The following is an 81,195-nucleotide window of genomic DNA, read 5'->3' as shown; positions in this document are numbered from 1 at the left end:
CAGGTGGGCGCGGTGCTGGGGCAGGGCTGGGCGCAGGTGGCGCGGTGCTGGGGCAGGGCTGGGCGCAGGTGGCGCGGTGCGGGGGCCAGGTGGGCGCAGGGCAGGGCGCAGGTGGCGCGGTGCGGGGGCCAGGTGGGCGCGGGGCTGCGCGTCGTTTGTCGGATTTTCGCGCGTGCCACCGCTGCCGGGTTTTCGCACATGCCCACCGCCGGGCCGAAAGCCTGCGGCATAAAAAAATCGCCAGCAGGTGTGCCTGCCAGCGGCTGAGTCCTTGAGCGGCATGCTGCTCCACGCGGTCAAATTGCCCGGCCGCGAAGAACAGCATGCTGTCACAACAGGCTAAGGCTTTAAGCTACGTCAACTTTTTGCCGTCCATCGCTCTTCTGACAAGCGCAAAAAAGAACTCTTGCATTATGCAGCTTGATGATGGTCTGGACATGCTGTTCGGTAGAATCTCTGCGCTGGCCTCACCGGGATGCAGATATTGGGCTCCCATGCCGCTGCGTACCCAGTCAGGATTGATTCCCTGTTTTTTCAGCAGCTTCAGCAGCCATTCCGCAGGTATGGCCATGCGCTTTTTGGCGTCAGAAATGCATGACTGCGATACACCAAGAAACTTAGCCAAATCTTGTTGCGTCTTGCACCCTGTGACGGATTTTATGCGCTCCATCGCAAGAGAATAGTCAAAAAAATTGTTGTCCATCATTGTTGCTCCTGATCTTATGCCACTATTTCATGGCATGGGTGCTTTCTTGTGCAAAAGTGTTCTGACCAGAAGCGCCAAGGCGTCTCCCCCATAGAGTCAACCACTTTTGAATGCTATATGGATACTTCTCCAGGAATGGTGTTTGGCAGGGCAAAGTAACTCCGGCGCGTGGCCCTGCCATGGCGGCAGCCCGGAGCCTCCCAAGGGGGAGCAGAATGCAGGCGAGATAAAATTTCTTTCCGAAACAACGGTCGTAGCCAGAGCGTATATAAACTGCTCTTTCGCACGTAATGGTAAATATACAAATGTATAACAGCTTTTTTATGTGCGCGTTTTTAATCATAGGTTATGAAATTTCTGCTTAAAATGGGTCCACTGCTTATTAAAAATAGGTGATGCTATGACAAAAAAGGCTCAAAAAACTTATTTATAAAAATGATAAAGGTATCATCCATTTTAAGTCAAATAATTTTGTCTTTCGATAAATTTGTAGAATGATCTATATCTATGCTTGTGCAAAGGTGGTAAACGGGCGTCAGGCCAGCACTGCTCTGCTGTAGCAGGGGGATAATCGAGATTTTCAGAGTGCGTTGTTTGTGCCGGCTCGCTGTACAGCGTTAAAATTTTTAATATGGGAGTACTATTGCTTTTATTTTGGTAACTATAAGAAAATTTAGCTTTTTATTGCGTGAGCAACTAAAAATAGGAATGCAAATTTGATAATAATTTTTAGTCGCATTTTACGCGGCTATGCGATCTCTTATTTTTACATAGATAAAGGGTCATGAGGGCAAACACCGCGATTCTCGAGGTGTTTCAGCCGACTACGCGACGCCTTCAAATCCGAAAATCCTAAATGCTGCATCAGACGATCAGGAAAGAACTGGTTTTGTATTTTGAGGTCTGATTGAATTTGGACATAAGGCTTGTGTTTATCGTTGACGTAACTTGATGGTGGCATTAAAAATTACTTAAGCACAAGCAAATGCGGACTACTTTAGAGCAGCATCAGTTTTTGTTGCGTGCCTTTTATGAAAAGATTTTTCTTACCTGTATGCAGAGTGTTTTTGAGTATTATAGAACCCACCATAAAGTTGCGTAGCAGAGTATTTTTTACTATTAAATGGTTGCCATAAAGAAGAAATTGGCGTTGGGCGTTACGCATGGGTAGGGGCTTTGTCAGAACGGCTGCTGCAGGCGCAGCATATCCGCTTCGCATGAGCATGGCCCTGTCAGCCTGATGCTTGCGCACTGCGAAATGGTGTTCTCAACGTTGCAGGATGTTCAATCAAAGAAGGAAATGCTGTGACCAGCTCCTGGCGGTACGCATGCGTCATGGCATGGGCCACGATGCGTATATTTCGAAACAACTACCGCGTGTAATGACGTGTAGAATGGTATTCTGGTGGCTATGCAAAGCATAAACAAAAGGCTCGGGCAGCCATGCGCTTAGCGATCGATGATATCTGCTGCATCTGGAACTCGGACAATCATGAAGCCTTTGCAACAGCCCAGAGACACAGGGCTTTTGTCAAGGTGGTCTGCTGTATCCCCTGGAAAGGCAAGCATAGTGACGTGCTCCTTTGCGGCCGCCTGCGCAATGTTTCCGGCAGAGAGGCAACGCTTGCGGTACTGCAGGCGGAGGTACTGCCCCGGCGTTGCAAGATTTACCAGTATGGGTGTGATTTCTTTTTCTATCTGGACAGAAGGGACCCGGAAAATGGCCTGGAAAGGCTGGGATACAAGGGCGAGGGCCGGGTACTTGGCGTAACCAGAAACGTGGGCGGCGAGGTCAGTCAGGTGCGTTTGCTTTTGGCCAGCAAGTGCGTTGTCAGGCGCATGCGCCGCGACATAAGAATAGAATGGAACGAACACTACTGCCGGATGTCAGGTGTGCTGCATGTGACCCGCGCGCCGGAGTTTGGCTGCGACCTGAAAAACTTGCTGCAAGAGCACCGCGGTACGGCGGTTGACGGAACGCCCATTGTCAATATTTCAGCCGGCGGCGCACGCCTGTGGGTTCCCGATGAGCCGGAAATCAAGTGCATATCGGGCGAGCCGGACATCCTGCTGTACATGATCGCCAAGTCGGATTCGTCCGACAATTTGCCCTATGTATTGTTAGGCAAAAAGCTGGGCTATCTGCGGGAGACGCAGGCAAACTCCCTGGCTGTGCGCGTCAACTTTGTGTATGAACTGGATTGTGAAAAGTCTTCGAACCGTCTCACCTGGAACAAGATAGCAGGTAACGGATCGTCGCGTCTGCGCACGTACCTCAGGCAGTACGAGGGCGAAGCGCGCGAAGAGGACTGGCTTGATATCTGACCCTGGAACGGTTTGCCCGTGAACAGTCCCATGGGCTGCATGGCGCTCCACAATAGAAGTCTCAAGTTGCGCCAAGAGCGCGCGAACAGACGCAGGCAGGCTGCCCCGCCTGTATTTTTACGCGTCAGCGCGGCCGCGTAGAATGCGCGGATTCGGCGTCTGAGGCCCAGCGCTACCGCCGGGCGTCGGCAGGGTCGCCTGACGGCCGTGCGCGCATATCCGGCAGACTGATATGGGGCCGTACCCGCACCTCCTCCACTGCAAACACATATTCTTCAAGACCATCATCAATGGCGAGCAGGCCGTCCGGGCCAAAGCCGAGGCGCAGGGGCACAATGATTGTGTCCAGGCCCGTGAGCTGATCTGTTTCCATCCTGGGCTGTACAACCAGTGTGCGGCCGTCATGATTGCAGTGCAGCGCCACGTTGACCGTACTGAGAGCCAGCACCGGGCTGACCTCGCCCCTTGTCTGTCCCGGCACGAACGCTTCGCGCGCATTGGCCGTGACAGACGGCCCGTGGGCGTCGGTTTGGGCTTCACGTGTTGCGGGGTGGGCGAATTCCAGCGAGTTGACGTCGCCGCAAACGCCCAGGGCCTCCGGGTCAAAAGCGCGGATGTCCCCCAGAGCCGTGGGAACGCTGACCGGCCATGCCGGTTCGCAGCTCCTCACGGAACCGTCCTCGTAAAAAGCGCAGCCATACCGCACGGGCAGCGGCCCCACAGGGGTGGGGACATTCCAAACCTCGCCCGGCCAGAGCGTGACGCTGGCGCAGTGCCCGCCTGGGTAAAAGCGCAGTCCCTGCACCTTGCCCGTAAAACGGCCGGGAGGCAGGAGCAGGTCAAGGCTGGGGGCCAGCGCTGCTTCATCCTGTTCCGTCCAGTAGCCGCTCAGCCTGCCCTTGCGGGTCAGAATACGCTTGAGCGAGCCGCCGGGATGCCAGGACAGCCATTCGGCGGGCAAGAGGCCCAGGGGCGTAGGCACGGGCGTCTGGTTCTGCAGTTCCAGGGTGCGCCACATGCCGTTGGGGTAGAGGGTAAAGCTGCTTTCGCAGCCACGGCGGATGTCCGAGACATCGTACAGGGGCGTGAGCCAGCCCTGGGGTGTGGGGGCCATGTCCGCCGCCAGGCAGCGACAGGCGCGCGGAGCGCCGTTATCCCAGCGGGAAAGAACGTGTACATTGTGCATGCAGCCATAGGGCGTCATCACGGTTTCAAGCGTTGCGGGCATGCTCATGTTCTGTCTCCCATGGGGGTGTTGCGGGCGTCGTCGCACAGGGCGTGCGAAATGCGCAGGCGCAGGCGGCCATCCTGCGTCCGCGAACGGGAGCAGGTCAGATTGTGATCCTTTATATGCCCTTCCAGCCAGGGCGGCATGTGGGAACAGATGATCTCGAGCTCCACAAAGGGCGTTGACGCCAGGAAGGGGCGCAGGGCTTTTTTGGAGGAAACTTCAGGGTGTGCCGCCTGAACCTCCACAAGGTTGATTGTGTATGCCCCGGGACTGTCGCCAGCCACGGGCTCTGCCGGAACCTGGGCGGAAGACTCGGCGGAGGCCGCCACTTCTGCCGCCAGGGCGTCAAGAATTTCCGGGCTGAAGCGTTCAAGTTCACACAGGCAGAAGCCCATCTGGTTCAGTTCGCTGTAGGCCAGGCCAGCAATGGAGGTTCCGGCGATGACGGCTCCCTGGGGCAGGAGCTGTTCTATGGTCCTCAAACGATTGCGCATGTCCACCAGTTCATAACAACCTGAAAGGGTGAAGGGGATGATTTTCAGCCGCCGCCACGCGCCTGCGGGAGGCAGGCCGATTTCGCCGCCATGCCCTGGGGGGGGCGGGCCGGTTTCGCCGCCGTGTCCGGCGGGGGGCCGTTGCCATACAGCAAGGCGTGTACACTTCTTGGTCGTGGTCAGGCATTCCTGTTCGTCTTCCAGAAGGGCAATGCAGGTACATTCCATATGAGCCTCACTGGCAGGGTTCCGTTGGGTGGAACCGGTTTCAGGTAGTGCGTGTGCTTCATGAAGCGGTAAACGCGCACCGCGCCGTGCGGGCGGCGGGCACGTTCCACGCTTCCAGAAGAGCGCGCGGAATAAAGGGAGCGGCCTTTTTTTCAAGGCGGGCCGCGCCCTGACCACTGACTGCACAGTTGTGATGTTCAAGGCGATCCAGAGCCGCCGTAAAAGCTCCCATGCCGCAGTTTCCCGCCCTTTCGCCAATGCCCCACAGGGTGGTGTCCACATAGCGCGCTCCCGCGTATGCGGCCATGAGCGAGTTGGGCACGGCCATGCCAAAGTCATTGTGGGCGTGTATCTCGGCCTCCAGGCCCTGCCGGAGCACAAGGCGTACGGCCTTGGCCACGGCATCGGGCGTGTACCTGCCCACCGTATCGCTGAGGCGTATGCGCCTGGCCCCGGCTTGCGCCGCTGCGGTCGCCGCCTGCGCCAGCTGTTGGCCCGTGACGTGCGATACGTCCTCAAAACCCACGCTGACCTCGGCTCCGCCAGAGGCGGCCAGTTCAATGCAGCGCTGCAGGGCGGTCATGACCTTGTCCCTGTCGCTTCTGAGCTTGCAGAATATCTGCCGGTCAGAAAGAGGGCAGCATACGTGGATGACATGCGGCGCGCAGGACAGGGAATTTTTGATGTCAGCCTCGCAAAGCCGGTTCCAGGTTGAAACGCGGGCCTGAAAACAGACGTCCATAATCTTGCACAGGGTTTTTCTCTCGCCAGGCCCCATGGCCGGGATGCCCGCCTCGATCTGGCCCACGCCCGCAGCGTCCAGCAGGGCCGCCAGACGCACCTTGAGACCGCGCGAAAACGCGAATCCAGGGGCCTGTTCTCCGTCGCGCAGCGTGGTATCCACAAGAATGACGTCAGCCATGCCTTTTCTCCGATTGGGCGGTTGCGCCCTTTACGCCTTTTGCGGCGGTCGCGGCTGTTGCGGTTGTTGTAGCGGTCGCGGCTGTTGAAGTGGCTGCGACCGTAGCGCCTGTCACGGAGGTTGTGATGGGCGCGGTGGCCACGGTGGTTGTGATGGGCGCGTCCTTTGCGCCTGTCGCAGCGGCCCGCTGTTTTCTGCCGGAGGGCAGGGTGATGGATTCGCAGAGCATGGCGAACTGTCTGTCGCTGAGGCTGTGCTGTTGGCGCACGGCCATTTTTTGCACAACAGCCAGCAGACGGCCTTCGTGCGCTTCTGGCAGATCAATGCCCAATTGGGCGGCCTTGAGGCGCAGGGCGGCCCTGCCGGAGTGTTTGCCCACCACAATGCTGCGCTCAAGGCCGACGCTCTCGGGCGCATAGGCTTCATAAAGAGCGGGATTTTTGGCAATGCCGTCCACGTGAATGCCCGATTCCACGGCGAATATCTGGTTGCCCAGCACAGGCTTGTGGGAGGGGACAGTGAAGCCCGCCTTGTGCAGCAGGGCCGCTGCCTCGGGCAGGAGGTGCAGGTTGCGCAAATTTGTTTGCACCTCATGATTTTCAAGACACAGGGCCACTTCTTCCAGTGCCGGGCCGGAGGATGGCCCGTGCAGGGCTGAACCGCCTATGCTGCCCACCACCCGCCTGCCGCCCCGCAAAAGCCACAAAACCGCCAGAGCGGTGGCGCAGCCCGCCTGATCGCCGGGACAGAATTCCAGCACGTCGCGCAGGGGCATGAGCCTGTCGAAAAAGCCGCATTCCGTGTAGGGGAGGGCGTGGTCGCAGCCACGCAGGCGCAGCCATGATGCCTGGCCGTCTGAAGTCAGGCCCGCGTCCATGCCCGGAGTGTCTGTTATGTATTCGCTGCCAGCTTCCGCATCTGGCAGCGGTTCGTACTGATTGCTATAGAATGTGCCCTTTCTCACGGTGGGCGCGGTGGTCGCGGTGGTCGCGGCGGTCGCGGTGGCCGAGGTGGCCGCAGTGGACGCGGCGGCATGGAGCGATTCCGGCAGGTCGGGCGGAATTTCCACAAAAAAGCCCATATCCTGCAGGAGGGCCAGCCATTTCACGGCCCAGTGGGTAAGGTCCTCGCGTGAAAGCCTTGGCCTGCGGCGGTATGAACCAGGGCGCATGGCAGTGCTGAAGAGGCTGAGCGTGGTGTCCAGCAGTTGAAACGTATGCATGTGGCATGCCTGCCTTTGGCTGGTAGTGCCCCTGAGGGCGACGCGGCCCGCCAAGCCTCGGGCCGCGTCGCGAGAAGGATGAGCTCAACCGCAAAGGGCCCTGGCTGCCTCATTAACGGCTGTGTCTACCTTCTCGTAACGTGTGAATACGCTGATGCCCCTGTTTTGCAGCTTTTCCAGAGGGCTCGCGCCGATGCGTAGGGCAACCACACCTTCGCAGTCCTGCACGGCGGCAAGGATGCCGTCCATGCGCTCCGTCTTTTCACCGCAATCATCCATGCCCTTGCAGTAGCGGGACACGCTGCGCGTTTCCACAAAGCTGGCTTGCCGCCCGTCGCTTTCATAAATGAAGAACTGGTCTGCCTGGCCAAAGTGCTGATCCACGGTGCCGCCCGTCTTGGAAGCCACGGCTATGCGTATGCGCCGGGCAATGGGCGCGGGGCTGGCTGCGGGATCCGTCGCCGGAGCCGCTGCCGCATGGGCTGCCGCATGGGCTGCCGCATGAGCTGTCGCATGGGCCGCCGCCGGGGCCGTGACCTGGGCCAGGATCGGGGCAGGAACCGCGTCAGGCCGCGCGTCAATTTTGACGGGCCGGTAGTCAATGGAGCGGTCGTCGCCCAGCAGGCCAATGGCGTCGGCCCGGCACTGCTTGCAGTGGTACATCTGCTTGAGGGTCGGCTCGCAGCGCTTGCGCATGTCCGTAAGTTCCCTGTTGCTCACAAGGGGCATGTGCTCAAAGGCGCTGCCCTTGACGGGAATAAGCTGCATGATGTTGGTCATATGTGCGCCAAGGTCGCGGACGGTCTCCACAACCGTGGGGATGTGGTGGTCGTTGATGCCCTTGAGCAGCACTGTGTTGACCTTGCAGACAATGCCCGCCGCCGTGAGCGCCCGCAGGCCCGCCAGCTGGTTTGCCAGAAGCAGGCCAGCGGCGGTTTCACCTGTGTACCGCGTGCCGTTGAACTCGGCGTAACGGTAGATGCGCGCCCCGATGGCGGGGTCTACGGCATTGATGGTCACGGTGGCGTGGCTCACGCCCACGCGCTTCATGTCCTCCACAAATTCGGGCAGGGCCAGACCGTTGGTGGACATGCAGAAGGTGATGGCCGGGTCTTCGGCGCGAATCATTTCCAGCGTGCGAAAGGTGGCCTCGGCATTGGCAAGGGAGTCCCCAGGCCCGGCTATGCCCACCACCGTAAGGTTGGGCATGTCGCGCCGCACCTCAATGAAACGCTCGAATGCCTGCTGTGGCGAAAGCACGGCGGTGGTCACGCCCGGGCGGCTTTCGTTGGGGCAGTCGTACTTGCGCAGGCAGTAGTTGCAGCTCAGGTTGCACAGGGGCGCGATGGGCAGATGCAGCCGGGCGGACGTGGAGCAGGCGCCGCAGCTGAAACAGGGGTGGGACGCCGTGCGCTCGCTGATGCCGGGCACAGCGGGCGATGGCGCAGGCCGTGCCGTGTGCGGCACGGCCTGCGGCTCCGCCGGACTACAGGAGAGGTCGCTGATTGGGGTGTTGGCGGTATTTTCCTCTTTATCCCTGTAGTACTTGTGGAACAGTTCTTCGCGAAAGCTGACCTCTGTACGCGCCAGCATGGCGTTGGCGGTGGACTCCATCAATGAGGTCGCTCCGTCGTACAGAAGAAGGCGCGTGCGCTGGCCGCCCATCCTGTCGTGAATGGGAAAGCCGTAGCGCAGCAGGGGGATGTGGCGGCGTTCCTCAATGCGGCGGCCGTCGCCATTGCCTATCATGAGGTTTACGTCGTGGTGCAGCAGCGCGTTTTCAATGGCCGTGAAGTCGGCGAAATCAAGGATGTCGAAGCCATCCACAAACTGGGTTTCAGCGGCCCTGGTCATGGTCGGGCGCAGGGCCGCGTCCAGGCCGGGACAACGCGCGCCCGTGGCCACGACCACTGGCGTCACGCCGTTTTCACAGCAGGCGTGCGCAAGGGCGTGCACCATGTCCGGCTCGCCGAAGATGGCGGCGCGGCATTGGGCATTGTACTTGTGGGCGTCTATCATGGCGTCCAGGTGACGGGCGCGGTCCTGTCGCACGCTTTGGGGCACCTGCCCGCCCAGAGCTTCAAGGGTGGACACGAAAGCGTCGGTGAGGCTCAGACCCACGGGCAGGCCCATGCGCAACAGGGGCACGCCGTGGGCTTCGCGCAAATATGCGCCGGGGGAGTATTCCTCAGGGCAGAAGGGGGCCAGTTCCAGCGTTATGCGCGCCCCGGCCATGAGGGCGATGTCTTCAAGGGTCGTGCCGTGCTGGGGCAGGCGGTTGTAGATTTCCTCGTGGCCGCCGTCCAGATTCTGCGAAAGGTCGGGCAGCAGCACGTGGTCGAGGCCGCTCGCGTCCAGCAGGGCCTTGAGCGCCCGCGTGTCGGCGGCGGAAAGATGCCCCGTGATGATGTTGACGCGGCCGTTGGGTGTGGGATTCATAGGCACCTGGCGCACCACGGCGTGCAGTGCGCGGAAAAATCCTTCGTACTGCGAGCCGCCGTAGCCGGGGGAGGCCACGGATATGATGGCGGCCTTCACGTCCGGGTGGCTTTCGTAAAAATCCCTGATGATGGCGGGCACGTCTTCGCCAATGGTTTCGGCCAGGCAGGTGGTGGCCACGCCGATGACCTCCGGCTCATACAGCCTGATGAGGTTTTCCAGCCCCTTGATGAGGTTTTTGGCGCCGCCGAACACCGTGCCCTCTTCGGTCAGGGAGGAGGAGGCGATATCCACGGGTTCATTGTAATGGGTGGCCATGTGCCGCCGTATGTAGGTGCTGCACCCTTGCGAACCGTGCAGAATGGTCATGCACTTTCTGATGCCGTAAAAAGCCGTGGCCGCGCCCAGGGGCATGCACATCTTGCAGGGGTTGGTGTTCAGGTTTACCAGGTTGGCGCTCATGATCGTCTCCTTGTTCGCGCGGGCGGAAGCGGCGCGGTCTTGCTATATGGCGGGGCTGCATGTCTGGGCTGCATGTCTGGGCCGCATGTATGGGCTGTACGGCTTGGCAATGCGGCTTGGCATTGCCTCCAGACATGGCCTTTTGGCTATGCGGGGTTGTCTGACAGGGCCCGGCGCACCAGGTCGGCCTGTACAGAAGCCGTGGCCGCGTAGGAATCGGCCCCTCGCGTGTGTTTCCAGACCGGGCTGCTGAGGGAAAGATTCACCTCGCGGGTGAAGTTTTCCACGCCTTCAAAACCGCCCAGCGCGTGCTTGCGCTCGTGGTTGTGATCGCAGAAGGCAATGCCCAGTTTGTACGCCAGCGGGCGTTCCTTGACGCCGCCCACCAGAATGTCCGCGCCCTTTTCCTTCATGAAGGCTTCCAGTTCCGCCGGGTTGGCGTCGTCCAGAATGACGGTGCCGGGATTCACCAGACCCGCGATGATTTCATAATCTTCGGGCTTGCCGGTCTGGGTGCCCACAAGCACGGTTTCAATGCCCATTTCGTTGAACTGACGGATGAGCGAGATGGCCTTGAAGCCGCCGCCCACAAAGATGGCGGCCTTTTTGCCCACAAAGTGCGGCCTGTAGCGGTCAAGAAAATCCGTGGCCTCCACGGAGCGCTTGCCGATAATGGTCTCTGCGCGGTGCAGGGCCTGCACATCGCCCAGGCGTTCGGCCACCTGCCGCAGGGCCGTTGAGGTGTCTTCAACACCAAAGAAGCTGGCGCGCATCCAGGGCACGCCCAGTTCGTCTTCCATGCGGCGGGCGAGGTACATCATGGAGCCTGCGCACTGCACGATATTGAGCTGGGCGGCCGGAGCCTTGATAAGCGCCTCATAGGCCGCGTCGCCGGTGATGGCGGCAACAACGGGAATGCCCATGGCGCGCAGGTAATTTTTGATGATCCACATTTCCCCGGCCAGGTTGTAATCGCCAAGGATGTTGACGCCCTGCACCTTGGGCTGGCCCGCGTGCGGCAGCATGAGCTGCATGAGGGCGTTGCAGGCCATGCGGTAGCCTGTGGACTTGGTGCCCGAAAAGCCCGGAGCCTTGACCGCGATGACGCGGATGCCGTGCTTTGCTTCGGCCTGGCCGCATACGGCCTCAATATCGTCGCCGATGACGCCCACGATGCAGGTGGCGTACACAAAGATGAGCTTGGGCGCGTAGTTGGCCACGGCTTCGTCAATGGCGGCGGCGAGTTTTTCCGCTCCGCCGAAGACGATGTCCTTTTCCTGAAGGTCGGTGGAAAAACTGTTGCGGTACAGTTCCGACCCGCTGGTCAGGCTGCCGCGAATGTCCCAGGTATAGCTGGCGCAGCCGATGGGGCCGTGCACGATATGAAAGGCGTCGGTAATGGGGTTGAGCACCACGCGCGCACCACAGTACACGCAGGCCCTCTGGCTCACGGCCCCGGCCACGCTGGCCGTGTCGCAACGCATGCCGTTGCCGCCGCAGCCGCCACTGTTCCCCTTTGTGGTATTCGCGCCATGCTCTTCCTTGGTGTGGATGGATTGGCGACGTTCTTCAAGTATTTCAGCAGACATGGGGAACCCCCTCGCGGGGCGGAGCCGTGACGGCCCCGCCCGATTGCGGCCTTGCGGCCCTACATAACAAGTTCCAGATCTTCATCCGCGCAGTGGCGGTCGTATTCGTCCATAAGGGCGTCCGCGATTTTTGTGGCCAGATTGAAGGCCCCGCGGTAGCCCACCATGCTCTGCGAGCCGTGTCCGTAGCGGTCAAGCACGGGAAAGCCCGCCCGCACCAGGGGAATGTTCTCGGCCTTGGCAATCTGCTTGCCGTGCGAGTTGCCCAGCAGAAGATCCACAGGTTCGTTCTTGATGAACTGGTGCAGGTCAAAGAGATCCTTGGCGGCAAAGGCCTGGCACTGCGATTCCTTGCCGTATTCCTTGAACAGGGCCGTGGCCAGCCGCACAAAGGCATCGCCGGGCGTGCCCGTGAGCACATAGGTTGGAGTCATGCCCAGTTCGAGGCAGAAGCGGGTCAGACCGAGCACCGTGTCGGGGTCGCCGTACACAGCCACCTTTTTGCCGTAGAAGTAGGGGTTGGCGTCCAGCATGAGGTCCAGCAGGCGGCCGCGTTCTTCTTCAAGGTAGGGGTCCACATCGCCGCCGTTGAGCGAGGCCAGCGCCATGATGAAGGTGTCGGTGTCCGCCAGGCCGAGGGGCAGGGGCAGCAGGTCGTAGTCCACGCCGCACTTGCGCTTGAGCTGGCTGGCAGGCTCCTCGCTGGTGAGTCGGCCCAGGGCCACCACCTTGCGGCAGGAACCCAGCGCGCGAATCTCATCAGTGGTGGTGCCGCCGTCAGGATACATCTTGTATTTGCCTGTCATGGGGGCGTCCATGACGTTGGAGCAGTCCGGGAACATGATGTTTCTGATCTTCATGCGCTTGAGCATGTGCTTGTATTCGCGGATGTCGCCGGGGTTCACAAAACCGGGAAACACCCCCACCGTTTCCGTGGCCGTGCCCTTGGTGGCCAGATACTTGATGAAGCCCGCCATCATGTTGGCAAAACCCGTGACGTGCGAACCCACGTAGCTGGGCGTGTTGCAGTGCACCACAAGCTTGCCGTCGGGGATGTCCATCTCCTCAATATAGGTATTGAGGTCGTCGCCGATGGTTTCGGAAAGGCAGGTGGTGTGCACGGCAATGATGTCGGGATCGTACACGTCAAAGACGTTCTTGGCGCCCTGACGGATGTTGGGGCCGCCGCCGAACACGCACGCGCCTTCGGTGAAGGAGCTGGAGCAGGCGATGGCAGGTTCCTTGAAATGGCGGCTCAGATAGGTGCGGTGATAGGATACGCACCCTTGCGACCCGTGGCTGTAAGGCATGCAGTTGTGCACGCCAAGGGCGGCGAACAGCGCGCCCACGGGCTGACAGGTCTTGCAGGGGTTGATGAGCGCGCCCGTGCGATTGATGTGGGTCTTGGGTGTGAGGTCGAGCATTACTATTCTCCCACTGTGCCTTGCAGGGTGGCGCGGGTCTTCCAGGGCGGCGTGACCATGTGCCACGCCGGGGTGAAGAAGCCAAGGCAGACGTCTTTGGCGAACTGCACTGCGCCCTTGAAGCCTGCGTAGGGGCCGCTGTAGTCATAGCTGTGCAGCTGACGGGAGAGCGTGCCGGCCTTTTGCAGGGCGTACTTGTCCTTGATGCCGGAGAAAAACATGTCCGGCTTGAGAACTTCCATAAACTTGTCGGCCTCGTACATGTTGAGGTCGTCCACCACAAAGGTTCCCGCGTCCATGTCGCGGATCATGCCGTCGTATTTTTCCAGAGGAATCAGCGCGGCAAGCTTGTCGTATTCTTGCTGGGTGAGATAGGCGTGGTACTTCTTGTCGTCCTTTTCAACCGTGATGTGTTCGATGTTCTTGCTGTCGGCGTCGTCCTTGATGCTGGGGATGACTTCACGGCCTTCATAGTCGTCGCGGTGGCCGAACTCGTAGCCAGCCAGCACGGTGCGCACGCCCAGTTCCTTGAGCAGGCCCTGGTAGTGGTGCGAGCGGCTGCCGCCCACAAAGAGCGCGGCGGTAAGGCCGTCGAGGCGGGCCCTGGCGGCGGCCATTTCGTCCTGAACCTCGGCCAGTTCCTCGGCAATGACCTCTTCCGTGCGCTGGATGAGGGCCGGGTCGCCAAAGTAGGCGGCCATGTGGCGCAGGCTTTCGATGGTGCCTTCAAGACCGATGAAGTTGACCTTGAGCCAGTCAACGCCGTACTTGGTCTTCATCATTTCGGCGATGTAATTGATGGAGCGGTGGCACTGCACAAGGTTGAGGTTGGCCTTGTGGGAACTGGCGATGCGTTCTATTTCACCGTCGCCCGTGAAGACGGAGACCACTTCATAGCCTATCTTTCGCAGTATGCGTTCCTGCTCCCAACCGTCGCCGCCGATGTTGTATTCGCCAAGGATGTTGACGGAATACTTGGTGGCGGGTTCATAGTCGCCCGTGCCGATGACGCGCTTCATGAGGCCGTTGTTGGCGATGTGGTGCCCGGCGGACTGGCTGACGCCCTTGTAGCCTTCGCAGTTGTAGGCCACGCAGCGGATGCCGTACTGCTCTTCAGCCTCGGCGGCCACGGCCTGGATGTCGTCGCCGATAAGACCCACGGGGCAGGTGGCCGCTATCATGATGGTCTTGGGGCTCATGAGCTGCATGATCTCGTCAATGGCGGCCTTGAGCTTTTTTGTGCCGCCAAAAACGATGTCCGGCTCCTGCAAATCGGTGGTGAAGCAGTACTGGATAAAGTTGGGCGCGCCTTCTTCAGCCCTGGCCTTGTTGCGGCGTGTGCCCCAGCTGTAGAAGCCGCAGCCCACGGGGCCATGGGTAATGAGCACCATATCCTTGATGGGGCCGAGCACCACGCCCTTGCAGCCTGCGTAACAGCAGCCGCGGTTGGTCATTATGCCGGGGATGGCGCGGGTGTTGGCCGTGATCTGCTGCGCCTCTTCCGGATTGATGCGGAGCATGTGCTCCTTGCGGTTCTTGAATACCTTGGCGTTATAGCGCTCAAGCACTCTGGCGCTGGCGTCCATAGTCATAACTACCTTCCTTATGCGTCAACGCGCTCGCCCGTACGAACCACGTAGGATTCTTCCACCGACATGACGAATATCTTGCCGTCGCCGGGGTGGGCGGTGCTGTTGGCTTCTATGATGGCCCTGATAACGGCGTCGGCCTTGTCATCGGGCACACAGATGTTGAACAGGCGCTTGGGAATGAGACGGCCAACCTCGGTCAGCGATTCTCCCGTGGGGGTGCGCGGCAGTTCGCCGTTTTCCATAACCATGCGCAGGGTGGCGTTATCCATGCCTTTCTTCCCCCGGCCAAGGCACTTGGCACAGCTGAATGAGGGGCAACCCGCCTTGGTCAGGGCCAGTTTTGTGGGGCCGACCATATTGGCCCGCACAATGGCGACAATCTCCTGCATGGCGGCCTCCTACAAACCGGCCTTGCCGGTGCTGATGGTCCATGCCTCGCTGACGGACGACACAAAGATGCGCCCGTCGCCGTAGTGGCCGTTTTCGCCAGTGCGGGCCACGTGCAGGATAACGCGGATGGCGTCGTCCTTGTCTTCATCGTTGACCACAAGCATGAGCATCTGCTTGGGTATTTCGTCGTATTGCACATCGCCGACCATGATGCCTTTCTGCTTGCCCCGGCCCACCACATCCAGCTTGGTGACCGCAGGAAACCCGGCGGACATGAGCTCGGAAAGCACTTCAGTGGTTTTTTCGGGGCGAATGATGGTGCGGATCATCTGCATTGTGTGTTCTCCCTTGTCTTGCATCGCCTGAAGCAGCTATGCTGCCCCGGCAGTTGGGACCGCCCGGTTTACGGTTCAGGCGCGCGCTGTTTGCGCTGCGCTGTTTCAAGCGGACGGTTGCCTGTGGAATGCGTGGTTCCGTCGCAAAAATTTCTATGCGTCCAGGATGCCGTGTTCCATGAGCAGTTCTTCAAGCCTTTCCTGGCTCAGGGGCTTGGGAACGACGAACATGTCGTTGCCGTCAATCTTTTTGGCCAGGGTACGGTATTCGTCGGCCTGCTCGCAGGAGGGATCGAACTCGATGACCGTCTGCTTGTTGATTTCAGCCCTTTGCACCATGTTGTCGCGGGGGACGAAGTGGATCATCTGGCTGCCGATTTCCTTGGCCACTGCGGCCACAAGCTCGGCTTCGCCATCGACCTTGCGGCTGTTGCAGATGATGCCGCCGAGGCGCACGCCGCCGGTATTGGCATATTTTTTTACACCCTTGCAGATGTTGTTGGCGGCATAGAGCGCCATCATTTCACCTGAGGCCACGATGTAGATTTCCCGGGCCTTGCCTTCACGGATGGGCATGGCAAAGCCGCCGCAGACAACGTCGCCGAGGACGTCGTAGAACACGTAATCAAGGTCTTCGGTGTACGCGCCGAGGCGTTCCAGAAGCCCGATGGAGGTGATGATGCCGCGCCCGGCGCAGCCCACGCCCGGTTCGGGGCCGCCGGATTCCACGCAGCGGATGCCCTTGAAGCCTTCCTTGAGCACCAGATCAAGGTCGATGTCCTCGCCTTCCTCACGCAGGGTGTCGAGCACGCTCTGCTGGGCAAGGCCGCCGAGGATGAGGCGGGTGGAGTCCGCCTTGGGGTCACAGCCCACGATCATGATGTGCTTGCCCATTTCGCCGAGACCGGCATTGAGGTTCTGTGTGGTGGTGGACTTGCCGATGCCGCCCTTTCCGTAAATTGCTACCTGGCGCATGAGAATCCCTCTTGCTTTGATGGTTGCGCGCCTATGCGCTTGTCACGCTTTGTGCAGAAAGTGTGCCCTTTTCATAACACGCTTATATGTTTTATATTATTCGTAAGGACAGGCTTGCCGTGATACTATTTTGTGCTGTAAGAGCTGTGCGCGCCCCTGTGGGGATAATTTTGTCAACATCGAGCTTTCACTGGTAAAATGCGAAAATAATAGTTGCGTTTCAGTTCCCATGATACATTTTTGCAAGATGCGCTGAAGCGGCGTGCAAAACCCTCCTCGACAACGTGAGCAAGGCTGCGCGCGCATTTGCCGCCGCCGCAGCAAAAGCGCCTGCGCGGCATGCGGGCCGGAGTATCGGGTGTGCGGCATGAATATCGGGCCTGCGAAGGAGCACGCCCCAGATTGGGCATGCGGATTTTTTTTGACGTCAGGTCAGCCTGTGGATATATTTCAGGCGAACAAGGAGATCAGCCTTTGGGCAGGCTCCGGCTGGACGCAAGTGCCATGCTGAAATTCTGAGATGTCGCTGTACCTATGGCGCCTTTTGGCTCCACCTCCCCCCAGGGTTCAGTCCGGCAACGGCAGGCGGGCATGCCTGTTGCCGAGCGCCGCATGTTTTCCGACAGGCGGCCGTGGTGTTTCCGCCTTTGGCGCGGATGTCGCCCGTACCGGGAATCCCGGTTCAATCCTGGAAGCGAGGCCACCGTGCAGTGCAACGCGACACCATCCCTGTTGTTTATGAATGCGGGGCAATGTCTCGACACCCTTGATCGGGTGCTGATTGCCCTTTCCCCTGGCCATTCCTTTCAAGAATCCCTGCAGGAGCTACTGGCGGCCCTTGCCGAGGACATGCACTTCGACAGGCCGCACATCGTGGTGCAGGACCCGGACAGCGGCGAGTTGCGGCTGTCTCTGTCCTACGATCAGGCCGACTCCCCGGAGGCGGCCTATGCGCCGGGGTCGGGCATCACGGGGCAGGTCTTTGCCGAGGGGCATCCCATCATTGTGTCCTGTATGCGCGGACGGGCGGATTTCAAGAACCGCATGTTCGGCCGCAGTGAAGAAGAAATGGCCCGCCTGGCCTTTATCTGCGTGCCTGTGCATGTGGAAAACGGCGACAAGTCCGAGGTGGTGGGCATCCTCAGTGCCGATACGCCCACAGCGCCCCAGGACGAACTGGATTTGCGCTGCCGTTTTTTGCAGACAGTGGCCATCCTGGTGGGCAGGCAGGTAGCCTGGCTGCAGGAAGAGCTGAGCAGAAGGCACGCCTGCATACTTGCTGACGAACCCCTGGCCAACGGACTGCCATCATCCATCATCGCCCGGTCAAAAAGCATGCATCACGTGTTGCGACGCCTGACGCAGGCCGGGGCGGGCAAGGCCACGGTGCTGCTGCGGGGCGAATCCGGCGTGGGCAAGGAACTCATGGCGCAGGCACTGCACGCGGCCAGCCCCCGGCGCAATAAACCGCTGGTTATGCTCAACTGCGCGGCCCTGCCGTCGGAGCTTATCGAAGGCGAACTGTTCGGTTGGCGCAAGGGGGCCTTTACCGGAGCCGTGCAGAACAGGGCGGGCCTGTTCCGTCAGGCCGACGGGGGCACGCTTTTTCTGGATGAGGTGGGTGATCTGTCGGCCATAGCCCAGGCCAAGGTGCTGCGGGCCTTGCAGGAAGGCGAGATTCAGCCCCTGGGCGACGAGCGGCGCATCAAGGTGGATGTGCGCCTGGTCTGCGCCACCAACCGCCCGCTGGAAGAACTGGTGGAGCAGGGACTGTTTCGTGAAGACCTGTACTACCGCATCAATGTCTTTCCTGTGTTCATTCCGCCCCTGCGGGAAAGGCCGGAAGACATTTTGCCCATGGTCGAGCACTTTATCGAGATGTTCAGCAAGGAATACGGGCGGCCTGTGCGGCGCGTCTCAACCCCGGCCATTGATATGCTGCTTGCCTACCACTGGCCCGGCAACGTGCGCGAGCTGCGAAACGTGCTGGAAAGGGCGGTGCTTATCTGCGACGACGCCGTGCTGCGCTCGCACCATTTGCCGGGCATGCTCCAGGGGGCAAAGGGCGGCACGCCCATATGGACGACGGGCACTATGGGCCTGACGGAAACCGTGGCCAATGTGGAGCGCGAGCTCATTGTCGCCGCCCTGGCCAAAGCCGGGGGCAACATTCACCAGGCCGCGCGGGATTTGAATATAACATACCGTATTATTTATTATAAAATGAAAAAATACGATATTGACTTCAAAAAGTATCTGCCCCCCAGCATAACAGGTTCAAGGCCGGTGGCGCTGACGCCTGGATCAGAGGCGCGCGGCGTCTCGTAGCGCCGGAGCGGAGCAGTACCTGAGCGGAGCAGTACCTGAGCGGAGCAGCGCCAGAGCGGAGTCTTGCCGGGGTGGTATTGTATAGGCATGAAGTCGGCGACGCCCTCAGCGCGTACTATTCCCGTGGCGTGGCGCATTTCCGGATTTACTCACACAGGGGCATGCTGGCATAGACAGGCCGGCATGCCTCTTTGTGTTGACACTCTTCGTGCAGCGTCTATTCTCTTGGTATCTGCTGCCCAGGTGTTTGCTGACCAAATATTCGCTGTCCTGGCGTCCGCATGGTGTGTCCGCCCTCTTCGGGTTGCGAGCAGGGGCGGCAACAATTCCGGTTGAGGCAAGGCATGAAAACCGTGGCAGCGCCTACTCATGGCAAACAGGGCGAAGAACAAAAGGGGGCTGCATGAAATTCAGCAATATCAATCTGCTTGACGAATTGGCCCGGCCGGAACTGGCCCCCCTGCTGTCTGCCTTTCATGAAAGACGCTATGCCCGGCAGGCCATTATTTTCGCACCCCAATATGACGACGACCTTGCGGAGCAGGAGCCGGACAAAAAGCAGAAGGGCAATTTTGTCTTCATAGTCAAATCCGGGCTGGTGCGCATCTATCTTTCCTATGGCGACAGGGAGTTTACCATTGCCTTTCTCAAGCCCGGCGACCTCTACGTGAGCCACTCCAACGCCTTTGTGCAGGTGCTGGAAGACGCCGTTCTTCTGCTGCTTGATACGCCCACGTTCAACCGGTGCATGATGACCATACCCGAATTTACCGTGCCCATTGTGCGGGTGCTGGGCGGTATGCTGAAAAGCTGTTTCAGCATTATCGACGGCCTCGCCCTGCGCGACGTGACCGTGCGGCTGGCGCGGCTGCTCATGGATCTTGCCCACGAAAATGAAGGTAGCTCAAGTGAAGGCAGCTCAAAGGAGCGGCTTATCCGGCTGCCCCTCTCCGGCGAAATGCTGGCGCAGACGCTCGGCACGTCACGCCAGACCATCTCCACCTTGCTCACCGACTTTACCCGTCTGGGCATCCTGCAAAAAGAGCAGCGCGGCCTGTACCGCATCCTGGACGAAAACCGCTTGCGCGAACTGCTGCATTAAGGAAACGCGCAGTTATTCCGCTTGGCGGGGCTGCTTCACTTTTTTCGAAACAGTCGAGGACGGAAGAGTCCACACCTGTTTGAAAAAAGATCGCGCCTTGCCAAACGAAATACCAGCGCGTTTCCAGGAGGCTCTTTACTCAGTGCTTCCTTACGTCTTTCCGCCCCTGAACGTATCAGTCTGAGCGGCGGCGCGCAGAACCGAAAAACAGATATGCCGCAGGGCGCGCCTGCCTTGCGTTTTTTTGTTTCGCAGCCAGACATCCGTCTCGTTATTTTTCCCGCTGATGCGATGTGGCGGCCCATTTGAAAAGGATTGCTCCCTTTGTCGGGTAGCTGACAGACGAATTCCTTGCGCAATGCTATGTTGGTATCAAAGGCATGCCTCTGCGTGCCCTGCCTGACGGCAGCAACACTCAGCGTGAGCGAGGACAGTATGAAAGACAAGCTGTTAGACATTAACGAAATGTCCATTTGGGATGACGCCAAACACATGCTGGAAAAGGCGCGCAAAGACGGCGTCGAAACCGCATGGGACAGGCTGGCGCAGCAGACGCCGCACTGTCGGTTTTGCGAGCTCGGCACAACCTGCCGTAACTGCGTCATGGGGCCGTGCCGCATCAGCGCCAAGGCCGAACCCGGCGGCAAGCTCTCACGCGGGGTGTGCGGGGCAGATGCGGACGTCATCGTGGCACGCAACTTCGGGCGTTTTATTGCCGGAGGTTCTGCCGGGCATTCCGATCATGGCCGGGACGTCATAGAAACCCTTGAGGCCGTGGTGGAAGGCAAGGCAGCGGATTACCAGATCCGCGATGCGGCCAAACTGCTGCGCATCGCGGCGGAACTGGGCATAGCCGTTGAAGGCCGCGCCATGAACGACGTGGCCGCCGATGTGGTGGACGCCTGTTACAGTGATTTCGGCAGCAGACGCAAAGCAGTGAACTTTGTGTCGCGAGTTCCTGCCAAGCGCAAGGAAATCTGGAATAAGCTGAACATTATGCCGCGCGGCGTTGACCGCGAAATTGCCGAAATGATGCACCGCACCCATATGGGCTGCGACAATGACGCGCCCAACACCATGCTGCACGCAGCCCGTTGCGCCTTGTCCGACGGATGGGCCGGGTCAATGATCGCCACCGAGCTGTGCGACATCCTTTTTGGTACTCCCACTCCGCGCAAGTCCACGGTGAACCTGGGCGTCATCAAAAAGGACACCGTCAACATCCTGGTACACGGGCACAACCCTGTTGTTTCCGAAATGATACTTATGGCCGCCCGTGAGCCGGAAATGGTCGAACGCGCCAAAAAGGCCGGGGCACAAGGCATCACCGTGGCCGGTCTGTGCTGTACGGGCAACGAACTGCTCATGCGTCAGGGCATCCCCATGGCGGGCAACCATCTGATGACCGAGCTGGCCATTGTGACCGGCGCGGTGGAAGCCGTGGTGGTGGACTACCAGTGCATCATGCCGAGCCTTGTGCAGATTTCGGCCTGTTACCACACCCGCTTTATTGATACTGCCGCCAAGGCCCGCTTTACCGGGGCCATTCACATGAATTTTACGCCAGAGAACGCGCGCGAAGAGGCGCACAAAATCCTGAACATGGCCATTGACGCTTTTGCCGAGCGCGATCCCGGCCGGGTGGACATTCCCGTGGAGCCGGTGGACATCATGACCGGATTTTCCAACGAGGCCATTCTTGAAGCCCTGGGCGGTTCGCTCGAACCCCTGCTGGACGCCGTCAAGGCGGGAACCGTGCGCGGCTTTGCGGCGGTGGTGGGCTGCAACAACCCCAAGGTCAAGCAGGACTCGGCCAATGTGGGCATCATCAAGGAACTCATCAAGAACGACATCCTGGTGCTAGTGACAGGCTGCGTGACCACGGCGGCGGGCAAGGCCGGGCTGCTGATGCCCGAGGGGGCCCAAATGGCCGGGCCGGGGCTGCGCAGCCTGTGCGGTGCGCTGGGCATACCGCCCGTGCTGCATATGGGCAGCTGTGTGGACAATGCCCGCATCATGCAGCTGTGCGCGCTGATTGCCAACAGCCTTGGCGTGGATATTTCGGATCTGCCCGTGGTGGCCTCCGCGCCGGAATGGTACTCTGAAAAGGCAGCGGCCATTGGCCTGTATGCCGTGGCCAGCGGCGTCTACACGCATCTGGGCCTGCCGCCCAATATTCTGGGTTCGGAGTTGGTGACGGATATAGCCCTGAACGGTCTGGAAGGTCTGGTGGGCGCATCCTTTGTGGTGGAATCTGACCCGGTGAAGGCGGCGGATCTGCTGAACCAGCGCATCACAAGCAAGCGTCTGGCGCTTGGCCTGAAAGCGTAAGACACTACAATCCGACATTGCGCCGTGGCGGCCAAGGCGCGAACTTTTGCCGCCACGGTCAGCAAGCCTGTTGACGATGCGCCGGGTTCTTTCACGCCAAACTGTTTCAGGAGTTGTTATGAAGATTGCTGTTTCCGGCAAGGGGGGCGTGGGCAAGACCACCATGACGGCCTGGCTTGGCGATTACCTCGCGCGCCAGGGGCATAACGTGTGGCTGGTGGATGCGGACACGGCTTTGTCCCTTGGGCAGGCCTGCGGGCTGGACATGGCCGCACTGCCCATTGCTCTGAGCCAGCGGCCCGAGCTTGTGCAGGAGCGCATACGGCCAGCGGGGCAGGGCGGCATGATGATGCTGAACCCGCATGTCAGCGATTTGCCTGAAATACTTTCCGCCCCCTTGAAGGTCTGCGGGCCGCCCCTGGGCGACAGGCCCGTGGGCGAAAAGCGCCTGCTGGTTATGGGGGCGCTCACGTCGGCCAATGGCGGCTGCGCCTGTGAAGCCAGCGCCCTGCTCAAGGCCTTGCTGGCGCATCTGGTGCTGGAGCGCAATGACTGGGTTCTCGTGGATATGGAAGCCGGGGTGGAGCACCTTGGTCGCGGCACGGTGGCGCATGTGGACCACCTGCTTGTGGTTTCGGAGCCGAGCATGCGTTCACTGCAGACAGCGGGGCAAGTGTCGCGCATGGCTGCGGATCTTGGCCTGAACAGGCAGACGCTGATTCTTAACCGGGCCAGCGCCGGGCAGGCCGTAAATCTTCCCGCTCTGGAACATTTGCCGGAACGCCGTGTAGCCCTGCCCGTGATTGATCAATTGAGCGAAAAGCAGTTGCATTCCGCCAGTGTGCTGGGTCTGGATCAGGACGCGCAGCACAAGCTGGATGCCTTTATGGAAAACCTGCTGCGCCAGATTGAGCAGTAATTATGAGAGGGGGCAGCGGCACAACAGCCAACGGCGCTGCCCTCAACGCGGACGATATTTTGTGTTGTGATTTAAGTGTCTTATACATGTTGAAGTTTGTGCGGGAGGAGACCCCTTTGCAAAAGGGTCTTCTCCCGCACAAGGCATTTCAAAGGGACAGCGCCCTAATACGCAGCGGCAAGCCCGTCGCCACGGGGGTCGGTCGCGCCCTGAAGCACGCCGCTGGCCTGATCCACAAGAATGGCCCCGGCATGCCCCATGGTGTCGGTGTAGTCCTCGACCGAGCGCACAGGATGGCCGCGACGTTGCAGCTCATCCACGACATTTTTGGGGATCCGCCCCTCAAGCTTGAGGTCATTGGAAGCAGCGCCCCAGGTGCGGCCATAGAGCCAGCGTGGCGCGGATATGGCCTCTTGCGGCGTCATGCCGAAATCGACCACGCGGGTGACAATGGCGGCCTGGGTCTGGGGTTGGCCTTCGCCGCCCATGGTGCCGTAAACCAGAAAGGGTTTGCCGTTTTTGAGCAGCATGGCGGGGTTGAGCGTATGGAACGTACGCTTGCGTGGCTCAAGATGGTTCACGTGGTTTGGATCAAGCGAAAAGAAGCTGCCCCGGTTCTGCAGCAGCACGCCCGTGCCGCCCGCGACAATGCCCGATCCGAAGTCGTGATAGATGCTCTGGATCAGTGAAACGGCATTGCCTTCAGAGTCCACAACGCCAAGCCAGATGGTGTCGCCCTTGGGGTCAAGGGGCGTCACCTTTTCAGCGGCCTTGTCCATACGGATGCGCGCGGCCTGCTCTTTGCCATGCTGGGCAGACAGCAGATAATCCAGAGGAATCTTAACAAAGTCAGGGTCAGAAAGGTATTTGTCGCGGTCGGCAAAGGCTTCTTTTGTGGCTTCAATCACGGCATGATAATAGTCTGCCGTGCCTTCGCCCATGGCCTTGATGTCAAAATTGTTCAGCACGTTCAGGATTTCCAGCGAAGCCATGCCCTGGGTGTTGGGGGGGAAGTTCGCCGCCTTGTAGCCCCGGTAATCGGCGTAGATGGGCTTTACCCAATCCGCCTTGTGCGCCGCAAAGTCGCTGAGCGTCAGCAAGCCGCCGTTGGTCTGCAAATCTGCCACAATACGCTTGGCAATGTCGCCCGTGTAAAATTCTTTGGAGCCTTTGTCGGCAAGTTGGCGCAGCGTGCCAGCCAGTTCGGGCAGACGCATGACCTGGCCCACCGTGTACGGGCTGCCGTCAGGGTGCAGATAGGTTTTGCGGAAGGCGTCAAACCGCTGCAGGTTACGAAATTCAGAGTCGGCAGGATTGGTGTTGATCTTGCTCCAGAACGCCAGCGAGGTGCTGACAGGAAAGCCCTTGTCGGCATAGTCAATGGCCGAGGCCAGCAGGTCTTTCCAGCGCAGGGAACTCTTCATGTTGCCCTTGCTGTATTCGTACGCCGCGCCCCAGCCCGAGACAACGCCGGGAACAGTGTTGGCTGCCAGATAGCCGCGTGAAGGAATTTTGGAGACACCCTTGGACTTGTAAAAATCAATGGTGGCTTTTTCGCCGGAGCGGCCGCTGGCGTTCAGGGCCTTCAGTTCACCGGTTTTGGCATTGTAGATCAACCAGAAGTTGTCGCCGCCCAGTGTGCACATCTGCGGATAGACCACCGCCAGTGTGGAGGCCGTGGCAATGGCTGCGTCTACAGCGGTTCCGCCTTTGCGCAGGATCTCCAGTCCGGCCTGGGAGGCAAGGTAGTTGGGCGAGGTGACAATGCCCCGCGTGCTTAGCGGGTTTGTGGCGGCTGAGATGGTGGCCGTATACTGGGGCACGTCTTGCGCAGGGCTTGTGGTGGCCGGCGACAGCAGGCCACAGGCCAGCATGATCGGCAATGTCTTGCGTTTTGCCAGAGACAGAAAACTCATGAACATCTGGTACTCCTTCTCGAACTGGATGATTGCGTAACGCTGTCTCGAACAAGTGCATTATTTATTCCATTTGAAATAGTGTTTATTTGTAGTGTGTTGAAAGATTCTAGCGTCGCAATGCAAGACAATTTTGTATTGTATTCGCGTCGCTGAAACGTTTTTGTTGCAGGGTTTCCTGCCCATGGTGGAGCGAGATGCGCGCGGAAAATTGCTGTTTGGGGTTTTGTAAGCAATCCACGTGAGCAATAATGGACGTGCCTTCTCATGGCCCGCCCCCAGCCCAGAATATCTTTTTCAGGGTATCGCCGACCGTTTTCTGCGTGAGTGCAATGCTGTAAAAGCCTTTTCTGCCAACCACAAAATGCCCCCATCGGGCACAACGTTCAGCCGGGTTGGCCATGCGTTGTCTGCTCCGATGGGGGCATATGCAGGTTTGAGCCAATGGCGGCATTCCACTTTTATAAGAATGCCGCAATCAGGCAGCCGATCAGGATTTTTTCAGGCTTTCCACCAGATCCATAAGGCTCTGCGTCTGCTGGCGCAGGGCATCAATCTCATGCATGGCCACCTTCATGGATTCTGACGTATTGCCGGTCAGATAGTTCACATCGCTAATGGACTTGTTGATCTCGTCGCTCACGGCGGACTGCTGTTCGCTGGCTGTGGCGATGGCGCGCACTTCGTCAGCTGTCTTGTCCACCATGCCCACGATCTCATGCAGAGACTGGCCGGATTTATTGGAATATTCCGTGGCTACAGCGATATTGTTCACTGCTTCGTCAACCTGCTGAATGCTTTGCGCCGCACTGGACTGGATAGCCCGAATGGCCTCGGCCACATCTGTGGTGGATGTCATGGTTTTTTCCGCCAGCTTGCGCACCTCGTCAGCCACGACGGCAAATCCCCGGCCGGCATCGCCTGCGCGGGCAGCTTCAATGGCCGCATTGAGGGCCAGCAGGTTTGTCTGGTCGGCTATGTCGGAAATGACGCCCATGATGCGGCTGATGGCCCTGGCATGCTCGTCAAGCTGGGTCATGCCGCCCTTGAGGCCCAGCGATTGCTGCTGCACCTGCTGGATGCTGGATACGGCCTGCGAAACCACGCTGGAGCCTGCTTCTGCCAGTTTGCGCGCCGCATCTGAAATGTCCGCAGCGCCGCCAGCATTGTGGGCAACAGCAAGCACCGTGGAATTCATCTCATCCATGGCAGACGCTATTTCGGCAAGCTTTGACACTGCCCGGCTCAGGGCGATATCGGTATTTTCCACCTGCTCGGCAATGTCTGAAACAGAATGGCTGAGTTTGGAGGTAACTTCTTCAATATGCGCCGCCGCGCTTGACATGCCGTCACGTTTGGCTTGCTCCGCCCTTACCTTGGCCTGTTCGGCTTCCTGCATGGCTTTGCGGCAGGTTTCGCCGATTTTTTCGGCTTCTTTGGCTTTTTCCGTTGTTTCAATCACCAGCGTGCGCAGATTTTTTTCCATGCCGCGCAAGGCATCGGCCAGCAGGCCCATGTCGTCAGAACCGCGCACCGTCAGCACGCTGTCCTGTTTACCGTCGGCCACGTCAAGGGCATATTTTGTAATTTTGCGCATCGGCGCGCTGACACGCAAGCCGACGAAGACTGAAATGGCCAGTTGCACCAGCAGCAAAGCGGCGGCCACGGTGATGGCCGTAAACACAGCTTCATTTTCAAGCTTTTTCAGTTCGCTTATGGGCGCTCCGGTAAACCACATGCCCACAATTTTTCCATCGGCAGCCGTCACCGGCCAATATGCGGACTGATACGGAACACCAAGGATGTTGTCGTGCACAAAAACCGTTTCGCCACGCTCAAGCACGGCGTCAGTGACGTTCGGGGCCTCAAGTTTTGTACCCACGGCACGCTTGTTGTCCAAAAGAATGGTTGTCATGACGCGCGTATCCCCCTTGAAGATGGTGACGGCGGCTCCAGCAAGCTGGCTGAGCCAGTCCAGATAATCAGGGGTGGTGAGCGATACGCCGATGGATATGGTTCCCACCAGGCGTCCTTCGTAAAAAACAGGCTGCGATGCGCGCAAGGTGAAGGGATTGAGCGGGCCTGTCACCACAGCCTGCGCAGGCTCGCCCCTCATGGCTTTGGCGACGGTTTCCTGATTGGCGATGCTGTCGCCGTATTTGCCCTTGGCATGCCCCCGCGAAAGAACGATGCCCTGGGCATCCGTCACAGACATAAAGTCTGAATTGGCCATCTTCATGGCCTTTTCAGCAAGAGTGAACACTTCGTCATGATCCTTGACAGCCATGGCGCGACCCAGGTGCTCGTTGTCGGCAATAAGGGCGGCATTTTGGGCAAAGCGCTGTATGGTCATCTCATTGGAGGAATGAACAATATTCTGCATGCGGTGTATGCTGTTGCGCAATTCTTCATGTATCGGCTTTTTCATGTAGTAGATGGATACAAACAAAACAACAGCGCAACAGGTAATGAGGGCTGAAAACAGAGAACCGACATATTTGTGGGTAAGGCTCAAACGCATCTACCACTCCTTATGCTTTAGGCATATCGAAATTATGTCATTGCTTCAATAAAATACACTGTAGGTGTGCATAGCAGAATATAAATTGTTACAAAGGCGACTCCTTATAAAAGTCTGGGCAAAAGAAAAAATAGTTGTGTTGTAATGCAGATAAGATTTGTCAAGCATAATAAATTATCCTGAGCGAGGCGTCTTAAAATACCGCATAGCTGGGGGGGATAATTGTTTGGAGCGTACTATAGAATGCATTATTGCCAGAGTCAAAAGAATAGATAAAAAAACGAACAAAAATATCGCGCGCTACCCAATGCGCGAAAGCAAGAGTTGGCGGCGAGACTTCGCAAATGGCCTCGCAGGTGGCGTGATGGCGAAACAGGGCGCGGTGAGGGCGAGGTGTTTGACGGTAAACCGCATCTGCGGGGAAAACAGGCAATGGCGCAATCACGGTAAGCCACTTCTGCCGGGGCTGTGGGGTCTTTGGGGGCTGCGGCCTACGGCGGCGTCTGCTGTAGTCCTAAAGAAATAGCCCCTCTCCTGAGTGGTGGGTGCCAGGGGGGCGCTACATCAGTTGCAGTTTATACTTTTAGGGGATATTTTTATAAGTAAAGTTATTATTTTTAAGCTGGAGAGGAAAATGAAAAGGCACTCGTGGGAAAGCACCGCTGAACAAACAATAGAGAGATTACAGAATGAACTATTGACGGCACGGTACGTTATTTTGCATTTGATGCCGGAGAATCTTCATAAACTGCTAACATCATATTATAATTGTAAATCAAGGGAAGATACGTACCATTGGGAAAATCTGATTGCGGAAAAACTCTTGGAATATGTTGAAATTATTCCGTATCATCCCGTATATGGAAGGGAAAGAGCGTACTGCCCTCTTTGTGGAGAAGGAAGTGATGCGCCTTACGAAGAAGGGTATGCGCTTCCAGAGGGCTTGCGGCGTCACATCGCTGGAGAAGGTAATACAAAGAAATGCCCTGTTGTTGAGCAAATCCGGCATTTGGCTGTGGATCACTGGGATCGTATGTTTGCCGAAAAGGAAAGACTCGAAAGAGAAGAATCTGCCAAAGTTTTGGAAGCTCGTCGGGCTAATGAGACGCTATATATTGTTTCTCCCCATGAGAACTCTAAATTAATTGATGAAATTGGTTGGGGGTGGGCTCCGCATCGGGATAGCGAACAACTTCAGTGGGCAGAATCGAGGCTTCATGAATTAGGGGTAAAGAAAGTTGTTGCGGATAGGGTGGTAAGCTACATTTATGAGGAAGGGGAACTTTGTATCTACGCCAACCCCATTAAACAGAAAAATATTGAATTTTGCGCCTACAAAATGTCTTCAAAGCGTCGTGCAGGCCGTAGCCATCTTTGCTATGTTTTGCCTGATAGATATGTGAACGGATTGAGAGATAAATTTGAAAAATACATTCTTGATGCTAAAGAAAAGCTAAAAATTCTAAAGTAGAATTGTATCATTATGAGCCGTTAGTAGTGTCGTTTTGATAAAAGAGCATCGCCTTTGTTGCTCCTCCTGTGAATTCTGTTGGACAGTGATAATACTTCTGAAATCGCTATAATTTGCGCAATAATGGTTTGAAAGGCAATAATTTATCAATCGAACCGCAAATCGAACCACAAGCCTCAAGCCATAAAAAACAGGCTGTCATGCAGTTGAGCATAACAGCCTGTAGTTATTTATTAATGGCGGAGAGGGTGGGATTCGAAAAATAGAGCAACTGCCTTAAATATCAATATAAATATTTTGTGAAAAAAGATCATATACGGTTTCATATCCAGATATTTGTATCCCTTTTAATTGAACAGGGACCGAGTGAATATCCTGGGTACGCATAACCCAGAACACTGCGTCGATAAATTGTCTGTTGTCCTGCGCAATCCCACCCGAACTTCCTTGTCTCCCTGGCAAATGGGGCTCAGGCTTTTTCCATGCCTCATCTGAAGTGTCATGGCGCCGGTGTGCTGGAGTCGTCATTATCACCTCAGCAGCACAACGCTTGCTTGATAAGTGTAATGGCATCATCGCCAAGTTTGAGGCCCGCTGGTACTCACATTGGCGATGGAGGCAACACTGTTGAACCCTCTGGCAACATGGAAGGGCCAGAAAATTTTTGCTTTATGAAAAATGGTAGGTTGGTTACGATTCCTAACATCAATCAGCATATTCATCGATGTAGTTTGTTTGTTACAGTCGCTATGCCTTCAACCCTGATGCGGAGAGCAAATCATGCGGCGGATACTTTTAATTATTGCCATAGTAATTGTTTCATATTTTTCATATTTTGTTGTTATAACGGCTAGAAATGATTTCGAAGTTATGGAGCTAAGAGCAAAAAAACTATATGATGCAGGAAGGCATGCAGATGCCATAGAGATGATTAAAAAAAATAGGGCGAAATTCGAGAAAAAATTGGGCAAGCAACATCCTTGGGTAGCCTTGTCGTCCGACGTATTGGCACGGCTATACATCGCTGCTGGCGACTATAAACAAGCAGTAGAGTGTTGTGAACAAGCCCTAGCCCTTCAGGAAATGAACGACCAATCCAAACCAAAAGAGGTTGTGTCCACACTAATATTGCTTTCTGAGGCGTATCTTGCCGAAGGAGAATTTTTTAAGGCCGAGCCCCTGATGCAACGGGCACTAGAAATAAATGAAAAAAATTTTGGCCCGGACAATATGATAGCTGCCACTATTTTGAACAATCTTGGACTATTATATACGGGAATTGCCCGCTATGACAAAGCCGAAATATTCCTCCAACACTCATTGTCGATCACTGAAAAGCTGAATCCTGAAGATCCTGAAATTGCTACTACATTAGGAAATCTGGGCAATGTATATTGCAAAGTAAGCGCATATGAAAAAGCTGAGGCGATAGTTAAACGTGCAATACTGATACGTGAAAAGAAGCTCGGCCCAGATCATCTTACCCTCGCACCATCTCTTAGTGCTTTGGCAGTGATCTACGTGAGGAAGTATGCATATTCCGATGCCTTACAACTGATGGAGCGCGCCTTGGCAATCGCTGAAAGCAAACTTGATCCGTGGCATCCTGAATTGGCGAACTACTTGGGTTTGCTAGGAGTTTTACACTGCGATCTAGGCGAATACGCAGAAGCCGAAGTCTTTTATCTGCGGGCTTTAGAAATTCAGAAAAAAGCTCTTGGGCCAAATCATCCAGATTTTGCAATGATCCAAGGCAACCTTGGAGTGCTTTATAGGCGGATGGGTGAAGCAAGCAAGGCAGAATATTTTTATAGAACCGCCCTGGAGATCAGTGAAAAAAAACTGGGATCAGAACATCCACAGGTCGCAAGCAATCTACTTAACCTGGCAACCGCGCTGGTAGCTCAGGACAAGCAGGATCAAGCCCTCCCTCTCATGCAACGTGGACTAGACATCGAAAAAGAACTCATTGATCAGGTCATGGGCATGATATCAGAAGCCCAAAAAATTGCTTTTTTGTCTAATATGCGTGTTTGGTTTGACGTGTACATGACAGTTGTCGCCACTCAGGTCCCCACAAACAGAGCGGCGAGGGATCATGCTTTTGCAGTTTGGCTCAAACGTAAAGGCGCGGCCCTCGAAGCCCAGCGGCAGTTTCGTGAAGCCCTGATTCAAGCAGGTGATCCACAGGGCAAAATTTTGTTTGAAAGACTCGCGCAACTTTGTACCGAGGTCACGGAACTTACCTTTATGGGGCCAAGAGAGGGGTCGGCTGAGGCTCATCAGGCTCGTTTGGCAGAACTCAAAAAAGAGCAGGCGGATATAGAAGCAGAATTGGCAAAGTGCAGCCAAAACTATGCCCGTGACCGCAAACGGCGCCAAGTAGATGCGGCAACAGTTGCAAAGGCTCTTCCTGCCGGTTCGACCCTGGTGGATTTTGCCAAGATCGATATCTATGATTTCAAGGCCGCGGACATCTGTGAAAGCTGGAAGCCTTCACACTATATCGCCTTTGTGCTGCCAGCAGGCAACCCTGATAGTCTGACTCTCATTGATCTGGGTGAGGCTACGCCCATTGAGCAGGCCGTAGCAGCACTGCGCCTTGCCCTGCAAGACGGGCAGAATCCAGAAGCTATCGCCCTGTTTGGCCACAGGCTGAACAGGCTAGTGTTTGCACCACTGGCAACAGGCATCGGGAATGCCAAAAACATATTCATATCCCCAGACGGGGTTTTGAACCTCATCCCCTTTGAAATTCTGCGAGACAGCAATAACCGCTTGCTGATCGAAAAGTATACGTTCAACTATGTCTGCTCTGGTCGTGACCTTGTGGCTATGGACGACGTCCCCGCAGCCAAGGGACGCTCCCTCGTTCTGGGTGACCCGGACTTTGACATGGATGCCCACGCTACCAGCGCGTCCAACGCCGCATCCGGCCACATGGCAGAAGCTACCCAACCAGGCCGCACCTTTCAGCGCTCAGCCGATCTGCGGGCATTGACATTGAACCCTTTGCCCGCCACCCGGGTAGAAGCAGAGGCCGTGGCCAAAATGATTGGCGAAAATGCCCGCCTTCGTGTCGGGGCAGACGCGGTGGAGAGCGAACTTCAAAAGGGTCCGGCCCCGCGTTATCTACATCTGGCCACTCACGGTTTTTTTCTTTCGGATCAGGAAATGCAAGACACTCTGAATTCTCGTGGGCCAGAGGTTTTGAGCCAGTTTTCTTCGTTTTCAGGTTTGACTTCCGACCCTGCCCGGCACTACGAAAATCCCCTGGCGCGTTCAGGCATTGCATTGGCGGGGGCCAACACCGCCCTCAAGGGTATGGGAATTGATGGCATTGTCACCGCAGAAAAATTCTTGACTATGCCCATCAACGGCACGGAAATTGTCGTGCTATCTGCCTGCCAAACGGGGCTTGGCGACGTAAAAACAGGCGAAGGGGTTTTTGGGCTGCGCCGGGCCATTACCCAGGCTGGTGCCAAGGGAATGGTCATGAGCATGTGGTCTGTGCCCGATAAGGAAACGCAGGAACTGATGGAATTTTTTTATGACAATCTGGCAAAGGGCATGCCCAAGGCCCAGGCCCTGCGACATGCGGCATTGAAAGAGCGCGATATAACAAGAAAACGGTTCAATTCTGATAATCCATTGTACTGGGGAGCTTTTATTTATATTGGCGATAAATAGTTGCATCCATGCCCTAATTTTTGTGAATGCTGCATTCCAGCCATCGATGGAAAAAAGTTTGCAGTCGCTTTTAACCTGGATAGAGATGTTCACTTTAGGTGTTTGGCTTATTTGCACGGAGAAAATCAGCCATGTCGAACAGGTTAAAACAGCTATGGAACAAGGTGTACCCTTTAGGAAAGGTCATCGAGGACACCTTTCCTTTAACAGTACTGATCGGGCTGATTTCAAAAGTCGTGAACAGGTTCGCGCCAGAATGTATAAAGACGCGCTGGTCAGAACTTGGCAAGAATAAACGCTACTTGCTGGCCGCCACCCTGCTTGGAGCAAGCAGCCTGTTGATCTTGAGCAGTACTCCCCTGAATTTATGGATGCAGGCAAAGGTGGAAAGAATTCAAGACTGGGTTATTGCCATGGATTTTGGCACCCATAGCGACAGTGGAGAAGGTTCGGGCAAGCTCGAACACTTATATGCTTTTGTTGATATGGACGAAAACACTTACCGTTCCTGGGGCGAGCCGTTTTTAACCCCAAGAGACAAGCTGGCCTGCCTCATAAAAACCATAGCCGCAGCGCAACCCAGCCTGGTCATTGTGGATGTTGACCTTGCCCGCTCCAATCAGGAGGCCCCAGAGCGTGACGGCGAGCTCCAAAAAACCTTGGCACAGCTGCCCGCAGGGCCACCAATCATTCTTGTCAAATCGCTGCGCAAAAGTGCTGATCCAAACAAGCCCCCAACTGTGCGGCAGAGTTTTCTGGATAAGACTGTGGCTGAGTCCGACAGGTTGTATTGGGCCTTTCCCATATTTTTGCGAGACGACAGCCACAGTATTCGGCGCTGGAAGATCGCGGTGTGCGCTGCCCAAGATAACAAAACGGCGCTTTTACCTTCTGTGCAGCTGTTGGCCTACGCGCTGCAATCGCGTGGCCCAAATGGGAATTTATTGGAGGAAATGACAGCCCAGTTACAAGACGCCGAGGGCTTTTGCTCCAGCCCGGACGGGGGCAGGCGCAATTCTCTGGTCGTAGGTGAGCAGGTCTTTTCCCTTGATGAAGATGGACAGGAAAATCGGATTTTTTATTCCATGAAGCCGGGCACAGCGCCCCCTCAAATTATTGACGGAGCACAGGCAAGGCCCCTCCTTATCACACTGCCCGCTCATTCACTTTGTTCGGGCAACGTGCAACCTTTTTTGAACGACATGCTGCACGGCAGAATTGTAATAATCGGTGCAAGTTTTGACGACAGCTTTGATATTCATGAAACAACACTAGGTCCCTTGCCCGGGGCTGTCATCATCCTCAACTCACTCCGCTCACTTTTCACCTATGGCGTGCAGCATTCTCTACCGTGGCCAGTCAGGGTACTGTTTTGCATAGGGTTAATCGTCTTGTCCGCATGCTGTTTTCTGTATCTCAATCATCTATGGGGAGAAATACTGTCTTGGTTGTTTGCAATAATGGGTTTACCTTTGGTTTTTTGGGCCTATCGACAAGGATACTTTTTCGATTTTGTAATTTTTCTTGTCACAATACCAATTCTCAAGATAATGAGAAAAATTTCAGAAAAGGAAAATGCTCACCATAACCAAAACAAAGGTCAATAGCTATGTTACGCCTCTATATGGTGGCCGCACTTGTACTGCTGTTTCCCCTGAACCTTCGTGCAGAAAGTTATCCTGTGGGGCTAGTATCCGGTATCAATGGCTCTGCCCACTCTGTGCGAATACTGCGAGGGCAAGAATCATTGTCGCCCGAAGTGGGAATGCTTATTTTTCAGGGCGATAGAATTACGGTCACTGCGCCCGAAACGACTGTAACGGTTGACCTTAGTGGGCGGGCTGAGCAATTGACCATCAATAAAGCCAATGCCCCACAATACGGCCTTATATCCATTAAGGCGGAGCAGCCCTCCGTAATAAGCAACATAATGCATTGGCTTGCTGGCATGGGGGCTCGCAAGCAATCACAACAAGTCATACTGGTGACTCGTGGCCAGGCTCCGGCCCTTGTTGTTCCGGTATTCAGGCCTCACGAGCAGGTCGTTAGTATTGGTCATCAAGACTGGCCCGTCATCTGGCACGGCGGAGCCGCACCCTACAGCATACGACTAATTCATTCTCAGGATGCGGCTGTCTTGATTCAAAAAAACAATCTGGCGCAGCCGTCGACTGTACTTGAAGGGGCAAACCCTACGCCGGGAAACTATGTGCTTGAGGTGCATGGGGGTGGCCATAAGGCAACGCAATCCCTTGTTGTGGTTGCCAAATCTGCCCTGCCCGGCATGCCAAAGGAAATTCAAGACCTGAAGGCTACTGACAAGCTCAAGGCGCTTCTTTATATTACTTGGCTCTCCAGGCAGGACAATGGCAAATGGGGTTTTGAGGCTATGTTGCAGGCCAGTCAGTTGCGCCAAGTCTATCCGCCCGCGGACGCCTTGTTGCGTTCGCTTCAGGAGCGTGCAGACTCAGAGTAGGAAAGCATCTTGGGTGATAACAGACTTTCTGTTGCGTGGGGGGGGGGATCGAGCGTCGCCTTGTCTACTGTGTCTCCTCAAACCCATCTGTATGAGTATTGCAAACAGCCCCAAAGCACTGTGTTGGCGTGCGGCTTTGGGGCTGTTGTTTTTATATTCTACAGTTAGAGCATTTTAACTTTGAAAAGGTGTAAATGATCTAACGCTGCACGAAAGTGCAGCGCGCCACAACGTGGCGTGGATTCAGTTGAGAATCACACTTTCGGCTGAGTGCAAACTTTGAAATGCGAAGCATTTCAAAGTTAATCTGATCTAGTAGCGCTTTTTATTGTGGCTTAAGGGCTAATAATACCGAGGTTATCATGGGATTGGTTAGCACTTTTTTATTCACAACTACTACCGGTGGATATACAGATTTTCCAGGTACAAACTTAAACATTTCCGCATTTTCTTTAGGCTGAGAAATATCTTTGTATTCAAAATTAATTTTTAATACAGTTAAATCCTTGAGCAATGCCGCCGTCCGTCCAGAATTTGGGCCATATACCACAATTTTATATTGCTGAGGAAGAAAATCTGGACTCAAGTATGGCTGAATTACATGAGAAAGAGTGGGCCTTGATGCTACTTCTCCTTGGTACTGTAGTACAGGCAGATCCACTGACTGTCTGGAATACCCAGCGTTAGTGAGTTTCAACCACATTTCATCTTGGTTTTTCGAATCTGTAATTATTTTATACTCATAAGGCACATGCAATTCATCCAGTGCCTGTGTATATCGTTTTGTAATTGGGCAAGAATCTGTTCCATAGACAATAATTTTATTTTCTTCTGCCATGGCAAGATTGCTGCCAATGATTATAACAGCAAGATTAGCCATGACAAAAAAAAATTTCGCGATATGGGGACTCAACCGCATTGAAATCTCCTTTTCAGCAACAGCTGTATTTATGTAATTCTAACACAGGTGCAATTTGCATGGCAATTTTCAATTACAAAGAAAGCACAACCGTATTGCAATTGAGAAAAGTAAAAAAGCCTTTTTTAAGATGAGATGGCGATATTACCATATTTATTTTGCGAAATTTGACCAGCCTCCTTTTTTTGTACCAGGCTAAGTGCTAGTGGTAGATTCTTTGTGGTTCTGTTTCTGCCGCCTGTAAGGCCGATAATGCTGTCGGAGGTGAGAGTGGGCCCATTTCTCCTATTGAGGGAGGGATAAAAACTGTCAATGACACGGGAGGCATACCGTTAAGGGAGCGATGCGGCTTACGGTAGTTGCAGTGCTGGCACCAGTTTTCGATAGCCACATAGACTTCCTATAACGTCATAAACGTCTCGTCGTCCAGCATAGACAGCAGGAACTCGTAACGCTCTAAAAACAACCCATCTTGCTCAAAATCACCCCCTCGCCCCGACACTCCCCCTTCGCAGTCCGTCAGAGACACCGCAATGTCGGCATTGCACAATGCGGGCGGCCCTATCCCACCCATCATGCAGATCAAAGAAACCCCGCACAAAGTCGCATTTTAAGTAGTCGGCCCTTAACAAATGGCTTTACGCCGCTGTAGGCATGTGGTCGTCATCCCTGCGAATGAATTTGCATAGTACTACGAGTACAAAAATAGACTTTGGACCACAGCCTTCATCCATTTTGCGCAGTTGAAGGCGGTAGCGGACATAAGCAGGTTTATCGCATCGCCAATTGTGCCTTTGAGATAGTTGCGTGCCAGGCGAACGTCGCTTTTCAAGTGTCCGATGACCGGTTCAATGGCACTGCGGTGCCCAAAGTCTTTGCACGCTTTGCGTATAGCGGAGCGAACTCCCGTTCAAACAGTTCTTAAGACAGTTTTCCCGCCAAAAGAAGCAGCGGATCTTTGGGATTCAGCTGCTCAAGCAGGTCTTGGTAAAGCAAATGGGTCTGCTTGTGGCTGGGCGGACTCTTTGGTTTCATGCGAAATTTACGCTCCGTTTCAAACGGATTTTTACATCTTTTATTACATTCCCCGTTGAAAACGCTACAGTATTTAGTAATATTTCAACGCATTTCAAATGGTTGTTTGTTTTTAAGGGGCGACTGATTAACAATGCCTGTTGCAACAGCAGCACATTTCCACAGAGGTTTGAGCAAAAGTGTGTACAACGGTATGTACATGGCCATGTGCTCGCTAAAAATATGTCCTTTTTGAACGCGAAAACGGCGTGGTGCTATCTAAAGCAACACGCCGTTTTTATTATGTATTAATGGCGGAGAGGGTGGGATTCGAATTAAAAGTATAATTATTTGAAATAATTATTAAAAATATTTTTTATTTTCAAAACGCTCTTTTTTATACCCAAAAGTATACACAAAACTTTTGAGTGTGTGGATTCGAATCCCGCCACACAAGGATTTGCGGGTTTTCAGTCGTCCAAGAAAATTTGTTACTGCCCTATGAAGACCATTATGCCGTGAGGCCTAAAAAGAGTATAAACTTCTGTTTGGTTAAGATAAATACCCTTTTCATTATCGTGCTGTAGATTATCGGTATTGACAGGTAGTTCAAAGTAGTTAAGAGTTCTACTCAGAGGTACAAGCCATGCAACAAAATATAGCAACAACGCCTGCTTCTGTAAAACTCCCCAATCCCCTGCGCGAGCGAATTAAAAGCCTTGCTGACGCCCGGAACCAATCCGCCCACGCCATTATGCTGCAAGCCATAGAGAACTATGTCGAGCGGGAGGAAAAACGGGAAGCTTTGCGCCATGAAGCCAAGGCCGCACATGAGCATTATATGCAAACCGGCCTGCATCTGACAAACGCCGAAGTTGTCGAATGGATGGATAAGATCATTCAGGGCGAAAAGGTGCCCATGCCCAAATGTCATATCTAGTTCATTGGACGGACAATGCCACTGCCGGGTTGGAGAAGGCTTACCTGTTCCTGGCGGACAAAAGCGAAGAGGCTGCCATTGGCGCAATCAAGGCCATTCGGGAAAAAGTGCTACTTCTTGAGCAGTTTCCCAATGCTGGCCGTCCTGCCGATGACATGGAACCGGAATACCGGGAACTGCTCATCCCCTTCGGTGGTGCCGGATACGTACTGGTCTACGAAGTGCTGGGCAACTCGGTTTACATTCTGGCGCTGAAACATCAGAAAGAAGCCGGATATTACGAAGCTGGCAGCTAAAGAGATCGCCATGAGCCGTAGCACACGCAAAACCCCGATCATGGGATGGACAACCTGCCGTAGCGAGCGGGACGATAAACAGATCTGGCATCGCCGTTGGCGTGCTCATCAACGCACAGCGCTGGCCTCCACTCCGCTGGATGATGAAGACGGCAACCTGCCTGAGTCTGTAAAGCAGCTCAGTGATGTCTGGGCCATGGGCAAGGATGGTCGCCAATACTGGCCGCTCTCCAGCCAAGAAAGAACCGCCAAGCGTTTCGCCCGCCAAAAAGGCCGCATCCGAGCTTCCAGTGCAAGGCACTGGAAGCTCGGATGCGGCACAAGTTTATGGGGAAGTAGCCTATGGGTAGAGCGTTAAAAAATTCTCCCAACATCGAATATTACATTGAGCTAAAACCAGCCGTAGTCGAGGCATATTTTGCTTTTCGCACCCCAAGGAAGGAGGGCAAGCGTGAAATCTCTGCGGATGATTTCAACAGTGTTGCTTTTGAAGGGACCATCATCTTGAGTGGAACACGTAAAATTGCTCTGGAAACCATCGTGATACTCACGCTACATGACGCAGGCAGTGATAAACGTACTGGTGGTCTTTTGCAAAAACGCAAAAATGGGACGTTTGAACTATTTCTTTATATCAAGCAGGAACTCTTTTTCCGCATCTTTGATTACATCAGAGATGGAACCATCAAATATGTCAGGGCGTTTGGGAATGAATTGTACAGGGGGTCCGCCGCAATATATGACACCGATTTTTCTTTTTCCTTGGACCAAGGGTAGGCGGCAACAAGTATACGCACCAAGGCGGGCCCCGTCAGACTTTTTAAATTATTTTAGGTGTATTTGCTCTATAACCTGTCCTATTTTTTCGAACTCTGCATATGTTAACGACTTAGGATGTGTCTCTGGTGAGTAGAACAAAAATGGTTGTATTTGTGGATTCGCGGATGGATCCATAGATAGAATGCGAGCTAATTTTGACTTTTGCTCTTGAGTAAGGTTTTGATTGAACAACGTTGCGCACTGCTTGTTGGAAAATACCCAGCGAATATCGCCAAACATGAGAGCTTGTTTGGGATAGCTGTAAATGAAAATAGCAGATATTTTTTCAAAAACATCATTTGATATTTTAAATTTTTTTCCAATATCCTTGTAGCGTAATAGTCCGTTTATAGGGTTATCAAGAAGCGAAAGCGGTTCTATGTAATTTAAGTGAGGAATTTCTCTATGCGTCCAGTTAATATGTAAAATATTGAAATGATTTTTATGCAATGCCGACGTAAATTTACTTGCAGCACTATTCAAAAAATCTTTTAGTTGAATAATATTCGGCAATTCAACCTGCAACTCAAGTTCACTACATAAAATTATTAGATCTTCCCTCTTGCTGTATTCGATTGCCATGCTTGGTATTATAAATGATTTTTTCGGATCAATCATTTCATCAAGTTGCCCAACAATACTTTTCACTTCAACATCAAAAATATAATCCTCTTCAGCGTATAACATCTCACCAGGGACTTTGCCGGGAATCATAAATCTATTCTTAATACAGTATTCTGGATTCTTTTTTCTAGAATCCCCTCCCTGTTTTGGTTCATAATCAACGCTTGGTTTTCCGCATAGTGTTAAATAAGTAAAAACGTGAATTTCATGTAAGGCCGCAAAGAACTGGTCTTCACTATAATTATTTTTCCCAGCTGAGATAGGCTGGAAAAAACGGACGCCATAGTTCATATCCATTGAGGAGGTTCTATGACGAAAGCACCACGGGGACGTTATTCACAGGAATTGAGGCAGCAAGCCGTCACCATGGCGGTTGATGATGGTTTTGGCGTAACGGAAACAGCGCGAAGGTTATCTATTCCAATGAAAACCTTGGCGAATTGGGTTACGCATTACCGACAGGACAAGCACGAGTTCGCCTTGAAGCCGGGCGTGAATGAGCAGGATGCGGAGTTGGCGCGACTGAAGAAAGAAAACGCCCTGCTGCGTATGGAGCGCGACATTCTAAAAAAAGCGGCGGCGTACTTTGCCAAGGAGTCGCTGTGAGGTACGCCGCAGTCAGCGCTTTGCGACACCTATATCCCGTCCGGTTTGTTTGCCTGGTTTTGCACGCATCTGTCAGTGGATACTATGCCTGGCTCAAACGCTACGCGGCCCCATCACGTAAGACAACTCGCCTGGAGGCCGATGTTCTGGCTGCCCACCAGAGAACACGCGGCACATACGGCGCGGAACGGTTGCACCGGGAACTCGTAGCAAGCGGCTGTGCCGTCAGCCTCTGGAAGGTCAAGCGGCTACGCCGCAAACTGGGCCTCGTCTGTAAGCGCAAACGGCGGGTTATCCGCACCATGGAATCAAATCACGCGCTGCCGGTCGCTCCCAATCTTTTAAACCGTAACTTCGCGCCGGGCGAACACAACCGCGTGTGGGTGAGTGACATAACCTATATCCCCACACGGCAGGGCTGGGTATATCTTGCCGGAATCAAGGATTTACACAGTCGGGAAATTGTCGGCTTCAGCATGGCCGAACGTATGGACACCGGACTTGTCTTGGCTGCATTAACGAAGGCGGCGCGCTTGCATCGCCCGCCTGTGGGACTGATTCTGCATTCGGATCGCGGCAGCCAGTATTGCACGCAGCCTACCAAGAAAAACTCCGCTCATACGGTCTGGTCTGCTCCATGAGCAAAAAAGGGGATTGTTACGACAACGCACCCATGGAAAGCTTCTGGGGCTTGTTGAAAAATGAGTTGGTCCATCGCAAAAGCTATAGCTCACAGGCTGAAGCCATTACGGATATAAGTGAGTATATTGAGGTTTTTTATAATCGACAAAGACGTCAGGCAGCACTTGGCTATCTCTCACCAGCGGCGTTTGTCAGAAGCAGGATGATGAAACCAAAACTGCCGGTTGCCGCTTAACATGGCGTACGAAATTGACGACCTATCTCAGTCGGCAGCAACGCTGAAGACGCAGAGGAGTCGAGGTGGCGGTTTGCCTTATATCAAACATGGCAAACAAGTCTTGTATTCCCGCACGTCGTTGCTCGACTATTTTGTATCCTGCAATGCTTCTGGGCTGGGCCATGAAACATAGTTTGCTGCAGGACTGACGATCCATTCATAAAGCCAGTCCAAATCCATCTTTCTTTTTAGCCAACACTCCCAGATTATTGCTACCCGCCATCCAGATGCCAATAATATAGTTTCAACACGCAAATCTCTGCCTTCATTTTCAGCAAATTTTGTCTTCCACTTTTGGATATTTGTTTTTGGGATTGTTGTGTACTTGCATTGTTTGTGCCTGTGCCAAAAGCATCCGTGGACAAAGATTACCACTTTATATTTACGTAACACTACATCTGGAGTATAGCCCAATATTTTGGTCTTCAATCTATAACGAAAACCCCGTGCGTGCAGATTCCTTCTCAGAGCAAGCTCCGGCTTGGTGTCTGATGAACGGATTCCGGCCATCATGCGAGAACGAGTTGCGGGGGAAACGACATCCATGTATTCTCTTTGGGTAAAACTATGATAGGAATTAGTTGATGCAGACTACAAAAATAGTTGATTTATTTGCAGGGCCCGGAGGTTTGGGAGAAGGTTTTTCTTCTCTCCGGGTGAATGGTGCATACCCTTTTAAAATAGTCGTATCCGTCGAAAAAGACAAATTTGCCCAACGCACTCTGAAGCTTCGCGCGTATTCACGATTGCTAAGACGACATGGAAGGCCGTTGGATACTCTATATGCGTACTACAAGGGGTCAACCAATTCTCCAGTGGCATCTAAGGATGAAGACCTCTGGGATGAGGCCGGTTCGGAGGCTCTTTTACTTGAATTGGGTGAACCCAAAGACAATATTTTTCTCTATGAGCGGATTGCCAAATTGATTCCTAACGACGAACATTGGGTTTTAATTGGAGGCCCTCCTTGCCAGGCATACTCCGTCGTTGGACGTGTTCGCTCAGGTGCCAACAACGTAAAGGACCCTCGCCATTATTTGTATCAAGAATATCTAAATGTGATCAGACAATTTCGACCATCAGTATTTGTTATGGAGAATGTCAGGGGACTTCTCTCTTGCCAATTAGATCATAAACATATCATCCATCGTATTCTTGAAGATTTGGCACGCCCGGGAAAGAGTGAGCGTAGTGTCGAAAACTACAATTACACCATACATTCTCTGGTTGCAGACACGTGTTACGAACCTGGCATGAATGCATCTGATCTCGATCTGAAAAAATTTATTGTCCAGTGTGAGAAATATGGAGTGCCTCAAGCGCGGCACCGGGTAATATTGGTGGGAGTTCGAGAAGATATTACATTTTCTTTGCCCAAGTTGCAGCCTTCACTGTCAAATACAGTTTGGGATGCCATAGGGGATATGCCTTCACTGAGAAGTGGCATCTCCCGCCAAATGGACTCCATAGATGTCTGGAAAAATATTGTTATCGAAGCCTGCACATCTATGTCCCAACATGCGAGTGAAGCCAAGAGCCATCGTCTTGCACAACTGCTTCACCTCACCGCGAAAGATGTTGAGCAGAGAACTCTTTCCCGGGGGGGGCAATGGATCCCTGGAGACTATGCTCATCTTCCTACTCGTGGAACCGCTTTACATGAATGGTTGCGAGATACAGAACTTGGCGGTTGGCTAAATCATGAAACACGCTCTCATATGGCCAGCGATTTGCGGAGGTATGCATATGTGGCGGCCTTTGCGCGTGCCAAAGGTAAAAATCCTCTTGCCGCCAAAGACTTCGATTTCCCTGGCTTGCCTCCGGAGCATGCCAATTGGGACAGCGGGCATTTTGATGACAGGTTCAAAGCCCAATTGGAAGCTCGCCCCTCGACAACTATTACAAGCCATCTGGCCAAAGACGGACATTCGTTTATCCATCCGGACCCGACGCAATGCCGCAGCCTGACGGTACGTGAAGCAGCACGGCTTCAAACGTTTCCCGACAATTATTTTTTTGAAGGCCCACGGACAGCACAATACGTACAGGTCGGGAACGCTGTCCCCCCGTTGCTGGCGCGTCAAATAGCTGAAAAGGTATGGGCAGTATTGAAATTTACTCATGGAGCGGGGAATTATTAGCATAATCTCCACCCCCTCTCCGGAGGCAATCTCTAATTAGTACGGAGCGTTGTCCAATGGCCAGAATGCATCCACTTCCTCCCAGTGCGCACTCCATGTCGACGTCATTGCGCGATCTCGGGTATTCGCTTGAAACTGCTGTAGCAGATATTGTGGACAACAGTATTTCTGCCGAAGCCACCGAAGTGGGTATTATCTGTGACGTGTCCTCGGATATCCCCATTCTTGCTATCTGGGACAATGGTTGTGGTATGAACGAAGAGGATCTGCTTGTTGCGATGAGACATGGCGCTCTTGGGCCGGAACAAAAAAGAAATAAGATGGACCTTGGCAGGTTTGGCCTTGGCCTCAAAACGGCCTCTTTTTCTCAATGTCTCAAACTTACTGTTGTCAGTGTCCAGGATGGCCAATGGTGTGGAGCCGAATGGGATCTCGACCTTGTCAAAGAAACTGACGATTGGCTGATATCCGTACTCGAAGAAACAGACATTGCAGATGTCCCTTTCATCAACCAGTTGGGCAGCAATGGAACCTTAGTGTTATGGAGAAAGCTGGATCGACTTTTTGATGAAAGCCAAAAAGATAATCACGATGAAGTGGTTAATGAAAAGCTCGATATCCTGGAAAAGCACCTGGCTCTCGTATTTCACCGTTTCCTTGATGGTGAAATAAGAGGAAGAAAGCGCCTCTCACTAAGCATCAACGGGCATCCCGTCGAAGGCTTTGACCCTTTTTGCAGAAAAAGCGGTTCACAACTTCTTCCCCCGGAAACCGTTCACCTTGGAGCCGAAGAAGTATATCTTCAAGCTTATATCCTCCCTCATCATTCTCGCCTGTCAGCACGTGAAGAAGCTTACTACCAAAGCCGTAGTGAATTTCTCTCCAATCAGGGAGCTTACGTTTACAGAAACGGACGGCTGATGGCATGGGGTGATTGGTTTCGCCTTATTCCCAAAGGCGAAACAAGCAAATTGGCCAGAGTTCAGATCGATTTTTCCAACACTCTGGATGACGCCTGGACCATAGATATCAAAAAATCAACCGTAAGGCCGCCATACCTTGTGCGTGAGCGCTTGAGGCAAATACTTCCCCAAATTTCCGAAAGCAGCACAAGAATACATCGTGGGCGAGGACAAAAGCTGTTCAGCGAAACCAAAGCTCCCATCTGGGAGAGATTCGCAGAACAAAACGGCTCCATCCGCTATGCCCTGAATAGAGATCATGCCCTTATCGCAACCTTGAAGTCAAAATTTTCGGATGCCGAAAACAGAATATTGGAAGTTTTGTTGGAAGCAGTGGGGTCTTCTGTCCCTGTAGAAATGATCTATTCCGATTTCTCCATGCATCCAAGAAAACTGGATATGAGTTCTTTGTCTGATGAAGAGAGCTTGGCCAAGCTGAAGGAAGTACATTTTGCTCTTTTTGGAACGGATCCACTGGAGCGAGAAAAGTTCCTGGAGGTTGTCCAGTCTTTGCGTCTGGTGGATGGCAGAACGGATCTTGTTGAAAAATACATCCGGGAGGGGTGTTATGAGTAATTCGGCATTGGAAAAAGAAAAACAACTCGCCAGTTCTCTTATCTCTCTTCTTGGAGACAAAACGCCTCCCCCCACAAGGGAGGAGGTAGAAGAAAAAGCCAAAATACTTGCTCAACTTTCCGGTTTTGTTGGAGACATTGCAAACGTTGTGGAACAGGCGCTAGTGGCAATCGACTCGCGTATGGGACAGGGCGTCTCCATTGTAGATACAGAGACTCCTCATGACGAAGAATGGATGCTGAAAAGAAGCATCTCCTGGATATATTCCGAAGCCTATGAAAAATATTTACGCCAGGAGGGCTGGGCACCACAGGTCGTACAAGCCCTGAGTGATACTGGCGGACGCATCCTTGGTCATCTGCAAGATCCCTTGAGTGAAGGGGCATGGGACCGCCGGGGCCTAGTTATAGGACACGTCCAGTCGGGAAAAACCGCAAACTACATGGGGCTGGTGGCCAGAGCTGCCGATGCAGGTTACAAATTTATTATTGTTATTGCCGGTATCCATAACAATTTGCGCAAGCAAACCCAGGAACGGATGGACGAAGGGTTTATCGGGCGGTCCAGCGACCCTGGCAACCGAGTCATTGTTGGCGTAGGCAGATTTTCTTCCGACTTCCCCCACCCGGCCACGCTTACCAACATCAACGAAGACTTCAACAAGAATACTGCCGAGAAAAGTGGCTGGAAACTGAATGACTTCAGCAAGCCCATTGTTCTGGTGATCAAAAAGAACGTAACTACACTCCAGGCACTGCACAAATGGCTGAAAGAGCTGAATTCGAAAAATGGGCAGATAACCGATGTCCCGATGTTGATGATCGACGACGAGGCGGACAATGCTTCGATCAACACAAACAAGCCGGAGCTTGATCCAACAAAAACAAACGCGTGGTTACGTCAAATTTTGAATCTTTTCGCCAAATCCTGTTATGTAGGATACACCGCAACTCCTTTTGCCAATATTTTTATCAACCCGGAGGCGTACGACCAGGATGTTCGGGAAGAACTGTTCCCGAAAGATTTTATCTATTCTCTGGATGCTCCCAACACCTATTTTGGTCCCGACAAGGTTTTCCTTGAAGACGAAAGCAGTAGTAAAATATTGCGCGAGATTCGAGATTGTGAAGACTACCTGCCGCTGACACATAAAAAAGATATCCCGCTTACAGAGCTTCCGCCAAGCCTGTACAAGGCATTCAACCAATTCATTGTTGGCAAAACTATCAGAAACTGCCGAGGACAAAACAACAAACATTGCTCCATGCTAGTCAATGTGTCCAGGTTTGTTGCCGTCCAGCGGACGGTTAAAAATATTCTTGCGCTTCACGAAAAAAAGCTAAGAGAAGCAGTAAAAGCAAACTATGCAATGCCGGAAGATATCTCATCAAGAAATAAATACATGCAGGCATTACGTGAAGCTTATGATTCTGAGTTTATAGAATGCGGCGTAGACTGGGATGATGTAAAAGCAAACCTGCTTTCGGCATTCGATACTTTGAAGTTCTTTGTTATAAACAGTAAGTCCGATGAAGTACTCGATTACAAGAAATACGAAAAAGATGGGCACGGACTGACAGCCGTGGCCATTGGAGGCTTGAGCCTGTCACGAGGGTTGACTCTGGAAGGACTTTGGATGAGCTATATGTATCGAAACACGCGCATGTACGATACATTGATGCAGATGGGGAGATGGTTTGGTTATCGGCCTGGCTATGAAGATCTGTGCCGAGTGTATTTGTCACCAGATTCCATAGATTGGTATGGGCATATTGCCGAAAAAACAGAAGAACTACGGCAACAGATAAGGAAGATGCGTAGGGATGGTCTTACTCCTCGTCAGTTTGGCCTTTACGTGGAAACTCACCCGGAAAAGCTTTTGATCACTGCAGCAAACAAAATGCTAAGTGCCGCCAAGATAAAAATTCGACAAAATCTGAGTGGCAGACTTGTTGAAAGTTATATCTTGCCTACGGACAACAGAACAAACATCAAAAACGAAAATTTGATTGAAGAGTTTTGGACAAATGGTCTTGCCGCTCAGATTGTTCCGACAGAGAAAGGATGGTGGGCCAAGGATGTTAATGTTGCAGTAATCGAAGATTTTCTGGAGAAATTTGAAGCCCATCCAGACATGGCCGATGCCAAATATGCCGCAACGTTATACCTGCATGAAATCTCCGACCTGCACCCCAAAGGCGATGTAGTTTTTGTTTCTCTCAAAGATAATGGAGAAGAGGGAAGCCAATACAAGCTGGGAGCTCAAAAGCGTACAGCAAAACCTTGGGAAGGAACGGCATGGCGAACAGCCAAAAATCGAGTTGCCAGCCGTGGGGATGAAAAACTGGGACTTACGCCAGAGCAGATAGAGAAAGCGCGTTTGCTGGCCCAAGAATACAATGAGCAAGATCAAAAAATGAGTGGCAAACCGTCTGACGTGCACTATCGTGAAGTGAGGAACAAGCCGCTACTGATGGTGCACATACTGGAATTTCCGGATGTTGCGTATCGGCGCGTACCGGCATTTGGTATCAGCTTCCCCTTTGGAGACTACTCGCACACCGTTGAGATAGCTGCAAACAGGGTCTGGGTTCAGAATATGCAGGGTGTATTGGACAATCCGGAAGACGAGGAGGATTTCGATGAGTAATTCCTTACCGTGGGACGAGATTGCAACACCGGAGAGAGACTATAATGTCAGACTCATTCCTGATGGAAGTGTAATTCCTGCCTATTGGGGAAAGGATGTTCAGGGAAAACTTCTCTTTTTGATTTCACTGACAGGCGATCACCGCAATCTTTTCGTGCAAGAAAAGATTACCGTGAAAGGCGTGGACACAGACCTCCGCCAAGATCCTGCAACGGACTGTCAATTGTTGGTCTTAACTCTCGACAGGCAAGTTGACTGCGATCTTTTTCATGCTTTGTGCAAAAGCCTGTTCCATAGCCTCATAGAAGTGCACCGTCCGGATGTAGCAATTTCTGTGGCCATGCAGCACTTGAAGCGATGGCGAACCTTTTTGTCCGGACAAAATTCTCGACTCTTAACCATTCAGGAATACCGTGGCCTTTTTGCCGAACTTGTCTTTTTGAACAAGCTGCTTGAGGTCGGTTTGAATCCTGCCTCAGCAGTGATGGCGTGGACAGGTCCGGAATGGGTACATCAAGACTTTATCTATTCAGGAAGGGCCGTTGAAGTGAAAGCGCTCTCCAGCTCCGATCGTAGCACAGTACGGATTTCCTCCGAAGATCAACTGGAGTCTATTGAAGAAAAACTCTACCTTCTCACTCTGACTCTTCAAGAGTCTCGGGACAACCATGTAGCTTTGTCGCTCAATGCGCTTGTGACACATATTCGTGACCTGTTACAGAGAGAAAGCCTGGAAAGCTTTGACAGCAAGCTTGCAGCAAACGGGTATGCCCCCCATCACGAGTATGAAACCCCCAAATTGGTAACAACTAACAAGAAGGCCTACCTTGTCGAAAAAGACTTCCCCAAGGTGGTTCGCTCCATGTTACCTGCCGGAGTCAGATCAGTATCATACCAGCTTGAGTTGGAAAAAATAGAACCGTTTTCCTGTGCCTTTGAAACTCTCTTGGAGGCGCTCTAGATGGAAATGTCTCTACAGGACTTTTTTCATGAGTTCAGACAGGAAATTTTCGCTGGTGGAGCCGCCAACAACAACTTCCATTTGCAAGAGTTTGTCGATTTTTTCGTCAAGGATCTGGCTGAAACAGGCTTTGTGGAAGACGTTGAATTTTGTCACTATCGGGCCCCGCGAGGGATGCGCGTCGATGGCTACTGGTTTGACGAGGAAGGAACTCTGTCTCTTTTTATTGCCGACTATGAATCGAGGATGGAGCTACTTTCCCTGACCCAGACAGATATAACGGCCATTTTCCGCCGGCTTGTCAATTTTTTCGAATCAAGTGGCAAAAAGCGACTTTGGCAAGAGCTAGAAGTTACTTCGCCAGAGTATTCTTTAGCCAGACAGATTGAAGACCGATTGGGCAGTCTCAGAAAAATCAATCTGTTTTTGTTATCCGAACGAGCCCTCAGTGAACGAGTAAAAGAGCTTGAGTCTGAAGTCGTCTGCGACAAACCAATTTTTTACCATGTATGGGACATGGCACGCCTTTACCGACAATACAGTGCTCGCGGTCGTAAGGAGCCTCTGGACCTCGATTTTCTGCAAATGTTCGGACATGGCCTCCCGTGTCTTCGTGTAGACCTGCAAGCGGACAACTACCGTTCCTACCTTGCGGCCCTGCCGGGAAACGTTCTTGCAAAACTGTATGGAGACTATGACAGCCGTTTATTGGAGCAAAACGTCAGAACATTCCTTCAGGCACGGGGTAACGTAAACAAGGGCATTCGCGAAACCATTCTCAACTCGCCTACCATGTTTTTTGCTTACAACAACGGGATAACTGCAACCGCTCAAGAGGTTGATGTCGATCAGGGAAAAGAAAGCCTTGTCATAACCAGGATACGAGACCTCCAGATCGTGAACGGTGGTCAGACAACAGCATCTCTTTTTCATACGCAAAGAAAAGACAAGGCATCTCTGGATCAGGTCTTTGTCCAGATGAAACTGTCAGTTATTGATCCGGAAAAAAGCGAAGAAATCGTCCCCAAAATTTCCGAATATGCCAACACGCAAAACCCTGTCAAAGCAGCAGACTTCTTCTCCAATTCCCCATTCCACCTCAGAATGGAGGAATTTTCACGCCGGGTATTGGCTCCGGCTCATTCCGGAGCCCAGAGAGAAACCAGGTGGTTTTATGAAAGAGCACGTGGGCAATACGCAGAAGCGCAAAGCAAGCTTACTCTTGCAGAACAGCGAAAGTTTAAAGCAATTTTCCCGAAGAATCAGCTATTTACCAAGGAAGATTTGGCAAAATATGAAAATGTCTGGGATGAGCACCCCAAGTATGTGAGCAAGGGACGCCAAAAAAACTTTGCTCAATATGCTACCAGAATCGGAAAAACATGGGATGTATCGCCAGAGGATTTTAATGAGCAGTATTTCAAACGCATTGTAGCCAGAGCCATAATATTTCGTGAAACAGAACGCATTGTTTCGGCCCAACCCTGGTACAGGCCAGGCGGAAGTCTACGCTCCTATATTGTTTATTACAGTCTTGCCTGCTTGGGAGAACTTGCCCATCGCCACAAAAAGGCCATCCCGTTTGCCCTAGTTTGGATTCAACAGGATATCCCAGATGCCTTACGAGAAGCAATCGCCGCGTGTGCTTCCTTTATCAATGACCACATAACCCAGCCCTCGGATAACCTTCCCCGAGACTCGGAGTGGTTCAAGAAAGATATCTGTTGGAGTACTCTGAAAGATGACATTTCGACCCTTGAAGCAAGACAGTCGGAAAATTTCCGGAGCCTGCTTGTCTCCAGAGAAGAGGAAAAAGAACAGAATCGGAATGCCGTGAAGGTACAATTGGTAGATGATGGAATAGCAGCACAGAAGCTGGTGGTCAGCATTCCAGCACCACACTGGCAGCGTATCATGAACGAGCTGTCTGCAAAAAAGCTTCTTTCTGAGAAAGAATACGGAATTCTTGCTGTAGCGACACAGCTTCCTTCAAAGATTCCGTCCGAAAAGCAATGCCGTATTTTGGTAGAAATACTTGAGAAGGCAAAGTGCGAGGGGATTACTATTGGGTAGAGAATTTTAGTGCAACTACAAGACAAGACAGTGAACAATGCTTAGTAGATGACATTGAATTTGTAATAAACTCAAAAGGTATTATTATAATTTTGTATTTTTGAAGGCAACACAATGCAACAACAAAGCACAGGGACACAGTGCTGGCTGTCATCCCTGTGCTTTGTTGTTTATGCTTACACTTTATCGCTTGTTTTTTCTTGCTTTCCTAGCATGTTCACCAACTCCGCTATGTCCTCCGCCTTCCAGGCAGTTGTGCGCGGGCCGAGTTTGACGGGTTTGGGGAAGCGGCCAGTTTTGCAGCCTTCCCACCATGCGCTTTTGCTGATGGGGACAAGTTGTAAGATTTGGGGAAGACGGAGAAATCCGACGGTCGGGACTGTGGTCATGGTAGTCATAGTTACACCTCCTGAATGGTCTTTGACTCTTACAGGAAACGTATCATGACTTTTTTAGCGGACTATATCGGCTTCAAAAAAGCGTTGTTTGAAAAGGTACTACATTGCACAGGGCTGTACTGTGTGGACAAAAAAGTGTTGACAGATTTTTAATATTAACTTCAAAAATATTCAGCTCGCTATGAAGACGGCAAGTCGCCATCATCTCCCTTCTCATGCTGGTTAGACATGCTAAACCAGTACCGATCACAAATAAATTTATGATTTTCAAGTTCAAATGATACAGGCTCAGCTTTTATCTTGCTGATGTCGGCACGCTTTTCTGAGATTGCTTTATGCATGAGCAAAAAAGTATTTGCATGAGGTCCAATTTCTGTTCTTAGTCGCGAAAAATATGGATAATTTGCAATGGCGATAGATGGGTGCTTGGGATAGTAGCCATACCCTTCTATATAAGATACTTCTCTTGATACAACAAAAAATAACACTATTACATAATCAGATTTGCTTTTTATCTTGAACGTACGCGTTGCCTGCTCAGAGCTCACAGTCTTGAACCACTTTTCAACATTATATGCCCATTTGTCTGTTTCTTCTGATAGATTTTTTGCCTTGCTTCGCAGTTCCTGAACACTAGTCGTTCTATAGTCCTGCCATTTGAGCTGAAATACAGCCAAAGTATTTGTTATAACGTCAAATATGGAAGCATCCACATCTGTCAGTATTTTTCCAGATGGAGCTTTAAGCTTTATATTACTATCAAGACATTGAAACCTGTTTCCACCAAAAAATCTGTAAATATCGTCCCGGAGCATTTTTTCCTGATGCTTAATCAGTAGATTGTATGCCTTCGCTTCATTCTTTGCCAAAACTCGTTTGATAAATCCAAACGGATTTTTACCTAATGATGATATTGGTCTTATGTATAGCCCATTTCCCATATCAACTAGAAGCGGCATATCAAAGTTTTTGCCATTTGCAACGATATCGTATGTTCGATCATTTAGCGTAATAATATTCAATATTTTTTGAATTTTTTTTGGTTCAATACCATATAGAAATCTTGTCCCGTTGATAATGTCGTCTGATATTGACCAAATTGTTATGCTGAAATCTATGTCTATACTGAAATCTTTTTTCTCCATTGCATAAAATATAAATCTAGAATGAATCATATGTGTTGCAACTAATTGCGCAACGACAATTGATAAATCCAGCGCGCTTATATCGTCAAACAATATACAATTACTATCTACACCTGCATCATGCATCCATTTCCTGACTTGATCATATGCCTGTTCAAACATTGTTAAACAAATATTGTCAGACGCATTGTAGCCTAGTATGTTTCCCCATCTTACGGGATAAGGAAATATCGCCTCTCTGAATTCACCTGCAAGAGCCTTGGCATCTTTATAAATTCTATCTCGCCTCAGCAGAGCTCCGTATTCAAAGTCTTTAATCAGGTCATCAATGCTGCCCTCTACATGTGGAGCCCATTTTTTAAAGTAAGATTTTTTATATTCATATGGTTTATAATAAAAATCATTCATATAACTTAAATCATATTGGTCCATAAATTGAATTTCTGTTCCTGGGCGTGCATTGACATGCCACTCACTTTGTTCATTTTTTACGATATCAAGTAGCCCAGCTTTATATTCCTCTTGAAACCTGTCCAATATCGCTGAATAGCCAGCACCATGCAGGTAATTCATTTCATATTGCTTAAGGATTGGAGTCCACTGAGCAGCTGGAAATCCTTTAAGTTTTTTTAGAGATCCATACAGTGATTTGACAACACGGGGCCAGGAACACTGCATTACATGCAAAGCCCATGCGGATAGTCGTTTATCCTCAGGAAATAAATCATTTAGAAGAAACCAGTAGTCATATGTTCTGATGAGTTCGATAAAAAATAGGCTCTTGTCTTGTTCTTCTTCAGGAATGGCGCGTTGCATGTTTTCAAGAATGGAATTTTCAAGGCGCTCAAGCTCTTCAAGAAGATCTTTTGGTGTTGGCATAATCACCTCTATAGCATAGTTCTTAAACAAACATTACATACTCTTTAAGCCTTCGCCCTCAACTCATCCAGGTAATCTGCATATTGTTGGAGCAGTGCCCGGCGCTCTGCCAAGGCGGTACGCATGCTTGTCTTGTGGTAAGCCGCTTTGACCTTGTTTTGCTCGACGTGGGCGAGTTGCAGTTCCACAGCCAGGGATGACGCGCCGAGGATGTTGTAGGCCGTGGTGGAGAACAGGCCACGGAAGGCGTGGGTCACAAATCTGTTTCCATTTTCCGCAGTATAGCCCATTTTCCTAAAAGCCTGAATCAGGGCCATGCTGCTGACGGCTTTGCCCTTGCCTTTGGTAGAGGTGGACGGAAACACCAGCTCTTGTTGGCCGGAAAACGCGTACATTTTTTTGAAAAGTGCAACAGCCTGGCGCGGCAGCGGCACAAGATGAGGCAGGCCCTTTTTCATGCGTTCAGCCGGGATAACCCATTCTGCCGCATCAAGGTTGAACTCGCTCCATTTCGCTTCCAGGAGTTCGGAGGGGCGTACTGCGCAATAGGGGGCCAGTTGCATGGCCGTGGCAACGGGAATGGTCCAACGGGTTCTGTGTTCCTCTAAGCTTCGCAGCAGTTGGCCAACATCTTCCGGGCCAAGCTCTTCAGAATACAGGCTCTTTTTCTTCCGTTTGGGCATTTGCTCTTTGTACCAGCTCAGCCTGACGATGATATCCGGATTCTGGATTAAGCCTTTAGCCAGAGCGTATTTGAAAACGCTGACGATCAAAGTATGCACACGCCGGGCAACTTCAAGCGAGCCTCGTGAAATAACGTGTTTCAGTGCGTGCTCGATGTCATTGACCGTAATTTTGTCAATCGATAGATCGCCAATGACGGGATAGACGTTGGCGGCAAGGCGTCCCCGGTTTTGCTTGCCCGAACGTCCTTCCCATTCCGCCATTTTCAAATTGAGCCAGGACTCGGCCACATTTTGAAAGGTGTGGACGACGCTGGCCTGGGCTTTTCTGATGAGCTCTTCTTTGCGCACTTGTACCAGGTTCGCGTTTTCTTCTTTCGACAGGTCTCTTCTTGATTCAGCTTCGGCTCGAGCTTCTTTGATCCCCATTTTGGGAAACTGGCCCAGGCTGACAATATTCTGTTTGCGCTTTCCGTCAGGAGTGAGGGTGTCGTATCTGAGGTACCAGGTCTTTTTGCCTTTGGCGGAGATCTGGAGGTAAAGCGACTCGCCAACCGGCACTCTTTGCACCTCGCCAGTCGCCTTCAGGTTGGTTAAAAATGTGTGCGAAACAATCGGGGTAGATCTTCGGGTAGATGGCGTTATCGTCTTCATATTCCATCCTTTTTTCAGGGTTTCTTTCCTTGGGTATATAAAATTTTTGCAAGTTTTTATCTACCCCGGTTATATACCCGCACAAGATGGATTGTGTATATATTCGCTGGACGTCGCTGGAAAGAAAAAGTCCGGAAAGCTGCTTTATTGCTTGCTTTCCGGACTTTATTGGACTGTAAGAAACATAAAAATGGCGGAGAGGGTGGGATTCGAACCCACGTGCCCCGATTAAGGGACAACTCGATTTCGAGTCGAGCGCGTTACGGCCAGCTTCGCTACCTCTCCGCAGGTCAGGGCGTTGCGCCCGCGACCGGAAGGCTGTCTATAGCGCATCTTTTTTTGAATGGCAATGGCCAGGCGTTATAGTGGACTACCTGCGTTCCAGCGCGGTCATCACTTCCAGAGCGTCCGCCTGTTCCGGGTCATCGTGCAGTGCGCGCAGGGCCATTTCTTCTGCCTTCTGGCGCTTGTGCCAGACGAGATACAGCTTCGCCATCTTGCCATAGGTGGAAGGGTGCCCGCCAAAGGTTCGCAGTACCGCCCTGTAGACGGCCTCGGCCTTTTCATATTCGAGCAGTTCCATCCAGGAGGCTACCGCACCAGTATAGGCGGCAGGGTCGCGCTGTTGTTTGGCAATGGCTTCTTCATATGTTTCGGCGGCTTCCTGATGCAGACCTGCGGCGGCAAAAATCTGGGCCACCTGAACGCGGATGCCGTCTTCCTGACGGAATTCTTCAATCACACGCTTGAGAAAGGCGCGCCCCTTGGCGGTCTGCCCTTCGCGTATAAATTGCAGGCCGGTATCAATGAGATGTTTTTTTCTTGCCCTACGGGCTGTGGCTTCTGCCTGAACGCAATTTTCGGATTCTTTTTGCAGAATCTTGGCAAGGCCGTCCATCACTGTGGCCAGTGCCGCTTCCTTGCCCTGTTGAAAGGGAATGTTTTTGGGATTGCCCGTCCGGGCCGGGTCCAGCAGTGGCTGCATGCACGGATGGTGCACCAGCGTGGACAGAAAATCATTGACCTGGCTGTCCAGTTCCGTCCGGGCCGAGCGCAGCATCTTGACCTCGGCCATGCGCCGCAGAGCCTCGCACATGACCAGGAGCGAACGCTCCACCTCATCCTTGCGCAGATACCCTAGGGCTCTTGCCACATTTTCGCGTATGTCCTTGGGCGCGGTTGTCAGCATGTCGGCTCCGTCTGTCGCCAGTGTGCCTGTACGGTTTTCTCGCTCTGCTTCAGAATTTCAAAAGCCGCCCGAGGCAGCAGAAAATCCACCCTCCGGCCTGCCAGCCACAAGCTGCGCAGGCGCGACGCGCTCACGTCCAGCCAGGGCAAGGGCAGAAAATGCGCCAGCCCGCCGCCGGGCAGGCCCATACAGGGGCCGTCGCCCACAAGGGGGGCGCGCTCGCGGGCTTCGGGCCACAGCCGCTGCGCCGTGGCGATCACGTCCCGCGCGGCCTGCCCGTCGCGCGGCACCACAACAAAGTTGCACAGGCCCGGCAGTTCCAGCCCCCTGTGCCAGGTGGGCAGCAGGGCAAAGTCCGGGCTGCCCAGGATGAAATACAGTTCTGTTTGCGGCTCGACCTCACGATAGGCCAACAACGTGTCCCATGTATAGGATGGCCCCTGCCGTTGCCCTTCAAGCCTGTTGCAACGCAGAAAGGGCAGGTCGGTGATGCTGGCTTCAACCATGCGGGCGCGCAGATCAAAGGGCAGCATGCCTGTCATGGTTTTGTGCGGCGGCACGGCGCAGGGCACGAGATCCACGCCGGTCACCAGGGGGGTCAGGGCTTCGGCGGCCTCAATGGCCAGACGCAGATGCCCCACATGCGGGGGATTGAAGCTGCCGCCCAAAATGGCCCGGCCGCGCGGGCCTGCCCCCACGCGGGAAACCGCCCCGCCGGAAACTGTGGCATGGGGAGCCGCCGCGCCGGAACCCGAACCATCGGAACCCGAACCGGCCGCCGTCTCGTGTGAGCCGAGGTTCGCCGTCACTACTGCCGCACCTGCCCCTGGCCAAGCACCACAAACTTGGTGGTGGTCAGTTCTTCCACCCCCATGGCCCCGTATGCGTGCAGCTTGGAGGTGGAGATGCCGATTTCCGCCCCAAGGCCCAGCTGGCCGCCATCGTTGAAGCGGCTGGACGCATTGACGGCCACCATGGAGGCGTCGGCCTCGCGCAGAAAGCGCATGGCCTTGGCGTGGTCGTTGGTGCAGATGATTTCCGTGTGATTGGAGCCGTAGCGGGCAATGTGATCCAGGGCTTCGTCCATATCCTTAACCACGCGCACGGCAAGGATGAGGTTGTGGAACTCCTGCCCGAGATCCTCGGGTTTCTGGGGCACGACGCTGCCTGCGGGAGCCTTGCCCATAAGCGGCAGGGCAGTGGCGTCGGCGCGAAATTCCACACCGGCGGCGCCGAGCTTTTCCGCCACCATGGGCAGAAAGCGCGCGGCCACGTCCTTGTGAACCAGCAGGCATTCCAGCGCGTTGCACACGCCGGGGCGCTGCACCTTGCCGTTGAACACGATGTCCAGAGCCTTCTCAAGGTCGGCGTCCGGCTCGATATAGGCGTGGCACACGCCCTTGAAATGCTTGAGCACGGGCATGGTGGCGGCCTCGGTCACGGCGCGCACAAGCCCTTCGCCCCCACGGGGGATGATGACGTCAATGTACTGGTCAAGCTTGCACAGGGCGTTGACGGCCTCATGCCCCGGCACGGTCACAAGCTGTGCGGCTTCGGCGGGCAGACCAGCCTGCACCATGGCGTCCTGAAGCGCCTGTGCCAGAGCCGTGTTGGAGTGCAGGGCTTCACTGCCGCCGCGCAGGATGACGGCATTGCCAGCCTTGATGCACAAAATGGCCGCGTCAATGGTGACATTGGGGCGGGCCTCGTAAATCATGGCGATGACGCCGAGGGGAATGCGCATCTTGCCCACCAGCAGGCCGTTGGGGCGCTGCCACTGGCTTTCGGTAGCGCCCACCGGATCGGGCAGGTTGGCGACGTGGGCGCAGGCCGCGCGCATCTCTTCCATAATGATGGGGGTGAGCGTGAGGCGGTCAAGGCGGGCGGAGTCCTGCCCGGCGCTCCTTGCGGCTTCGACGTCACGGGCGTTGGCGGCCAGAATGTCCGCCTCGCGCTCGCGCAAAATTTCGGCCAGCCCCAGCAGAGCCCTGTTTTTGGAATCGGGCGTAGCCCTGGTCATGGCGCGCGCCGCGTTTTTAGCCTGCGCGCCAAGGCGCGCCATTTTTTCCGATGGCGTCATGCGAACTCCTTGTAACAGCGGCTGTGGGCGCGCATTTGCGGTCCTGGCCGGGGATATTTGTTTTGACAGAAGGACCGTTTGTGGCCTATGAAGAAGACTTCCGTCCTGAGTCCGTCCTCAACGTGCGCGCTCTGCTTGCACGCCGGAAATGGCGGCGATCTCGCCCCTAAGGAGTTTTTGATACATGAATCCGCAAAAGAATCAAGGCGCGGACGACGCGCCCCTGCTGCGTGACCTGCAACTGGAAGTAAGCCAGGAGAGTGCGCCTCTTCTGCAATTCATGCTGCGTCATGCCGGTCTTATCGCTGGCGTGCTGGTGCTGTTTCTTCTGGTGCTCATTGGTACCGGCATCTATAACTGGCACGGCGACTCCCGGGCGGAAGAAGCCCGCGACGCCCTGGCGCGCACCCTCATACAGAATCAGGGCGCGGATCAGGTCAAGGCTCTTTCGCAACTGGCGGAGGGCGCCCCCTCTTCCACCCGTTTTGCCGCCTATATGGCCCTGGCGCACAGCGCCCTTGAAAACGGCGATTATGCCACCGCCGCCCAGGCTTACGCCAAGGCCGCCAAAAGCACTGACGGCGCTTTCAGCCTGTCCGCCTCTCTTGGCGAGGCCGGAGCCCTGCTCAAGGCTGGCAAAAACGCCGAAGCCCTGACCCTGCTGCAAGGGCTGCAAAACACCCAGCCCGGCGCGGCCAACGCTCCGCAGCTACGGCAGATGATGGCTGAAGCCGCCATTGCCGCCGGTCAAAATGAACTGGCGGCCCGTACCTATCTGGCCCTGGCCCGTGAGACTGACGGCGTCAACAGCAGCTATTTGCGCGCCCGCGCTGCCGAACTTGACCCCAAGCTGGCCGCTGCGGAAGCCGCGCCCAGCGCTCCGGTCGCCAAGGCCGCTTCGGATGCGGACAAGGGCGGTCAAAAAACCGCGCAGCCAGAACAGGCAAAGCCGTAACGATTTCATACAACAACCCGCAGCATGCACAGCACTGCGGGTTGTTGTGCAATAAAAGCGCGCCACCGGGCGCACCTTGCATTTAGCAGAAGCGGCCCGCGCGCCACGCGTCGGAGCCGGGAGGAAGCATGAGCAACAACCCCCTGTTGCACGGCGCTCACGGTGAGCGTCATTTGTTGTTGGGCAATGAGGCCATAGTGCGCGGCGCCCTTGAGGCGGGCGTGCACATCGTCACCTGTTATCCGGGCACACCTTCATCCGAAGTGCCGGACACATTTCACCGCATCGGCGGCGAAGGGCGCTACCGGCTGGAGTATTCCGTCAACGAGAAGGTCGCCATGGAAGTGGCGGCGGGTGCTGCCCTGGGCGGCGCTCTGAGTCTTGTGACCATGAAGCACGTGGGCCTCAACGTGGCCGCCGACCCGTTGTTCACGGCCGTGTACACTGGCCTGCCCGGCGGGCTGGTGGTGCTCACCGCTGACGACCCCGGCTGCCACTCCAGCCAGAACGAGCAGGACAACCGCTATTACGCGCGCTTTGCCATGCTGCCCTGTTTCGAGCCTGCCTCGGCCCAGGAAGCCAAGGACATGACCCGCGCGGCCTTCAGCCTTGCCCGCCAGCTTGAGCAACCCGTGCTGCTGCGCACCACTACGCGCATCAGTCACATGCGCGGCCCGGTGGATTTTGACGATCTGCCCGCGCCGCAGCCCAAGGTGGACTTCCGCCGCGATCCTGCGCGTTTCGTGCCCGTGCCCGCCGTGGCGCGCAGGCGGCATGTGGCGCTGGACGAAATTGTGGCCCGCGCCCGCCAGATTGCGGAGCAAAGCCCCTTCAATACGGTTACCGAACCCTCAGCGCCCACGGATCTGGGCATCATTGTCAGCGGCGTTTCGCGCAACTATCTGGCCGACGCGCTTGCCTCCAATGACTGGACAGACCGCGTGCGTGTGCTGGAACTGGGCATGACCTGGCCCCTGCCGGAAGAAAAAATCTGCACCTTCCTGAACCAGTGCAAGCGCGTGCTGGTGCTGGAGGAAGGGGAAGACCTGCTGGAGCAGGACATCCGCGCCCTGGCGCAGAAGCGCGGGCTGACTGTGGTCATTGACGGCAAGAACGACATTCTCACGCATCAGGGCGAGTACTCCACCACCCTTGTCACGCGCGATCTCGCGCAGTGGCTGGGGGTTTCCTGTAACGTGCAGGAACCGCGCAGCGCCGAGTCGGATCTGCCGGGCCGTCCGCCCAACCTTTGCCCCGGCTGTTCGCACAGGGCCGTGTACTACACGGTGCGCCAGGTTTTCGGCGACGACGCCTACTACTCCAGCGACATCGGCTGCTACACCCTGGGGCTTCTGCCGCCCCTGCGCACAGCAGATTTTCTTGTCTGCATGGGTTCGTCCATCTCGGCGGGCAGCGGTTTTGCCCGCGCCTCCGAAAAGCCGGTCATCGCCTTTATCGGCGACTCCACCTTTTTCCATTCCGGCATGACCGGGCTGGCCAACGCTGTGTTCAACCAGCACAACGTGCTCATGGTCATTCTGGACAACGGCACCACGGCCATGACGGGGCACCAGCCCAACCCCGGCATGCTGCAGGATGTGCTCGGCGGCATGAGCAGCCACATGGACATAGAGACCATTGTGCGCGGCATGGGCGTGACCGAGGTTGCCAAGGTGCGGGCCTTCAACATCAAGGCTCTGACCAAGACTCTGGAAGAAATGAAGAGCAAGCCCGGCGTACGTGTGCTCATCACCGAAGAGCCCTGCGTGCTGTATGCCCGCCGCCAGCTCAAAAAGACCTCGCCCCAGGTGGCGGAGGTGGCGCAGCAGGGGCCTGAGGCCATGCGCTGCCTTGAGCAGCTTGCCTGCCCCGCCTTTTACCGCAGTGGGGACAATCTGGCCGTGGACGCGACCCTTTGCACGGGCTGCATGGTATGTTTGCAGGTGGCCCCCGGGGCCTTCAAGGCGCGCAAGCGTCAGGGATAGGTGAGAACAATGACTATGCAGAACAACCAGAAGCGCATGCGCGTGTATTTTACTGGTGTGGGCGGGCAGGGTACCCTGACCGCCACGACCCTGCTGGCCCGTACGGCTCTTGAAGCCGGGCTGGACGTTGTGGCTGGCGAGGTGCACGGCATGGCCCAGCGGGGTGGCGTGGTTGAATCGGTCATGCTGCTCGGCGGCTGGCGTTCGCCCAAGCTGGACCTGGGCGAGGCCGACGTCATGCTTGGCTTTGAACCTTTGGAAACCCTGCGCGGCCTGCCCTATCTCAAAAAGGGCGGCGCGGTATTTTCCAGCAGCGATCCCATGCCGCCGTTAAGCGTGTCGCTGGGCAAGGCCGACTATCCCGCCATGAGCCGCATTGAAGCCAGCGTGCGCGAAGTGGCGGGGCTGTGCCATTTCATTCCCTGTCGTGAACTGGGAATACAGGCAGGCTCCGTGCAGAGCGGCAATACCGTGCTTTTGAGCGCCGTTTGCGCATCGGGCGTTTTGCCCTTTGGCGTTGACGCGCTTGAAGCGGCCATTAAAAAGTTCCTGCCGGCCAAGCTTCAGGAAGTGAACCTGCACGCTCTGGAACTTGGCAAGAAGGCCCTCAAGGGCTGATAGCGTCGGTTTTTAGGGAAACGCTGATTTATTCCGTTTGGCGGCGTTGCTTCCCTTTTTTTGAAACAGTCGAGGACGGAAGAGTCCACTCCTGCTTCAAAAAAAGATTGCGCCTTGCCAAACAAAATAACTGCGCGTTTCCAGGAGGCTCTTTAATGCTTCCTTAGAGCAATTTAGCTTTTAAATTGCTCTGACGGCTGCGTGAGCAGACGTTCGCTACGGAGGCGTAAGCGCAGTTTATCTGCGCGGTTAAACGCCGAAGTGAGCGTGTCTTAAACTTTGAGAATGTATATTCTCAAAGTTAATCTGCTCTAGATTATAAATGATAAGGCGGCCCGGCTTTGAAAGTCGGGCCGCCTTTTTTGTATCTTGGGCGTGCTATCTGGAAGACACTGTTTCTGTCGCCCCCTCTCCAGATCAGAAACCACCTTGTGGATATATGCTACACTGCAATAAAGGTTTTAGGGGGAGGGGGCGTGGGGGAGGAGACCCTTATGCAAAAGGGTCCCTCCCCCACAAAGCAGCGTACTCATTTTATTCGTAATCAACCCCACTCTCGTCCAATTGTTCCTTTTGTCTGGCGGCCTTGAGCTGGCCGCAGGCCGCCTTGATGTCCTGTCCCTTGCTTTTGCGCAGGATGGCCGTGACGCCGCGATCCCAGAGATATTTCTCAAAAGCCAGCACGCGCTCATGGCTGGGCGCGGCGTAGGGCGAGCCTTCAGCGGCATTGTACACAATGAGATTCAGCTTGCCTTTGACGGAATTGACCAGGGGCACCAGTTCCCGCGCGTGCTCCAGCCCGTCGTTGACGCCGCCGAGCAGCAGGTACTCAAAGGTGATGCGTTCCCGCGTGTTGAGCGAGTAGGACTGGAGCGTGGACATGAGGCGATCCAGGGGCCAGCGGGCGGCCTTGGGCATGATGCGGGCGCGCAGCTCCTGATTGGGCGCGTGCAGCGAAACCGCCAGAAAAGCCAGGCCGCATTCGCCCAGTTCCTTGAGGTTTTTTTCAATGCCGCAGGTGGACACCGTGATGCGGCGCGGTGAAAAGTTCAGTCCCTTGTCGCTGTTGAGGCTCTGCAATGAACGCATGACTTCGCTAAAATTCAGCAGGGGTTCGCCCATGCCCATAAAAACGATGTTGCGCAGCATGGGCCAGTGCAGGCGTGTGTCGCCCAGATGTTCGCGGGCAACGAGAATCTGGCCGAGAATTTCGGCCATGGTCATGTTGCGCTCAAAGCCCATCTGCCCTGTGGAGCAGAAGGTACAGCCCATGGCGCAGCCCACCTGACAGGAAAGGCATTGAGTCCAGCGGCGCACGCCTTCACGTGAATCCGAGGGGATGAGGACGGTCTCCACCTGCGCGCCGTCTTCAAGGCGCAGCAAAAACTTGGTGGTTCCGTCCTGGCTTTCTTCCACAGCGGTGACTTCCGGCCAGACGATGCAGGCTTTGGCGGCCATGCGTTCGCGGCAGGGCCGGGAAATGTTGGTCATGATGTCGAAATCACGGGCCATGCGCTGCCATATCCATTGCCAGATCTGCATGGCGCGGAACTTGGGTTCGCCCAGTTCTGTCTGCGTCCATGCTTCCAGTTCGGGAAGGGTGAGATTGAGAAGGTTGATCATGCTGTCCTGCCGGGGCCGGGGGCGTCCTGGCTGCTGGTTGGTGTTACGGCCTCGCCTTGTGCGTGAAGGCCCGCCTTTTGTTTACCGGGAGGAGGAAAAGAGCACAAGGGGATTTGTTGAAGGGGCCGCCTTCGCGGTGGGCGGTGCTTCCTGCGTGCTTTTAAGTTTTTTGGCCAGTCGCTTGATTGAAGTGCATGTGCCCTGCGGGGACGGAGGTTTTTTTTCTTTATGTTGTTTGGGCCGCCTCCAGCGGGGAGGCGAAACGTTCGCGGCAAGGCTTCAAGAGAAAGCAAAACAGGGCTTGTCCTTTGAAAGGTGGCTTTTGTGCCCTGCGGGGACGGAGGCTTTTTTTCTTTATGTTGTTTGGGCCGTCTCCGGCGTGGCAGTATGCGAGGTTTGTCCTTTGAGAGGTGGCTGTTGTGTCCTGCGGACACGAGGGCTTTTCTATTTATGTTGTTTGGGCCGCCTCCGGCGGGGGCAGAAGGGGCCTGTGAAGGGGGCTGCGCCCCCTGGCGAGGCCCCCTCTGCACTCCCCCCGTTTACCCCCCTGGGCTTTCCAACCACCGCAGATTGGCGAGGGCTGCGCGGCTGTCGCTTCGGGAGCTTCCTCGCTTCGCTCGGCGATCTCCCTGCGCGCCGCGCAATGCCAGTGTGCGCCTTCGCTTAGGATAGAGATCGTGAGGGCGTCTCATTGGCTGTGAGGGGCCTTGGATGGCGGTGTATTATTGTTGGAGGAAGGCACGTTGTGTATGGGGCGTTGTTTTTTATTTTGGCCTGTCACTTGGTTGAAGTGCATGTGTCCTGCGGACATGGCGGCTTTTCCTTTTATGTTGTTTGGGCCGCCTCCGGCGGGGGCAGAAGGGGCCTGTGAAGGGGGCTGCGCCCCCTGGCGAGGCCCCCTCTGCACTCCCCCCGTTTACCCCCCTGGGCTTTCCAACCACCACAGATTGGCGAGGGCTGCGCGGCTGTCGCTTCGGGAGCTTCCTCGCTGCGCTCGGCGATCTCCCTGCGCGCCGCGCAATGCCAGTGTGCGCCTTCGCGTAGGATAGAGATCGTGAGGGCGTCTCATTGGCTGTGAGGGGCCTTGGATGGCGGTGTATTATTGTTGGAGGAAGGCACGTTGTGTGTGGAGCGTTGTTTTTTATTTTGGCCTGTCACTTGGTTGAAGTGCATGTGCCCTGCGGGCATGGCGGCTTTTCCTTTTATGTTGTTTGGGCCGCCTCCGGCGGGGGCAGAAGGGGCCTGTGAAGGGGGCTGCGCCCCCTGGCGAGGCCCCCTCTGCACTCCCCCCGTTTACCCCCCCTGAGCTTTCCAACCACCGCAGATTGGCGAGGGCCGCGCGGCTGTCGCTTCGGGAGCTTCCTCGCTGCGCTCGGCGATCTCCCTGCGCGCCGCGCAATGCCAGTGTGCGCCATCGCGTAGGATAGAGATCGTGAGGGCGTCTCATTGGCTGTGAGGGGCCTTGGATGGCGGTGTATTATTGTTGGAGGAAGGCACGTTGTGTGTAAAGACACGTTGCGGTGAAGGGTTTGTGCCTTGACTCTAGTTTTGAGAGGCTTGGATGACACCTGGCGGGCACAAACCCTTTGCGTCTCTTCTGCTTTGGTCGTTTGCGTGGTGAGCGGTATTCACAGACTCGCGTAATGATTTTTACCGCTATAGCTATTTTGCCGAACGAGCAGCAACCTGAGCCGCATCACCTTTCCCTCTCAAAGCAAAAGCGGACACTGGCATTGCGCGGCGCGCAGGGAGATCGCCGAGCGAAGCGAGGAAGCTCCCGAAGCAGAAGCCGCGCAGCCCTTGCGGAATGGAGGAATATGGAAAGCCCTAAAGGGCTAACCCGTGGGAGTGGAGATGTACGACAAGCCCAGCGGGGTCGTCCGGGGGGAGTGCAGAGGGGGCCTCGGAGGGGCGGCAGCCCCTAACAGGCCCCCATCTGCCCACGCCGGAGGCGGCCCAAACTAAAATAAAGAAAAGCCGCCGTGCCCGCAGGGCACATACATTTCAATTATGCGACAGGCCCAAAAACTCAAAAGCAAACCAGAACCGCCACCACTTAGCCGCACGTGAAACATCAAACCAAAAAAAAAAAGGCCGCCCCATATTTCAGAGACGGCCCCAACAGTCACACAGTCCAAACCAGCGTCAAATCAACCCCAACCACTACCCTACAGACTTCCGCGCGTAGTCCCGCACAAAAAGCACTGCTGAATCCAGATCCGTGACCTCTCCGGCAATCTGCGCCTTGAGCAGGGCATCACGAATAACCCCCACCTGCGGGCCGGGCGACAGCTTTGTCTCGCTCATGATCTCATTGCCGTTGAGCAGGGGTTCCAGCATCTGTTCCGGCGTTTCCGCGCGGTCCAGATACTTCATATTGTGGTTGAACGAAGTGGGGATGCCGTCGCGAGCCTTGAGGTCGGCCCGGGCCATGGCGATAAGCCGGGGGTAATCGTCCAGCGCCTTGAAACGGCGTATGCCCCTGTCCGTCATCATGAAGTGGAAACGCATGTGATTGCGCACAAGGTTGCACAAAAGGTCGATGTCTTCCTGGGTAAAGTGCAGGCGGCGCAGTATCTTGCGCGTGACCTTGGCGCCGACGCGGTGGTGCTGGTAGTAGGTCCACAGGCCGTCATAGTATTCGCCGGTGTAGAGCTTGCCCACATCGTGAAACAGCATGGCCATGGTGCCCAGCCAGTCGTAGTGAAAATCCTCTTCAGGATAGCACTTCATACATTCAAGCGTGTGTTCGAACACGTTTTCGGTGTCGCCTTCCTTGTTGCGCATCTGCGTCAGGCAGGAGAGTGACGCCACTTCGGGGATGAGCCCCTGAAGGATATGGGCGTCAAACAGCAGGCGGACGAAGCGGTACATGTTTTCGGCGGCAACCTTGCGCCATTCATCCATGATGTCGGTGGCGGGCACGTAATCAAGCACGCGGCTGGAGGCGCGGATAATGGCCAGCCAGGTGTTGGGCTCAATGGGCAGGTCAAAGTTGGCGGCAAAACGCAGGGCGCGAACAGCCAGCAGATAGTTGTGGCGCAGGGTTTCGTCCGGCAGGCCCGCGAGGCAGATGGCTCCGCTCTTGATGTCTTCAAAACCGTCATACACGTCGCCGCTGGGTTCGGGCGCATTGAAGCCGGTGAGGCGCAGCTTGAGGCGCTCTTCCGGGCTCAAGAGTGCGATCATCGTGGGCGTGATCCTGACCAGCGACAGTTCGGGGTGTCCGGCCGCAGCCACTTCAAGAGGATAAAAACGGAATGTGACGCCGTTTTCTTCCATAACGGCCAGTGCCCGATTTTCGGATGTGGGCGTGGCTTTGGGAAAAAGCTTGAACAGGGTGTCCATGTCCGGCTCGCAGGCAATGTCCACGGCCAGATGGTCAACCTTCTGGAGCAGATGTTCCTGCAAGGGAGCATTGATGACATGCGCGTCATAGCCGTTGCGCAAAAAAGTTTTGCAAATGGTTATGGCGTCTTTAAGCGCTTGCTGCATCGTGATCTCCTTGCAAATAATGATGGCAATGGTCTGTACTATGCCTTTGGGGGGCAATGAAAGTCAAGCATGCCGCCTTGTTGAGCTTATGGATTTGGCCACATACCTGCGGCTTTGACGCTGACATGCCCCTGAGTTTGTGCAACGTTCTGTCCGATTTCAACTTTGTGTTGAGGGTCTCCCCGACCGGATGGCGCTGTAAATTTATAGTTGCGCCGTGTGCTGCATCCTGACGGAGGGCTGCTTTGCGGCGTGCCACCGACGCCCCTGTCTGCCGCCGTCGCCCCTGTCGCCACTGGCGTATGCGCCAGACAGGGGGGACCAGCACAGGCTCTTTCACGCCTGTGGGCCACGCAGGCGACCCGGCGCAGTCAAGGCGCACAAGCTCTGATAAGAGAATTTTATCACAATTGGCTAATATAGGAAAGCCCCCGTGCGAACACGGGGGCTTTGGCAACGGTTTTTTTCACCGTAGGCCGACCTCGCGGTCAACCTCGCGGTCAACCTAGTCGTTCATGTGGTTCACTTCCATCTTGACGCCAAGGGCTATACGCCAGAGCAGCGAAAGCACCAGAGCGCCGACGCCGTAGACGCCGAGAGCCACGGCAATTTCCTTGGCGCTGGGCATGTAGGGCGTAAAGGCTTCAAACATGTTGGGCGTGAAACCGGCCACCAGCAGGCCAAGACCCTTGTCGATCCAGGAGGCCAGCACCAGCATGATGAGGGCGATGGGCAGCAGACAGGGGTTTTCGCGCAGCTTGGGCGGAATGAGCAGGGCCAGAGAAGCGAAGGCCATGATAACAGCGCCCCACATCCAGTAGCTCACCCAGGGCAGATGACCGTCATGCCCGAAGAAGAGGAAGTGGATGGGTTCTTCATGTCCGGGAACGCCGCTGTAGAAGGCGGTGAAGATTTCCAGCAGATAGAAGAACACGTTGATGCACATGGCGTACACAATGATGATGGTCAGGGTCTTTACGGCTTCCTTGCCGGGCTCGAAGCCCGTCAGGCGGCGCAGCACCATCATCAGCAGGAGCAGGATGGCAGGACCGGAGCAGAAGGCCGAGGACAGGAAGCGGGCGGCCATAATGGCGGTGAGCCAGTAATGGCGGCCGGGAATGCCCGCGTACAGGAAGGCCGTGACCGTATGGATGGAGAAAGCCCACAGGACGGAGATGTAGATAAGGGGCTTGATCCATTTGGGGGGCTCAATCTCGTGCCTTTCGGCCTCAAGAGTGACCCAGCCGATGATGATGTTCAGACCCAGGTACCCGATGAGCACCATCATGTCGTAGAACATGACGGAATGGGGCGAGGGGTGAAGCATGACGTTGAGCATGCGCTGGGGCTGACCAAGGTCCACCACGATGAAGAGCGCGCACATGACCACGGCCGCGACGGCCATGAATTCACCAAAGATGATCATGCGTTTGAACTTTTTGTAGTGATGGAAGTAGGTGGGCAGCACCAGCATGACGGCCGAGGCCGCCACACCCACGAAATAGGTGAACTGCGAAATGTACAATCCCCACGAAACGTCACGGCTGAGGCCGGTGACGGAGAGACCGTTCTGCAACTGATCGAGGTACACAAGGCCGCAACCCGCGATAAGAACCAGCAGGAAGATCAGCCACATGTAGTAGGTCTTAGGACCGTCGAGCAATTTTTCAAGCATGGCCTGTTCTCCCTAGATAAGGTAGTAGACGCCGGGCTGGGTGCCCAGGCTGGGCTTGCGGCGAATACTGTAATTGGCGGCCAAAGCCTGGCGCACCGTTGAATTGGGGTCTTCCAGGTCGCCGAAAAGTATCTTGCCATTGGCCGCTTCCACGCAGGCGGGCAGCTTGCCTACGGCAAGGCGCTCGGCGCAGAACGTGCACTTCTCGACCACGCCGATCATGCGCGTGGGGTATTCGGGATTGGGCACGGGGTTGGACAGGAACTTGCGCGGGTCTTTGAAGTTGAAGGAACGCGCGCCGTAGGGACAGCCAGCCATGCAGAACCGGCAGCCGATGCAGCGGTGGTAGTCCATGGCCACAATGCCGTCTTCCATCTTGTAGGTGGCCTGTGTGGGACACACGCGCACGCAGGGCGGATTGGTGCAGTGGTTGCACAGCAGCGGGTACATGGACTCGCGGGAGTGCGTGTTCAGGTGCGCGTTCATGTCGTCAGGGAAGACATGGGCGTAGCTGTCCAGCCAGAACCACTTGATTTCCTGGTTGCCGGGAACCTGCGGTACGTTGTGGAAGGCGTGGCATGCGTCGCTCAGGGGCTTGTAGTCTTCAGGGCCCGCAAACTGGCGCGTGTCGATGACCATGGCCCAGCGCTTGGCATGCAGTGCATTGGCCGCGGGCTCATACTTGCCGGGGGCAATCTGCGCCTGGGCAACGCCAGACAGGGCAGCCATGCCGCTGGTAAGGGCGAAGGCCGAAAAGCCCGCCACTTTCAGAAAGCTTCTTCTGCTCTTGTTCATTACTTGCTCCCCTGGGGAATGATGTGGCAAGTCCAGCAATAGGGATCAACGCCGTTAGCCGTATGGCACTTTTCACAGAATCCCTTGTAGTCATTATGGCACTTCAAGCAGGTATTCTGAAGGCTGATGTTCCACTTTTTGCCGCTGGTGGCCACATAGACGCGGTTTTCCTTGCGCAGGGCCTCGTCGCGCCATTCATTGAGCAGGCGCATGTGCTGGTCGCGCATGAACTGCACGTCCTCGATGCAATCCTTTTCGCCCTTGGGCAGCTCAATGCCGGTGCTCTTGTAATCCTTCCCCATCATGCTCAGCCAGAAAGGGGAGGTGAACAGGGCCACAAATACTATGATCCCAACGATAACTGCTTTGGCGTTATACATTTATTGGCCCTCCCCCTGTGCTTCGGGCGCGTCCTCGTCGTCCACCACATTGGGCAGGTCTTCCTGACGCAGGTCCATGGTGCGCTTGCATTCGCCCTTCATAACCAGGGCGTTGGCCACCAGTTCGTGCAGGCCACTCACATTGACGCCCGGCGCCCAGTAATTGGCGAGCGGGGGCAGGGTGGCGCGGTCAATGGCGCAAACGCAGGCCATGTGGTTGACACCGTACTTTTCCTGCACAAAGCGCAGGGCGTTGCCGCGCGGCATGCCCGCGCGCATGCGCAGTTCCATGATTTCTTCCGTGTTGAGGCCGGAACCGGCGCCGCAGCAGAAGGTTTGCTCACGAATGGTGTTTTCGGGCATTTCATGGAAGTTGTTGCACACGGCGTTCAGCACGTAGCGGGGCTCGTCCAGCAGGCCCATGCCACGGGCCGGGTTGCAGCTGTCGTGGAAGGTGGTGATGATATGATCATTACGGCTGGGATCAAGATTCAGCTTGTTGTGATGAATGAGGTCAGCCGTAAATTCCGCAATGTGCACCATCTTGGTGGAAGCGGCATTTTTGAACACCGTGCCCGTAATGGGCGACACGGGAACTTCCATGCTGGCCGGGGCGGGGCCGTTGTAGGTGTCCATGTACTGGTTGATCACGCGCCACATGTGCCCGCACTCGCCGCCGAGAATCCACTTGGAGCCAAGGCGTTCGGCCTCGGCGTACATCTTGGCGTTGAGCTTCTTGGCCATGTTGAAGGTGGTGAAGGAACCGAAGTTGCCGCCTTCAGAAGCGTAGGTGGAGAAGGTGTAGTCCAGATCAAGCTCGTGGAAGAGCATGAGGTAGCCCATGAAGGTGTAGATGCCGGGGTCGGCAAATACGTCGCCAGAGGGCGTGATGAACAGGATTTCATGGCCCTTTTCGTTAAAGGGCGTCTTGGGACGGATGCCTGTGATGGTTTCGCAGTCATCGGCCAGCATTTCCACGATTTCCACAAAGGAGTGGGGCTGGATGCCAAGGTGGTTGCCCGTGAAGCTGCAGTTCTTTACCGGATCCATGATCCAGTGGGTGCCGAGGCCCACTTCATGCAGCAGTTCGCGCACAATGGCGGTGATTTCGGCCGTGTCGATGCCGTAGGGGCAGAAGAGCGAGCAGCGGCGACACTCGGTGCACTGGTAGGCGTAGTAGAACAGTTCTTTTACTACGGCCACGTCCCAGCCACGGGCGCCGACCTTCTTGCCAAGAATCTTGCCCAGCATGGTGTAGTCGCGGCGGTAGAGCGAGCGGAGCAGCTCGGCGCGCAGCACGGGCATGTTCTTGGGATCGTTGGTGCCAAGGAAGAAGTGGCACTTGTCGGCACAGGCGCCGCAACGCACACAGATGTCCATGAACAGCTTGAGCGAGCGGTGTTTTTCAAGCCTGTCGGCAAAGGCGTCGCACAGGATTTGTTCCCAGTTTTCGGGCAGGTTCCAGTCCTCGGCGGACGGATCCCACTCGTGGGGATTGGGCATGTGCAACAGTTCCATGGTGTCTTTTTTGGCCGGATAGCAGAAGCTGCCCGGCGTAAATTCCGGCTTGACGTCAAGCCAGTCTTCGACCGGAAATTCCGGGCGGCTGGCTACAAGCATTTGCGGCGTAGGTAATTTTGCCATGATGAAGACTCCTTACTCGGCGGCCTTTTCGGGTTGCTTATCCAGCGGCAGCCCGGCTTCAGCCATGGCGTCGCGATAGGTATCCTCGTACTCGGCATAGGTGAAGTACTGCTTGGGCGGATTCCAGGGGTTGATGTGGCGAACCCGGCGGGAATTGTTGGCCAGGTTGCGCGTGGGGCTGAAGAACACGCCCGGCATGTGCATGAGCTTGGAGAAGGGGAAGTAGAGCAGCAGTACGCACACCAGAGTAAGGTGGGTGAAGAAGAGCGCGTTAATGCCGGCAGTGGTCACGGGGGCAAAGTGCGTAAGCCCCATGACGAAAATCTTGACCTGGGCTATTTCGGTCTTGTCGAAATACCGAAGGCACAGGCCGCTGCTGATGATGCCAATGATGAGCCACAGCGGAAAATAGTCGTTGAACAGCGAGATGTAGCGCAGGCGCTTGTCATAGATGCGGCGGCCCAGAAGAAAGAGCACGCCCACAAGCACCAGACCGCCGGTCATGAAAAAGCGGGGCGAGCCCACCTGCATGATGCCGTCGATGGTTTCGAGAAACTTGATACAGGAGGGGATGGGCTCCATAAAGAAGCGGAAGTGCCGGATGAAAACCAGCAGGAAACAGTAGTGGAACAGCAGGGCGAAAACCCACAGCCACTTGGAAGAAAAATAGATGGTACGCGGTCCCTTGCTGATGGGGTCGTTTTCGCGCACATCGGCCACAGTGTTGCGGAACAGCGAACGGAAGAAAAACACTTCCAGAAACATGCGCCGCACCACGTCCCAGGTGTTGCTGGGACAGTCGATCCGGTTGGGCTTGATGAAATCAAGCGACACTTCCTGCCCGCCCGTGGTGGGGATGCAGAAAGGCACGGGCGATTTGGCCCAGTACACCATGCGCCAGATAACACCGGCGACGAAGACGACGACTGCCACATATGGCAACACAACGCCGAACAGAGGCGCAAGCCCTATGGCCGCTCCCGCCCAGGCGGTGGCTCCTATGAGCAGCACCAGCAGTAATGAATTGAACATTCCCTACCTCACTTCCACTAAAGTTGCCTCAAAAGCCCACCACGGGATATTGAGAAATGCCTGGACCGCACGCCTGAAAAACCCGGCAAGGGCAAGATGCCGGGCAGAAAGCGCGTGGATTTCAGCGTTCGTCAACCGGATGCGGCGAACCGCCTTCCAGCTGTTGCGCCCAGCGCGCCAGTTGGGCGTGCTGGTTGCGAATTTCTGTGATGCGCAGGTTGGCCAGAACCTCGCGGGCCTCTGTGTACATGTCGAAGGCCAGCAGGGTCAGGCTGTCCAGGCGCGATTCGGCTTCCATATAGGGCGCCACATCGCCCAGAGCCATGAACTTGGGCAGCAGATGCTCACGCAGAATGGGCTTCATGAGAAAAAAAACGCCCAGTCCCTGGCTTGGAGCAAATTTCTGCACGGCGCGCAGCTTGATGAACCGCTCCAGAGCATGCTTGGTCTGGGCAGGATCAACGTGTTCGCCGGACATGGCGTCGTACAGCGCGTCGGCCGCTTCCTTGGTCATGTTGGCGACAGGATTGCTGAACGGGTCTTCGCGGGTACGCAAAAAACCAGTTGTTTCAAATGGGTAGGTGTTAAAAACCTCTTCAGCCCAAAGGCGAACGATTTCACTTTTGTGCTCTCTGAACAAAGCCATTGCTTTCATGCCGCCCTCATGCCTTAACGGGTAAGGCTGTTTCATATAAAGTGGAAGAGTAAAGGGCGTCAAGCCCCTTTACCGCTTGCCTGCACTACTTACGTTATTTTTTGCACAAAGTGGGCTTTAGCCGCATCCGTGCATGGGATGGCTGCCCATCCCCAACTGCGCCCGGCGCCTTTGCGCCAGTGGTGGCCATGTCGATATTATTGTTACAACAACTGCAACGTGACTCTGCTCCGATGCCGCCTGGGGCTGACTGCCCGGTCTACTCTGGGCAGGGGACAGGGCCGCCACACTGTCCCGCTATTTGCGGGTCCAGCGGCAGCACGTCGCTTGCGCCGCCCTGCGGTCTCTGCGTCGCGGCCGCGCCAGCGCCGCCGCCCGTCATGCCTCCGGCAGGCGCGCCCATGCTGGCGGAGGAACCCGCCGGGACACGCTGCCCGGTGTTTTGCCCCTGCTTGACCAGCATGGAGGGCAGACCGCGATATTCAAAGAAAGGCACGGCATGGGAGCCCGCCAGAAAAACATGGGACTTGTTGCGCAGCATGTGGAAACGCAGCCAGAGCATATCCAGGCTCCAGTTGGCGAGGCCGCCGGGGGCGGTCACATTTTGCGCGTGGGCCAGGGCTTCGGCCATGCTGTCACCCTGGTTCAGCCTGCGCAGCATGTGGGCCACGCGGTAGACGTCCGTGTCATTTTCCGCCAGGGGGTAGAAGGCCACGTCCACATGGCCGGAAAGGCGGGCAATGCCTTCGCGGCAACTTGAGCAGGAGGGCGAAAAATACATGTGCACCGTGGCGTCCTGCGCATTGTCGGTAATGGCCCAGACATTGGCCTGTGATTTGGCCACAGCGCCAAGATTGACGATAAAAAGCAGGCCCCAGACAAGCACAAGCGCCGAGCGGCCCAACTTGCCGGAGCGGCCGCGCGCGGCCGCCGCCTGGCGAAAACTCGCATAGGTAAGGGCAAAGAAAATGGCCACGATAAGACAGCTTACACAAGGGGCGGTGAGGGCCATGACCAGCAGCAGCGCCACATCACCCGCGAGCGTCAGGGCAGCAAGAATACGGCCCCAGTGCGCAAGGCCCAGCAGGGCCAGAAAACTCAGAACAGCGAAAGCGCCTGCGCCAAGCCACCACAGTGAAATGCCAGCCAGGGTCGTATCTTGATATAGTGAGCAGCCAGCCGTTACGCACAGATTGACCTCGTTGCCAAGGGCGCTCCATGCGCAGAATGCCGCGCCCAGCAGGGCAAGGCACAAGGCGCCGGTAACGATTTCGTGGGATCGGTTCATGGACCACCTGTAGATGGGTTTGAGCGGGAACCGCCTGGGCACGCACAAAGCGCAGGCCAGTGGTGGCCCGCCCGCCGGAACATTCGGGCCGCCCGTTCATGGCAGCCAGCAAAGACTTCTATGCCCGAAATGTATCATTTACCTATAGGCTTTTTTTTGCCTCAGGTAAAGCACGGGCTGCTCCGGGAGGCAATACCTTGCAATACTGGGGCAGATGGCCGCCGGGGTGGGGGCGTCGGAATTTTTCGGCAAAAATGGCAGTTTGTTAGCGCAGAGGCGAATAGATCGCAGCCCAGGGTATGCGGCCAAGGGCAACGGGCGGGACAGCGGGCGGAACCACGGGAGGGACAGCGGGAGGGACAGCGGGAGGGACAACGGGAGGAACCACGGCCGGGACAGCGGGCGGGACAGCGGGCGGGACAGCGGGCGGCACAGCGGGAGGCACAGCGGGCTGGCAAAAACCGGAAGGATACTCCCCTAAAGGCCGCTTGATTCATGGGGGGCATTACAGCAGTGCAGGCGGCATAGCGCAGAGAGATGCACGGCGTAAAGAGGGCATGGCGCGTTGCCTGCCAGCAGCGCTGCGGCAAAACAAAAGGACGCCCTTGCGGGCGTCCTTTCGCGTTGTGACTGCGGCGTCCTTACATGGTGGAACCAGAGGCGGCACGCTGCATCTTGACTTCGACTTTTTCGGTAAGGCTGGAATAGTACTCGCGCAGGATGGTGAGCACTTCTTCGCGACCGAAGTGATCCGGCACTTCCGCGCCTTCGGAGAGCATCTTGCGCAGCTTGGTGCCGGACAGGATGACGCGATCGTCTTTGCCGTGCGGGCAGGTGCGCATGCTGGCCATGCCGTCGCACTTTTTGCAGTAGAAGGTCCAGTCGATATTCAGGGGGTCGCAGAGCAGGCGTTTGCTGGGGTCAGCAGACGCGGGCATCTTGCGGAAGATTTCCTGGGCTTCGAACATGCCGTAGAAGTCGCCCACGCCAGCGTGGTCGCGGCCAACCAGCAGGTTGTTGATGCCGTAGTTCTGGCGGAAGGTGGCGTGCAGCAGGGCTTCACGCGGGCCAGCGTAGCGCATGTCCAGGGGGTAGCCGGCCTGGATGACGAAGTCTTTCACGAAGTACTTGTCAACCAGGGTGTCGATGCAGCGCACGCGCACTTCAGCGGGGATGTCGCCGGGCTTCAGGGAACCCACCAGGGAGTGGATGACCACGCCGTCGCACACTTCAACGCCGATCTTGGCGAGGTATTCATGCGAGCGGTGCATGGGGTTGCGCAACTGCAGGGCGGCAACCTTCTGCCAGCCGCGTTCGTCCATCTTGGCGCGCAGCTGGGCGGGGGTCATGTAGACGCCGGGGAACTTTTCGGGGAATTCACCCTGCGAAAGCACTTTGACGGGGCCAGCGATGTTGAATTCTTTCTGGGCCAGAACCATCTTCACGCCGGGGTGGTCTTCGGGGGCCACTTCCCAGAACTTTTCAGAGTCGGGGCCTTCGCCTTTGAAGACCAGTTCGCATTCCAGTTTCTTGTCGGCTTCAGTCATTTCATAGACTTCTTCGACCTTCATGGTGGCCATGATTTCACCCTTACGGACCAGGGCCACTTCTTCGCCAGCCTTGATGGTCTTGGCTTCGTCAGCGGAGATGTCCAGGGTCACAGGCACGGGCCAGAAGGTGCCGTCGGTGAGAGTCATCTTCTCGCACACGCTCTTCCAGTTGGCCTTGTTCATGAAGCCGTTCAGAGGCGAAAAGCCGCCAATGCCCATCATGATGAGGTCGCCCTTGGCGCGGGAAGAAATCTCGATCTGCTTGAGGCCTGCAGCCTTTTTCTTTTCGTCTTCCAGGGCCTTGCCTTCAAGCAGGCAACAGACCAGACCCTTACCGCCGTGAGGAGCTACCAATTTGGACATCGCGAAATCCTCCGTGTTTTAGTTATGACAGCCTCCCCCCGTGGAATCACGTTGACCGGAATGGGAAGGGCTTCTTTCAAACAGCATCTTGTGAATAATCTAACAAAAAGTCAACTACCTCTCGCAACTTTTCCTGACAACATCAGCAAAAACATACGAAAAGCCGTTGAACCCCGCCGAAAAACTTAAATACCATCATACTGCAAGTTTTTAAAAAAGAGAAGCCCTCAGCCGGAAAAAAACGCGCAATCCCACACATTCGGGCGCAAAAAAAGCATGGGTGTACGGTGAAGTTATCATGGCGGTTTTTCATGATATTTTGCCACAGCCGCAGCAAGGTTTTATTCGCTAACATGCTAAAATTGTAATAAAAAGTTCATAAAAAAAGAATACTACGGCAGCAGGGCACGCTGAGGATGCCGCCACCTTGATTCTGGCATTGCATGATGCGAAAAGGACGATGGCGCTTTTTTTCGCAATCTACGGGTACAGACGTGTCTTGCGTGATTATCGGGGGCATTGACGGCAGGTTGGGAAAACTGCGTGAAGGGCCGCGCGGTGTGTTGAAGGTTTTAGAGCAGGTAACGAATGAAATGAGTTAACTGTTCTGCAAGGATTTTCTTGAAAATCATTGCCACGAAATGCGAGAAGGCAGGCTTTTGCCTGCCGCAAGCGAGCATTTCAAGTGTTAAATGCTCTAGGAGGTGGGGGCGTGGGGGAGGGACCCTTTTGCAAAAGGGTCCCTCCCCCACAAAACATTCCACACTACAATGCCCCACAAGAAAAAGGCCGGAACCTGACGGTTCCGGCCTTTTTCTGACAATTCAAACGGCAATGGCTGCTCGGCCTAGAGCGGTTGACGAATGAAAGGAGTTAACCGCTCTGCAAGGGTTTTCCTGAAAATCCTTGCCACGAAATGCGAGTAGGCGGGCTTTTGCCTGCCGTACGCGAGCATTTCAAGTGGTAAATGCTCTAGAAGGGCACGTCGTCCATGTTGGACGCTTCGGAGGGAAAGGCTGGGCCAAGATCCTCATCCATCCCTTTGCGGCCGCCCTGCGGCTGCTGCCGAGCGCCACCGGTCTGGCTGCCGCGCGGGGCATTGCCACGGGGAGCAGCTGCGGGCGCGCCGTAGTCTTCTTCATAGCCGCGGCCGCCGCCGCCGGTTTCACGCGGGGCATCACCCTTGCGGTCAAGGAACTGGACACGCTGGGCCTTGATTTCTGTGGTGTAGCGGTCCTGCCCCTGCTGATCCTGCCATTTGCGGGTTTGCAGGCTGCCTTCCACAAAGACCAGGCTGCCCTTGGTCAGGTAGTTGGCGCAATTTTCAGCCTGACGCTGAAAAACGGACACGCGGTGCCATTCCGTGCGGTCAACCTTGTTGCCCTCGCGGTCTGTATAGGATTCGTCAGTAGCAATATTGAGACTGGCCACGGGCGAACCGCTCTGAGTGTAGCGCAACTCGGGGTCGCGGCCCAGACGGCCGATAATCATAACTTTATTTAGCATGCGAATGCTCTCCAATAATAGACTGCTGCGTTCAGATACGTCAGGCAACAAAAGCCTTTTCCAGAGTATCCAGTACGTCTTCCAGTTTGTCACTCAAAATATTGGCCTCACGGGGCTGCCAGTCAGCCAGGGCGTTTTCCAGCGCCTGCTTGAGGCGGGCGGCCTCTTCAATGCCGGGGCCCATGGCTTTGCGTCTTGCCTCGGACCAGGGCAGGAACTGCAGGCCCTCGTGCAGGGCGCGCACCATCTCGAGCACGCCGTGTTTCTCGTGCTTGATGGGCACGCTGAAGGCCAGTTCCGTCAGTCGAGGCCACAGTTTTTCGAGCAGGTCTTCGTTCCAGGTCACGGCAGTGACACGTATTTGCAAGGCTTCGCCCATGATGACCCTCCATGTTGTTGGCTGGCTTGTTACGAGGGGGCGTCTGCCGTTCAGCCAAGGGAATGTGCATCCCCAAGAGGTACGGCATGCCCCTTTGCGGCGCGTCGCAGAGCAGCCACCCTGTGTTTGCGCCTTCACGGCGCAGGCCAGTCCATGCAGCCTTCACGGCAATTTCAGCGGGAAATTGCTCCTGCTTAAAGGTAGCTTGCCCTAGAGCAGATCAACTTTGAAACGAGAAGCATTTCAAAGTTTTCATTCAGCCGAAAAATGCGATTTTCGGCTGAATCCACGCCACGCTGTGGCGCGCTGCACGAAAGTATAGCGATAGAGCATTCACGTTTTTCAAAGGTAAATTGCTCTATTCTTTTTCCGTCCATTCTGTCTGCACGCGCATGATCACGTCCTGAATGGCGGGCAGTTGGTCTTTGGGGCACACGCCAAGAAGGGGCGCGCCAGCGTCCATGTTGTCGTTGATCTTGAAGTAGACCGCGTAAATGACGCCGTCGGGCCCCGTGTAGTTGAGGGGGACCTCGCGCTTCATGCGCGACATGATGAGCAGTTCCATGCCGTCGCGAACAGCCACCGACTGCGCGTCGGCCGCGCGGATTTTTTTGTCCACATCGGGCGTGAAGTAGTATTTGGCGCGTTCGGGCGCACGGAACAGATGCAGGGTCTTTTGCAGAATGATGCCCTGCACCTCGTCCTTGGTCAGCATGTGCCGCAGCACCGCCAGCGGAGTGCCGGCCTCCACGAACTGGCCCTCAAGGCTGCTGTGCACAATGCTCACTTCACCCTTTTCAGGGGCGCAGATGGGCTTGGGATTGCGCTCGCGTTCAAGCGTGGCAATGAGGGTGCCGGGTTTTTCCTTCCACTGGCCCTGGGGGCCGACGGCCTTGTCGCCCTGCGTGAGTCCCGCGAAGGTGACCCGGCCCGTATGCGGGGTGCGGATGACGATTTCGCGGTAGGGAGAGGCTTTTATTTCGTCCAGCAGCGAAGATATATTAATCATGCTTGGTCCGTTATATGCTTGGCGCGTGTGCCGCCGGGGCGGCGCGGGCGTTCGGGTTCTCTCGTGGCGTGCCTGGTGGGCGCGCGTCCTTATTCCACCACCTACCGGTAGTACAAGTTTCTGCCGCCGATGGTGAGCAGAGCGCGGCAGGTCTTAGGCCCGCAGGGCCTTAGAGATGGCGACAGCAACTGGTTACACATCAGTACCACTACTCCACCACCTACCGGTAGTACAGGTTTCTGCCACCAATGGTGAGCAGAGCGCGGCAGGTCTTAGGCCCGCAGGGCCTTAGAGATGGCGACAGCAACTGGTTACACATCAGTACCACTACTCCACCACCTACCGGTAGTACAGGTTTCTGCCACCAATGGTGAGCAGAGCTTGTTTCAGGTTGGCCCGAACCTGCCTTCTGTCCCATATGCCCTGAATGTGGCCGCGGGACAAGGCGCGGTACGAGCGGTGGTACTTGGGCGGAATGTCCATACCAGTGGTCTCCTTGATGACGCCGGGACCGGCAAAGCCGATATTGGACGAACGCACGGCGAACTGGTAGGGCGAGCAGCCAAGAAAACTGGCTACAGGCCCGGCAAAGGAGTTGGTGTCGTACAGCACCATGTACAGGCCGCCGGCTTCAATGTAGCGGCGTACGGCCACGGTGCAGCGCGGCATCTGAATGACGCCGTGGGTGCCTTCCTGAATGCGTATGCCAGCCGTGCCGTGCACATAGGCCAGGAAGGGATAGCGCTTTTTGGCGGCACGCTGGGCGGCTTCCACAAACTTGTAGCCTTCGGCCGCGCCGACGGAACCACCACGGAAGGTGCCCATAAGCATGGCCACCACCATCTTGGTATTGTCGATGCGTGCCTCAAAGGTCATGCAGCCGCTCTTGGCTCCTGTCTTTTTTTGCGCGTCGCTGATGCGGTCGCTGAAGCCGGGGAAGTCCAGCGGGTTGCCCGCCTCGATTTCACTGTTGAACTCAAAGACCGAACCAGCGTCAAAGACGTTTCTCACATACCATTCCGGTTCCATCGGGAAGTGGTAGCCGCAATGGCTGCACACGCCCGCGAACTCGGCAAAGAGATCCGGCCCCCACAGGTCAAGACATCCGTAGGAAGCGCTGTTGGGGCAGGTGACCGTGCGGTCAACCTTGTACCTCGGGGATATGTAGTTCCACTTGAGGCGGCGCGAATCGTCCGCCCAGGTGGAAAGGGCCATGAGTTCCTTGGCCTTGCTGTCCTGCTTGTTGGGCAACTTGCGGGTGAGTTTGCGCCAGGGGGCCAGCAGGCGACCCTTGAAAACTTCCCATTCGTTGTCCATTTCTTCCACAAAGGTGCGGATGCGCCTTTGATGCTTGCGGTAAAAGTCGTACTTGAAGCTGACCCAGGGCTTGGAGATCCAGTCCCAGGCGGCTCCCGCCAGCTTGGTGACAAAGGGCCTGCGGTCACGCGCGGCCTGGCGTGAAAGGCGCAGAAACTTCTGCTGCCGCCGTTCGCGCAGGCAATCCTTGGCGTTGGATGAAAGCCCCCAGCGGGTGTACATTTCGTCCAGGTTGGCGTCGGGCTTGCGCAGGCGTGAGAGGGCCAGGCCTTTGAAAATGGGCATTTTGCGGGTGGAGACCACCACCTCGTCGGTAGCGCGGATAACTTCCTGCCGCAGGTTGCGGAAGAAGTCGAAGTGCCAGGGGCGCGCGCCCAGGGGCGGCTCCTGCACGATGCGGTCGATGTAGCCGAACTTGAGGTTGTCCTGCGCCGTGATCTTGAGGTTCTGGGCGCAGTGCTCAATGAGCTCGGGGGTGGCGCGCTCGCCTGACTTGAGGCGTCCCTCGATGGCGGCGGCCCCTTCGGGCGAAATGACCGAATAGTAGCCGTGCGAAAGCATGAGCCTTTTGTCGGCAAGGCCGATGGCCTCGGCGCCGCCCGAGCCGCCCTCGGAAATCACGGCAATGACGGGAACCCGCAGGCCTGCCATGCAGTAGATGTTGCGGGCAATCTGCTGTGCCGCGCCAGGGTAGTCCTCAATGGGATACGAGCCGGGCGTGAAGATGTAGGCATGAATGGGGATGCCCTCGGTTTCGGCCACGCGCATGTACTGCTGCGCCTTGGCGTTGCCCCAGGGCTTCACCGAGCCGCCGTTGCGGAACTCCGCGCCGTGGCCCTTTTCCTGCCCGATGACCATGACGGACTGGGTATAGGTTTTTTTGCCGCGCCGCCGGGTGATGACGGCCCTGGCGATGAGCATGCTGGGGTCGAGGCTGTGCTCGTCCTGTCCGCCGACTTCCGTGAAGTTGTCGTAGACGTTCTCCAGGATATCACGCAGGCAGACACGCTGTGGGTGACGCACGATGCGCACCTTGTCCATGGCGGTAATGCTGCCTTCAAGGCGGCGTTCCACATAGGAGAAAAGGTCCTCGACCGTGGCCAGCTCTGCGTAGGGGTCTTCAATTTCCCCAGCCCGCACGCGGGCCGCAAAGGAGGTGAGCTTTTCTTCCAGCAACTGGGCGTTGTCTTTGTGCTTGCCGGCGAAAATGTCCACCAGGTAGCTGAGCCTGTCGCGCAGGCTCTGGATGCGTTTTTCTATGTTGTTATCCATGACTCGCGTGTGCCGCTAAACGGGTGTTTTAAGGTAGT

General features: G+C 55.1%; 59 protein-coding genes, 1 tRNA gene and 2 pseudogenes. 22 read left to right on the top strand and 40 right to left on the bottom strand.

Features of this window, described 5'->3' with window-relative positions; all coding sequences use genetic code 11:
* Nucleotides 1-230 (bottom strand): hypothetical protein (locus RBR41_RS10510; RefSeq protein WP_320352532.1); only part of this gene is annotated, 230 nt, incomplete at its 3' end.
* Nucleotides 231-352: 122 nt separating this feature from the next.
* Nucleotides 353-706, bottom strand: coding sequence for a helix-turn-helix domain-containing protein (locus tag RBR41_RS10505; protein WP_320352531.1), 354 nt, complete (start codon nucleotides 704-706; stop codon nucleotides 353-355).
* Between the two features lie 1,443 nt (nucleotides 707-2,149).
* On the opposite strand from RBR41_RS10505, the gene RBR41_RS10500 reads away from it, so the two are divergent.
* Nucleotides 2,150-3,031, top strand: coding sequence for a hypothetical protein (locus RBR41_RS10500; RefSeq protein ID WP_320352530.1), 882 nt, complete (start codon nucleotides 2,150-2,152; stop codon nucleotides 3,029-3,031).
* Nucleotides 3,032-3,203: 172 nt separating this feature from the next.
* Here RBR41_RS10500 and RBR41_RS10495 read toward each other — a convergent pair whose 3' ends face one another.
* From RBR41_RS10495 to nifH, 11 genes are all read right to left on the bottom strand, one after another.
* Entirely contained in the window at nucleotides 3,204-4,265 is a 1,062-nt protein-coding gene (locus RBR41_RS10495; RefSeq protein WP_320352529.1) for a hypothetical protein, read from the bottom strand.
* Nucleotides 4,262-4,984: a Fe-only nitrogenase accessory AnfO family protein gene (locus tag RBR41_RS10490; RefSeq protein ID WP_320352527.1), complete on the bottom strand. Its 723-nt coding sequence runs from the start codon at nucleotides 4,982-4,984 to the stop codon at nucleotides 4,262-4,264. The genes RBR41_RS10495 and RBR41_RS10490 overlap by 4 nt, the downstream gene beginning before the upstream one ends.
* A gap of 58 nt (nucleotides 4,985-5,042) precedes the next feature.
* A complete protein-coding gene (locus RBR41_RS10485; protein WP_320352525.1) occupies nucleotides 5,043-5,906 on the bottom strand; it encodes a hypothetical protein in 864 nt (287 codons plus the stop codon).
* Complete coding sequence (locus RBR41_RS10480) at nucleotides 5,899-7,128, bottom strand: hypothetical protein (RefSeq protein ID WP_320352524.1); 1,230 nt, start codon at nucleotides 7,126-7,128, stop codon at nucleotides 5,899-5,901. Before RBR41_RS10480 ends, RBR41_RS10485 begins: the two co-directional genes overlap by 8 nt.
* 84 nt (nucleotides 7,129-7,212) lie before the next feature.
* The gene (gene nifB / locus RBR41_RS10475) at nucleotides 7,213-10,029 is read right to left on the bottom strand and encodes a nitrogenase cofactor biosynthesis protein NifB (protein ID WP_320352523.1); all 2,817 of its coding nucleotides are present in this window, start codon (nucleotides 10,027-10,029) and stop codon (nucleotides 7,213-7,215) included.
* 146 nt (nucleotides 10,030-10,175) lie between these two features.
* The gene (nifE, locus tag RBR41_RS10470) at nucleotides 10,176-11,618 is read right to left on the bottom strand and encodes a nitrogenase iron-molybdenum cofactor biosynthesis protein NifE (RefSeq protein WP_320352522.1); all 1,443 of its coding nucleotides are present in this window, start codon (nucleotides 11,616-11,618) and stop codon (nucleotides 10,176-10,178) included.
* 59 nt (nucleotides 11,619-11,677) lie between these two features.
* The gene (locus tag RBR41_RS10465) at nucleotides 11,678-13,042 is read right to left on the bottom strand and encodes a nitrogenase component 1 (RefSeq protein WP_320352520.1); all 1,365 of its coding nucleotides are present in this window, start codon (nucleotides 13,040-13,042) and stop codon (nucleotides 11,678-11,680) included.
* Between the two features lie 2 nt (nucleotides 13,043-13,044).
* Nucleotides 13,045-14,634: a nitrogenase molybdenum-iron protein alpha chain gene (nifD, locus tag RBR41_RS10460; RefSeq protein ID WP_320352518.1), complete on the bottom strand. Its 1,590-nt coding sequence runs from the start codon at nucleotides 14,632-14,634 to the stop codon at nucleotides 13,045-13,047.
* A gap of 11 nt (nucleotides 14,635-14,645) precedes the next feature.
* Complete coding sequence (locus tag RBR41_RS10455; protein WP_320352516.1) at nucleotides 14,646-15,023, bottom strand: P-II family nitrogen regulator; 378 nt, start codon at nucleotides 15,021-15,023, stop codon at nucleotides 14,646-14,648.
* 9 nt (nucleotides 15,024-15,032) lie between these two features.
* Complete coding sequence (locus RBR41_RS10450) at nucleotides 15,033-15,359, bottom strand: P-II family nitrogen regulator (protein ID WP_320352515.1); 327 nt, start codon at nucleotides 15,357-15,359, stop codon at nucleotides 15,033-15,035.
* Between the two features lie 153 nt (nucleotides 15,360-15,512).
* Nucleotides 15,513-16,334 (bottom strand): nitrogenase iron protein, encoded by an 822-nt coding sequence (gene nifH, locus RBR41_RS10445; protein ID WP_320352514.1) that lies wholly within the window; start codon nucleotides 16,332-16,334, stop codon nucleotides 15,513-15,515.
* A gap of 705 nt (nucleotides 16,335-17,039) precedes the next feature.
* Here nifH and RBR41_RS10440 point away from each other — a divergent pair.
* The 4 genes from RBR41_RS10440 (at nucleotide 17,040) to RBR41_RS10425 (ending at nucleotide 23,014) form a co-directional block, all read left to right on the top strand.
* On the top strand, nucleotides 17,040-18,662 hold the full coding sequence (locus RBR41_RS10440) for a sigma 54-interacting transcriptional regulator (protein ID WP_320352512.1): 1,623 nt from the start codon (nucleotides 17,040-17,042) through the stop codon (nucleotides 18,660-18,662).
* A 403-nt stretch (nucleotides 18,663-19,065) separates the two neighbouring features.
* Nucleotides 19,066-19,764, top strand: coding sequence for a Crp/Fnr family transcriptional regulator (locus RBR41_RS10435; protein ID WP_320352510.1), 699 nt, complete (start codon nucleotides 19,066-19,068; stop codon nucleotides 19,762-19,764).
* A gap of 435 nt (nucleotides 19,765-20,199) precedes the next feature.
* Nucleotides 20,200-22,095: an anaerobic carbon-monoxide dehydrogenase catalytic subunit gene (gene cooS / locus RBR41_RS10430; protein ID WP_320352508.1), complete on the top strand. Its 1,896-nt coding sequence runs from the start codon at nucleotides 20,200-20,202 to the stop codon at nucleotides 22,093-22,095.
* A 118-nt stretch (nucleotides 22,096-22,213) separates the two neighbouring features.
* On the top strand, nucleotides 22,214-23,014 hold the full coding sequence (locus tag RBR41_RS10425) for a P-loop NTPase (protein ID WP_320352507.1): 801 nt from the start codon (nucleotides 22,214-22,216) through the stop codon (nucleotides 23,012-23,014).
* Between the two features lie 164 nt (nucleotides 23,015-23,178).
* On the opposite strand, the gene ggt is transcribed toward RBR41_RS10425, so the two are convergent.
* Together ggt and RBR41_RS10415 are read right to left on the bottom strand one after the other, a co-directional pair.
* Entirely contained in the window at nucleotides 23,179-24,930 is a 1,752-nt protein-coding gene (gene ggt, locus RBR41_RS10420; RefSeq protein WP_320352506.1) for a gamma-glutamyltransferase, read from the bottom strand.
* A 490-nt stretch (nucleotides 24,931-25,420) separates the two neighbouring features.
* Nucleotides 25,421-27,451 (bottom strand): methyl-accepting chemotaxis protein, encoded by a 2,031-nt coding sequence (locus tag RBR41_RS10415; RefSeq protein ID WP_320352505.1) that lies wholly within the window; start codon nucleotides 27,449-27,451, stop codon nucleotides 25,421-25,423.
* A gap of 634 nt (nucleotides 27,452-28,085) precedes the next feature.
* Between RBR41_RS10415 and RBR41_RS10410 the strand changes: the two genes are divergently transcribed.
* Nucleotides 28,086-28,922 carry a hypothetical protein gene (locus RBR41_RS10410; RefSeq protein WP_320352504.1) on the top strand — a complete coding sequence of 279 codons (837 nt, stop codon included), beginning with the start codon at nucleotides 28,086-28,088 and terminating at the stop codon, nucleotides 28,920-28,922.
* A 378-nt stretch (nucleotides 28,923-29,300) separates the two neighbouring features.
* On the opposite strand, the pseudogene RBR41_RS10405 reads toward RBR41_RS10410, so the two are convergent.
* Nucleotides 29,301-29,450, bottom strand: a pseudogene (locus RBR41_RS10405) (IS5/IS1182 family transposase); the annotation flags it as partial.
* Nucleotides 29,451-29,702: 252 nt separating this feature from the next.
* Here RBR41_RS10405 and RBR41_RS10400 point away from each other — a divergent pair.
* The 3 genes from RBR41_RS10400 to RBR41_RS10390 all read left to right on the top strand — a co-directional run bounded on the left by RBR41_RS10400 (nucleotide 29,703) and on the right by RBR41_RS10390 (nucleotide 35,088).
* On the top strand, nucleotides 29,703-32,612 hold the full coding sequence (locus tag RBR41_RS10400) for a CHAT domain-containing tetratricopeptide repeat protein (RefSeq protein WP_320352503.1): 2,910 nt from the start codon (nucleotides 29,703-29,705) through the stop codon (nucleotides 32,610-32,612).
* Nucleotides 32,613-32,743: 131 nt separating this feature from the next.
* Nucleotides 32,744-34,219 (top strand): CHASE2 domain-containing protein, encoded by a 1,476-nt coding sequence (locus RBR41_RS10395; RefSeq protein WP_320352502.1) that lies wholly within the window; start codon nucleotides 32,744-32,746, stop codon nucleotides 34,217-34,219.
* Nucleotides 34,220-34,221: 2 nt separating this feature from the next.
* The gene (locus tag RBR41_RS10390) at nucleotides 34,222-35,088 is read left to right on the top strand and encodes a hypothetical protein (RefSeq protein WP_320352501.1); all 867 of its coding nucleotides are present in this window, start codon (nucleotides 34,222-34,224) and stop codon (nucleotides 35,086-35,088) included.
* Nucleotides 35,089-35,413: 325 nt separating this feature from the next.
* Here RBR41_RS10390 and RBR41_RS10385 read toward each other — a convergent pair whose 3' ends face one another.
* Nucleotides 35,414-36,007 carry a hypothetical protein gene (locus tag RBR41_RS10385; RefSeq protein WP_320352500.1) on the bottom strand — a complete coding sequence of 198 codons (594 nt, stop codon included), beginning with the start codon at nucleotides 36,005-36,007 and terminating at the stop codon, nucleotides 35,414-35,416.
* A 1,660-nt stretch (nucleotides 36,008-37,667) separates the two neighbouring features.
* On the opposite strand from RBR41_RS10385, the gene RBR41_RS10380 reads away from it, so the two are divergent.
* Genes RBR41_RS10380 through RBR41_RS10365 form a run of 4 tightly spaced genes read left to right on the top strand, consistent with a single transcriptional unit; the run spans nucleotide 37,668 to nucleotide 39,034 of the window.
* Nucleotides 37,668-37,961 carry a CopG family ribbon-helix-helix protein gene (locus tag RBR41_RS10380; protein WP_320352499.1) on the top strand — a complete coding sequence of 98 codons (294 nt, stop codon included), beginning with the start codon at nucleotides 37,668-37,670 and terminating at the stop codon, nucleotides 37,959-37,961.
* On the top strand, nucleotides 37,949-38,257 hold the full coding sequence (locus RBR41_RS10375; RefSeq protein WP_118229641.1) for a type II toxin-antitoxin system RelE/ParE family toxin: 309 nt from the start codon (nucleotides 37,949-37,951) through the stop codon (nucleotides 38,255-38,257). The genes RBR41_RS10380 and RBR41_RS10375 overlap by 13 nt, the downstream gene beginning before the upstream one ends.
* Before the next feature lie 10 nt (nucleotides 38,258-38,267).
* Entirely contained in the window at nucleotides 38,268-38,615 is a 348-nt protein-coding gene (locus RBR41_RS10370) for a hypothetical protein (RefSeq protein WP_320352498.1), read from the top strand.
* Complete coding sequence (locus RBR41_RS10365) at nucleotides 38,600-39,034, top strand: hypothetical protein (protein ID WP_320352497.1); 435 nt, start codon at nucleotides 38,600-38,602, stop codon at nucleotides 39,032-39,034. Before RBR41_RS10370 ends, RBR41_RS10365 begins: the two co-directional genes overlap by 16 nt.
* Before the next feature lie 48 nt (nucleotides 39,035-39,082).
* Here RBR41_RS10365 and RBR41_RS10360 read toward each other — a convergent pair whose 3' ends face one another.
* On the bottom strand, nucleotides 39,083-39,997 hold the full coding sequence (locus RBR41_RS10360; RefSeq protein ID WP_320352495.1) for a hypothetical protein: 915 nt from the start codon (nucleotides 39,995-39,997) through the stop codon (nucleotides 39,083-39,085).
* A gap of 12 nt (nucleotides 39,998-40,009) precedes the next feature.
* Between RBR41_RS10360 and RBR41_RS10355 the strand changes: the two are divergent.
* Nucleotides 40,010-41,183: pseudogene (locus RBR41_RS10355) on the top strand (IS3 family transposase).
* A 129-nt stretch (nucleotides 41,184-41,312) separates the two neighbouring features.
* Here RBR41_RS10355 and RBR41_RS10350 read toward each other — a convergent pair.
* Nucleotides 41,313-41,771 (bottom strand): very short patch repair endonuclease, encoded by a 459-nt coding sequence (locus tag RBR41_RS10350; RefSeq protein ID WP_320352494.1) that lies wholly within the window; start codon nucleotides 41,769-41,771, stop codon nucleotides 41,313-41,315.
* A gap of 38 nt (nucleotides 41,772-41,809) precedes the next feature.
* Between RBR41_RS10350 and RBR41_RS10345 the strand changes: the two genes are divergently transcribed.
* From RBR41_RS10345 to RBR41_RS10325, 5 genes are read left to right on the top strand one after another with little or no spacing between them, the layout of a single operon-like run.
* Entirely contained in the window at nucleotides 41,810-43,366 is a 1,557-nt protein-coding gene (locus RBR41_RS10345) for a DNA (cytosine-5-)-methyltransferase (RefSeq protein ID WP_320352493.1), read from the top strand.
* A 56-nt stretch (nucleotides 43,367-43,422) separates the two neighbouring features.
* Nucleotides 43,423-44,904 (top strand): ATP-binding protein, encoded by a 1,482-nt coding sequence (locus RBR41_RS10340; protein ID WP_320352492.1) that lies wholly within the window; start codon nucleotides 43,423-43,425, stop codon nucleotides 44,902-44,904.
* Complete coding sequence (locus RBR41_RS10335; RefSeq protein ID WP_320352491.1) at nucleotides 44,897-47,554, top strand: Z1 domain-containing protein; 2,658 nt, start codon at nucleotides 44,897-44,899, stop codon at nucleotides 47,552-47,554. The genes RBR41_RS10340 and RBR41_RS10335 overlap by 8 nt, the downstream gene beginning before the upstream one ends.
* Complete coding sequence (locus tag RBR41_RS10330; protein ID WP_320352490.1) at nucleotides 47,547-48,515, top strand: PD-(D/E)XK motif protein; 969 nt, start codon at nucleotides 47,547-47,549, stop codon at nucleotides 48,513-48,515. The genes RBR41_RS10335 and RBR41_RS10330 overlap by 8 nt, the downstream gene beginning before the upstream one ends.
* Nucleotides 48,516-50,588, top strand: coding sequence for an AIPR family protein (locus tag RBR41_RS10325; protein ID WP_320352489.1), 2,073 nt, complete (start codon nucleotides 48,516-48,518; stop codon nucleotides 50,586-50,588). It abuts the gene before it with no gap.
* Nucleotides 50,589-50,764: 176 nt separating this feature from the next.
* Here RBR41_RS10325 and RBR41_RS10320 read toward each other — a convergent pair whose 3' ends face one another.
* The 7 genes from RBR41_RS10320 to RBR41_RS10290 form a co-directional block, all read right to left on the bottom strand.
* Nucleotides 50,765-50,986 carry a helix-turn-helix transcriptional regulator gene (locus tag RBR41_RS10320; RefSeq protein WP_320352488.1) on the bottom strand — a complete coding sequence of 74 codons (222 nt, stop codon included), beginning with the start codon at nucleotides 50,984-50,986 and terminating at the stop codon, nucleotides 50,765-50,767.
* A 179-nt stretch (nucleotides 50,987-51,165) separates the two neighbouring features.
* A complete protein-coding gene (locus tag RBR41_RS10315) occupies nucleotides 51,166-53,040 on the bottom strand; it encodes a hypothetical protein (protein WP_320352487.1) in 1,875 nt (624 codons plus the stop codon).
* A 14-nt stretch (nucleotides 53,041-53,054) separates the two neighbouring features.
* Nucleotides 53,055-54,347, bottom strand: a complete 1,293-nt coding sequence (locus tag RBR41_RS10310) for a tyrosine-type recombinase/integrase (RefSeq protein ID WP_320352486.1) — start codon at nucleotides 54,345-54,347, stop codon at nucleotides 53,055-53,057.
* A gap of 191 nt (nucleotides 54,348-54,538) precedes the next feature.
* Nucleotides 54,539-54,632, bottom strand: a tRNA-Ser gene (locus RBR41_RS10305).
* 85 nt (nucleotides 54,633-54,717) lie between these two features.
* Nucleotides 54,718-55,536, bottom strand: coding sequence for a tetratricopeptide repeat protein (locus RBR41_RS10300; protein WP_320352485.1), 819 nt, complete (start codon nucleotides 55,534-55,536; stop codon nucleotides 54,718-54,720).
* On the bottom strand, nucleotides 55,530-56,345 hold the full coding sequence (locus RBR41_RS10295) for a nicotinate-nicotinamide nucleotide adenylyltransferase (RefSeq protein WP_320352484.1): 816 nt from the start codon (nucleotides 56,343-56,345) through the stop codon (nucleotides 55,530-55,532). The genes RBR41_RS10300 and RBR41_RS10295 overlap by 7 nt, the downstream gene beginning before the upstream one ends.
* Nucleotides 56,345-57,616, bottom strand: coding sequence for a glutamate-5-semialdehyde dehydrogenase (locus RBR41_RS10290; RefSeq protein WP_320352483.1), 1,272 nt, complete (start codon nucleotides 57,614-57,616; stop codon nucleotides 56,345-56,347). The genes RBR41_RS10295 and RBR41_RS10290 overlap by 1 nt, the downstream gene beginning before the upstream one ends.
* Nucleotides 57,617-57,800: 184 nt before the next feature.
* Here RBR41_RS10290 and RBR41_RS10285 point away from each other — a divergent pair, with 184 nt between their 5' ends.
* From RBR41_RS10285 to RBR41_RS10275, 3 genes are all read left to right on the top strand, one after another.
* Entirely contained in the window at nucleotides 57,801-58,571 is a 771-nt protein-coding gene (locus RBR41_RS10285; RefSeq protein ID WP_320352482.1) for a tetratricopeptide repeat protein, read from the top strand.
* A gap of 128 nt (nucleotides 58,572-58,699) precedes the next feature.
* On the top strand, nucleotides 58,700-60,556 hold the full coding sequence (gene iorA / locus RBR41_RS10280; RefSeq protein WP_320352481.1) for an indolepyruvate ferredoxin oxidoreductase subunit alpha: 1,857 nt from the start codon (nucleotides 58,700-58,702) through the stop codon (nucleotides 60,554-60,556).
* Between the two features lie 9 nt (nucleotides 60,557-60,565).
* Nucleotides 60,566-61,174, top strand: coding sequence for an indolepyruvate oxidoreductase subunit beta (locus RBR41_RS10275; protein ID WP_320352480.1), 609 nt, complete (start codon nucleotides 60,566-60,568; stop codon nucleotides 61,172-61,174).
* Between the two features lie 534 nt (nucleotides 61,175-61,708).
* On the opposite strand, the gene rlmN is transcribed toward RBR41_RS10275, so the two are convergent.
* The 14 genes from rlmN to RBR41_RS10205 form a co-directional block, all read right to left on the bottom strand.
* A complete protein-coding gene (gene rlmN / locus RBR41_RS10270) occupies nucleotides 61,709-62,797 on the bottom strand; it encodes a 23S rRNA (adenine(2503)-C(2))-methyltransferase RlmN (protein WP_320352479.1) in 1,089 nt (362 codons plus the stop codon).
* A 2,163-nt stretch (nucleotides 62,798-64,960) separates the two neighbouring features.
* The gene (locus RBR41_RS10265; protein ID WP_320352478.1) at nucleotides 64,961-66,292 is read right to left on the bottom strand and encodes an HD domain-containing protein; all 1,332 of its coding nucleotides are present in this window, start codon (nucleotides 66,290-66,292) and stop codon (nucleotides 64,961-64,963) included.
* A gap of 505 nt (nucleotides 66,293-66,797) precedes the next feature.
* Complete coding sequence (dsrP, locus tag RBR41_RS10260; RefSeq protein WP_320352477.1) at nucleotides 66,798-67,967, bottom strand: sulfate reduction electron transfer complex DsrMKJOP subunit DsrP; 1,170 nt, start codon at nucleotides 67,965-67,967, stop codon at nucleotides 66,798-66,800.
* Between the two features lie 12 nt (nucleotides 67,968-67,979).
* Complete coding sequence (gene dsrO, locus RBR41_RS10255; protein ID WP_320352476.1) at nucleotides 67,980-68,762, bottom strand: sulfate reduction electron transfer complex DsrMKJOP subunit DsrO; 783 nt, start codon at nucleotides 68,760-68,762, stop codon at nucleotides 67,980-67,982.
* The gene (gene dsrJ, locus RBR41_RS10250) at nucleotides 68,762-69,142 is read right to left on the bottom strand and encodes a sulfate reduction electron transfer complex DsrMKJOP subunit DsrJ (protein WP_320352475.1); all 381 of its coding nucleotides are present in this window, start codon (nucleotides 69,140-69,142) and stop codon (nucleotides 68,762-68,764) included. The genes dsrO and dsrJ overlap by 1 nt, the downstream gene beginning before the upstream one ends.
* Nucleotides 69,143-70,786 carry a sulfate reduction electron transfer complex DsrMKJOP subunit DsrK gene (gene dsrK, locus RBR41_RS10245; RefSeq protein ID WP_320352474.1) on the bottom strand — a complete coding sequence of 548 codons (1,644 nt, stop codon included), beginning with the start codon at nucleotides 70,784-70,786 and terminating at the stop codon, nucleotides 69,143-69,145.
* Nucleotides 70,787-70,798: 12 nt separating this feature from the next.
* Nucleotides 70,799-71,818 (bottom strand): sulfate reduction electron transfer complex DsrMKJOP subunit DsrM, encoded by a 1,020-nt coding sequence (gene dsrM, locus RBR41_RS10240; protein ID WP_179980770.1) that lies wholly within the window; start codon nucleotides 71,816-71,818, stop codon nucleotides 70,799-70,801.
* A 121-nt stretch (nucleotides 71,819-71,939) separates the two neighbouring features.
* Nucleotides 71,940-72,473, bottom strand: a complete 534-nt coding sequence (locus RBR41_RS10235) for an RsbRD N-terminal domain-containing protein (protein ID WP_320352473.1) — start codon at nucleotides 72,471-72,473, stop codon at nucleotides 71,940-71,942.
* Between the two features lie 259 nt (nucleotides 72,474-72,732).
* Complete coding sequence (locus RBR41_RS10230; protein ID WP_320352472.1) at nucleotides 72,733-73,761, bottom strand: hypothetical protein; 1,029 nt, start codon at nucleotides 73,759-73,761, stop codon at nucleotides 72,733-72,735.
* 641 nt (nucleotides 73,762-74,402) lie between these two features.
* The gene (sat, locus tag RBR41_RS10225; RefSeq protein ID WP_320352471.1) at nucleotides 74,403-75,674 is read right to left on the bottom strand and encodes a sulfate adenylyltransferase; all 1,272 of its coding nucleotides are present in this window, start codon (nucleotides 75,672-75,674) and stop codon (nucleotides 74,403-74,405) included.
* 972 nt (nucleotides 75,675-76,646) lie between these two features.
* Nucleotides 76,647-77,180: a single-stranded DNA-binding protein gene (locus RBR41_RS10220; RefSeq protein WP_320352470.1), complete on the bottom strand. Its 534-nt coding sequence runs from the start codon at nucleotides 77,178-77,180 to the stop codon at nucleotides 76,647-76,649.
* A gap of 40 nt (nucleotides 77,181-77,220) precedes the next feature.
* Nucleotides 77,221-77,559: a hypothetical protein gene (locus tag RBR41_RS10215; RefSeq protein WP_291302141.1), complete on the bottom strand. Its 339-nt coding sequence runs from the start codon at nucleotides 77,557-77,559 to the stop codon at nucleotides 77,221-77,223.
* A gap of 358 nt (nucleotides 77,560-77,917) precedes the next feature.
* Nucleotides 77,918-78,568 carry a biotin attachment protein gene (locus RBR41_RS10210; RefSeq protein WP_320352469.1) on the bottom strand — a complete coding sequence of 217 codons (651 nt, stop codon included), beginning with the start codon at nucleotides 78,566-78,568 and terminating at the stop codon, nucleotides 77,918-77,920.
* 339 nt (nucleotides 78,569-78,907) lie between these two features.
* Complete coding sequence (locus tag RBR41_RS10205; protein ID WP_320352468.1) at nucleotides 78,908-81,157, bottom strand: acetyl-CoA carboxylase carboxyl transferase subunit alpha/beta; 2,250 nt, start codon at nucleotides 81,155-81,157, stop codon at nucleotides 78,908-78,910.
* Nucleotides 81,158-81,195 lie beyond the last annotated feature (38 nt).

Origin of the sequence: Desulfovibrio sp., assembly GCF_034006445.1 — a bacterium.
Classification (GTDB): domain Bacteria; phylum Desulfobacterota; class Desulfovibrionia; order Desulfovibrionales; family Desulfovibrionaceae; genus Desulfovibrio.
The sequence above is the reverse complement of the archived record's forward strand: the minus strand, read 5'-3'. Positions and strand labels throughout refer to the sequence as shown.

Excerpts from the sequence above, each read along its gene's own strand:
- iorA (WP_320352481.1), top strand. The coding sequence starts at position 58,700 with ATGAGCAACAACCCCCTGTTGCACGGCGCTCACGGTGAGCGTCATTTG.
- RBR41_RS10385 (WP_320352500.1), bottom strand. The coding sequence starts at position 36,007 with ATGCGGTTGAGTCCCCATATCGCGAAATTTTTTTTTGTCATGGCTAAT.
- RBR41_RS10375 (WP_118229641.1), top strand. The coding sequence starts at position 37,949 with ATGTCATATCTAGTTCATTGGACGGACAATGCCACTGCCGGGTTGGAG.
- RBR41_RS10505 (WP_320352531.1), bottom strand. The coding sequence starts at position 706 with ATGATGGACAACAATTTTTTTGACTATTCTCTTGCGATGGAGCGCATA.
- RBR41_RS10330 (WP_320352490.1), top strand. The coding sequence starts at position 47,547 with ATGAGTAATTCCTTACCGTGGGACGAGATTGCAACACCGGAGAGAGAC.
- RBR41_RS10320 (WP_320352488.1), bottom strand. The coding sequence starts at position 50,986 with ATGACTACCATGACCACAGTCCCGACCGTCGGATTTCTCCGTCTTCCC.
- RBR41_RS10285 (WP_320352482.1), top strand. The coding sequence starts at position 57,801 with ATGAATCCGCAAAAGAATCAAGGCGCGGACGACGCGCCCCTGCTGCGT.
- RBR41_RS10390 (WP_320352501.1), top strand. The coding sequence starts at position 34,222 with ATGTTACGCCTCTATATGGTGGCCGCACTTGTACTGCTGTTTCCCCTG.
- RBR41_RS10310 (WP_320352486.1), bottom strand. The coding sequence starts at position 54,347 with ATGAAGACGATAACGCCATCTACCCGAAGATCTACCCCGATTGTTTCG.
- ggt (WP_320352506.1), bottom strand. The coding sequence starts at position 24,930 with ATGAGTTTTCTGTCTCTGGCAAAACGCAAGACATTGCCGATCATGCTG.
- dsrJ (WP_320352475.1), bottom strand. The coding sequence starts at position 69,142 with ATGTATAACGCCAAAGCAGTTATCGTTGGGATCATAGTATTTGTGGCC.
- RBR41_RS10335 (WP_320352491.1), top strand. The coding sequence starts at position 44,897 with ATGAGTAATTCGGCATTGGAAAAAGAAAAACAACTCGCCAGTTCTCTT.
- RBR41_RS10235 (WP_320352473.1), bottom strand. The coding sequence starts at position 72,473 with ATGAAAGCAATGGCTTTGTTCAGAGAGCACAAAAGTGAAATCGTTCGC.
- RBR41_RS10490 (WP_320352527.1), bottom strand. The coding sequence starts at position 4,984 with ATGGAATGTACCTGCATTGCCCTTCTGGAAGACGAACAGGAATGCCTG.
- RBR41_RS10425 (WP_320352507.1), top strand. The coding sequence starts at position 22,214 with ATGAAGATTGCTGTTTCCGGCAAGGGGGGCGTGGGCAAGACCACCATG.
- nifE (WP_320352522.1), bottom strand. The coding sequence starts at position 11,618 with ATGTCTGCTGAAATACTTGAAGAACGTCGCCAATCCATCCACACCAAG.
- rlmN (WP_320352479.1), bottom strand. The coding sequence starts at position 62,797 with ATGATCAACCTTCTCAATCTCACCCTTCCCGAACTGGAAGCATGGACG.
- dsrO (WP_320352476.1), bottom strand. The coding sequence starts at position 68,762 with ATGAACAAGAGCAGAAGAAGCTTTCTGAAAGTGGCGGGCTTTTCGGCC.
- RBR41_RS10400 (WP_320352503.1), top strand. The coding sequence starts at position 29,703 with ATGCGGCGGATACTTTTAATTATTGCCATAGTAATTGTTTCATATTTT.
- RBR41_RS10340 (WP_320352492.1), top strand. The coding sequence starts at position 43,423 with ATGGCCAGAATGCATCCACTTCCTCCCAGTGCGCACTCCATGTCGACG.
- dsrM (WP_179980770.1), bottom strand. The coding sequence starts at position 71,818 with ATGTTCAATTCATTACTGCTGGTGCTGCTCATAGGAGCCACCGCCTGG.
- sat (WP_320352471.1), bottom strand. The coding sequence starts at position 75,674 with ATGTCCAAATTGGTAGCTCCTCACGGCGGTAAGGGTCTGGTCTGTTGC.
- RBR41_RS10370 (WP_320352498.1), top strand. The coding sequence starts at position 38,268 with ATGAGCCGTAGCACACGCAAAACCCCGATCATGGGATGGACAACCTGC.
- RBR41_RS10290 (WP_320352483.1), bottom strand. The coding sequence starts at position 57,616 with ATGACGCCATCGGAAAAAATGGCGCGCCTTGGCGCGCAGGCTAAAAAC.
- RBR41_RS10230 (WP_320352472.1), bottom strand. The coding sequence starts at position 73,761 with ATGAACCGATCCCACGAAATCGTTACCGGCGCCTTGTGCCTTGCCCTG.
- RBR41_RS10410 (WP_320352504.1), top strand. The coding sequence starts at position 28,086 with ATGAAAAGGCACTCGTGGGAAAGCACCGCTGAACAAACAATAGAGAGA.
- RBR41_RS10265 (WP_320352478.1), bottom strand. The coding sequence starts at position 66,292 with ATGCAGCAAGCGCTTAAAGACGCCATAACCATTTGCAAAACTTTTTTG.
- RBR41_RS10345 (WP_320352493.1), top strand. The coding sequence starts at position 41,810 with ATGCAGACTACAAAAATAGTTGATTTATTTGCAGGGCCCGGAGGTTTG.
- RBR41_RS10485 (WP_320352525.1), bottom strand. The coding sequence starts at position 5,906 with ATGGCTGACGTCATTCTTGTGGATACCACGCTGCGCGACGGAGAACAG.
- RBR41_RS10220 (WP_320352470.1), bottom strand. The coding sequence starts at position 77,180 with ATGCTAAATAAAGTTATGATTATCGGCCGTCTGGGCCGCGACCCCGAG.
- RBR41_RS10500 (WP_320352530.1), top strand. The coding sequence starts at position 2,150 with ATGCGCTTAGCGATCGATGATATCTGCTGCATCTGGAACTCGGACAAT.
- RBR41_RS10215 (WP_291302141.1), bottom strand. The coding sequence starts at position 77,559 with ATGGGCGAAGCCTTGCAAATACGTGTCACTGCCGTGACCTGGAACGAA.
- RBR41_RS10435 (WP_320352510.1), top strand. The coding sequence starts at position 19,066 with ATGAAATTCAGCAATATCAATCTGCTTGACGAATTGGCCCGGCCGGAA.
- RBR41_RS10480 (WP_320352524.1), bottom strand. The coding sequence starts at position 7,128 with ATGCATACGTTTCAACTGCTGGACACCACGCTCAGCCTCTTCAGCACT.
- RBR41_RS10380 (WP_320352499.1), top strand. The coding sequence starts at position 37,668 with ATGCAACAAAATATAGCAACAACGCCTGCTTCTGTAAAACTCCCCAAT.
- RBR41_RS10415 (WP_320352505.1), bottom strand. The coding sequence starts at position 27,451 with ATGCGTTTGAGCCTTACCCACAAATATGTCGGTTCTCTGTTTTCAGCC.
- RBR41_RS10300 (WP_320352485.1), bottom strand. The coding sequence starts at position 55,536 with ATGCTGACAACCGCGCCCAAGGACATACGCGAAAATGTGGCAAGAGCC.
- RBR41_RS10450 (WP_320352515.1), bottom strand. The coding sequence starts at position 15,359 with ATGCAGATGATCCGCACCATCATTCGCCCCGAAAAAACCACTGAAGTG.
- RBR41_RS10465 (WP_320352520.1), bottom strand. The coding sequence starts at position 13,042 with ATGCTCGACCTCACACCCAAGACCCACATCAATCGCACGGGCGCGCTC.
- RBR41_RS10495 (WP_320352529.1), bottom strand. The coding sequence starts at position 4,265 with ATGAGCATGCCCGCAACGCTTGAAACCGTGATGACGCCCTATGGCTGC.
- cooS (WP_320352508.1), top strand. The coding sequence starts at position 20,200 with ATGAAAGACAAGCTGTTAGACATTAACGAAATGTCCATTTGGGATGAC.
- RBR41_RS10365 (WP_320352497.1), top strand. The coding sequence starts at position 38,600 with ATGGGTAGAGCGTTAAAAAATTCTCCCAACATCGAATATTACATTGAG.
- RBR41_RS10360 (WP_320352495.1), bottom strand. The coding sequence starts at position 39,997 with ATGGATATGAACTATGGCGTCCGTTTTTTCCAGCCTATCTCAGCTGGG.
- RBR41_RS10210 (WP_320352469.1), bottom strand. The coding sequence starts at position 78,568 with ATGATTAATATATCTTCGCTGCTGGACGAAATAAAAGCCTCTCCCTAC.
- RBR41_RS10350 (WP_320352494.1), bottom strand. The coding sequence starts at position 41,771 with ATGGATGTCGTTTCCCCCGCAACTCGTTCTCGCATGATGGCCGGAATC.
- nifB (WP_320352523.1), bottom strand. The coding sequence starts at position 10,029 with ATGAGCGCCAACCTGGTAAACCTGAACACCAACCCCTGCAAGATGTGC.
- dsrK (WP_320352474.1), bottom strand. The coding sequence starts at position 70,786 with ATGGCAAAATTACCTACGCCGCAAATGCTTGTAGCCAGCCGCCCGGAA.
- nifH (WP_320352514.1), bottom strand. The coding sequence starts at position 16,334 with ATGCGCCAGGTAGCAATTTACGGAAAGGGCGGCATCGGCAAGTCCACC.
- dsrP (WP_320352477.1), bottom strand. The coding sequence starts at position 67,967 with ATGCTTGAAAAATTGCTCGACGGTCCTAAGACCTACTACATGTGGCTG.
- RBR41_RS10205 (WP_320352468.1), bottom strand. The coding sequence starts at position 81,157 with ATGGATAACAACATAGAAAAACGCATCCAGAGCCTGCGCGACAGGCTC.
- RBR41_RS10325 (WP_320352489.1), top strand. The coding sequence starts at position 48,516 with ATGGAAATGTCTCTACAGGACTTTTTTCATGAGTTCAGACAGGAAATT.
- RBR41_RS10395 (WP_320352502.1), top strand. The coding sequence starts at position 32,744 with ATGTCGAACAGGTTAAAACAGCTATGGAACAAGGTGTACCCTTTAGGA.
- RBR41_RS10455 (WP_320352516.1), bottom strand. The coding sequence starts at position 15,023 with ATGCAGGAGATTGTCGCCATTGTGCGGGCCAATATGGTCGGCCCCACA.
- RBR41_RS10275 (WP_320352480.1), top strand. The coding sequence starts at position 60,566 with ATGACTATGCAGAACAACCAGAAGCGCATGCGCGTGTATTTTACTGGT.
- nifD (WP_320352518.1), bottom strand. The coding sequence starts at position 14,634 with ATGACTATGGACGCCAGCGCCAGAGTGCTTGAGCGCTATAACGCCAAG.